This is a genomic window from Streptomyces sp. 351MFTsu5.1 (assembly GCF_000383655.1).
GTDB classification, from domain to species: domain Bacteria; phylum Actinomycetota; class Actinomycetes; order Streptomycetales; family Streptomycetaceae; genus Streptomyces; species Streptomyces griseorubiginosus.
In genome coordinates this window covers 344110-459452 of the sequence record NZ_KB911780.1, presented here as the reverse complement: position 1 = coordinate 459452, position 115343 = coordinate 344110, and the positions used below count along the sequence as shown (strand labels likewise).

The 115343-nt window shown below is 71.5% G+C and carries 97 protein-coding genes and 1 pseudogene (2 of these 98 only partly in view); 46 read left to right on the top strand and 52 right to left on the bottom strand.

Annotated elements, in window-relative coordinates; all coding sequences use genetic code 11:
- Window positions 1–500, top strand: the 3' end of a protein-coding gene (locus tag H295_RS0116490; RefSeq protein WP_020136436.1) for a hypothetical protein. Its footprint begins 742 nt before the window's first position; the window shows 500 of its 1242 coding nt (coding positions 743–1242); its start codon lies beyond the left edge, outside the window; it ends in the stop codon at window positions 498–500.
- A gap of 42 nt (window positions 501–542) precedes the next feature.
- On the opposite strand, the gene H295_RS0116485 is transcribed toward H295_RS0116490, so the two are convergent.
- Window positions 543–1373: an EI24 domain-containing protein gene (locus tag H295_RS0116485; protein WP_020136435.1), complete on the bottom strand. Its 831-nt coding sequence runs from the start codon at window positions 1371–1373 to the stop codon at window positions 543–545.
- Window positions 1374–1633: 260 nt separating this feature from the next.
- Between H295_RS0116485 and H295_RS0116480 the strand changes: the two genes are divergently transcribed.
- The gene (locus H295_RS0116480; RefSeq protein WP_020136434.1) at window positions 1634–2788 is read left to right on the top strand and encodes an EstA family serine hydrolase; all 1155 of its coding nucleotides are present in this window, start codon (window positions 1634–1636) and stop codon (window positions 2786–2788) included.
- Window positions 2789–3076: 288 nt separating this feature from the next.
- Here H295_RS0116480 and H295_RS0116475 read toward each other — a convergent pair whose 3' ends face one another.
- Together H295_RS0116475 and H295_RS0116470 are read right to left on the bottom strand one after the other, a co-directional pair.
- Window positions 3077–3499, bottom strand: a complete 423-nt coding sequence (locus H295_RS0116475) for an organic hydroperoxide resistance protein (protein WP_020136433.1) — start codon at window positions 3497–3499, stop codon at window positions 3077–3079.
- Between the two features lie 96 nt (window positions 3500–3595).
- Window positions 3596–4594 (bottom strand): NADP-dependent oxidoreductase, encoded by a 999-nt coding sequence (locus H295_RS0116470; RefSeq protein ID WP_020136432.1) that lies wholly within the window; start codon window positions 4592–4594, stop codon window positions 3596–3598.
- 104 nt (window positions 4595–4698) lie between these two features.
- Here H295_RS0116470 and H295_RS0116465 point away from each other — a divergent pair, with 104 nt between their 5' ends.
- Entirely contained in the window at window positions 4699–5133 is a 435-nt protein-coding gene (locus H295_RS0116465) for a MarR family winged helix-turn-helix transcriptional regulator (protein ID WP_028809428.1), read from the top strand.
- Between the two features lie 129 nt (window positions 5134–5262).
- Here the strand turns inward: H295_RS0116465 and H295_RS0116460 are convergent, their stop codons facing one another.
- The 8 genes from H295_RS0116460 to H295_RS0116425 form a co-directional block, all read right to left on the bottom strand.
- Window positions 5263–5613, bottom strand: coding sequence for an ArsR/SmtB family transcription factor (locus tag H295_RS0116460; protein WP_020136430.1), 351 nt, complete (start codon window positions 5611–5613; stop codon window positions 5263–5265).
- Between the two features lie 176 nt (window positions 5614–5789).
- The gene (locus H295_RS0116455) at window positions 5790–7520 is read right to left on the bottom strand and encodes a SulP family inorganic anion transporter (protein ID WP_020136429.1); all 1731 of its coding nucleotides are present in this window, start codon (window positions 7518–7520) and stop codon (window positions 5790–5792) included.
- A 155-nt stretch (window positions 7521–7675) separates the two neighbouring features.
- Window positions 7676–8833, bottom strand: coding sequence for an SCO2400 family protein (locus H295_RS0116450; protein ID WP_020136428.1), 1158 nt, complete (start codon window positions 8831–8833; stop codon window positions 7676–7678).
- A gap of 160 nt (window positions 8834–8993) precedes the next feature.
- Window positions 8994–10016, bottom strand: a complete 1023-nt coding sequence (gene yjfF / locus H295_RS0116445) for a galactofuranose ABC transporter, permease protein YjfF (RefSeq protein ID WP_020136427.1) — start codon at window positions 10014–10016, stop codon at window positions 8994–8996.
- Complete coding sequence (locus tag H295_RS0116440) at window positions 10016–11092, bottom strand: ABC transporter permease (protein WP_020136426.1); 1077 nt, start codon at window positions 11090–11092, stop codon at window positions 10016–10018. Before H295_RS0116440 ends, yjfF begins: the two co-directional genes overlap by 1 nt.
- A complete protein-coding gene (locus H295_RS48395; RefSeq protein WP_020136425.1) occupies window positions 11089–12627 on the bottom strand; it encodes a sugar ABC transporter ATP-binding protein in 1539 nt (512 codons plus the stop codon). Before H295_RS48395 ends, H295_RS0116440 begins: the two co-directional genes overlap by 4 nt.
- Before the next feature lie 116 nt (window positions 12628–12743).
- Entirely contained in the window at window positions 12744–13748 is a 1005-nt protein-coding gene (locus H295_RS0116430) for an ABC transporter substrate-binding protein (RefSeq protein WP_020136424.1), read from the bottom strand.
- A 154-nt stretch (window positions 13749–13902) separates the two neighbouring features.
- The gene (locus H295_RS0116425) at window positions 13903–14946 is read right to left on the bottom strand and encodes a LacI family DNA-binding transcriptional regulator (RefSeq protein ID WP_020136423.1); all 1044 of its coding nucleotides are present in this window, start codon (window positions 14944–14946) and stop codon (window positions 13903–13905) included.
- A gap of 431 nt (window positions 14947–15377) precedes the next feature.
- Here H295_RS0116425 and H295_RS0116420 point away from each other — a divergent pair, with 431 nt between their 5' ends.
- The 9 genes and pseudogenes from H295_RS0116420 (at window position 15378) to H295_RS0116380 (ending at window position 26532) form a co-directional block, all read left to right on the top strand.
- On the top strand, window positions 15378–16535 hold the full coding sequence (locus H295_RS0116420) for a mandelate racemase/muconate lactonizing enzyme family protein (RefSeq protein ID WP_028809427.1): 1158 nt from the start codon (window positions 15378–15380) through the stop codon (window positions 16533–16535).
- On the top strand, window positions 16532–17536 hold the full coding sequence (locus H295_RS0116415; protein ID WP_020136421.1) for a zinc-dependent alcohol dehydrogenase: 1005 nt from the start codon (window positions 16532–16534) through the stop codon (window positions 17534–17536). Before H295_RS0116420 ends, H295_RS0116415 begins: the two co-directional genes overlap by 4 nt.
- A 108-nt stretch (window positions 17537–17644) precedes the next feature.
- A complete protein-coding gene (locus H295_RS0116410; RefSeq protein WP_020136420.1) occupies window positions 17645–18616 on the top strand; it encodes a hypothetical protein in 972 nt (323 codons plus the stop codon).
- A 140-nt stretch (window positions 18617–18756) separates the two neighbouring features.
- On the top strand, window positions 18757–19863 hold the full coding sequence (gene chvE / locus H295_RS0116405) for a multiple monosaccharide ABC transporter substrate-binding protein (protein WP_028809426.1): 1107 nt from the start codon (window positions 18757–18759) through the stop codon (window positions 19861–19863).
- Between the two features lie 48 nt (window positions 19864–19911).
- The gene (gene mmsA, locus H295_RS0116400) at window positions 19912–21462 is read left to right on the top strand and encodes a multiple monosaccharide ABC transporter ATP-binding protein (protein ID WP_020136418.1); all 1551 of its coding nucleotides are present in this window, start codon (window positions 19912–19914) and stop codon (window positions 21460–21462) included.
- Window positions 21459–22703: a multiple monosaccharide ABC transporter permease gene (gene mmsB, locus H295_RS0116395; RefSeq protein ID WP_020136417.1), complete on the top strand. Its 1245-nt coding sequence runs from the start codon at window positions 21459–21461 to the stop codon at window positions 22701–22703. Before mmsA ends, mmsB begins: the two co-directional genes overlap by 4 nt.
- 47 nt (window positions 22704–22750) lie before the next feature.
- A pseudogene (locus tag H295_RS0116390) lies at window positions 22751–23803 on the top strand (aldose epimerase family protein); the annotation flags it as partial.
- 175 nt (window positions 23804–23978) lie between these two features.
- Complete coding sequence (locus tag H295_RS0116385) at window positions 23979–25715, top strand: pyridoxal phosphate-dependent aminotransferase (RefSeq protein WP_020136415.1); 1737 nt, start codon at window positions 23979–23981, stop codon at window positions 25713–25715.
- Window positions 25716–25728: 13 nt separating this feature from the next.
- A complete protein-coding gene (locus H295_RS0116380) occupies window positions 25729–26532 on the top strand; it encodes an alpha/beta fold hydrolase (protein WP_020136414.1) in 804 nt (267 codons plus the stop codon).
- A 3-nt stretch (window positions 26533–26535) separates the two neighbouring features.
- Here H295_RS0116380 and H295_RS0116375 read toward each other — a convergent pair whose 3' ends face one another.
- The 6 genes from H295_RS0116375 to H295_RS0116350 form a co-directional block, all read right to left on the bottom strand.
- Window positions 26536–27066 carry an SUKH-4 family immunity protein gene (locus H295_RS0116375; protein WP_020136413.1) on the bottom strand — a complete coding sequence of 177 codons (531 nt, stop codon included), beginning with the start codon at window positions 27064–27066 and terminating at the stop codon, window positions 26536–26538.
- 28 nt (window positions 27067–27094) lie between these two features.
- Window positions 27095–27649, bottom strand: a complete 555-nt coding sequence (locus H295_RS0116370; protein WP_234021618.1) for a hypothetical protein — start codon at window positions 27647–27649, stop codon at window positions 27095–27097.
- Window positions 27642–28451, bottom strand: a complete 810-nt coding sequence (locus H295_RS0116365) for a hypothetical protein (RefSeq protein ID WP_020136411.1) — start codon at window positions 28449–28451, stop codon at window positions 27642–27644. Before H295_RS0116365 ends, H295_RS0116370 begins: the two co-directional genes overlap by 8 nt.
- The gene (locus H295_RS0116360) at window positions 28448–29134 is read right to left on the bottom strand and encodes a hypothetical protein (RefSeq protein WP_020136410.1); all 687 of its coding nucleotides are present in this window, start codon (window positions 29132–29134) and stop codon (window positions 28448–28450) included. The genes H295_RS0116365 and H295_RS0116360 overlap by 4 nt, the downstream gene beginning before the upstream one ends.
- A 150-nt stretch (window positions 29135–29284) precedes the next feature.
- On the bottom strand, window positions 29285–29749 hold the full coding sequence (locus tag H295_RS0116355; protein WP_020136409.1) for a hypothetical protein: 465 nt from the start codon (window positions 29747–29749) through the stop codon (window positions 29285–29287).
- A 62-nt stretch (window positions 29750–29811) separates the two neighbouring features.
- Window positions 29812–30156: a DUF1330 domain-containing protein gene (locus H295_RS0116350; protein WP_020136408.1), complete on the bottom strand. Its 345-nt coding sequence runs from the start codon at window positions 30154–30156 to the stop codon at window positions 29812–29814.
- Window positions 30157–30369: 213 nt separating this feature from the next.
- Here H295_RS0116350 and H295_RS43300 point away from each other — a divergent pair, with 213 nt between their 5' ends.
- Window positions 30370–30855 carry a hypothetical protein gene (locus H295_RS43300; RefSeq protein ID WP_020136407.1) on the top strand — a complete coding sequence of 162 codons (486 nt, stop codon included), beginning with the start codon at window positions 30370–30372 and terminating at the stop codon, window positions 30853–30855.
- On the opposite strand, the gene H295_RS0116340 is transcribed toward H295_RS43300, so the two are convergent.
- A complete protein-coding gene (locus H295_RS0116340) occupies window positions 30837–31313 on the bottom strand; it encodes an ATP-binding protein (RefSeq protein WP_028809424.1) in 477 nt (158 codons plus the stop codon). The two genes, H295_RS43300 and H295_RS0116340, sit on opposite strands and share 19 nt — an antisense overlap.
- Before the next feature lie 170 nt (window positions 31314–31483).
- On the opposite strand from H295_RS0116340, the gene H295_RS0116335 reads away from it, so the two are divergent.
- Together H295_RS0116335 and H295_RS0116330 are read left to right on the top strand one after the other, a co-directional pair.
- Window positions 31484–32269 (top strand): helix-turn-helix domain-containing protein, encoded by a 786-nt coding sequence (locus tag H295_RS0116335; protein ID WP_078616667.1) that lies wholly within the window; start codon window positions 31484–31486, stop codon window positions 32267–32269.
- On the top strand, window positions 32266–32466 hold the full coding sequence (locus tag H295_RS0116330) for a DUF397 domain-containing protein (protein ID WP_020136404.1): 201 nt from the start codon (window positions 32266–32268) through the stop codon (window positions 32464–32466). The genes H295_RS0116335 and H295_RS0116330 overlap by 4 nt, the downstream gene beginning before the upstream one ends.
- Before the next feature lie 27 nt (window positions 32467–32493).
- Here H295_RS0116330 and H295_RS0116325 read toward each other — a convergent pair whose 3' ends face one another.
- The 3 genes from H295_RS0116325 to H295_RS0116315 form a co-directional block, all read right to left on the bottom strand.
- Window positions 32494–32790: a hypothetical protein gene (locus H295_RS0116325; protein ID WP_020136403.1), complete on the bottom strand. Its 297-nt coding sequence runs from the start codon at window positions 32788–32790 to the stop codon at window positions 32494–32496.
- A gap of 121 nt (window positions 32791–32911) precedes the next feature.
- Window positions 32912–33562: a DUF4360 domain-containing protein gene (locus H295_RS0116320; RefSeq protein WP_020136402.1), complete on the bottom strand. Its 651-nt coding sequence runs from the start codon at window positions 33560–33562 to the stop codon at window positions 32912–32914.
- Between the two features lie 202 nt (window positions 33563–33764).
- The gene (locus tag H295_RS0116315) at window positions 33765–34223 is read right to left on the bottom strand and encodes an RrF2 family transcriptional regulator (protein WP_028809423.1); all 459 of its coding nucleotides are present in this window, start codon (window positions 34221–34223) and stop codon (window positions 33765–33767) included.
- Window positions 34224–34343: 120 nt separating this feature from the next.
- Here H295_RS0116315 and H295_RS0116310 point away from each other — a divergent pair, with 120 nt between their 5' ends.
- Together H295_RS0116310 and H295_RS45485 are read left to right on the top strand one after the other, a co-directional pair.
- Window positions 34344–37337, top strand: coding sequence for a beta-galactosidase (locus H295_RS0116310; protein WP_020136400.1), 2994 nt, complete (start codon window positions 34344–34346; stop codon window positions 37335–37337).
- Window positions 37338–37386: 49 nt separating this feature from the next.
- On the top strand, window positions 37387–39147 hold the full coding sequence (locus H295_RS45485) for an endo alpha-1,4 polygalactosaminidase (RefSeq protein WP_078616661.1): 1761 nt from the start codon (window positions 37387–37389) through the stop codon (window positions 39145–39147).
- A gap of 18 nt (window positions 39148–39165) precedes the next feature.
- On the opposite strand, the gene H295_RS0116300 is transcribed toward H295_RS45485, so the two are convergent.
- The gene (locus tag H295_RS0116300; protein WP_020136399.1) at window positions 39166–40680 is read right to left on the bottom strand and encodes an alpha-N-arabinofuranosidase; all 1515 of its coding nucleotides are present in this window, start codon (window positions 40678–40680) and stop codon (window positions 39166–39168) included.
- Window positions 40681–40882: 202 nt separating this feature from the next.
- Here H295_RS0116300 and H295_RS0116295 point away from each other — a divergent pair, with 202 nt between their 5' ends.
- Genes H295_RS0116295 through H295_RS0116285 form a run of 3 tightly spaced genes read left to right on the top strand, consistent with a single transcriptional unit; the run spans window position 40883 to window position 44107 of the window.
- Window positions 40883–41473 carry a hypothetical protein gene (locus H295_RS0116295; protein WP_020136398.1) on the top strand — a complete coding sequence of 197 codons (591 nt, stop codon included), beginning with the start codon at window positions 40883–40885 and terminating at the stop codon, window positions 41471–41473.
- The gene (locus H295_RS0116290) at window positions 41470–42702 is read left to right on the top strand and encodes an MAB_1171c family putative transporter (protein WP_020136397.1); all 1233 of its coding nucleotides are present in this window, start codon (window positions 41470–41472) and stop codon (window positions 42700–42702) included. Before H295_RS0116295 ends, H295_RS0116290 begins: the two co-directional genes overlap by 4 nt.
- Window positions 42695–44107, top strand: a complete 1413-nt coding sequence (locus H295_RS0116285) for an NAD(P)/FAD-dependent oxidoreductase (protein WP_028809422.1) — start codon at window positions 42695–42697, stop codon at window positions 44105–44107. The genes H295_RS0116290 and H295_RS0116285 overlap by 8 nt, the downstream gene beginning before the upstream one ends.
- A 7-nt stretch (window positions 44108–44114) precedes the next feature.
- On the opposite strand, the gene H295_RS0116280 is transcribed toward H295_RS0116285, so the two are convergent.
- The 4 genes from H295_RS0116280 to H295_RS47530 all read right to left on the bottom strand — a co-directional run bounded on the left by H295_RS0116280 (window position 44115) and on the right by H295_RS47530 (window position 47294).
- A complete protein-coding gene (locus H295_RS0116280; RefSeq protein ID WP_020136395.1) occupies window positions 44115–44987 on the bottom strand; it encodes an SMP-30/gluconolactonase/LRE family protein in 873 nt (290 codons plus the stop codon).
- Complete coding sequence (locus tag H295_RS0116275) at window positions 44984–45757, bottom strand: IclR family transcriptional regulator (RefSeq protein ID WP_028809421.1); 774 nt, start codon at window positions 45755–45757, stop codon at window positions 44984–44986. Before H295_RS0116275 ends, H295_RS0116280 begins: the two co-directional genes overlap by 4 nt.
- A 157-nt stretch (window positions 45758–45914) precedes the next feature.
- Window positions 45915–47138, bottom strand: a complete 1224-nt coding sequence (locus tag H295_RS0116270; RefSeq protein WP_020136393.1) for a PucR family transcriptional regulator — start codon at window positions 47136–47138, stop codon at window positions 45915–45917.
- 3 nt (window positions 47139–47141) lie between these two features.
- On the bottom strand, window positions 47142–47294 hold the full coding sequence (locus H295_RS47530) for a hypothetical protein (protein ID WP_020136392.1): 153 nt from the start codon (window positions 47292–47294) through the stop codon (window positions 47142–47144).
- 203 nt (window positions 47295–47497) lie between these two features.
- Here H295_RS47530 and H295_RS0116260 point away from each other — a divergent pair, with 203 nt between their 5' ends.
- The 10 genes from H295_RS0116260 (at window position 47498) to H295_RS0116215 (ending at window position 59357) form a co-directional block, all read left to right on the top strand.
- Window positions 47498–48487 (top strand): DUF3068 domain-containing protein, encoded by a 990-nt coding sequence (locus tag H295_RS0116260; protein WP_020136391.1) that lies wholly within the window; start codon window positions 47498–47500, stop codon window positions 48485–48487.
- Between the two features lie 192 nt (window positions 48488–48679).
- A complete protein-coding gene (locus H295_RS0116255) occupies window positions 48680–49861 on the top strand; it encodes a glycosyltransferase family 4 protein (protein WP_020136390.1) in 1182 nt (393 codons plus the stop codon).
- Between the two features lie 50 nt (window positions 49862–49911).
- On the top strand, window positions 49912–50667 hold the full coding sequence (locus tag H295_RS0116250) for a class I SAM-dependent methyltransferase (RefSeq protein WP_078616666.1): 756 nt from the start codon (window positions 49912–49914) through the stop codon (window positions 50665–50667).
- Window positions 50664–54794, top strand: coding sequence for an alpha-(1->3)-arabinofuranosyltransferase (locus H295_RS0116245; protein ID WP_020136388.1), 4131 nt, complete (start codon window positions 50664–50666; stop codon window positions 54792–54794). The genes H295_RS0116250 and H295_RS0116245 overlap by 4 nt, the downstream gene beginning before the upstream one ends.
- Complete coding sequence (locus tag H295_RS0116240; RefSeq protein WP_020136387.1) at window positions 54791–56065, top strand: condensation protein; 1275 nt, start codon at window positions 54791–54793, stop codon at window positions 56063–56065. The genes H295_RS0116245 and H295_RS0116240 overlap by 4 nt, the downstream gene beginning before the upstream one ends.
- Complete coding sequence (locus tag H295_RS0116235) at window positions 56062–56799, top strand: class I SAM-dependent methyltransferase (protein ID WP_020136386.1); 738 nt, start codon at window positions 56062–56064, stop codon at window positions 56797–56799. The genes H295_RS0116240 and H295_RS0116235 overlap by 4 nt, the downstream gene beginning before the upstream one ends.
- A gap of 24 nt (window positions 56800–56823) precedes the next feature.
- Window positions 56824–57729, top strand: coding sequence for a hypothetical protein (locus H295_RS0116230; protein ID WP_020136385.1), 906 nt, complete (start codon window positions 56824–56826; stop codon window positions 57727–57729).
- Window positions 57726–57965, top strand: coding sequence for a Trm112 family protein (locus H295_RS0116225; RefSeq protein WP_020136384.1), 240 nt, complete (start codon window positions 57726–57728; stop codon window positions 57963–57965). The genes H295_RS0116230 and H295_RS0116225 overlap by 4 nt, the downstream gene beginning before the upstream one ends.
- The gene (locus H295_RS0116220; protein WP_028809418.1) at window positions 57962–58813 is read left to right on the top strand and encodes an FkbM family methyltransferase; all 852 of its coding nucleotides are present in this window, start codon (window positions 57962–57964) and stop codon (window positions 58811–58813) included. Before H295_RS0116225 ends, H295_RS0116220 begins: the two co-directional genes overlap by 4 nt.
- On the top strand, window positions 58770–59357 hold the full coding sequence (locus H295_RS0116215) for a hypothetical protein (RefSeq protein WP_020136382.1): 588 nt from the start codon (window positions 58770–58772) through the stop codon (window positions 59355–59357). Before H295_RS0116220 ends, H295_RS0116215 begins: the two co-directional genes overlap by 44 nt.
- Here H295_RS0116215 and H295_RS0116210 read toward each other — a convergent pair.
- Entirely contained in the window at window positions 59268–59963 is a 696-nt protein-coding gene (locus tag H295_RS0116210; RefSeq protein ID WP_020136381.1) for an O-methyltransferase, read from the bottom strand. The genes H295_RS0116215 and H295_RS0116210 overlap by 90 nt on opposite strands.
- A gap of 20 nt (window positions 59964–59983) precedes the next feature.
- The gene (locus H295_RS0116205; RefSeq protein WP_020136380.1) at window positions 59984–61096 is read right to left on the bottom strand and encodes a MerR family transcriptional regulator; all 1113 of its coding nucleotides are present in this window, start codon (window positions 61094–61096) and stop codon (window positions 59984–59986) included.
- 124 nt (window positions 61097–61220) lie between these two features.
- On the opposite strand from H295_RS0116205, the gene H295_RS0116200 reads away from it, so the two are divergent.
- The 4 genes from H295_RS0116200 (at window position 61221) to H295_RS0116185 (ending at window position 66194) form a co-directional block, all read left to right on the top strand.
- Entirely contained in the window at window positions 61221–62090 is an 870-nt protein-coding gene (locus tag H295_RS0116200; protein WP_020136379.1) for an ATP-grasp domain-containing protein, read from the top strand.
- 95 nt (window positions 62091–62185) lie between these two features.
- A complete protein-coding gene (locus H295_RS0116195) occupies window positions 62186–63631 on the top strand; it encodes an acyl-CoA synthetase (protein WP_020136378.1) in 1446 nt (481 codons plus the stop codon).
- On the top strand, window positions 63624–64949 hold the full coding sequence (locus H295_RS0116190; RefSeq protein WP_020136377.1) for a carboxyl transferase domain-containing protein: 1326 nt from the start codon (window positions 63624–63626) through the stop codon (window positions 64947–64949). The genes H295_RS0116195 and H295_RS0116190 overlap by 8 nt, the downstream gene beginning before the upstream one ends.
- A gap of 207 nt (window positions 64950–65156) precedes the next feature.
- On the top strand, window positions 65157–66194 hold the full coding sequence (locus tag H295_RS0116185) for a rod shape-determining protein (protein WP_020136376.1): 1038 nt from the start codon (window positions 65157–65159) through the stop codon (window positions 66192–66194).
- 159 nt (window positions 66195–66353) lie between these two features.
- Here the strand turns inward: H295_RS0116185 and H295_RS0116180 are convergent, their stop codons facing one another.
- A complete protein-coding gene (locus H295_RS0116180; protein ID WP_020136375.1) occupies window positions 66354–67292 on the bottom strand; it encodes an anti-sigma factor RsbA family regulatory protein in 939 nt (312 codons plus the stop codon).
- Between the two features lie 328 nt (window positions 67293–67620).
- Between H295_RS0116180 and H295_RS0116175 the strand changes: the two genes are divergently transcribed.
- From H295_RS0116175 to H295_RS0116155, 4 genes are all read left to right on the top strand, one after another.
- Window positions 67621–68292, top strand: coding sequence for an ANTAR domain-containing protein (locus tag H295_RS0116175; RefSeq protein ID WP_020136374.1), 672 nt, complete (start codon window positions 67621–67623; stop codon window positions 68290–68292).
- 523 nt (window positions 68293–68815) lie between these two features.
- Window positions 68816–70360, top strand: coding sequence for an APC family permease (locus tag H295_RS0116165; RefSeq protein ID WP_020136372.1), 1545 nt, complete (start codon window positions 68816–68818; stop codon window positions 70358–70360).
- Window positions 70361–70428: 68 nt separating this feature from the next.
- A complete protein-coding gene (locus tag H295_RS0116160) occupies window positions 70429–73305 on the top strand; it encodes a helix-turn-helix transcriptional regulator (RefSeq protein WP_020136371.1) in 2877 nt (958 codons plus the stop codon).
- A gap of 103 nt (window positions 73306–73408) precedes the next feature.
- Window positions 73409–75040 carry a S53 family peptidase gene (locus tag H295_RS0116155; protein WP_020136370.1) on the top strand — a complete coding sequence of 544 codons (1632 nt, stop codon included), beginning with the start codon at window positions 73409–73411 and terminating at the stop codon, window positions 75038–75040.
- Between the two features lie 91 nt (window positions 75041–75131).
- On the opposite strand, the gene H295_RS0116150 is transcribed toward H295_RS0116155, so the two are convergent.
- Window positions 75132–76610, bottom strand: coding sequence for a ricin-type beta-trefoil lectin domain protein (locus H295_RS0116150; RefSeq protein ID WP_020136369.1), 1479 nt, complete (start codon window positions 76608–76610; stop codon window positions 75132–75134).
- 365 nt (window positions 76611–76975) lie between these two features.
- Here H295_RS0116150 and H295_RS0116145 point away from each other — a divergent pair, with 365 nt between their 5' ends.
- Window positions 76976–79114, top strand: coding sequence for a glycoside hydrolase family 36 protein (locus H295_RS0116145; RefSeq protein WP_020136368.1), 2139 nt, complete (start codon window positions 76976–76978; stop codon window positions 79112–79114).
- A 760-nt stretch (window positions 79115–79874) separates the two neighbouring features.
- Window positions 79875–80711, top strand: coding sequence for a class II glutamine amidotransferase (locus H295_RS0116135; RefSeq protein WP_020136367.1), 837 nt, complete (start codon window positions 79875–79877; stop codon window positions 80709–80711).
- A 12-nt stretch (window positions 80712–80723) separates the two neighbouring features.
- On the opposite strand, the gene H295_RS43290 is transcribed toward H295_RS0116135, so the two are convergent.
- From H295_RS43290 to H295_RS0116090, 9 genes are all read right to left on the bottom strand, one after another.
- On the bottom strand, window positions 80724–81074 hold the full coding sequence (locus H295_RS43290; protein ID WP_020136366.1) for an amphi-Trp domain-containing protein: 351 nt from the start codon (window positions 81072–81074) through the stop codon (window positions 80724–80726).
- Between the two features lie 83 nt (window positions 81075–81157).
- On the bottom strand, window positions 81158–82819 hold the full coding sequence (locus H295_RS0116125; protein WP_028809413.1) for a sigma-70 family RNA polymerase sigma factor: 1662 nt from the start codon (window positions 82817–82819) through the stop codon (window positions 81158–81160).
- Window positions 82820–82939: 120 nt separating this feature from the next.
- Entirely contained in the window at window positions 82940–83395 is a 456-nt protein-coding gene (locus H295_RS0116120) for a (2Fe-2S)-binding protein (RefSeq protein ID WP_020136365.1), read from the bottom strand.
- 52 nt (window positions 83396–83447) lie between these two features.
- The gene (locus H295_RS0116115) at window positions 83448–85559 is read right to left on the bottom strand and encodes a xanthine dehydrogenase family protein molybdopterin-binding subunit (RefSeq protein ID WP_020136364.1); all 2112 of its coding nucleotides are present in this window, start codon (window positions 85557–85559) and stop codon (window positions 83448–83450) included.
- A 127-nt stretch (window positions 85560–85686) separates the two neighbouring features.
- On the bottom strand, window positions 85687–86559 hold the full coding sequence (locus tag H295_RS0116110; RefSeq protein ID WP_020136363.1) for an alpha/beta hydrolase: 873 nt from the start codon (window positions 86557–86559) through the stop codon (window positions 85687–85689).
- A gap of 50 nt (window positions 86560–86609) precedes the next feature.
- Window positions 86610–87320, bottom strand: coding sequence for an ABC transporter ATP-binding protein (locus H295_RS0116105; RefSeq protein WP_020136362.1), 711 nt, complete (start codon window positions 87318–87320; stop codon window positions 86610–86612).
- Entirely contained in the window at window positions 87317–88135 is an 819-nt protein-coding gene (locus tag H295_RS0116100) for an ABC transporter ATP-binding protein (RefSeq protein ID WP_020136361.1), read from the bottom strand. Before H295_RS0116100 ends, H295_RS0116105 begins: the two co-directional genes overlap by 4 nt.
- Entirely contained in the window at window positions 88132–90132 is a 2001-nt protein-coding gene (locus tag H295_RS0116095; RefSeq protein WP_020136360.1) for an ABC transporter permease subunit, read from the bottom strand. Before H295_RS0116095 ends, H295_RS0116100 begins: the two co-directional genes overlap by 4 nt.
- A 116-nt stretch (window positions 90133–90248) precedes the next feature.
- A complete protein-coding gene (locus H295_RS0116090) occupies window positions 90249–91562 on the bottom strand; it encodes an ABC transporter substrate-binding protein (protein ID WP_020136359.1) in 1314 nt (437 codons plus the stop codon).
- 277 nt (window positions 91563–91839) lie between these two features.
- Here H295_RS0116090 and H295_RS0116085 point away from each other — a divergent pair, with 277 nt between their 5' ends.
- The gene (locus H295_RS0116085; RefSeq protein ID WP_106960852.1) at window positions 91840–92607 is read left to right on the top strand and encodes a hypothetical protein; all 768 of its coding nucleotides are present in this window, start codon (window positions 91840–91842) and stop codon (window positions 92605–92607) included.
- 18 nt (window positions 92608–92625) lie between these two features.
- Here the strand turns inward: H295_RS0116085 and H295_RS0116080 are convergent, their stop codons facing one another.
- The 4 genes from H295_RS0116080 to H295_RS0116065 form a co-directional block, all read right to left on the bottom strand.
- Complete coding sequence (locus H295_RS0116080; RefSeq protein ID WP_020136357.1) at window positions 92626–95595, bottom strand: aminotransferase; 2970 nt, start codon at window positions 95593–95595, stop codon at window positions 92626–92628.
- Between the two features lie 52 nt (window positions 95596–95647).
- Window positions 95648–96088, bottom strand: coding sequence for an Lrp/AsnC family transcriptional regulator (locus tag H295_RS0116075; protein WP_020136356.1), 441 nt, complete (start codon window positions 96086–96088; stop codon window positions 95648–95650).
- A gap of 171 nt (window positions 96089–96259) precedes the next feature.
- The gene (locus H295_RS48390; protein WP_020136355.1) at window positions 96260–97096 is read right to left on the bottom strand and encodes a dienelactone hydrolase family protein; all 837 of its coding nucleotides are present in this window, start codon (window positions 97094–97096) and stop codon (window positions 96260–96262) included.
- A 49-nt stretch (window positions 97097–97145) separates the two neighbouring features.
- Window positions 97146–97808: a hypothetical protein gene (locus H295_RS0116065; protein ID WP_020136354.1), complete on the bottom strand. Its 663-nt coding sequence runs from the start codon at window positions 97806–97808 to the stop codon at window positions 97146–97148.
- Window positions 97809–98117: 309 nt separating this feature from the next.
- On the opposite strand from H295_RS0116065, the gene H295_RS0116060 reads away from it, so the two are divergent.
- Window positions 98118–98819 (top strand): TetR/AcrR family transcriptional regulator, encoded by a 702-nt coding sequence (locus tag H295_RS0116060; RefSeq protein ID WP_020136353.1) that lies wholly within the window; start codon window positions 98118–98120, stop codon window positions 98817–98819.
- 31 nt (window positions 98820–98850) lie between these two features.
- Here the strand turns inward: H295_RS0116060 and H295_RS43280 are convergent, their stop codons facing one another.
- From H295_RS43280 to H295_RS0116035, 5 genes are all read right to left on the bottom strand, one after another.
- Window positions 98851–100125, bottom strand: a complete 1275-nt coding sequence (locus tag H295_RS43280; RefSeq protein ID WP_043217523.1) for a PucR family transcriptional regulator — start codon at window positions 100123–100125, stop codon at window positions 98851–98853.
- Between the two features lie 128 nt (window positions 100126–100253).
- The gene (locus H295_RS0116050; RefSeq protein ID WP_028809412.1) at window positions 100254–101258 is read right to left on the bottom strand and encodes an alpha/beta hydrolase; all 1005 of its coding nucleotides are present in this window, start codon (window positions 101256–101258) and stop codon (window positions 100254–100256) included.
- Between the two features lie 22 nt (window positions 101259–101280).
- Window positions 101281–101691 carry a hypothetical protein gene (locus H295_RS0116045; protein ID WP_020136350.1) on the bottom strand — a complete coding sequence of 137 codons (411 nt, stop codon included), beginning with the start codon at window positions 101689–101691 and terminating at the stop codon, window positions 101281–101283.
- A complete protein-coding gene (locus H295_RS0116040; RefSeq protein ID WP_020136349.1) occupies window positions 101688–103517 on the bottom strand; it encodes a fatty acyl-AMP ligase in 1830 nt (609 codons plus the stop codon). The genes H295_RS0116045 and H295_RS0116040 overlap by 4 nt, the downstream gene beginning before the upstream one ends.
- Before the next feature lie 270 nt (window positions 103518–103787).
- Complete coding sequence (locus H295_RS0116035; protein ID WP_020136348.1) at window positions 103788–106592, bottom strand: M36 family metallopeptidase; 2805 nt, start codon at window positions 106590–106592, stop codon at window positions 103788–103790.
- A 447-nt stretch (window positions 106593–107039) separates the two neighbouring features.
- Between H295_RS0116035 and H295_RS0116030 the strand changes: the two genes are divergently transcribed.
- The 3 genes from H295_RS0116030 (at window position 107040) to H295_RS0116020 (ending at window position 109728) form a co-directional block, all read left to right on the top strand.
- Window positions 107040–107630, top strand: coding sequence for a TetR/AcrR family transcriptional regulator (locus tag H295_RS0116030; RefSeq protein ID WP_020136347.1), 591 nt, complete (start codon window positions 107040–107042; stop codon window positions 107628–107630).
- An 80-nt stretch (window positions 107631–107710) separates the two neighbouring features.
- The gene (locus H295_RS0116025) at window positions 107711–108763 is read left to right on the top strand and encodes an SDR family oxidoreductase (protein ID WP_020136346.1); all 1053 of its coding nucleotides are present in this window, start codon (window positions 107711–107713) and stop codon (window positions 108761–108763) included.
- Between the two features lie 62 nt (window positions 108764–108825).
- A complete protein-coding gene (locus tag H295_RS0116020; RefSeq protein ID WP_020136345.1) occupies window positions 108826–109728 on the top strand; it encodes an alcohol dehydrogenase catalytic domain-containing protein in 903 nt (300 codons plus the stop codon).
- 198 nt (window positions 109729–109926) lie between these two features.
- Here H295_RS0116020 and H295_RS0116015 read toward each other — a convergent pair whose 3' ends face one another.
- From H295_RS0116015 to H295_RS0116005, 3 genes are all read right to left on the bottom strand, one after another.
- On the bottom strand, window positions 109927–110634 hold the full coding sequence (locus H295_RS0116015) for a PIG-L deacetylase family protein (protein WP_020136344.1): 708 nt from the start codon (window positions 110632–110634) through the stop codon (window positions 109927–109929).
- A gap of 133 nt (window positions 110635–110767) precedes the next feature.
- Window positions 110768–111613 (bottom strand): hypothetical protein, encoded by an 846-nt coding sequence (locus tag H295_RS0116010; protein WP_020136343.1) that lies wholly within the window; start codon window positions 111611–111613, stop codon window positions 110768–110770.
- A 40-nt stretch (window positions 111614–111653) separates the two neighbouring features.
- The gene (locus H295_RS0116005) at window positions 111654–112751 is read right to left on the bottom strand and encodes an MFS transporter (protein WP_234021615.1); all 1098 of its coding nucleotides are present in this window, start codon (window positions 112749–112751) and stop codon (window positions 111654–111656) included.
- A gap of 327 nt (window positions 112752–113078) precedes the next feature.
- On the opposite strand from H295_RS0116005, the gene H295_RS0116000 reads away from it, so the two are divergent.
- Window positions 113079–114152: an AraC family transcriptional regulator gene (locus tag H295_RS0116000; RefSeq protein WP_020136341.1), complete on the top strand. Its 1074-nt coding sequence runs from the start codon at window positions 113079–113081 to the stop codon at window positions 114150–114152.
- Window positions 114153–114178: 26 nt separating this feature from the next.
- Here the strand turns inward: H295_RS0116000 and H295_RS43275 are convergent, their stop codons facing one another.
- On the bottom strand, window positions 114179–115343 hold the 3' portion of the coding sequence (locus tag H295_RS43275) for an aldehyde dehydrogenase family protein (protein WP_020136340.1). The gene runs 248 nt beyond the window's last position; the window shows 1165 of its 1413 coding nt (coding positions 249–1413); its start codon lies off the right edge, out of view; its stop codon occupies window positions 114179–114181.

The window sequence follows — 115343 nt, the reverse complement described above, 5'->3', positions numbered from 1 at the left end:
TCGACGTGGAGCGGACCAACGGGGCCTGGCGGGGCGGGTTCCCGGACAACGACAACATCGGGGTGACGGGGACGGTACCGGTCGGCGATCCGGCCTCGCAGCCGCAGTGGACGACGACCACGCTGCCGTACAAGGCGATCGTGGAGGCGGACACCGGGCGGTTCCCCGTCTACGACAACACGGGCGTGACCGAGATCCCGGCGGGCGGGACCGAGGCGGTCGTCCGTCCCGACGGGCCGAGCGCGGGGTCCACCGCTCGGGCCGGGGGCGGGGGGAACTACCTCTCCAACGAGATCGCCTACCGGGCCACGCTGCTGCGGGACCGGCTGGGGCTGCACGACGTGCTGCCGGGCGGGCATGTGCACACGCCTGTGCTGGAGTTCGGGGCGGGGAACACCGATCCGGCGACGGGTGCGGTGACGGATCCGGGGTTCGTGCAGAACCGGGTGGACATCATCGCGCAGGTCCGGGCGATCGTGGCGGTGGCGGTGGGGGCGTAGGACCTCCCCGGCGGGCCGGAAGAACCACGCGGACCCGCCGGACTAGGAGCCGGGAACCGGCTCCTCCGCGCCCTCCTCGGCCGCCGCGCCCTCAGCGTCCTCCCCGGCCGCCGCGTTCTCGTCCCTCGTCTCCTCACCGAGCAGTTCCCGTGCCATCAGCGTCGCGCCCGCCACCGCTCCCGGCATCAGGAACACCGCGACGAACGGGACCAGGAAGGACAGGCCCAGGGGGGTGCCGAAGCCCCAGACGAGGGCTTTGCGGGAGCGGAGGAGGGCGAGGCGGGCCCGGAGGTCGATGCCGCGGCGCTGGAGGGCCACCGCCGTCAGTTCCTCGGTGAGGAAGAAGCCCGTGACGAAGAAGCCGAGCACGGGGACCACCGTCTGTCCGGCCACGGGGATGAATCCGAGGGCGAAGAGGAGGACGGCCCACAGCCCGGCCCGGATCAGGATGCGCAGGCTGTCCCGCGCGGAGATCCACAGCTCTCGCCAGAGCGGGAGGCCGGACTCGGGTGCGGTGCCGTCCGGGGAGACGTCCCGGTCGACCTTCTCGGAGAGGCTCTCGTAGAAGGGCTGTCCGACGAGGAGGGTGACGGCCGTGAAGGTCAGGACGGCGAGGAGGAGCGCCAGGGCGAACAGGAGCACCGCCAGGAAGCCGCGGAACAGGCCCTGCCACGGGCTCGACCAGTCGTCGGCGAAGGGAGTCGCCCAGGACACCATGTCCTCGCCCCAGGTCGCCAGGGACACCAGGGCGCCCACGTAGAGCACCAGGGTGATCAGGCCCGGGATCAGCCCGAAGCCGTACTGCTTGCCGTGCCGGGCCACCCATCGCTGGCCCTTCAGGAGATAGTGGAAGCCCGCCCCGAGATCACGCATGTCCAGAACCCTATCGGGTGCACGTTCGTGCGCTTGCCCCGTCCGGGCGGCAGAGGGTGCGCCATCCGGGGTATCCGCGCCACGGACTCCCCCGCGCTGCTGTTGAGTCGAAGAGGTACATCTCGCCGTACCGATCTCAGGAAGCTCCGTAGGAGGTACGCGTGCACAACTCGGGCCAGGGGTGTGCGTGGAGCGGTCTTACGCCTCCGGGAACCCGCTGGACGGCGCACGCGAGCAGCGGCTGAAGTTGAGGAGAGCGGATGACGCAGGAGATCCACGGCACCGTCGCGGACGGCTTCGAGGCGGTGCGTGAGGAGTTCGCCGCCTTCGTCGCCGGGGAACGGCCCGACTACGAAGGTCAGTTGTGCGCCCACCTGCACGGCAGGCGGGTCGTCGACCTGTGGGCGGGACCGGACGTCCGGCCCGACTCCCTCTACGGCGTGTTCTCGTCGACCAAGGGCGCCGCGCATCTGGTGGTGGCCCTCCTCGTGCAGGAGGGCACGCTGGAGCTGGACCGCAAAGTCACCTACTACTGGCCGGAGTTCGGGGCCGAGGGCAAGGGCCAGCTGACCCTGCGCGACCTGCTGGCGCACCGGGCGGGAGTGGTGGGCATCGACGGCGGTTTCAGCGCGCAGGAACTGACGGACGACCGGGCGATGGCGGAACGGCTCGCGGACCAGAAGCCGTTCTGGCGCCCCGGCACGGCCTTCGGCTATCACACCTACGTCATCGGCGCGCTCACCGGTGAGATCGTCCGGCGGGCGACGGGCCGTACCCTCCAGGAGGTGTACGAGGAGCGGATCCGGGCGCCTTACGGGCTGGACTTCCACCTGGGGCTGCCGGCGTCCCTGGAGCCGCGGTTCCGTTCCGTGCAGCCCATGCTGCCGACCCCCGAGCAGCAGGCCCTGCTCGACGCGATGCCGACGGGACCGCACACCCTGACCGGGATCGCCTTCAACCTCCAGGCGGCGGACCCGCAGGAGCTGCTGGACCACGCCAACTCCCGTGCCGTGCGCGCGAAGGGGCCGGCGTCGGCGGGCGGAGTAGCGGCGGCGCGGGGGCTGGCCGGGATGTACGCGGCGGCGATCAGCGAGGTCGGCGACCGTCCGCCCCTGCTGAAGCCGGACACCGTCGCGGAGGTGGGTCAGATCCACTCCGTCGGCTACGACCTGGTCGCCCGCGCCCACCGGTCCTTCGGCCTCGGCTTCCAGGCCACGGCCGACATGACCCATCCGTTCCTGGGCGCCGGGGCCTTCGGGCACAGCGGCGCCGGCGGCTCGCAGGCCTTCGCCGATCCCCGCAGCGGCCTGGCCTACGGCTACACCCGCCGCCGGATGGCGTTCCCGGGAGGAGCGGCACCGGAGAACCAGCGACTCGTCAGAGCCGCACACCGGGCGGCCCTGGCGGCCGTATGACAGTCGCGGTGGCAATGGGTGGGGCGACTCGGGCGGCTTCGGCGGCCACGGCGACCCCGGCGGCTCTGGCGACTTCGGCGACACCGGCGGTCTCGGCGGTCTCGGCGGTCTCGGCGGTCTCGGCGGTCTCGGCGGCCCCAACAGCTCCGGTGGCTTCGGCGACACCGGCAGCTCCGGCGACACCGGCGGTCTCGGCGGCTTCGGCGGCTTCGGGGGTGTGACGGAAGCGCGGGCGGCTGCCCCACGTCCAGGGGTGCCGCCCGCGCCTTGTACGACCAACGAGCCTCGTCAGGTGAGGGTCACGGAGATGTTCCCGCGGGTCGCCTTCGAGTACGGGCAGACCTGGTGGGCCTTCTCCAGGAGGGCCCGGGCCGTGGCCGGGTCGGCGTTCGGGAGGGTTGCCGAGATCTCGACGATCAGTCCGAAGCCGTCGGCGTTCCTGCCGATGCCGACCTTCGCGGTGACCGTGGAACCGGAGATGTCGGCCTTCTCCTGACGCGCGACGACACCGAGGGCGCCCTGGAAGCAGGCGCTGTACCCGGCGGCGAACAGCTGCTCGGGGTTGGTGCCGTCGCCGCTGCCGCCCATCTCCTTGGGCGGGTTGACGATGACGTCGAGCCTGCCGTCCGCGGTGGCCACCCGACCGTCGCGGCCGTTCTCGGCGGTGGCGACGGCGGTGTACAGGACGTCGGACTGCTGGATTTCCGGCATGCGGTTGTCTTCCTCCTCGGTCCACCGCGACTCGCGCCCACGATCGACGGCAGAATTCGGAAAGAAGTTACCGCATACCGGAAGTTCAGCACAGGGTCACAGCTTGACGATCATCTTTCCGGTGTTGTCGCCGCGCAGGACCCCGAGGAATGCCTCCAGGTTGTTCTCGATGCCCTCGACGACCGTCTCGCGGTACTTCAGCTGCCCGGAGGCCACCCACGGGCCGACCTCGGAGACGAACTGGGGCTGGAGGTCGTAGTGGTCGCCGACTAGGAAGCCCTCGATACGGCCACGGGTCTGGATCAGCCGGGCGAGGTTGCGCGGGCCGGGGGCCGGCTCGGTGTTGTTGTAGACCGAGATCATCCCGCAGATCGCGATCCGGCCGCCCTGGTTCAGGGAGCCGATGGCGGCCTCGAGGTGGTCGCCGCCGACGTTGTCGAAGTAGACGTCGACGCCGTCCGGGGCCGCCTCGCGCAGCTGGTCGCTGACCTTGCCGTTCTTGTAGTTGAAGGCCGCGTCGAAGCCGTACTCCTCGACGAGCAGTTTGACCTTCTCGTCCGAGCCGGCCGAGCCGATGACCCGGGAGGCGCCCTTGAGCTTGGCGATCTGGCCGACCTGGCTGCCGACGGCACCCGCGGCGCCGGAGACGAAGACCGAGTCGCCCTCCTTGAAGGACGCGGTGCGCAGCAGGCCCGCGTAGGCGGTGAGGCCGGTCATGCCGAGGACACCGAGGTAGGTGGACAGGGGCGCGGCGTCGGCGTCGACCTTGACGGCCTGCTTGGCGTCGAAGGTGGCGTACTCGCGCCAGCCGTTGAAGTGCAGGACGTGGTCGCCGACGGCGACACCCTCGGCGTTCGAGGCGACGACCTCGCCGACCGCGCCACCCTGCATGACCTTGTTCAGCTCGAAGGGGGCCGCGTACGACTTCGCGGCGCTCATGCGGCCGCGCATGTACGGGTCGACGGAGAGGTACTTGTTCCGCACCAGGACCTGTCCCTCGCCGGGCTGCCGGACCTCCGCCTCGACCAGGGCGAAGTCCTCGGGCTTGGGCCAGCCGACGGGACGGCTGAGCAGGTGCCATTCGCGGTTGATCATGACAGAGCCTTTCGGGGTTCACTTCGTTCGATTTACTTCAGTACCTGAAACAACCATGCCTCTGGATATTTCAGGTTGTCAAGTAAAGAGGTACTGTGGTGGGCATGCCCACACCTCACAAGACCCGGCCGGACCCCCTGACCATGGAAGTCGTGGAGCTCATCGGCGATGTGGTGGCCCGCTTCTACTCGGACTACGAGGACGCGGCCGCGGAACACGCCCTCACCGGGGCGCAGGCGCGGCTGTTGAGTCTGCTGTCCCTGGAACCGCTGCCCATGCGCAAACTGGCGCAAAAACTGAAATGTGAGCCGTCCAACGTCACCGGGATCGTGGACCGGCTGGAGACGCGTGGGCTCGTGGAGCGGCGGCCCGATCCCGCGGACCGGCGGGTGAAGGTGGCGGCGGCGACGGAGGAAGGCGTGCGGGTGGCACGGAGCCTTCGGGAAGGGCTGCGGTTCGCGCGGGAGCCGCTTACGGGGCTGTCCCAGGAGGAGCGGGAGTCCCTGCGGGACCTGTTGAGGCGGATGCGGGACGCGTAGGCGGTCTCGCGGGTGCCGGATGCTGGGTGTGCCGTGAACAGATGCGTGGTGGGCGCGGGTTGAGCCGTAACCGGCGCTCTCGGTCTCACGGGCCTTTCCCGGGAGACGGCTGCCACGGGAGGGCCGTGCTCAGGACGGTGGTTTCACCTCGGACTGGGCTGCCTGGAGGTCGGCGAGCAGTTCGGCCTGACCGGCCAGGACCCCGGAGAGGATCGTCCGTGCGACGCGGAGCAGCTCCGCGATGTGCGGGCTGGTCAGCGAGTAGTACACGGTCGAGCCCTCCTTGCGGTTCACGACCAGGTTCGCCCGGCGCAGCACCGCGAGCTGCTGGGAGAGGTGGGCGGGTTCGATACCCACCTCGGGCAGCATCTCGGCGACCGCGTGCTCGCGTTCGCTCAGGAGCTCCAGGACTCGGATGCGTGCGGGGTGACCGAGTGTCTTGAAGAACTCGGCCTTGAGCTGGTAGAGCGGCGCGGTCACGGCACCATCCCCTCCCCCGCGCAGGGCCACACCCGTGCCGGATCCGCCTGCCCGCGCACCACGCCTCGCCTCCACTCACCCACCGACTTCATGCAGCACATCCTCGCCCACGCCGCCGCCCTGGCCGAACCCGCAGTCCGGCCCGTTCTCCCGAAGCAGCCGTACGGGGTGCGTGCTCATCGGGCCGCTTCCGCTTCCGTGCCCGGGCCCGGCGCCCTCGCCGCGGAGGCATCGGGCAGGACACCGGCCATGGCCAGATGGTCGCGGGCGGCGCGGATCGCCTCCGGGGTCGTGTCGTACTCCCGGCCCTCCTGCCTGAGTACTCCGAGCGCGCCGACGGATTCCAGGGCCTGGCGCTGACCCGGACGTATCCCCGAGGCGAGGACGAGGGTGCCGCGCCGGTTCAGTTTCTCCACCGCGTCCTTGAGCACGAGGGCGCCGGTGGCGTCCATGGTCGACACGCGGGACATGCGCAGGATCACCACGCGGACGTCGGCGACCTCGGTCAGTTCCAGCAGGAAGCGGTGGGCGGCGGCGAAGAACAGCGGGCCGTCGATGCGGTACGCCACGATGTGCTCGGCGAGCAGGGCGTGTTCCTCGGCGCTGTGGTCGCCCCGGTCGAGCGGAACCTGGTCGAAGCGGGCCTGCTTGGCCACGGCACGCAGGGCGAGGGCGCCGGCCACGACCAGGCCGATGATCACCGCGTACACGAGGTCGAGGGCCAGAGTCGCGACGGCCGTGAGGGCGAGGATCAGCGCGTCGGAGCGGGTCGCCCCGGCCATCGCCCTGAGGGAGCCGACCTCGATCATGCGCAGAGCCGTGGCCAGCAGGACCCCGGCGAGCGCGGCCAGCGGGATCTTCGAGACCAGAGGGGCCGCCGCGAAGACGATCACGGCGAGGACAGCGGCGTGGGTGAGGGCGGCCAGGCGGGAGCTCGCGCCGGTGCGGACGTTGACTGCGGTGCGGGCGATCGCGCCGGTCGCGGGGACGCCTCCGAAGAGCGGCGCGACGATGTTGGCCACGCCTTGTCCGAACAGCTCCCGGTCGGGGTCGTGCCGCTGCCCGACCGTCATGCCGTCCGCGACCGAGGCGGAGAGCAGGGACTCCAGGGCGGCCAGTGCGGCGACCGCGACCGCCGGAGTGAGCAGCGAGCCCAGGGAGCCGAGGTCGAGGAAGGACAGCGAGGGTGCGGGCAGCCCCGCGGGCAGGTCGCCGATCGGCTTGGCCGCGTCCAGGCCGGCGAGCTGCGCGACGAGCGTCGCGGCGATCACCGCCAGGACGGAGACGGGGACCGTCGGCCGCCACCGGGCGCCCACCAGCATGACGGCGGCGACGGCGACCGCGAGGCCGACGGCGGTCCAGTTCGGGGACGTCGCGAACTCCTCGGCCGCCCGCCAGGTGACCACGAGGACGCGGTCGCCCTCGGGCTTGGGCACGCCGAGCGCGTTCGGGATCTGTTGCAGGCCGATCACGCAGGCGATGCCGAGGGTGAAGCCCTCGACGACCGGGGCGGGCACGTACTGCATGTACTTGCCCGCCCGCAGCGCGGCCAGCGTGACCAGCATGACGCCCGCCATCAGTCCGACCGTCAGCACACCGGTCGTCCCGTAGCGGCCCACGATCGGTACCAGGACGACCGTCATGGCCCCGGTCGGTCCGGACACCTGAAGGTTCGATCCGCCGAACACGGCGGCCAGGGCACCCGCGACCACGGCGGTCGCCAGGCCCGCCTCGGCCCCGAGCCCGGAGGAGACGCCGAAGCCGAGCGCGAGCGGAAGCGCCACGACGGCCACGGTCAGCCCGGCCAGCAGATCACGGCGCGGATCGCGGCGCGTCTCCGCGAGATCGGAGCGGGTGGGAAGCAGCGCGCCGACCCGGGCCCAGGCCCGGCGGAGGGTCGTGGTCATCGCGCGGTGGGCCGGGCTTGCCTGGTGCGGCGGAACGGACACGACAGGACCCCTCGACTACCCCTGCGAACACTGTCAATGCAGCATCTTACCAATTGCTAAATTTGGCAATTGAGGAGCCCGGACCGACGACAGACCGATCCGATCGAAACTGCCTAGGTGCACCACCACAGGAAGCGGTCGCACTGCGTGGGGGTCGGGGTCGGGCTCGGGGCCGTTGTCGTGGGGGCGGCGGTGGGGGCCGAGCCGCCGCTCGTCGCCGTGGGCGTCGCCCGGGGGGTCGAGGCGCCCGGACGCGTGGTGGCCGTCGGCTGGGCGTCGGGGCTCTTGCTCGCGTCCTCGCTCTCGGACGCGGAAGCGGAGGGCGACGCGGAGGCGGACGACGAGGGTGACGCCGAAGCCGCGGCTCCGCCGGAGCCGGTGGCCGTCGACGTCGCTTCGCTCGCGTCCGGGGACGCGCCGCCCTCGGTCGCATCGTCGCCCACCGCCGCCGGCGCCGGAGAGGATCCCGGGGCGTCCATGCCCAGCTCCGCGAGGCTGAGGCCGCCGGCCGCGAGCACGAAGCCGGCGGCTATCAGCAGGGTCCTGCGACGGCGTCGGCGGTGGGCGGCGGCTTTGCGGTCCCGACGGCTGGCTCCACCGGCGGAACCCTCGCCGTCCTCGTCGTTCTCGTCGTCCTCGTCATGGCCGTCCCGCTCTTCGTCGCTCTCGGCGCGAGCCGCGCGGTCAGGACCGTCGGCGCGCTCCGCCTCCTCGGCACCACGGCCCCGGGCGCGCCGCCGCGAGGCCCGGCCGCCGGACGGCTGTGCCGCCTCGGCGGGGGTACCGCTCACGGGGTCGGCTTCGTCGGGGTCGCCTGACGGGACCACTTCGGAACCGAGGTCGCCGCCGGGACCAGCACCAGCACTCGCGGGAGTCGGGGTCTGCCCCCCGTCCGGGGCCTCGTTCGCGTACGCGCCGTTGCCCGCGCCGCCGTGGCCGTAGCCGTCGCCGGCGGTCGGGCCGTACGGGGCCGTCGGGTCGTACGAGGCGGTCGCGCCCGTGTCGTACCCGCCCTGGGCGCCGTAGCCGCTCGCCGCGCCCCCGGCGTACCCCTCAGGGCCCGCGTACCCGACCGTGGGAGAGGCGGCGGTGCCGGTGCCGTACTGCCCTGTGCCGTACATCACGTACGCCGGGGCCGGCGAAGGATCCTGCGGCTGGGCCTGGGCCGGAACACGCGGGGTTCTCGCGCGCAGCTCGTCGATCGAGGTGCCGCACCCCGGGCAGGCGAGGGCGCCGTTGAGGTGCCGTCGGCACGGGTCGCAGTAGTCCATGACGCGGGAAGGTTAAGGTCCCCGGGAGCAGGATTCCCCAGGACTTGTGTGAAGGTTGTGTGCGGACCGACGGGTTCGGCGCGACGGATTGCGGATGATCCGCCCCATCGCGCCGAAACCGCCTCGCGAAGATCGCCGGAGTGCGGGACCTCGCGTCGCCTCAGGTCGCCTTACGGGCCGTCATGGCCCGCTGGACCAGGATGAACGCGCAGAGCAGCACGCCGGTGGCGATCTTCGTCCACCATGAGCTGAGCGTGCCCTCGAACTGGATGATGCTCTTGATCAGGCCCAGCACGAGGACGCCGAAGAGGGTGCCCAGGACATAGCCGGAGCCGCCCGTCAGCAGGGTCCCGCCGATGACGACCGCGGCGATCGCGTCGAGCTCCATGCCCACGGCGTGCAGCGGGTCACCGGACTGGATGTAGAGCATGAAGAGGAGACCGGCGAGCGCGGAGCAGAAGCCGCTCATCGTGTAGACCGCGATCTTCGTACCGCCCAGCGGGAGTCCCATCAGGAGGGCCGACTGCTCGTTGCCGCCGATGGCGTACACCCGGCGCCCGAAGCGCGTGTAGTGCAGGACGTAGAAGGCGACGCCCAGGACCACCAGGGCCACCACGGCACCGATCGACAGGTCCCCCACGCCGAGCGATATCCGTGTCTCGGCCAGGCTGCTGACGGCCGAGTCGCTGATGGCGATCGACTCCTTGCTGATGACCAGGCACAGGCCGCGGAAGAGGAAGAGTCCGGCGAGCGTCACGATGAACGGCTGGATCTCGAAGTTGTGGATCACGTAGCCCATGAGGAAGCCGCCGAACGCTCCGACGCTCAGGGAGATCGGCACGACGAGCAGCAGGGGCAGCCCCACGTCCTGCACCAGCCAGGCGGTGAGCATGGTGGTGAAGCCGATCACGGAACCCACGGACAGGTCGATGCCGCCGGACATGATGACGAAGGTGGCGCCGACGGCGGCGACCAGCAGATAGCTGTTGTCGATGAACAGGTTGAGGAACACCTGCGGTTCGCCGAAGCCGTAGTTCTGGTAGCGGCTGAGGCCCGCGACGTACATCACGAGGAACAGGCCGGCGGTGACCAGGACGGGCAGCCGCCGGTCGCCCAGCAGGCGCGCGGACCGGGACGTGGTCCGGCTCTCCGGTGTCGTGGGGGTTTGGGTGGTCGCACTCATCACGACACCTCCATCTTGGGAGCGGCCTCGGCCACCGCGGCGGGCTCGGCCGGGGCGGCGGATTTCGCGCGGGCGCCGAAGACCTTGGCGCGGAACTTCGGGGACTGCAGCAGGCAGACGACGATGACCACGGCGGCCTTGAAGACCAGGTTGGTCTGGGTCGGCACGCCGATGGTGTAGATCGTGGTGGTCAGGGTCTGGATGACGAGGGCCCCGATCACCGTGCCGCCGATGGAGAAGCGGCCGCCGAGCAGCGAGGTGCCGCCGATGACCACGGCGAGGATCGCGTCGAGCTCGATCCACAGGCCGGCGTTGTTGCCGTCCGCGGCCGAGGTGTTGGAGCTGATCATCAGGCCCGCGATACCGGCGGACACGGCGCAGAACACGTACACCATGATCTTGATACGGCGGGACCTGATGCCGACCAGGCGACTGGCCTCGGCGTTGCCGCCGACCGCCTCGACGAGCAGGCCGAGGGCCGTTCGGCGGGTCAGCACCACGGTGACGGCGACGACGGCCGCCACCACGAAGATGGAGAAGGGCAGGGTCAACCAGTAGCCGCCGCCGATCAGTTGGTACGGATCGCTGTTGACGGTGATGATCTGGCCGTCGGTGATCAGCTGGGCCACGCCCCGGCCGGCCACCATGATGATGAGGGTCGCGATGATGGGCTGGATGCCCATCCGGGCGACCAGGAAGCCGTTCCACAGGCCGCACACCACCGCCGCGATCAGGCCGAGACCCATCGCCAGCAACACGCCGGACAGGGCGTTCTGGTCAGCCTGGTCACTGAGGTACGAGCAGGTCAGGGCCCCGGTGATGGCGACCACGGCGCCGACCGACAGGTCGATGCCGCCGGTGGCGATGACCAGGGTCATGCCGACCGCCACCAGGATGAGGGGCGAACCGAACAGCACGATCGAGACGAGGCTGCCGTAGAGGTGGCCGTTCGTCATGTGGATCGCGAAGAAGTCGGGCGTGAAGGGGACGTTGACGAGCAGCAGGGCGACCAGGACCGCTACCGGCCAGAAGAGGTGATGGCGCGTCAGTGCTCGCCAGCGGGAGGGGGTGGTCACTGGTGTTCTCCGCTCGCGATGGTCTCGAGGATCTTGCTGGTGGTGATCTCGGGCCCGTTGGTGAGCTGCGCCACCAGCTTGCGGTCGCGCAGCACTCCGATGGTGTGGCTGAGCCGGAGCACTTCCTCCAGTTCGGCCGCGATGTACAGCACGGACATGCCGTCCTCGGAGAGGGAGACCACCAGCTTCTGGATCTCCGTCTTGGCGCCGATGTCGATGCCGCGGGTCGGCTCGTCCAGGATCAGCAGTTTCGGCTGGGTGATCAGCCAGCGGGCGAGCAGCACCTTCTGCTGGTTTCCGCCGCTCAACTGCCCCACGCGGGCTTCGGGGTTGGCGGGGCGGATGTCGAGGGCCTTGATGTACTTGGCGACGAGTTCGTCGCGCTGCGAGGCCGGGATGGGCCGGGTCCAGCCGCGGGCCGCCTGGAGCGCGAGGATGATGTTCTCCCGCACGGTGAGATCGGGGACCAGGCCCTCGGTCTTGCGGTTCTCCGAGCAGAACGCGATTCCGGCGCCGATGGCATCGTTCGGGGCGCTCATCGAGACCGCTTCTCCGCCGACGGTCAGCTTGCCGCTGTCCGGCTGGTCGGCGCCGAAGAGCAGCCGGGCCAGTTCGGTTCGGCCGGAGCCCAGCAGGCCGGCGAGCCCGACCACCTCGCCCTTCTTGATCTCCAGGTCAAAGGGGGCGACACCGCCGGTCCTTCCGAGGCCCTCCGCCTTCAGCAGCGGCTCACCGACGTCCGCGTGCAGTTGCTGGTCGTGGAGCTCCTCCAGCTGGTCGAGGGCCTTGCCGATCATCAGCTCGATCAGCCCGACCTGGTCGAGGTCGCGGACCATGTGCTCGCCGACCAGGGCGCCGTTGCGCAGGACGGTCATCCGGTCGCAGACCTCGTAGATCTGGTCCAGGAAGTGCGACACGAACAGGATCGCGACGCCCTCGTCCCTCAACTGCCGCATCAGACGGAACAGTTCGAGGACCTCGTCGCGGTCGAGGCTGGACGTCGGCTCGTCCAGGACCAGCACCTTGGTGCCGGAGCCCTCTCCGTCGCTGTCGCCGGTGCCCACCGACCGTACGATCGCGACCAGTTGCTGCACGGCCAGCGGGTAGGCCGACAGGGGCGCGGTGACGTCGATGTCCAGTCCGAGGCGGTCGACGAGCTTCGCCGCCTCGCTGCGCATGCGCTTCCACTGGATGCGGCCCGCGCGGGTGGGTTCACGTCCGATGAAGATGTTCTCCGCGACCGACAGGTTGGGGCAGAGGTTGACCTCCTGGTAGACCGTGCTGATGCCGGCCTGCTGCGCCTGCAGCGGGCTGCCGATCCGCACGGATTTCCCGTCCAGGGTGATGGTGCCGCCGTCCAGGGTGTACACCCCGGTCAGCACCTTGATCAGAGTGGACTTCCCGGCCCCGTTCTCGCCCATCAGGGCGTGGATCTCGCCGGGGAAGAGCCGGAAGTCGACACCCGACAGAGCCCTTACCCCCGGAAACTCTTTGACTATGCCCGTCATCTCCAGGACGGGCTGCGGCTCTGCCATGGCAGCGCTCCTCGTGGAATCGGCTCAGGCCCACTGGGGGCCGGGCCCGCAGGGAGCCCGCCGGACCGAGCGTGTTCTCGGCCGGCCCCTGGCTCCCCGCCGGTGGGTGCGGTAGGTCAGTACTTACGGGTCGGGAGCGCGGCCTTGGCCTGGTCCTGCATGAAGTCGCCCTCCTTGGTCTTGATCCAGCGCTCGACCGAGCCGCCGTCGTGGACCGTCTTCACGACCTCCATCAGCTGGGGGCCGAGCAGCGGGTTGCACTCGACGATGGCGTTGATCTTGCCCTCGGACATCGCGATGAAGCCGTCCTTCACACCGTCGATCGAGACGATCAGGATGTCCTTGCCGGGCTTCTTGCCGGCCGCCTCGATGGACTGGATGGCGCCGATGGCCATGTCGTCGTTGTGCGCGAAGAGGACGTTGATGTCCGGGTTGGACTGCAGGAAGGCCGCCATGACCTGCTTGCCGCCCGCACGCGTGAAGTCGCCGGTCTGGCTGACGACGATCTTCCAGTCGTCCTTGTGCTCGGCGTCCATGACCTCCTTGAAGCCCTTGGCGCGCTCGATCGCCGGGGCGGCGCCGGTGGTGCCCTCCAGCTGGGCGATCTTCACCGGGCCCTTGACGCCGGCCTTGGCCAGCACCTTCTCCAGGATCTTGCCGGCGCGGCGGCCCTCGTCGGTGAAGTCGGAGCCGACCAGGGTGACGTACAGGGAGTCGTCGGAGGTCTCCACGGAGCGGTCGGTGAGGACCACCGGGATCTTCGCCGCCTTGGCCTCCTTGAGCACCGCGTCCCAGCCGGTGACGACCACCGGGGAGAAGGCGATGACGTCCACCTTCTGCGCGATGTAGCTGCGGATGGCGGAGATCTGGTTCTCCTGCTTCTGCTGGGCGTCGGAGAACTTGAGGTTGTACCCGGCCTCCTTGGCGGCCTCCTTCACCGAGGTGGTGTTGGCGCTGCGCCAGCCGCTCTCGGAGCCGACCTGGGAGAAGCCGAGGGTGATCGCCTTGCTGCCGCCGGACGAGGTGCCGGTGGAGCTCTTGTCCTCCTTGGCGCAGGCCGCCAGGGCGCCGGTGGCCGCCACGCCGATCGCGGCGGTGAGGAAGTTTCTTCTGTTCAGCATGTTTCTTCTCCTTTGACGAGCCGGCCCGGGGTCGGGCCGTTGATCCTCGACGGACCCTGGTGCGAGGGGCGGACGCGCGCTCATGTCCACCCCGTCGATCATCATTCGAAATACCGATCACACTGATGTGCGAATGGGATCGGCTGGTGCCGTGTCAGCCGGGGTCTCCCGGCTGGGGCGAGTGCGGGAACGTACTGGCACGGACGACGAGTTGGGGTTCGATCAGGACCCCCTGGGCGCCTGAGGGAGACCGGCCCTCGATCAGGTCCAGCAGCAGGGAGATGCTCCGCTTGCCGACCACCGCGAAATCCTGTCGGACGGTGGTGAGCGGCGGGGCGAAGAACTCCGATTCCGGGATGTCGTCGAAGCCGACCACCGCGACGTCCTGGGGAGTGCGCACCCCCGCTTCCCGCAGGGCCCGCAACACCCCCAGTGCCATCTGGTCGTTGGCGACGAAGACGGCGGTCAGTCCACGGCCCACCCAGCCGGCCAGTTCCTGGCCCGCCCGGTAGCCCGACAGCGGACTCCAGTCCCCCTGGAGGGGGGCCGGCGGCTCGATGCCCGCCGCTTCGAGGGTGGCCCGCCAGCCGACGGTCCGGTCGACCGCCTCCTGCCAGTCCTCGGGCCCGGCGAGATGCCAGACCGTGGCGTGGCCGGCAGCCAGCAGATGGCTGGTGGCCAGCCGGGCGCCCAGGTGCTGGTCCACGTTGACGCTGGGGATCTGCGCGCCGTACCCGGTACCGACGGCCACCACCGGGAAGGGGTGCCGGAGTTCGGCCAGGGCCTCGGCGGCGGACCGCTGCGGGGCGAGGACGATCACACCTTCCACTCCGCCCTCGCTGAGGTGGTCCAGGGCTTCGGAGAGCGTGTCCACGACCAGCTTGCGCAGATTGACCGTCGAGACGGTGTACCCCTCGGCCCGCGCCGCCTCCTCGAGCGCGAACAGCGTGCTGGCCGGGCCGTAGAGGGTGGTGTTGGACGCGACCACGCCCAGCGTCCGGGTGCGCCGGGTCACCAGGGCACGTGCGGAGGAGTTGCGGCGGTAGCCCATCTCCTCGATCGCCCGCAGGACCTTGGCGCGGGTCTCCTTGCGCACGTTGGGGTGGTCCCCGAGGACGCGGGAGACGGTCTGGTGGGACACCCCCGCCACGCGGGCCACGTCCGCCATGGTGGGCGGCCGAAGCTGCAAGTGGGACACGGTCGCACCTCCCTGGCGATCGTCGGCCGTCAAGGCCTGTGGTGTGGACGGACGTTGGCGCGGCGCCGTCGAGGTCACGTCGAGATTCCGGACATTTCCAAGTGAACTGCTGGTGAAGCCAGTTGGATCACTGCCGACACGACGCTCAGCCCCCCTCGGCCATCGCTCGATGAATGCGGAGGTTATTGTGAGCGCTAACAATTCATGGCGGTCAAGGGGGCTGCGGCCGGAAATCGTCACGGTTGCGTAACGTGACCCTGGCGTGACAGCCGCGGGACGGGCAGGTTTCACGCGGCCGTAGCATCGGTCATGTGGGACGTTCGACCGGCCGGAGCATTGACACTCCCCCTACACCGTCCTTACCGTCGAGCCAGCATTTCGAACATGATCCGAAATATCGAACGGGCAGAGAGTCTTAGGGAGTGACTGACGTGCGTATCACGGGACTCAGTACGCATGTGGTCGGAACGCCATGGCGCAACCTTACGTACGTCCAGGTGCACACGGACGAAGGCGTCACCGGCGTCGGTGAGACCCGGATGCTGGGCCGCACCGACGCGCTGATCGGCTACCTGAGGGAGGCCGAGCGCAATCACATTCTCGGTTCCGACCCGTTCGCTGTCGAGGACCTCGTCAAGAGGATGAAATACGGCGACTTCGGCCGCGCGGGCGAGATCGTGATGTCCGGAATCGCCGTGATCGAGATGGCCTGCTGGGACATCAAGGGCAAAGCCCTCGGCGTGCCGGTCTGGCAGCTGCTGGGCGGCAAGGTCACCGACAAGGTCAAGGCGTACGCCAACGGCTGGTACACGACGGAGCGCACGCCCGAGGCGTACCACAAGGCCGCCCTCGGTGTGATGGAGCGCGGGTACAAGGCGCTCAAGATCGACCCCTTCGGCACCGGCCACTTCGAGCTGGACCACGAGCAGAGCCTGTACGCCGTCTCGCTGATCGAGGCCGTACGGGACGCCATCGGCCCGGACGCCGAGCTGATGCTGGAGATGCACGGCCGCTTCTCGCCCGCCACGGCGGTCCGGCTGGCCAAGGACCTCGCCCCCTTCAAGCCGGCGTGGCTGGAGGAACCCGTTCCGCCGGAGAACCTGAAGGCGCTGGAGAAGGTCGCCGCCAAGGTCGACATCCCGGTGGCCACCGGCGAGCGGATCCACGACCGCATCGAGTTCCGCGAGCTCTTCGAGAGCCAGGCCGTGGACATCATCCAGCCCGACGTCGGCCACCTCGGCGGCATCTGGGAGACCAGGAAGCTGGCCGCCACCGCCGAGACCCACTACATGCTGATCGCCCCGCACAACGTCGGCGGCTCGGTGCTGACCGCCGCCTCCCTCCAAGTCGGCTTCACCACCCCGAACTTCAAGATCCTGGAGCACTTCAACGACTTCGCCGACGCGGAGATCAAGAAGGTCGTCAAGGGCGCCCCGCAGGTCGTGGACGGCTACTTCCACCTCTCCGACGCCCCCGGTCTCGGTGTCGAGCTGGACGTGGACGCGGCCGCCGAGTTCCCGCAGCAGCAGGCGCGTTTCGACCTGTGGGCCGAGGGCTGGGAGCAGCGCAAGCCGAAGGGCACCCAGTGAGCTGTCAGGTCGTCGTCGAGGCGCCCGGCGAGCACCGGCTCGAGGAGCACACGCCCCGTGAGCCCGCGGCCGGTGAGGCGCTGGTGCGCGTCCACGCCGTGGGGATCTGCGGCAGCGACCGCGAGGTGTACCAGGGCAACCGGCCCGAGGGGTACGTCCGTTACCCCCTGATCCCCGGCCATGAGTGGTCCGGGACCGTCGAGGCGGTCGGTGCGGGTGTGCCGTCGACTCTTGTCGGCCGCAAGGTCGTCGGGGAGGGCTTCCGCAACTGCCAGGTGTGCGCGCGCTGTCACGCGGGCGAGACAACGTTGTGCACCGCGGGGTACGAGGAGACCGGGTTCACCCAGCCGGGTGCGATGGCCCCCACCCTCACGCTGCCCGCGCGTCTGCTCCATGTCCTGGCCGACAACGCCGACCTCACCGCCGCGGCGCTCCTGGAGCCGGCCGCCTGTGTCGCGGCCGCCCTGCTCAAGATGAAGCCGGTGCCCGGCGAGCGGGTGGCCGTGGTGGGGGCCGGAACGCTCGGGATGTTCGCCGTTCAGTTCCTGAAGGCGAGCTCGCCCGCCGAACTGCTCATGGTGGGCACCCGGCCGGACCGGGCAGAGCTCTCGAAGACCTTCGGCGCCGACGACTTCCGCACCCGGAACCAGGAACTCCCCGGCGACTTCGACATGGTCGTCGAGACCGCCGGGTCCGCCTCCGCCGCGCGCATGGCGACCTCCCTGCTGCGGCGCGGCGGGCGCCTGGTCCTGACGGGCATCCCGGCGCCGGGCGCGCTGGGTCTCGACCCGACGGACCTGGTCGTACGGCAGCTGGAGGTGCACGCCGTCTTCGGGGCCCCGCCGTCCGCCTGGGCGCACGCGGTGCGGCTCTTCGGCGCCGGCGTGTTCGACCCCCTGCCACTGATCACGCACGAACTGCCGCTGCACGCCTTCCCGGAGGCGATCGAACTGGTCGGAACCGGTGATCCGATGGTCGGAAAGGTGCTGCTCCGCCCCTAGACGTACGTCGGTACGGGGTGACCTGACCACCCCGTACCGACGTACCCCAAGCCCCGCATGATCCGAGCCGCGAACCTTGTCCGAGATATCGAACACGAAGGGCAGCACGTGACGACCGACGCTTCCGCCCCGGAGGCCCGCAGACCCGGTGAGCCGGCGCTCACCGCGCTCGGCCTCGGCGCGCCCGCCCCGGATCCCGCGGACGCCTCGCCGCACTCGTTCCCCGGCGGCGGCCGCTGGCGCACCGAGATCCCCTCGTGCGAGGGCCCGGAGGCACTGGCCGTGGTCCTCAAGGAGGCCTCGCGGCTCGACGTGCCCATCCACCGGATCAGTCAGGGCAGCGGTGTGTGGATGCTGACGGACGCCGAGATCACCGAGATGGTCGAGGGGACGGGCGAACGCGACATCGAGCTCTGCCTGTTCACCGGTCCGCGCGGCACCTGGGACATCGGCGGTTCGGTGCGCAGCGACTCGCGCGGCGGGGGCATGCGGGCGCGCGGTCATGACGCCGTGGCCGGCTGTGTCGAAGACGCCGTCCGGGCAACGGAGTTGGGAGTCAAGTGCCTTCTGGTGGCCGACGAGGGCGTGCTGTGGACGCTGCACCGGGCGCGCACCGCCGGCCTCGTCCCGGCCGACACCACCCTGAAGCTGAGCGCGCTCGTCGGGCCGGTCAATCCGGCCGCGTTCGCGGTCTACGAGAACCTGGGCGCCGACTCCATCAATGTGCCCAGCGATCTGACGCTCGATCACCTCACCGAGATCCGGCGGGTGTCTGCCGCTCCGATGGACATGTACATCGAGGCTCCCGACGACCTCGGCGGTTATGTGCGGATGTACGAGGTCGCCGAACTGATCCGGCGCGGCGCACCGCTGTACCTCAAGTTCGGCCTGTCCAAGGCCCCGGGGATCTACCCGTACGGCCACCATCTGCGCGATCTCGCCCTCAGTACGGCCCGGGAACGGGTCCGCCGGGGGCGGCTCGCCCTGGATCTGCTCGCCCGGCACGGAGCGGACGGCGACATGGCGCCGCTCGGCTCCCGACTGCCGGGCTCCCTCAAGCGGTTTGACACACCCTCATAACGTTTCTTACCAAGTCCCTTCTCAGAACTAGACGTAGCCCCACACAATCCCACACGCCTCTCCCTCGGTCGGAACCCGCACCTCCTGCCGGAACCCCGAATCACCAGACCGAACCCGTCCCGACATCAAGGAAGATGATCATGCGTACTCGTCGTGCCGCACTCACCGCCATAGCCGGCGCCGCCTCTCTCGCCCTGACCCTCTCCGCCTGCGGCCAGAACAGCGAGGGCGGCAGCAAGGAGTCGTCCGGAAGCGCCAAGGGCGGCACCATCGGCATCGCGATGCCGACCAAGTCCTCCGAGCGCTGGATCGCCGACGGCAACAACGTCGTCAAGAACCTCGAGGCCAAGGGCTACAAGACCAAGCTGGTCTACGGCGAGGACGACCCCGACCAGCAGGTCTCACAGATCGAGAACCTGATCACGCAGGGCGTCAAGGGCCTGATCGTCGCGGCCATCGACAACAAGTCGCTCAACAACGTGCTCCAGCAGGCCAAGGACGCCAAGATCCCGGTCATCGCCTACGACCGTCTGATCCTCGGCACGCCGAACGTCGACTACTACGCGTCGTTCGACAACACCAAGGTCGGTGAGCTCCAGGCCAACTACATCGTCGACAAGCTCGGCCTGAAGAGCGGCAAGGGCCCCTTCAACATCGAGCTGTTCGCCGGCTCCAACGACGACAACAACACCAAGTACTTCTTCGGTGGCGCGATGAGCGTGCTCCAGCCGTACATCGACAGCAAGAAGCTCGTGGTCAAGTCCGGCCAGACCAAGCTCACCCAGGTCACCACCCTGCGCTGGGACGGCGCCACCGCCCAGAAGCGCATGGAGGACATCCTCACCTCGACCTACACCAGCGGCAAGGTCGACGCGGTCCTGTCGCCGTACGACGGCATCTCCATCGGCATCCTCGCCGCCCTGAAGTCGGACGGCTACGGCAAGGGCAACAAGCCGATCCCCGTCATCACCGGCCAGGACGCCGAGCTCGCCTCGGTGAAGTCGATCATCGCGGGCCAGCAGACGCAGACCGTGTACAAGGACACCCGCAAGCTCGCCGAGGTCGCCTCGACGATGGTGGACGACGTCCTCAACGGCAAGAAGCCCGAGGTCAACGACACCAAGACCTACGACAACGGCACCAAGGTCGTCCCGGCCTACCTGCTCCAGCCGGTGAGCGTCGACAAGAGCAACTACACCAAGGAACTGGTCGACACGGGCTACTACAAGGCGAGCGAGCTCAACTAGTCGAGCCACCTCCCTGTCGGCCCATCCCCCTGATTGAAAGGCACGACCATGGCGGGACCCGTCCTGGAAATGCGCTCGATCGTCAAGACCTTTCCCGGCGTCAAAGCGCTGTCGGACGTCACTCTGACTGTCCGTCAGGGCGAGGTCCATGCCATCTGCGGTGAGAACGGCGCCGGGAAGTCCACCTTGATGAAGGTGCTCTCCGGCGTCCATCCGCACGGCACGTACGAAGGCGACATCCTCTTCGAGGGAGAGGTCGTCTCGTTCAAGGACATCCGGGCGAGCGAGCAGCACGGCATCGTTATCATCCACCAGGAACTGGCCCTGGTGCCGTTCCTGTCGATCGCGGAGAACATCTTCCTCGGCAACGAACACGCCTCGGGCGGGTTCATCAACTGGAACGAGACCCTGAAGCACGCCACCGAGCTGCTGCGCCGGGTGGGTCTGAGCGACCACCCGGAGACCCGGATCGCCGACATCGGCGTGGGCAAGCAGCAGCTGGTGGAGATCGCCAAGGCGCTCTCGAAGAAGGTGAAGCTGCTCATCCTGGACGAGCCGACCGCGGCTCTGAACGACGAGGACAGCGGCAAACTCCTGGATCTCATCCTGGAGTTGAAGAAGCAGGGCATCACCTCGATCATCATCTCCCACAAGCTCAACGAGATCCGCCGGGTCGCCGACTCGGTGACGATCATCCGCGACGGGAAGTCCATCGAGACCCTGGACGTGAAGGCCCCGGAGACCACCGAGGACCGGATCATCTCGGGCATGGTGGGCCGCGACCTCGACCACCGCTTCCCCGACCGCACGCCGTACGAGGGCGAGGTGGACGCGGCCCCGGCGCTCGAGATCCGCAACTGGACCGTGCACCACCCGATCGACCAGCAGCGCAAGGTGGTCGACGACGTGTCGATCCATGTGCGCCGCGGCGAGATCGTCGGCATCGCGGGCCTGATGGGCGCGGGGCGCACCGAGCTCGCGATGAGCGTGTTCGGGCGCGCCTACGGCCGGCACGCGGGCGGCCAGGTCTTCAAGGACGGCAAGGAGATCCGCACCAAGACCGTCTCCGAGGCGGTCGGGCACGGCATCGCCTATGTCACCGAGGACCGCAAGCACTACGGCCTCAACCTCATCGACGACATCAACCGCAACATCTCGCTGACCGCCCTGCACAAGGTGGCCAAGCGCGGAATCGTCGACGAGCACGAGGAACGCAAGGTCTCCGAGCGGTTCCGCAAGTCCATGAACATCAAGGCGCCGACGGTCTTCGAGACGGTCGGCAGGCTGTCCGGCGGCAACCAGCAGAAGGTCGTCCTCAGCAAGTGGATCTTCGCGGGTCCCGAGGTACTGATCCTGGACGAGCCCACCCGCGGCATCGACGTGGGCGCCAAGTACGAGATCTACACGGTCATCGACCAGCTGGCCGCCGAGGGCAAGGCGGTCGTCTTCATCTCCTCCGAGCTGCCGGAGCTGCTCGGCATGTGCGACCGCATCTACACCATGGCCGCCGGACGGCTCACGGGTGAGGTCCCGCGCGCCGAGGCCACGCAGGAAGTGCTGATGCGCCAGATGACGAAGGACAAAGAGGTAACGCGATGAGCACCGATGTGACGAAGGTTCCGGCCGCGGTGCCGCCCGGCAAGGGCGGGGGGTCGTCCTCCGACGGGGGCCTGCTCCAGCTGATGGTCGGCGGGCTGCGCCGCAACATGCGGCAGTACGGCATGCTGATCGCGCTCGGCCTGATCGTCGCCCTGTTCGCGGTGTGGACCGACGGCGACCTGCTGCTGCCGCGCAACGTCTCCAACCTGGTGCTCCAGAACAGCTACATCCTGATCCTCGCGATCGGCATGATGCTGGTGATCATCGCGGGACACATCGACCTGTCGGTCGGTTCACTGACCGCGTTCGTGGGCGCCTTCGCGGCCGTGCTGACCGTGCAGCACGACGTGCCCTGGCCGCTCGCGCTGGTGCTGACCCTGGTGGTCGGCGCGGTCGCGGGCTCGGTGCAGGGCTATCTGATCGCGTATCTCGGCATACCGTCGTTCATCGTCACCCTGGCAGGCATGCTGCTCTTCCGCGGTCTGACGGAGATCCTGCTGGAGGGCCAGACCCTCGGCCCCTTCCCGGACGGACTCCAGAAGCTCGGCAACGGCTTCCTGCCCGAGGTCGGACCGAACACCAACTACCACAACCTCACCCTGCTGCTCGGCTTCGCGCTGCTGGCCTTCGTGATCTACCAGGAGGTCCGCGACCGCAAGCGCCAGCAGGAGTTCGCGCTGGACGTGCTGCCCAGGAACGCCTTTCTGCTCAAGCTCGTCGCGATCGCCGCGGCGATCCTCGCGGTCACGATGCTGCTCGCCAGCTACCAGGGCGCGCCGATCATCCTGATCGTCCTGGGCGCGCTGGTGGTCGGTTACGGCTATGTCATGCGCAACGCGGTCTTCGGCCGGCACATCTACGCGATCGGCGGCAACCTGCCGGCCGCGAAGCTGTCCGGCGTCAAGGACAAGAAGGTCACCTTCCTCGTCTTCCTGAACATGGGCGTGCTCGCGGCCCTGGCGGGTCTGGTGGTCGCCGCCCGTCTGAACGCGGCCTCCCCGAAGGCGGGCCTGAACTTCGAACTCGAGGCCATCGCCTCGTCGTTCATCGGTGGCGCGTCCATGAGCGGCGGTGTGGGCACCGTCCTCGGCGCGATCATCGGTGGTCTCGTCCTCGGTGTGCTGAACAACGGCATGAACCTCCTGAGCGTCGGCACCGACTGGCAGCAGGTCATCAAGGGCCTCGCCCTGCTGGCCGCCGTCGGCTTCGACGTCTGGAACAAGCGCAAGTCCGGTTCCTGAGTGGGTGAAGGGGCCCCGCCTTACGGCGGGGCCCCTTCCGGAAGGTGAGAACGGTGAAGACGCTCTTCGGCACACTGGCAGACGGCACCGAGGTCTCCAGCTGGTCCCTGGAGAACGGCGGGACCCGGCTGGAGGTCCTCGACCACGGCGGCATCGTCCGGTCCCTGGAGATCCCCGACCGGAACGGGCAGCACGCCAACGTCTGCCTCGGCTTCGCCACGATCGAGGAGTACGTCGCCTCCAGTCCGTACTTCGGCGCGCTGATCGGCCGGTTCGGCAACCGTATCGACAAGGGCTGGTTCACCCTGGACGGAACGGCGTACGAGCTGTCCGTCAACGACGGCGACAACAGCCTCCACGGCGGCCGCGAGGGCTTCGACAGGACCCTCTGGGACGTCGAGGCGTTCACCCGGGGTTCCGATGTCGGTCTGTCGCTCCACCGCACCAGCCCAGATGGGGAGATGGGCTACCCGGGCACCCTGGACGTGACGGTGACCTACACCCTCACCGAGCAGGGCGACTGGCGCATCGACTACGAGGCCACCACCGACAGGGCCACCGTCGTCAACCTCACCAGCCACGTCTACTGGAACCTCGCGGGCGAGGGCAGCGGCACGATCGAGGACCACGAGCTCACGATCGCCGCCTCGCGCTTCACGCCCACCGACCCGGGCCTGATCCCGACCGGTGAACTGGCGCCGGTCGACGGCACCCCCTTCGACTTCCGCGAGAACAAGCCGATCGGCCGGGACCTGCGCACCGGACACCCCCAGTTGCTCGCCGCCAAGGGCTACGACCACAACTGGGTGCTGGACAAGGGGATCACGGCCGAACCCGAGCCCGTCGCGACCTTGCGCGACCCGGCGTCCGGCCGCACCCTGAGGATCGCCACCACCGAGCCCGGGCTCCAGTTCTACTCGGGCAACTTCCTCGACGGCACCCTGGTCGGCCCCGCCGGCCGCACCTACCGTCAGGGCGACGCCCTGTGCCTGGAGACACAGCACTTCCCGGACGCGCCGAACCACCCGTCGTTCCCGTCCACGGTGCTGCGGCCGGGCCAGACGTACCGGACCACGACGATCCACACATTCGGTTCCTGACCTGCCCTGATGAGGTAATCGGGCCCGGGGTTCCCTAACTCACACTTCTTTCACACCCGTTGAACAGCGCCACGCAGGCATCCGTATGTAGGGGCGGCCCGTGCTCCCCCGCGCGGGCCACCCAATGACGACGGGCCCGGACGTCCCCGCCGGACCCGCCCCATACGGAGGTTCCATGGCCGACAACGTCACCTCGTTGTTCCGCAGCACTGCCGCGCACAGCCCGTCGATGGCGGCGCTGACGCGCGAGGGCGGCGACGGGGTAGGGCCGGTGGACTTCTGCATACCCTGCAACCCCTACTTTCCCACTCCGGCGATGATGGACACCATGGCCGCGCGGCTGAAGGAGATCATCACCTACTACCCCAGCAGCGCCGACACGATCACCGCCGAGCTGTGCAACCTGCTCCAACTGCCCCCGCAGGCCGTGGCGATGGGCAACGGCTCGACCGAACTGATCACCTGGATCGACCATCTGCTGGTCCGTGAGTCGCTCGCCGTTCCGGTCCCCACCTTCGGCCGCTGGACCGACCAGCCGATGGAGACCGGCAAGCGGGTCGACATGTTCCCGCTCCAGGAGTCCAGCGGATTCGCCCTGGACCTCGCGCAGTACGCCGATTTCATACGCACCCGGGGGACACGGGTCGCGGTCATCTGCAATCCGAACAACCCCGACGGCGGCTTCCTCCACAAGCACGCGCTCGTGCAGTTCATGGACGCGATGGCCGACCTGGACCTCATCGTCATCGACGAGTCGTTCCTGGAGTTCGCGGACGCCGAGCAGGAGCCGAGTGTCGTCCAGGAGGCGATGGTCCGGCCGAACGTCATCGTGCTGCGCAGCCTCGGCAAGAACTTCGGCCTGCACGGCATCCGCTTCGGCTACATGGTCGCCAACCCCTCCCTCGCGGGCCGGGTCCGCTCGATGCTGCCCAAGTGGAACCTCAACGCCTTCGCCGAGTACGTGGTGTTCATGCTCAAGGAGCACGGCGCCGAGTACGCGCAGAGCCTGCACCAGGTCCGCCGGGACCGTCTCGACATGGCGAGCCAGCTCGCCCAGCTGCCCGGCCTGACCGTCTACCCCTCGCAGGGCAACTTCCTCTTCGTACGCCTGCCGGTCGGCGCCGAGGGGACCGTGGTCCGGGACCGGATGCTCTCCGAGCACCGCATCCTCGTCCGCGAGTGCGGCAACAAGATCGGTTCTTCCAGCCGCTTCCTGCGGCTCGTGGTGCGCCCCCAGGTGGACGTGCGTCGCCTGGTGTCCGGCCTGGAACAGGTGCTCTACGGGACCAGGAGGGGAGCCGCCGTGCCCGAGCTCGCTCAAGGGACCAGCTACAGCTCGGGTACGGCGGCAGTGGACCGGCTGGTCGGGCAGACCAACGGGGCCGGAATGCAGGGTCTGGCGGCGATGGCCGTCGGCGGCGGCTCGGTCGGGGTCGGCATGCCGATGCCGGTCGCACAGCCGGCGCCGGTCGCGGTGGCCGCGGCGCCGTCGATGGGAGCGCCGTCGATGGGGGCATCGTCGATGGGGGCGCAGTCGATGGGGGCGGGGATGCCCGCACCGGCCCCGATGCCGACGCCTGCACCGATGCCGACGCCCGCCCAGATGCCGACGCCCGCGCAGATGCCCGCAGTGGCCCAGATGCCGACTCCGGTTCCTGCCCCTGCCCCGGTCCCCGCTCCCATGCCGATCCCGGCACCCGCCCCGCCCGCTCCGGCACCGATGCCCTTCGGCGCGCCCGGCGGTCCGACGCCGCCCGGGGTACCGGCCCGTGGCGGCCTCACCGCCGCCCAGGTACGGGGCATGACCGCCCCGGCGCCCACCGGCCCGGAGGAACTGTCGACCGCGCCCGCCACCGGCTGGCCCAACGCGCAGAGCTGGCCGAACGCTGCCGGAATGGGGCAGGTCGGCTGACCGGCGTCCGCGGGTGACCGGTGTGCACGTGACGGTGTGGGACGACCGGGGCGGTGGCGGGGCGGACACCCCGGCGCTCTTCGTCCACAACATCTTCACCTGGGGGGACGACCCCGAGTACGGCTTCGCCGGGCAGCGGCCCCTCGCGGCCGACCGGCGACTGCTCCTGATGGACCGCCGGGGGTACGGCGACAGCCCGGACACCGCGCGCGGCGACTTCGAGGTGGACGCCGGGGACGTCGTGGAACTGCTCGGCACCGGCGCGCACCTCGTCGGACACGGCAACGGGGGTGTCGTCGCGCTCCTCGCCGCCGCGCGCCGCCCCGACCTGGTCCGTTCCCTCGCCCTCATCCAGCCCTCGGCCTTCACCGCGGCCGCGGACCGTCCGCTGGTCGCGGCCCTCCTCGACCGGGTGCGAGGACTCGCTCCGGCGGTCGCGGACGACGTCACGCCGGAGCGGTTCCTGCGGGAGTCCACCGAGAGCGTGGGGCTGCCGGTGCCCGAGCCCACTGCGCGCCGGCTGCGTGCCGTCGCCACCTCGATGCGGGAGCGGCCGATCTGGGAGGCCGGGATCCCGCTGGAGGCGATCCGGGGCGCCGGCGTGCCCGTGCTGGTCGTCTGCGGGACCTGGGAGGACGCGCCGGCGGCGTACCGCGAGCACGTGGGGCGGCCCCTCATCGAGGTGGCGGAGTCGCTCACGGAGTCCCTCGGCGCCCGCCTCGTACGGATGCCCGGGTACTACCCGCACACCCAGCGGCCCGCCGACGTGAACGCGGCGCTGCGGGAGTTCTGGGACAGCGTGACCGGGGTGTCCTAGGACTCAGCCGACCTGCTCGAAGACCATCGACCACCAGCTGTCCGGCTGGGCGAAGGCGTACGGGTCGCGGGCCTTGAGGTACTCGACGAGCTTGTCCGTGTACGGGGCGCGGTCCTGGAGCGCAGCCCCCTCCAGGTGCTTGGTGCGCAGGGCGAAGCGGTACAGGAACTCGACGAGGTCGGCGAGGGTGCGGTTGGCGATCTCGGCGCTCGGCTCCTCGTCGAAGGAGAGGAGGACGACGTAACCGCGGTCCAGGTCGAGGCAGTAGCGCATCTCGGGGTCGTCGGTGGGGCCGCCCAGGACGAGGATGTGGGTCTCCTCGCCGCCCGCGGCGACCGGCACCACCGTGAAGGGGTCGGGCCCCTCGTCGGCGGTGTCGAGGGTGAACAGCACGTCGACGAACTTCGGCAGGCCGACCTCGCACAGCACCTCGGCGTCGGCCGCGGACAGCCCGTGCTCCTCGGCGACGGCACGGTCCAGCGTGACCACGCGGTCCGCGCCGAACAGCTCCGTCATCTCGTCATGGGTGGCCATGCGTCCCCTTCTCCCCTTCCGTACCGCGTCAGCCGCTGAGGCCGGCGCGTCGCAGCAGCTTCAGCCAGTCGTCGTACTCCACCAGCTCGTCGTCGACCAGGGCGAGCCGCCGGTACTCGGCCGGATCGGCCAGCCGCTCCAGGAAGAACGCCTCGATCCCGGGCGCCAGCCGCTCCAGGCGCTCCGCGTCCACCCAGTCGGGGCCCGCCTCCGGGGCGCCGAGGACGCCGCCGTCCGCGCGGTCGAGGTAGACCGGGGCCTCCTGGATCATCCCGACACAGTAGAGCTTCTCCGGGGAGAGCGGCAGCGGGGAGTCGACCACGGGCTCGCAGTAGAACTGGTGCTCCTCGGCCTCCTCCAGGCCGAAGAGCTGCACGGACGGACCGCAGCTCACGCCGTCGAGGACCCGGCAGAAGTCCAGGTACGCGCGCGGCACCCCGTCTGCCGCCGCCTCGGCCGCGCCGGCCTCGTCGAGCGTCCCGCCGAGCGTGGACCCGAGCAGGTCCGTGCTCTCCGCCAGCGCCGTCCGCAGGGCGTCCACCGTCTCGGTCAGACGGGACGGTCCCGGGCTCGCGCTAGTCATCTGGCCACCACTTGATGTCGATGTTGATCGGATTGCCGTCCGGAAGATCCTTGATCTGCGGACGTATCTGCTGTGTGCCGATGTCGAAGTTCGTCGTCCGGTCGAGCATCCGCAGGTTACGCCACGCGTCCGGGCCGCCGGTCTGGAGCTCGTTGACGTGGTCGGGCTGCATTTTACGGGCGGCGACCGCGGCCTCTTCGGCGAAGTCGGGGTCGTCCTTGTGGTTCCTGCGGATCAGGGCTTCCAGCGCGCCCTTGTAGTCCGAGGTGATCTTCTTGTCCCGGTAGTCCTCGGTCTTGCCCTTGAACTTGAAGAGCTTGCCCTCCTCGCCGAGCCGCTGAAGGGCCCGCGCCTTGCGCTCGAAGGCCGGCTTGGGCATGCCGGGCTTCCACTCCAGGGTGACGGTGTGCGGGTCCTTGGTGGTGTCGGGCCGGTCCTTGCCGATGCCGCCGCCGTCCCGGACGGCGTCCTGGTCGCGGGAGCGCTTGACGATGCTCTGGAGCATCGTCTCGATGTTCTTGTCGTTGCGCGCGTGGTTGTCGCCCATCGCGCGCACGCCCTTGGACACGTCCTGGAGGTGCTTGTGGAGCTGGTCCTCGGCCTCCTCGATGGCCCTGAGGATCTTCTCCGCGCCGGTCTCGACGGCCGCGGCGAGCGCGCCCTTGCCGCGGGTGCGGTTCAACCCGGCCCGGCTGCGGCGCAGATGGGGGCGGGCGCCGGACTCGTGCTCGTCGGCCTGCGAGGTGATCCGGTCGGCGAGCCGGTCGTGGAGGTCCTTGTCGCTGCGTACGGTGTCGCTCACGCGGCGCCGCCCTTCTGGCTGAAGGTCCCCGTGGTGCCGTCGAGCCCTTCCTGGAAGCCCTCGGTGCCCGCGCGCAGGGTCTTGCCGGGGCTGTAACCGTCCTGGAGGCCCACGGCGTTGGCGCCGAGCTGGAGGACGAGGTCGGTGGCCATGTTGCCGAGCGCGGAGTAGACGGGGCCCATGGCGACGGACATCAGCTCCTCCACCAGCATGTGTTCCGCCTCCTTCAGCAGCCGCCGCACGATGAGCCGGGTGGCCTGGGTGGCGCCGAGCGCGCCGACCTCGGAGAGGCCGAGGGTGAAGGGCGCGGCGGCCTGGGCGGCGATGATCTCGGCGGCGAGGATGCCGAGTTGGACGATGGCGGCCACCTTGGCCCCGGCCACGGCGACGGCGGCCCCGTCGAGGGCCATGGCCCCGAGGTCGGCGGCCTCGCCGAGACGTTCCAGGTGTACGTCGCTGACCTTGCCCCAGTGCTGCTGGAAGGCGGCGGTCGCGATGCCCTCGTTGCCCTCCAGGAACTCGTTGACGACACTCGCCGTGGCGTCCTTGCCCGCCCGCATCTGCGAGGCGAACGACCGCAGGCCGTCGGCCATGTCGCGGTAGTCGTCCTCGTCGACGTTGGGCCACTCGACACCGATGAGATCCAGCACCCAGGCCGCCTCGTCGGGCAGCACGACCCCCATGCGCGTTCCCCCTTTGTCTTGGCAGGACCATTTCAGGTCACGCTGACGACGGCCGAACTGTACTACGAGGGCGCGGATTTGCTGCGGTGACGGGAGGGAACGGGGTTGTCGACGGGGGCGGGAGTGTCAAGTGCGGCTGGGCAGGGGGGGTCAGCGAGGTCCGAAGCGGTTGCCGGGACGGCCGTCGCGGAGGTGGTCGGGGCCGCGCAGACCGTGCGGACCGCCCAACCCACCCGGGGCACCGGGCCGTTCCGTCCGCTCCCCGCCCTGCTGCCGCGCCTCCGGTCCCTCCTCCTCGCGCTCCTGCTCGGCGTCGCGGGCCCGCTGCCACTCCCCGAAGCGGGCGCCGGCTTCCCGGGCCTCGGCGTCGGAGCGCTGTTCCCCGGCCCGGCGGACCTTGTCGGCGCCGGAGAAGAGGGCGGCGGTGTACTCCGGGGCGGTGAAGGCCTGTTCGGCGGAGAGGCTGCCGCGCAGCACGCCGTTCGCCATCTCCCGCAGCTTCGGATCGGGCCCGGTGCTCAGGGTGCGCAGCGCGCGGAGCAGGCTGCGGGCCCGTTCCTCGTCCTTCGCGACACCGAGCAACTCCCCCTGGTCCACCTCACGTCCGTCCGCCACCCGAACCTCCCCCTTCCGCACGCCGGCCGCCCCAGTATCCAACAGCCCCTCGTCCTCTACGACTACGACGAGAGGGCGTCCCGCATGGCCTTCGCGGTGACCGTCGGGTCGTAGCCCTCGGGAACGCCCTCGACGAGGATGATGTCGCCCCGGATGTGGCGCGAACGCAGCGGCGCGATCTCCTGGTACGCGGCGGACTCCCACCAGGCCCGCGCCTCACCGATCCCGGGGAACCCGATCACCACGACATGCCCGGCCCAGGCCCCCTCCCGCACCTCGTGCTGCGTCCCGTGCACGAGAAAGCGTCCACCGTACGGCTCGAAGGTCCCGCTGATGCGCTCGATGTACTCGGCGACCTCGGGGTGCGGGGTGGCTTCGCGGAGATGGGCTATGGCGTAGGCGGTCATGGTGTCCTCCCTCGTGGACCGGCTCGGTACGGGGACGAGCGTGGCACGGGAGTGCGGCGGGGGCGATTACCTTGCACGTAAGGGGGTGCGGGGTGAGCCCCGGAGCTGGGACGGAACCGGCCATCGACGAGCTCGCCGCCTTGATCGCCCTGCCATACTGCCCGTCGCACACCACCCTGGCGCGGATCCCGCCGCACCCCTCTGGAGCCGTAGATGTGGTCCACGATCGTCGCTGTCCTCGGCACCCTCGCCGGTGTCGCCCTGGCGGGGTACGCCCAACGGTCAGGAGACCGGCAGGCCCGGGAGCACGCACACCGCCAGGACGTGACGCACGCCGTCGCGCAACTGCTGGAGGCGATCGTCCGTCACCGTGAGGTGCACTGGCTGTCCGTCGAGTCCCGGCGCACCGGTGCCGCCGAGACAGCGGAGGACCGGACCGCCCTCGCGACCACGCGCAGCGCGGCCACGGTCGCCCGCGACCGGGTCGGACTCCTCGTCGTCTCGGACCCGGCGCTTCTGGGTGCCGCCGAGACCGCGTGGCGGACGGCCGTGCAACTGCCGGACATCGTCCTGGGCCCGGCGACCGACGGCCGGTTCTCGCCCGAGGTGGAGGTGGCCCTGGAGACCGCCCGGGAGCAGTGCCGGGCCGCCCACACCGCGCTCCGGATCGCGGGCTCCGCCTACGTGCACGGCCGTTGAGCCGGACGACGGCCCACGCCGACCAGGCCCAGCCACCCCACCACATCCACCTCCGCCCGCACCGTCTTGCCCGGCGGCGGCTTCCGGTCGAGCACCTCCCACCGGTCGGCGAGCGCCTCCACGAGGACGAGACCTCGACCGCCGTCGCCCAGGGGATCGGACGGCCGTACGGCGGGCAGCGGTTCGGCCCGGGTGTCGGTGACCTCGATCCGCACGCTCCCCGTGACCAGGGAGAGCCGTAGCTCGAAGTCCCGTCCCGGAACCCGGCCGTGGGTCACCGCGTTCGCCGCCAGCTCGGCCACGATCACCGCGACCGCCTCGGCGACCGGGGTGTCGTACGGCAGCCCCCACGCGCGGAGTTGGTCCAGAGCGAGGTGACGGGCGAGGCGCGCGCCTCTCGGGGTCGCGCTGAGTCGCTGGGTGAACGTACGTACGGTCACCGGAAGTCGTGCTGTCATGAGGCCCAATCTGGGGCCTCCGAGGGCGACTTCTCCAGTTCGGCACCGCGTACGCTGCGGCAGCGTACGCGGTCACGGGCTGGACAGTACGCGTGACGGAGCGTGACCATGGGTCCGGGAGGTGACCGACTGTGGTCGATGGTGGCGGTGAGCCGGAGTCCTCGGACAGCATGCGGACGTTCGGAGCGGTCCTGCAAGCCCTGCGGGAGCATCAGGGGTTGAGCCGGGAGGAGTTCGGCGAGCTTGTGCGGTTCTCCAAGCACACGGTGGCGTCCGTGGAGTTGGGGAGAAGAATGCCCGACTCGGTGCTCGTGGAGCGGGCGGAGGAGGTGCTGGGGAACACGGGCGCCTTGCGCAGGGCGTTCCCGAACCTGGCTCGACAACCGGGGCTGGCGGCCTGGTTCCGGCGGTGGGCGGGGCTGGAGCAGCTGGCGATCACCCTGTACACGTACGAATGCCGTCTGATTCCAGGACTGTTGCAGACCGAGACGTACGCGCGGACGTTGTTCACGTACCAGCTCCCGCCTCAGGACGACGAACAGATCGAGGCTCAGTGGCTTGCGAGGGCCGAGCGTCAACGCCTCCTCCGAGAGCGGCCGAACACGGCTTTTGGCTTCATCCTGGAGGAGCATCTGTTCCGACGGCACACAGGCGGAGTCGAGGTCACGCGGGAACTCATCGACCATGTGCTGGGCATGGCCGAGTTGCGGAACATCGAGATCCAGATCATGCCCACGAAGCGGGAGAACCACGCTGGTCTGGACGGTCCCATGCAGTTGCTGGAGACACCGGAGACCCAGTGGTTCGCCTACTGCGAGGGACAGCGAGCCGGTCTGCTCATCTCCGAACCGAAAGAGGTCAGCGTCCTCCAACAGCGATATGCCAGGATGCGTTCACAGGCTCTCACTCTCACGGACTCGGTGAGCCTGTTGCAGCGGATGCGAGGGGACCTATGAGCAGCACCGAACTGACCTGGTTCAAGTCGAGCTACAGCAGCGGCGGCGACGGCGACTGCGTAGAGGTCGCCCTAACCCCTCCCACCATCCACATCCGCGACTCCAAGAACCCCCAAGGCCCCCACCTCACCGCCTCCCGAACCCCCTGGACCGACTTCCTCGCCCACCTCGCGGGCGACCCCGGCGCAGGAGCCTGACGGCGCCCGCGCCGGCTCACCCGGGCGTCAGCTCTCCGGACCGAAGTCCGCCTCCAGTCGTTCCTTCCATCCCGAGTCCGCCAGTCCCGCTCCGACCAGCACGTCCCGCCAGTCCTCCTTGGCCAGCTGGACGGCGTCGAGCAGGCGGTCCACCCGGCCCTGGCCGCACAGCAGGGTCGCCGCGGCGATGCGCTCCTTGTCCTCCTGGTCACCCCGGTCGGTCAGGTGGTTGACCAGCTCGGTGAGGAGATCGCCCACCACCTCGCCCTCCCGGCCGGGAAAGTCCTCCGCGATGCGCCGTTCGACCCGCACGGTAAGCCCCATTTACCCTCCTTGTCGGCATACGCCCCGGCACGGTACCGCGCCCCTCCCGTCCGACGGCGCAACCCGCACGGACGGCCCGCCACCCGTCACCCTCCGGGCCGCGGACCGTCCCCTCAGAGCGTCACTTGCCGGGGCACTCCTTCCACGCCATGTGGTAGACCGTGCTGATGTCGCCGTCCGTCGAGTCCATCGTCATGAAGCTGACCTTGGACGGCGAGGAGGTGCCGGCGTTGACCCGGATCTCCGTGTTGATGTTGAAGTTGCGCTGGACCCCGCAGGGCGCCCAGACCAGCTGGGCCCAGTCGGTGGTGTCGGTCGCCTGCCAGTTGTCGTTGAGGGCGCCCGAGAAGGGGTGGGTCTTGAAGACCGTCTGGGAGGAGCCCTGGAAGTAGTACGAGGCCCTCTGGACGGCGTTCGCCCCGGACTGGAGCGAGGCGAACCCCCGGTAGTCCGCGCTGGCGATGGCGTACGTGAAGCCCGACGGGACGTGGACGATCAGGTTGAGCTGGCAGTTCTTGCGGAACGCGGTGGGGTCGGAGTTGCCGCCGACCTGGGCGAGGTAGTCGCTGTAGGTCACCGTGAACGCGGTGTTGTCCTCGGAGACCGCGACGGCCGCCGTGCCCGCGGGACAGCCGGAGCCGTTCACCGTGGCGATGTTGATGACGATCTTGTCCGGCGGCGGGTCGACGAACCCGCCGGACGGGTTGTGGGCGGGTACCGCCGCGGTCAGGAGGGCGGCGACGGCGCCGCCCAGGAGCAGTCCACTGGCCATGGGGGGTCTCTCCTCTGCGCTGAAGGCGCTGAATGTTGAAGCGTGGAGAACCTGTGTGTTTTCTGTGAAGCACCGCGGCGAGGGAATCGTAGGGAGCACGTCATGGGCATGCCAGAGCGAACTCCAGCCATTCCCGCGATGGCCGAACTCACGTGTAAGTGGCTGGAGTTGAACGCAAACCGAGCAAACCGACTGCTGCGCCCTACGGGTTCTCCCAGGCCGCCGGTTCCGCCGCGAGGCGCTGCACCGGCTCGGGCAGCGCGTCGCCCGCGATGTCGGCGATGGTGACGCCCTCCAGGATCTTGCGCACGTTGGCGCGCAGCGCGATCCACAGCGGGAGCAGCGGCTGGGCTGAGCCGGTGTACTCCAGACCGGTGGGGCGTTCGCCGCGCACCGACACGATCGGGCCGTCCACCGTCCGGATGACATCCGCGACCGTGATGGCCGAGGCGTCCCGCGCCAGCCGGTAGCCGCCGCCCCCGCCCCGCCTGCTGTCGACGATCCCGCCCCGCCTGAGGTCGCCGAGAATCCCCTCCAGGAACTTGTGCGGAATGTCCTGGACAGCGGCGATGGACTCGGCCTTCACCGGCTCCGTGCCCTGCCGCACGGCAAGCTCCAGCACCGCCCGTACCGCGTAGTCCGCCCGCGCAGAGATCCTCATACGACAATTGTGCGTCGTCCGGCCATAGAGAATGGCCACACCACAATGGCCTCACCACTCACAGCCCGGTGAACGGGCCGGGCACGGACACGAGGACAGGCACGACCAGGAGGCGCTCCCTTGGAGCTGAGCAGACGTACATTCAGCGCCCTCGCCGGCACCACGGCGCTCGGCTTCGCGCTGAGCGGCAGTGGTGGGGAGACCACCCGGGCCTACGCCTCCCACAGCGTGCCCACCGGGCCCGCGCCGGGCGCGCCCGCCGCCGACCGGGCCCGGCACACGGTGGGCTTCGACGGGTACTCGCTGCTGGTCGACGGCCGGCGCCTGGTGCTGTGGTCGGGCGAGATGCACCCCTTCCGGCTGCCGAGCCCGTCGCTGTGGCGGGACGTCCTCCAGAAGATGCGCGCGCACGGCTTCAACGCGGTGAGCGTGTACGTGGCCTGGAACTACCACTCCCCCGGCCCCGGCCAGTACGACTTCACCGGTGTCCGCGACCTCGACCTGTTCCTGCGCACCGCCACCGAGACCGGCCTGTACGTGATCCTGCGCCCCGGCCCGTACATCAACGCCGAGGTCGACGGCGGCGGCTTCCCCGGCTGGCTCACGGCGACCGCGGGCCGGGCCCGCACCTCCGACCCGGCCTATCTGTCGTACGTCGACGAGTGGCTGACCGCGGTGAACGCCATCGCCGCCCGGCACCTGTTCACCAAGGGCCGGGGCACCGTCCTGCTCTACCAGATCGAGAACGAGTACGACGCCTTCGTCGACGAGCCGCTCGGCCAGGACTACATGTCCCACCTCTACAAGAAGGTGCGCGCCGACGGGATCGACGTACCGCTGTTCCACAACGACAAGGGCCGCAACGGCTACTGGGCCCCCGGCTCCTTCAACACCGGCGGCGAGGAGCACGGTTGGCTGTACGGCTTCGACGGCTACCCCGATCCCGGTGAAGTGCCGCCGGACTGGGGGCACTTCGGGGAGGGCGGGCTCAAGGGCGGGGCGACGGCCAGTCCGCGCACGCCCGGATTCATCCCGGAGTTCGGCGGGGGCTGGTTCGACTCCTGGGGCGGGGCCACCTTCGACGGCAAGGGGTACGCCGAGGCCCGGTACAGCCGGGACGCGGCCTACGAGCGGCGCTTCCAGCTGACCAACCTGGCCAACGGCATCACCGTGCACAACGTCTACATGACCTTCGGCGGCACCTCGTGGGGCTGGCTGCCCGCGCCGCAGGTCTACACGTCGTACGACTACGGGGCGGCGATCGACGAGGCCCGCAGGCAGACGCCGAAGCTCGCCCCGGCGCACCAGCTCGGCCATCTGCTGCGGACCGTGCCGGACTTCGCCAAGCTGGACCGGGCGGACCCGGTGCGGGCCGCCGACGAGCGGCTGAAGGTGTACCACCTGACCAACCCGGACACCGGCTCCCATGTGTACGTGGTGCGCAACGACACCGACGCGCCGATCACCACGACCATCCCGGACGCCGGGATCGACGTCGCGTTCACCGTCGCCGCCCATGACGCCCGGCTGCTCACCGCCAACCTTCAACTGGGCGGCCGTACGCTCAGGTTCGCCACCGCGCAGCCGATGATGTGCCTCAAGGTCGGGCGGCTGGACGTGGCGGTGTTCACGGCCCCGCACGGCGAGATGGCGCAGGTGCTCCTGGAGTGCCCGGAGGAGCCGCTGGTCACCCGGGGCGACGCGGAACCCGCGTGGAACTACGACCTCGGGGTCCTCAGGATCACCACGCCGATCGGCGTCGGGGGCCTCGCCCGGGTGCGGATCGAGGGCGGCGGCACCGGCGGCGACACCCCGCTGCTGCTGATCTTCGCCGACGACCCCGGCGCGCTGCGGCTGTTCCCGCTGGACACCCCGACCGGCACGGTCCTGGTGTACGGCCCCTCGCTGCTGCGCGAGGCCCGCCTGGACGGCGTGAGCGCCCATCTGACCGGTGACACCGTCGAGGGCACGGGCCTGGAGGTGTGGGGGCCGCGCGGCCTCGGGCAGATCACCTGGAACGGTCGCCCGCTGCGCACCTCGATCACCCCCATGGGCAGTCTGCGGGCCGAGATGCCGGCCGTCCCGGGGCGGCTGCCCATCCCCGCCGTCGGCGAGGTGCGGCTGCCTACGCTGGGCGGCTGGCGGCGCCGTACCGAGAACTTCGAGGTGCTCCCGGACTACGACGACTCCGGCTGGACACCGGCCGACCGCACCGGCTCGTACAGCATCACCCCGGTCCCCAAGGGCCGGCCGGTGCTGTTCGCCGACGACTACGGCTTCCACTACGGGGACGTCTGGTACCGGGCGCGGCTGACGGACGCGGCGGACCTGGAGTCGGTGTCGCTGACCTACAGCACCGGCACACAGGGGCTGCTGATGGCATGGCTGGACGGGCAGCCGCTGGGCACGCACCGGATGCCGGTGCCGGACAAGTCCACTGTAAGAAAGGGTAGTTGGACGGCTACGGCCACCTTCGACACGCCACCCCCCACCGGGAGGTCGCCCCGCGTGCTGTCGGTCCTGGTCCGGCGCATGGCGCACGACATGGACGGCAGGTCGGCCGACTCCCACAAGGTGGCCCGGGGGTTGACGGACTTCTCCTTCAAGGGCGGGTCCCCGAAGGCGAGTTGGCGTATCCAGGGCGAGACCGCACCGGACCCGGTGCGCGGCCCGCTGAACAACGGCGGGCTGTACGGGGAGCGCAAGGGCTGGCATCTGCCGGGCTTCGCCGAGGAGCACTGGGAGCCCGCCGAACTGCCGCGCGCCGACCGGCGCCAGGGGGTCACCTGGTACCGCACGACGTTCCGGCTCGCCGTGGACGCGGACATCGACGCCTCCGTCGGCCTCGTCCTGGACGACGACCCGAAGCGCGCCTACCGCGTCCAGATCTTCCTCAACGGCTGGAACATGGGCCAGTACATCAACGACGTGGGCCCGCAGCACACCTTCGTGCTGCCCAACGGCATCCTGCGCACCCGGGGCACCAACACCCTTGCCCTGGCGGTTCTTTCGGACGGGACGACGGAGTCCGGGCCCGGGGACGTACGGCTGAGACTGCTGGGGACGTCTGCCGGGGGTGTACCGGTCGCCCCGGTGCCGTCCCCCGGCCGCTAGCCTGCTGTCCTTGAAAGTTCGAGCACCCGTCCCTGGAAGGTGACCCGCGATGCCGCTGAGTCCCGGCGATCCGGCGTCCATCGGCGGCTACACGCTGGTCGACCGGCTCGGCAGCGGCGGCATGGGGGTCGTCTACCTGGGCCGTTCGGAATCCGGGCGGCGGGTCGCGGTCAAGCTCGTGCACCCCGCGTTCGCGCTGGACGAGGAGTTCCGCACTCGCTTCCGCCAGGAGGTCGCGGCGGCCCGCCGGGTCAGCGGGGCGTTCACGGCCCCGGTGGTGGACGCGGACCCGGACGCCCCGCAGCCGTGGATGGCGACCCTGTACGTCCCGGGCCGCACCCTCGCGGACATCGTGGCCCAGGACGGCCCGCTGCGCGGCAGCGCGCTGCGGGTGCTCGCGCTGGGCCTCGTCGAGGCGCTGCGGGACATCCACCGGGTCGGCATGGTCCACCGGGACCTGAAGCCGAGCAATGTCCTGATGGCCGAGGACGGGCCCCGGGTCATCGACTTCGGCATCTCGTACGCCGTCGACAACGAGGCACTCACCATGACCGGGCGGCTGATCGGCACCCCGCCCCTCATGTCCCCGGAGCAGTTCGCCGCGCCCCGCGAGGTCACCGGCGCCTCGGACGTCTTCTCGCTGGGGTCCCTGCTGGTCTACGCGGCGACCGGCAGCCGCCCCTTCGACGGCAGCAGCCCCTACTTGACGGGCTATCAGGTGATGTACGAGCCGCCCGCCCTGGACGGGGTCGCGGAGCCGCTGCGGAGCATCGCCGAACGCTGCCTGGACAAGGACCCGGGAGCCCGGCCGGAACTCGATGAACTGCACGAGCTGCTCAGGGAGTTGCCGGACACGGAGGCAGACCCGTCGAGCCCGGCCGTACCGGCGCCGCCCGTACCCGGACCGGTGTCGCCCGACCCCACGAAGGCCGGCCGCCCGGTCTCGCGACGCGGCCCCCGCCGCCGCGTCCTCGTCGGTGCCGTCGCCGCCCTGGCCCTGACCGGGCTGAGCATCGCGGCCGTACGGGCCGGGTCGGCCGGCGGGAGCGCGTCCCCGTCCGCGAGCGGGCCGGTGTCCGCCGCACCCGGGTCCACAACGGCCGTGACGCTGCCGCCCCGGCACGTGCCCTGGGACTACCAGATCGGCGGCGCGTACCCTCCGGCGGCGGACGTGCGCGTGGTGAGCCGCAGCTACGAGGACGCCCCCGCCCAGGGCCTCTACAACATCTGCAACATCAACGCCTACCAGGCGGAGTCCGGAGCGGAACGGGACTGGGACGCCGACCTGCTGCTGCGTGACCCCCACGGGAAGGTCGTCCACGACAAGGACTGGGACGAGGCGGTCCTGGACATCCGTACGGCCGACAAGCGCGAGCGCATCGCCGCCAGGCTGAACGGCTGGATCGACTCCTGCGCGGACCGGGGCTACCGGGCCGTGGAGCCCGACAACTACGACTCCTTCACCCGCTTCCCGTCGTATCTGAAGGCCGGCCAGGCCGAGGCCCTGATGAAGCTGCTGACGCGGCACGCCCACGCCAAGGGCCTGGCCGTGGCACAGAAGAACACCACGGAACTCCTCGCCGACCGCGCGTCGGTGGGCCTGGACTTCGCCATGGCGGAGGAGTGCGCGGAGTACGACGAGTGCGGCGCGTTCGCCGACGCCTTCGACGGCAACGTCCTGGTGGTCGAGTACACCGGGAAGGGCATGGCCACGGCCTGCGCGCACTGGAGCGGCACCCTCAGCGTGGTGCGCCGGGACGCGGACGTGGTGCCCGAGGGCGCCGCCGGCTTCCTGCGGAAGACCTGCTGACGCCCCCGGGGACCCCGGTCAGCCGAGCCGGATCAGGTTCCAGGACAGCGGCTCCAGTACGGCGGTGAGGGTGCCGTCCGTCAGCGCGGTGCCCTCGGCCGGGTGCGGGGCGACCCGCTCGGGCTCGGCGAGGGTGTTGCGGGCGTCCGGGTCGGCGTCGGCGAGGACGCTGTGCTCGACGACCTGCGTCAGGTCGAGGCCGTTCAGGGCGACTTCGAGGGGTAGGGCGTCGGTCCGGCTGCGGTTGACGGCGAAGACGGTGACCGAGCCGTCCTCCGCGCGCACCGCCGTGGCGTGCAGGAGGTCCGCCTCGCCGTACTTCTTCGTGTCGTAGGTCGGTGAGTCGACCCGGACGTCGAGGACCTCGCCGCGGCCGTACTTCGAGGCCTGGGCGAACGGGAAGAACGTCGTCTGGCGCCAGGCCGGGCCGCCCGGCTCGGTCATGATCGGGGCGATCACGTTGACCAGCTGGGCGAGACAGGCGACGGTGACGCGGTCGGCGTGGCGCAGCAGGGCGATGAGGAGGGAGCCGAAGACGACGGCGTCCAGGACGCTGTAGTTGTCCTCCAGGAGGCGCGGGGCCTCCGCCCAGTCCCGGGTGCTGGAGTTCTCGATCTCGTGCCACTTCGACATGTACCAGACGTTCCACTCGTCGAAGGAGAGGTTGATCTTCTTCTTCGACTTGAGGCGCGCGCCGATGTGGTCGGCGGTGGCGACCACGTTCTCGATGAAGGACTCCATGTCGACGGCGGAGGCCAGGAAGGAGTCGAGGTCTCCGTCCTCGGGCTGGTAGTAGGCGTGCAGGGAGATGTAGTCGACGAGGTCGTAGGTCTCGGTGAGGACCGTCGCCTCCCACTCGGCGAACGTGGGCATGCCCTGGCTGGAGGAGCCGCAGGCGACGAGTTCGACGTCCGGGTCGATCTGGCGCATCGCGCGGGCCGTCTCGGCGGCGACCCGGCCGTACTCCGTCGCCGTCTTGTGGCCGGTCTGCCAGGGCCCGTCCATCTCGTTGCCCAGGCACCAGAGTCTGATGCCGAAGGGGTCCTTGTCGCCGTGCGCGGCACGCAGGTCGGACAGGGCGGTGCCGGCCGGGTGGTTGGCGTACTCCTGGAGTTCGAGGGCCTCGGCGACACCGCGGGTGCCGAGGTTGAGGGCCATCATCGGCTCGGCCTGGGGGCCGACCTTCTTCAGGAAGGCGATGAACTCGGAGAGGCCGAAGCGGTTGGTCTCGGTGGAGCGCCAGGCCAGGTCGAGGCGGCGGGGGCGGTCCTCGACGGGGCCGACCGAGTCCTCCCACTTGTAGCCGGAGACGAAGTTGCCGCCGGGGTAGCGCAGGGCGGTGACCCCGAGTTCGCGGACGAGGTCCAGGACGTCGGTGCGGATGCCGTCCTCGTCCGCGGCGGGGTGGCCGGGTTCGAAGATGCCGGTGTAGACGCAGCGGCCGAGGTGTTCCACGAAGGAGCCGAAGACACGGGGGTCGACCTCACCGATCCGGAAAGCGGGGTCGAGGGTGAAGCGGGCGGTGGAGCTCATGTGCGCCTTTCGGGGTGCGGGATACCTGGTTCGTCGGCGGGTGACATTTCGAACGCTGTCCGCCACCCCGGACGGACCGTAGGCAGGAAGCGTTTTCCAGTCAATGGGGTGTCCAGCAAAATGAGATCGCGTGACGTGACACCACGGGCGCGCGTACTCTCGAACAGCCCGTCCTACGGCGGCGGAAGGCTCAGGGGGTGGGATGGACATCGCGGGCGCGCGCAGAAGTGCGGCCCGGATCGCCTCGGCGCTACGACGTACCCGGGCGACCCCGGCCATGCGCGATCTGGTCTCCCACCTCACCGCCGCGGTCCGGGCCAGGCCCCGTCCCCCGGCCGACGTGCCCGAGCTGTGCCGTGCCCTGTGCCAGGCGATGAGCGGGCGGCGCGGCGGACGCCCCGTCGACCTGCGCTTCGAGCGCTTCCCCGACGAGATCGCCGTCACCGGGCTCTGGGTGGAGTTCCAGGACTTCGACCTCGTCATCGTCGAGGAACGCGCCGAGGCGATGCAGCAACTGGTCATCCTGGGCCACGAGCTGTGGCACCTGCACGCGGGCCACGCCCATCACCACGCGGCCGCGGCCGACGCCCTCGCGAACCGGCCCGGCTGGGACTCCGTAGCGCTGACGGTGGCCGCCCGCAACGGCTCCCGGGTCGCGGACGAGGCCGAGGCCGACGACTTCGGACACCGGCTGGCGGCGGCGTTCCGGCCGCTCGTCGCGGGCCGCGGCAGCGGTGCCCGGCCCGACACGGTCCAGAGAACCCTCGGCTACCGCGGAGGCGGAGCACGGTGACACACCCCCAGCCGGCCGCGTGGGCGGTCGGGTCCCTCACCGGACTGAGCATCCCCTACTGGCTGCCGGGCCTGGTCCTCGGAGCGGCCCTGGCGATCAAGCTGCCCAGCATCGTCAAGCTGTGGCGGGACCCGCTGCTGCGGGCCGTGGGCGGTCTGCTGCTGTTCGCCTGCGCGGTGTTCCTGTTCGCGGCCCCGAGCACCATCGCCTGGACGAACCGGGTCACCGGCGTCCCGAACATCGCCGCACCCTGGGTGTACACGCTGCTCACCGCGCTGTGCGCGTCCTGGCTGCTGCTGGTCGTGCACTGGCGCGACGGCCGCAGCGAGCACCATGCCCGGATCCGGCGGGCGACCCGCTGGGTGATCTGGGTGTACGCGGCCGTGGTCGTGGCGATGTGGGTGCTGTTCGCCCTCGCCGACGTCCCCGTGGAGCGGATCCGGGACCTCGACACCTACTACGCCGACACCCCGTTCATGCGCGAGCTGATCCTGCTCTACCTGCTCGCGCACACCGTGGCCAGCCTGATCACGTCCGGGCTGGTGTGGAACTGGATCCGCACCACCGGCCTCGACGCCTGGCTGCGCTGGGGGCTGCGGTTCCTCGGGGTCGGCTTCGCGACGAACCTGCTCTTCAGCGCGGCCAAGCTCACCGCCGTCGTGGCCCGCTGGACCGGGCACGACCTGGACTGGCTGAACACCAACATCGCCCCGGCCGCCGCCTGTGTCGCCGCCACCCTGGTCGCGATCGGCTTCATCATCCCGCACGCCGGCCAGTACCTCCACGAGCGCTGGCTGGTCCGCCGTCGCCACCGCGACCTCAGGGACCTGGCCCGGCTGATGCGGACCGTCGCGGGCAGGCGCGAGCCGCTCGCCCTGCGCGCCACCGCCGAGATGCGGCTGATCCGCCGCGAGACCTTCATCCGCGACGCGCTGCTCCAACTGTCCCGGTTCATCGACGAGGACCTGCGCGTGCGCGCCTACGACGCCGCGCTCGCCCTCGGTGCCGAACGGGGCCGTGCCCAGGCCCTCGCCGCCGCCGTGACGATCCTGGACGCCGTCGAGGCGGGGCAGCAGGCGCCGGACACCGAGGGCGACGGCGACCCCGACACCACCTACCTGCTCCAGGAGATCGCGGCCGTGTCCGAGGCCCTGCGCAGCCCCGACGAGATCAAGGCGGTACGCGCCCGCGCGACCGTCCCGGCAGAGAGCATGTCCACGCATGACTGAAAGCCCCTCCCCCGCGAGAGTCGCCGTCGTCCTCGGGGGATCGCACACCGGCATGCTCGCGGCGGCCGCGCTGACCGGCCTCGCCGACCGGGTGGTCGTGGTGGAGCGCGACGAACTGCCCGACGGGCCTGCCCCTCGCAAGGGGCTGCCGCAGGCCCGGCACGCCCACATGCTGTGGTCCGGCGGGGTACGGGCGATGGAGGAGCTGCTGCCGGGCATCACCGCCGCGCTTCTGGACGCCGGGGCCCGCCGGGCGCCGGTCACCACCGACATGGTCGTCTACTCGGCCCACGGCTGGTTCCGGCGCTGGCCCGAGTCCCACCACGTGATCCTGGCCGGCCGGGACCTGCTGGACGCCACGGTCCGGGCGCGGGTCCTTACGGACGAACGGGTCGAGGTGCTCGGCGGCGCGGAGGTCCTGGGGCTGGTGGGCGGCGCGGAGGCCGTCACCGGGGTCCGGGTGCGGGAGGCCGACGGCCGGGAACGGACCATCGAGGCGGGAACGGTCGTGGACGCGACCGGGCGGGCCTCCGGAACGCCCCGTTGGCTCGCGGACCTCGGGCTGCCGGCACCGGAGCGCCGCGAGGTCGACTCGGGCCTGGCGTACGCGAGCCGCCTCTACCTCGCCCCCGAGCAGGCCCGCGACGGCTTCCCCGTCGTCAGTGTCCAGCCCGACACCCGCGAGCCGGGACCGGGCCGGTCGGGCTTCCTGCTGCCGATCGAGGACGGCCGCTGGATCGTCACTCTCAACGGCACCCGCGGCGGCGAACCCACCGCCGCCGACGCCTCGGGCGAGGACTTCGTACGCTTCGCCCGCGAGGAGCTCAGACATCCGCTGATCGGCGACCTGCTCGCCCGCGCCGAGCCGCTGTCCGAGGTCGCCTTCACCCGTACGACCGTCAACCGGCGGTACTTCTACGAACGGGCGGCGGCCTGGCCGGAGAACTTCACGGTGCTGGGCGACGCGTTGGCCGCCTACAACCCGGTCTACGGACACGGTCTGGCCGTCGGCGCCCAGAGCGCGCTGATCCTGCGGGACCTCACGCGGCGGCACGGGTTCGGGGCGGCCGGGCTGTCCCGTCGGGTGCAGAAGGCGGTGGCCCGGCCGGTGGGGGCCGCGTGGGACCTGGCCACCGGACAGGACGTGTTCTATCCCGGGGCGACGGAGGCAGGCCCGACGGCCCGGGACCGGCTCGTGGCCGCGTACGTCTCGCGTCTCATGCGCACGGCCACCGGCAACGGCCGGATCGCCCGCCGGGTCACCGACGTGACGTCGCTGGAGCGGCGGGCCGAGGTGCTGCTGACGCCGGCCGTGCTGCTGGCGGCGATACGGGGGCCGTTGAAACCGGCGTTGACCGAACCGCCGCTGACCGCGGAGGAGTTGAAGAAGGCGGGTCTGCAGTAGCGCTGGGTCAGCCCGCGAACGGCGGTTGGGGCAGGCCCTTGCCGGCGCCCGGCACCACCAGCAGTGAACCCGCCACCGGGTGCGGCGCGTTCAGGCCCACCCGGGCCGTGGTGACGTACAGGTCGGTGAGGTCCGGGCCGCCGAACGCGCACGCGGTGACACGCGGGGCCGGCAGGGTGATCACCCGGTCCAGCTCGCCCTGCGGGGTGTAGCGGCGCACCGCCGCCCCGTCCCACAGGGCGACCCACACACAGCCGTCGGCGTCGACGGTGAGGCCGTCGGGGAAACCGGCGCCGTCCTCGATCGCGACGAGGGTACGGCGACCGGTGATCCGCCCGTCCTCGTGATCGAAGACGTCGACCCGCCTTGTCGGCGAGTCCACGTAGTACATGAGCCGTCCGTCCGGGCTCCACCCGGTGCCGTTGCTGACGGCCACGTCGTCGAGGACGGTGGTGTGGGTGCCGTCGGCGGTGATCCGGGACAGGGTGCCGCCGCCCGGCGTCTCGTCGTAGCGCATGGTGCCGGCCCAGAGGGAGCCGTCGGGGGCGACGGCGGCGTCGTTGGCGCGGCGGCCGGGGACGGGCTCGCGGTGCAGCCAGCGGAAGGCGCCGTCCGGGTCGAGCACGGCCACCCCGTCGCGGAGGTTGAGGACCAGGCCGCCGTTCGCGCGGGGCTTGGCGGCGCCGATGTGCTGGTCGAGGACGCGGACGGTGCGCCGGCCCGTGGCGGGTTCGTAGGTGTGCAGCCGGGCGCCGAGGATGTCGATCCACAGCAGGCGGTTCCCGGCGGTGTCCCAGGTGGGCCCCTCGCCGAGGGTGGCCTCGGCCCGGACGGCGACGTCGTACGTGCTGGAGCGGGTCGTGCCGCTGGAGCCGGTCATGCCGTGCCCCGGTGGCCGAGGCGCTCGGAGAGTTCGCCGGCGCCCTTGAGGGCGAGCTGTTCGAGCTCGGCGCGCCGGTCCTCGCTCCAGCGGATCATCGGCACGGAGATGGAGAGCGCGGCGACGACCTGCCCGGAACGGTCGCGGACCGGGGCGGCCACGCAGGAGACGTCCGGGTTGGACTCCCGGTTCTCGATGGCCACGCCGCGCCGCCGGATGTCGTCCAGGGCCTCGCGCAGGGCACCGGGGTCGGTGATGCTGTTCGGTGTCATGGCGACGAGCGGCACGCCCTCCTGGATCCGGGAGGCGAGCTGCTGCTCGGGGAGGGAGGCGAGGAGCATCTTGCCGACGGAGGTGCAGTGGGCCGGCAGCCGGCGCCCCGCCGCGGAGACCATCCGCACCGCGTGCGTCGAGTCGACCTTGGCGATGTAGATGACGTCGGTGCCCTCCAGGATCGCCACGTGCACGGTCTCGTCACAGGTCTCGGCGACGGCCCGGGCGACCTGCTGCCCCTCGGCGGCGAGGTCGAGCTGCTCGGCGTAGCGGCTGCCGAGCTGGTACGGCCGGACCCCGAGCCGGTAGCGTCCGGGCTGACCGGGGACCTGGACGATGTACGACCGGGCGGCGAGAGTGGTCACCAGCTCGTGGACGGTGGTGCGGGGCAGCTGGAGCTTGCGCACTATGTCGGGGGCGGAGAGCGTGCCGTCCCCGTCGAGGAAGAGCTCGAGAATGTCGAGAGCCCGGGTCACGGCAGGTACGAGGCGTCCCACAACCTGCCCCCCTTCTGTTGTCGTCTAAGGCGTCTGCGTTCGAAATTTCAACAGACGATCGGCATGACGAACACAGGCTAGCGACAGGCCGTTTCCCCAGGCAATGGGCAAGCGCCGCGTTGGCCCACTCCGTGCACGAAACGTCACCCTGCGTGTCTCACGCCAGCTCCCCCCGCAGCCGCCTGGTCCGGAGGACCAGTTCCAGTTCGAAGCGGCGGTCCGGGTCGTCTATCTCGTCGCCCCACAGTTCCCGGATCTGGCGCAGGCGGTAGCGGACGGTCTGGGGGTGGACGCCCAGGCGGGCGGCGACCTCGGGGGCGCCGCCGCGGGTCTCCAGCCAGGCGAGCAGGGTCTCCGCGAGGCGGCGGGCGTGGGTGGGGCCGCAGTGCTGGAGGGGGGAGAGACAGCGCAGGGCCAGGTCGTCCATCAGTTCCTCCGGCTGGAGGAGGACCAGGGCCTCGGTGTGCTCGGTGCAGTACAGGACTTCGCCCCCGGGCAGCAGGTCCCGTTCCATCAGGCGTACGGCCGCCTCGGCCCAGCGCAGCGACTTCACCGCGTCCGCCAGCGGGACCGGGGGGCCGATCGCGCCCGACCAGCCGGTCAGGGCCCGGTGCAGGAGTTCGGGGCGGCCGGCCGCGTCCGGTTCCGGAACGACCATGCGGGGCTGCTCGTAGTCCATGTCCAGCAGGACGCCCTGGGTCACCGCGGGCGGCACCGCCTCCCGGGCCGGGCGGAGCAGGACGCCGACCGCGACCTTCCGCGGGAGCGGCCAGCCGATGCGGGCCGCGCGCTCGGTGAGGGCCTCGGCCGGGTCGCCGTGGTGCCGGTCGGCCAGCAGCAGTTCCATCAGGCGGCGCTGGAGGCGCAGACGCTCACCGGCCTGCCGGGCCGCCGCCTCCGCGTAGCCGCGCACCGACTGGTCGACCAGGCCGTCCAGGTACTCGTAGCCCGCGTCGACCAGCTCGTACATCGCGGGCGGCGGGATCTCCACGCGCTGGCCGATGTCGGCGAAACGGCGCCAGGCCAGGCGTACGCCCATGCGGTAGATCGCCTGGAGGGAGTCGAGACTCCGGCCGTTCAGGCCCTCGCCCCTGCCGAACTCCTGGAAGACCCCGGGCGGGACCGTCGGACGGCCCTCCGCGGTCTCCAGGTGCTGGACGAAGACCTCGATCGCGCGGCGGATGCCGACCAGGGCCATCGGCTCCCCTGACTCGTCCAGGACGACCGGCAGATGCGGGTACTCGCGGCGGATCTCGCTCAGGATCTCCTCCGCGAGCGCCGGCGCCTCGGACAGGACGACGGCGGCGAACCGACGGACCTTGGGACGCGGGACGTCATGCCAGGCCGAGCGGGTGTGGACGGCTGCCGGGCGGGCGGCCACCGGTCAACTCCCCTGGTCCGGCTGCTCGTAGGTGATCAAGGGGGTGTTGGGCTGCTCGGGCGTCGCCTCCAGCAGCGCCACGATGCCGAGCGCGGCACCGAGGGCGAGCAGAGCGGCGGCCACGACGGTCAGTGCGGCGGCGAGCAGTCTGGACATCGCAGGGGCAGCCTCTCTCGAGCGGCTCGATCCGGCGTACATCCCCACCCGGAACCCGGCCCGGCACCCACCTGCCTGTGGACCCAGTGTCGACAGGACCCTGATACCCCGTCAAGACGTTGACACTCCGTCAATGAACGCCTACGGTCTCCGGCCCATAGAGCGGCCCGAACTCCGTCATCTCACGCCCCTGGAGTGTCCGGATGCGCCGTACAGCCTCCCCCATCTCCCTGATCCTGCTGGGACTCGGCACGTTTCTGCTGGTGCTGGCGCCTCTGCTCGCGTGGTACGTGGAACCGCGGGCCGCCGTGAACCCGGTCGACATCGACCAGACCGCCGTCTACCGCGGGACGGGCAGCGTCTTCGACACCGAACAGGTCAAGACCGTCCCCGACCAGCGGATCACCGTCACCCAGCGGGTGCGCGGCGACGTCGAGGACAGCGAGCGCAGCGGCCGGGCCGCGGTGTGGGACGTGACCACCACCGTCGACACCGACAAGTCGCTGCCGGCCGCGGACCCCCACGACGCCCTGGAGTTCGTCCCGCACCGCTGGGTCATGGACCGGAAGACCACCAAGCCCGTGCACTGCTGCGGCGAGAAGCCGTACATCGAGGGCGAGGCCTACCTGAAGTTCCCCTTCGACGTGCAGCGACGCTCCTACCAGTGGTGGGACAACTCCCTCGGTTCCACGGTGACTCTGCACTACCGGGGTACGAAGAAGGTTCAGGGGTACACGGGTTACCGGTTCACCGGCACCGTGGCCCCGGCGAAGGTCGGGACCCGCCTGGTGCCGGGCACGATCGTGGACGAGCCCGACCGGCCGCAGGTGCTGGCCGAGGAGTGGTACTCCAACCACGGCATCGAGCTGGTCGTGGACCAGCGCACCGGCCGGGTCGTCTACGCCCAGGTGGGCCCCAGGCGCACCCTGCGGGCACCCGGTGCGAAGAAGGACGCCGTGGTCCTGCTGGACAGCCGTGAGATCGCGTTCACGACCGCGACCCAGAAGGAAGCGGTACGGCTGGCCGAGCGGGACAGCGGACAACTGCGCGCGGTGGGCACGACGTTGCCGATCGGGGCTGCCGTGGCCGGATTCGTACTCGCGGTCGTGGGGGGCGTTTTGGTGGTACGGGGACGCAGGCGCCCCGAGTCCACCGATATGAGCGGTACGCCCGAGCCCGTCCTCACGATGTGACTGGACGTCAGCTCTAATAAGCCCGGAAATTGTCACGTACGTGAGTAGCCACGGCGTTCCGGTGGGCGAAAACTGTGCCACCCCACCCGAGCACAACCCACCCACAGCCACCTCCCAGGAAGCGCACAGTCCCCCCACAAGCAGGCGGAAAACACCGCTGAGTTCCGCACCCTGAGACGAGTTGGAGCACCCATGCCCCAGCACGTGCCCCATCCGCTGCGGTCGCCTTCACAGGCGTCGCAACGGCAACCCTCATCGCACCACCCGCAGCACTCCCCGGCGCTCCCCCCACCTCCGCGCCGCATCGTCTTCCTCGCCCACCGCGACCTCGACAACCCGTCCGCCGGCGGCTCCGAGCTGCTCGTCGACCGGCTCGCCGACGGACTGACCCGACTCGGCCACCAGGTGACCCTGCTGTGCGGCGGGCCCGCCTCGTACCGGGACTACCGGGTCGTGTCGGCGGGCAGCGAGTTCGGGCACTACCTGCGCGCCCGTGCGGCCTTCACCCGCCAGGTCGGCGAGACCGACCTGCTGGTCGAGGTCTGCAACGGCATGCCGTACCTCGCGCCGCTCTGGCACCGCGGCCCCACCCTCTGCCTGGTCAACCACGTGCACACCGACCTGTGGAAGATGCGGTTCGGCGGCCCGCTGGCGCCCGCCGCACGGCTCGGCCGAAGACTCGAACACTGGGCGCTGGCCGGTGCGGCGGCCCGCGGGCGGAGTCTGCTGGTGGCCGTGTCCCCGTCGACCGCGCACGCGCTGCGGGCGATCGGTGTCGAGCGGGACCGGATCCGGGTCGTGCACAACGGGGTCGAGGAGCCGGAGCCGCTGGTGCGGCGCTCACCGGAACCGCTGTTCGTGGCCGTCGGCCGGCTGGTCGAGTACAAGCGGATCGATCTGCTGCTGCGGCTGTGGGAGCGGGTGCGGCCGGTGACCGGTGGCCGGCTGGTGATCGTGGGCGACGGCCCCGAGCGGGCCCGTCTGGAGCAACTCGCCGGTCCTGGCGTGGAGTTCACCGGGCATGTGTCCGAGGCGGAGAAGCACCGGCTGCTCTGCGAGGCGTGGCTGCTGCTGCATCCGTCCGCGGTGGAGGGGTGGGGGCTGGTGGTGACCGAGGCCGCGAGCCGGGAGACGCCGACCGTCGCCTTCGACGTGCCCGGGCTGCGGGATTCCGTCGTGGACGGGGAGACGGGGGTTCTCGCGCGCGGGGAGTCCTCGTTCGCCGCCTCATGGTGCACGTTGGCTCTTTCCTCACGTCGCCGGGAGCTGATGGGCAAGGCGGCTCGTGATCGGGCCTCGCGGTTCCGTTGGGATCGGACTGTCAGACAGTTCCGTGCGGTTGCTTCGGAGGCGGTGAGGGGCTGGGGGCCGTGAAACGGGTGCGGCGCCGTCGTGGCTGGTCGCGCCTGCGCGGCGGTAGCCGCATATCCAATGCAGCCCCGCGCCCCCAAAATCTCAGGGACCCCTCGTTTCGACGTTCTCTGAATCTCCTTCGCGCCTTCCGGCACGAGCAGGATGATCCCGATGCCTGCTATTCGCTGCTCGCCCGTGACGCCGTCGACCAGGTCGAGGCCTACGACGGGCCCGTCGCCGGGCGTACCGTCGTGGACGTCGGTGGTGGGAGCGGGTACTTCACCGAGGAGTTCCGCAGGCGGGGAGCCCGGGCGTTTCTCTTCGAACCCGACCCCACCGAACTCGGTGAGAAGCCGCCCGACTCCACCGTGATCGCCGACGGCTACCTGCTCCCCCTCCAGGACGCCTCCGCCGACGTGACCTTCTCCTCCAACGTCCTTGAGCACGTGGCCGATCCGCAGACCTTTCTCAGTGAGCTCGTCCGGGTCACCCGGCCCGGCGGGCTGATCTACGTGTCGTTCACCAACTGGCTGTCCCCGTGGGGCGGTCACGAGTGGGCGCCCTGGCACTACCTGGGAGCCGAGCGGGCCCGGGCCCGCTATCGGCGCCGTACCGGGAAGGCCGCCAAGCACACCCTCGGCGAGAACCTGTTCGCCGTGCACATCGGCCCGACCCTGCGGCAGGTGCGCGCCCGGGACGACGTCACGGTCGTCTCGGCGCGCTCCCGCTACTGGCCCTTCCTCGCGGAGACCGTCGTCCGGGCTCCCGGCATCCGCGAGGTCGCCACCTGGAACCTCCTCCTCATCCTCCGGCGGTGTCCACGATGACGACGTCCACGGTCCAGGCCCCTCCTCCGGCAGCCGCCGCCGGCACGGCGATCATGTCGGGGCCGCCGGAGGGCCCCCGGTCGCGCCGCTGGCTGCTCGGGTTCTGGGCCGTGGTCCTCGTGCTGTTCCTGGCGGTGCACCCGGGCCGGCAGACCTTCGACACCAAGCTCGGCGTCACCACGGACCCCGGCCGGTTCCTCGCCGATCTCGGGCAGTTGTGGCACGACCAGGGGTCCTTCGGCGGGATCCAGGACCAGTACGTCGGCTATCTGTGGCCGATGCTGCCGTTCCACTGGCTGGGCCACGCCCTCCATTTGCCGGTGTGGCTGGTGGAACGGCTGTGGCTGTCGGTGGTCGTGTCGGTGGCCTTCTGGGGCGCGCTCCGGCTGGCCGAGCGGCTGCGTGTCGGCAACGGGGCCGGACGGCTGCTGGCCGCCGTCGCGTACGCGCTGTGGCCGACCTTCACGATCGTCGTCGGCTCGACCTCGGCCGCCGCACTGCCCGGCGCCTTCCTGCCCTGGGTGCTGCTGCCGCTGACGAACGAGCGCTACAGCGCCCGCGTCGCCGCCCTGCGCTCGGCGCTGGTCATCCCGTTCATGGGCGGGGTGAACGCGGCCTCCACCCTCGCCTGTCTGCTGCCCGTCGGCCTGTACCTGCTGTCCCGGCCGCCCGGGCCTCGGCAGCGCAAGCTGCTCTCCTGGTGGGTGCCGGGCGTGGTCCTGGCGACCGCCTGGTGGGTGATCCCGCTGCTGCTGCTCGGCTTCTACGGCGAGAACTTCCTGCCGTACGTCGAGAACGCGCGGACCACCACCGAGACGATGTCGGCGACGGAGGCGCTGCGCGGTGCAGGGAACTGGGTGGCCTATCTGCACCTGGGGGAGGCGTGGCTGCCGGCCGGCTGGACCGTGGCTTCCTCGGTGGTCGTGATCCTCTGCTCGGCGTTCGCGGCCGGGCTCGGCCTCGCGGGCCTGGCGCGACGGGACATGCCGGAGCGGCGCTGGCTGGTGCTGACCGCGCTCACCGCGGTGCTGGTGCTGCTCGCGGGGTACGGCGGCGCGTTCGGCGCCCCCTTCCACGGGCTGGTGCAGGACTGGCTGAACGGCTGGCTCGCCCCCTTCCGCAACATCTACAAGTTCCAGCCGGGCCTCGCCCTCGCGCTGGTGCTGGGCCTCGCCCATCTGGTGGGGGTGGCCACCGAGCCCCGCGGGGCGAGAGAGGTCAGGGGGCGCCGGTACGCCCCGCTCGTGGCAGCCGTCCTGGTCCTGCCCGGGCTGATGTGGCCGTATCTCAACGGCTCGATCCTCAACCCGGGTTCCTTCCAGGAACTGCCGAAGTACTGGCACACCACGGCCGACTGGCTCGAGAAGTACTCCCCCGACTCGCGCGCCCTCGTCGTCCCGGCGACCGCGCACGGCATCTACACCTGGGGCTCCCCCATCGACCAGCCGCTCGACGTCCTCGCCGGGTCCCGCTGGGCGCAACGGGACTACGTCCCCTTCGGCACCCCCGGCAACCGGCGGGCCATGGACGCGGTCGAACAGGCATTGATGACCGGCGGCGACATACCGGGCCTGGCGGACTACCTGAGCCGGGCCGGGGTCTACTACGTCGTCGTCCGCAACGACCTCGACCCGGACCAGATCGGCGCCGTGTCGTCCTCGGTGGTCAAGCGGGCCCTCGAACAGTCCGGCTACGAGCGGGTGACGGGCCTCGGGCCGCTCATGACGGGCGGGAAGATCGCGAACGACACCCCGCTCCAGATCGAGGGGCTGTACCCGAGGCAGCGGGCCGTGGAGATCTACCGGCCGGCGAGCGAGAGCGTGCCCCGGCCGGGCCAGGCCCGGTTGCTGCCGGTCGCCGACACCGCCCAGGTGTCCGGCGGCCCCGAGTCCCTGCTGCCGCTGGCCACCGAACTCCGCGGCCGGGCAACGGTGTTGACCGGCGACAACCATCCCGGGCTCGGCACCCCGGCGCTCCAGATCGTCGGTGACGGGCTGCGGCGGGCCGACACCCGGTTCGGGCTCGTCAACGCGAACACGTCGTACACGTACACCGGCGACGAGCGGAACGCCTCCGGGGCCGCGCAGGACGCCGGGGAGAAACCGCACCAGATCCTGCCGACGACGGGCCTCGGCCACCAGACGGTCGCCGAACTGCGCGGCGCCCGTGCGGTGACGGCGTCCTCGTACGGCAACTGGCTCTTCCACCTGCCGCAGTTCGATCCGGTCAACGCCTTCGACGGCAACCCCGACACCGCGTGGGCGGAGGGCGTGGCGGGCTCGCCGGACGGGCAGTGGCTGCGCATCGACTTCTCCGACCCGGCGTACGACATGCCCTCGTCGTTCAAGGTCACGCCGTTGCCGCAGGAGAGCGTGCGGTCCGCGGCGACCGAGGTGCGGGTGGCGACGGAGAACGGGTCACGGACCAGTTTCCTGCGCGCGGACGGCTCCCCGCAGAGCATCGAGGCGCCGCCCGGGACCACGGGGTGGATGAAGCTGACGATCACCGACTCGGTGGCGCGGCGGACCGGGCTGGCCGGGGCCGGATTCTCGGAGATCGACCTGCCGGACGTGCAGGTGACCCGGCTGCTGCGGCTGCCGACCGACGCCGACTCCTCCGACGCGTCCGCCGAGACCGTCTCCCTGCACCGGGTGCCCGACCCGGCCGGGATCTCCCCGACCGGCACCGAGGCGGGCCTGCACCGCCGCTTCACCACCGAGGCCCGGGGGACGTACGCGGTGAAGGCGAGCGCGGTGCCGGTGACCGGGGAGGCTCTCGACAAACTGCTGTACGAGGTCGCCCCCGACCAGCGCGAGCGCATCACGGCGACCGCCGACTCCACGGCCACGCTCGGCACGGGACTGTCCGCCCGCAACCTCACCGACGGTGATCTCACGACGGCCTGGATCGCGGGCGACCGCCCCACGATCCACCTCAGCTGGAACGGCAAACAGCCCATCTCCGAGATCGTGCTGGCGCCCGCGGGCGGCCTCTCCACCCGGCCCACCGAGGTCGACATCAGCTCACCCGACGGCGCGACGGTCGCCGGGGTCGACGAGAACGGCGCGGTGCGCTTCCCGGCGATCACCACCGACCGCCTCGACATCACGATCACCAAAACGGCCCCGCTGACCCTGCACAACCCGGTCGCCGACGAGGACCTCCAGCTCCCGGTGGGCCTGACGGAGGCGTACCTGCCGGCCCTCGACCAGTACCGCACCCCGCAGCCCAAGGCCTCCCGGACGTTCTCGCTGCCGTGCGGGAAGGGCCCGGTGGTGGCGGTCGACGGCACGCTGTACCAGACGGGCGTGTCGGGCCGGATCCGCGACCTGACCGACCGGCGCCCGCTCACGGTGACGCTCTGTCAGAGCAGCCGCTCGAACGCGGAGTTGACCCTCGACTCCGGTGAACACGTCGTCGAGGCGGGCGACGCCGGACCACTCGCCCTCACCGACCTCACCCTGACCCGCGGCACGGTCGCCGAACCCACCGCTCTCACCCGCGAGTTGCGCATCCAGGACTGGCTCGGCGACAGGCGCGAGGTCACCGTCGGCTCGGGAGCGTCCTCCTACCTGACGACGTACGAGAACTACAACGACGGCTGGAAGGCCACCCTGAACGGCAGGACCCTGTCGTCGGTGCGCCTGGACGGCTGGCAGCAGGGCTGGCGGATCCCCGCGGGCGCGGGCGGCACGGTGAAGCTGTCGTACACACCCGCGACGACGTACGACGGCGCGCTGATCGGCAGCGGGGTCGCCCTGGCGGTCCTGGTGGGTCTGGTCCTGTGGCGCAGGCGCTCCCCGAACCCCGACGAACCGCAGCGGGTGCCTGCGGCGCCCGGGCTGTGGCTCGGGGCGGTGGCGCTGACGCTGGTCGGCGTGGTGGTCGCGGGCTGGTTCGCCCTGCTGGTCCCGGCCCTGGCCGTTCTCGCCTCCCGGCGCCATGCCTGGCTGGTGCCGATCGCCTTCGCCTCCCTGGCGGGGGCCGGGATCGCCGCCGCGGCGGGAGCGGGAGAACCGGTGGGCGCGTCGCAGGGCGCCTTCGGGCACACGGCTCAACTGCTGGCGCTCATCGGCCTGTTCGCGGCCCTGGTGAGTGTGCGAGAGGAAGGGGACGACCCGGCATGACCACCCCCGCACGGATCCCGTTCCCGGTGGTGGACGAGGTCTCCCGGCACTGCCTCCAGGACGAGGAACCGGAGACGGTCCACATCGAGGTGCATCTGCCGGGCCGACTGGACCCGGCACGCATGAGAAAGGCGTTCACGGAGGCCCTGCACCGCCATCCCCGCATCCTGATGCGGGAGGTGGCGGGGGGTTGGTACCGCCGCCGCTACGAGTGGGAGCTGACGGCGGAACCGGATGTGGAGGTGGTGAGCTTCCCGACTCCGGACGGGAACGCGTTGCGGGACGCGAGGACCAGGGCCCTGGCAGAGGCACCTCCCCTCTCGCTGTCCCCACCGATACGGCTGGAGGTGGTTCAGGGAGGGGGACTTGCCGCGACCGTCCTCTTCCTCACCATCAACCACACAGCCCTGGACGGCCCCGCCTGCCTCCGTATCCTCGCCACAGCGGCGGAGATCTACGGCGGCAGGGACAACGCCCCGGCCCCCGCCCCCACCCGCGCCGCCCGGGAACAACCCGCAGCCCCCGAGAACACCCCCTCCAACTGGGCCCGCCCGGCCCGCGTGGCGCAAGGCACCCCGGAACACTCCCCCGGCAACGGTCTCCTCGTCACCGAACTCCCCCTCCCCCACCGCCCCAAGGACTCCCCCTGGACGGTCAACGACCAGCTCATGGTCACCACGGCCCTGACGATCGCCCACTGGAACAGGGAACACGGCGAGTCCCCCCGCCCCCTCCGTATCACCATGCCCGTGGACGACCGCCCCAGGGACATGACGATGCCGATGGGAAACGGCACCCGCCTGGTCGAAGTCCCCTTCTCGCCCACGGAGTTGACCCGCGAACCGGAGGACATGCCGGACCTCCTGCGCCGCACCGCCCGGCGGACCCGCGCCCTCAAGTCGCTCACCCGCCCCCAACTCGGCCACGGCGCAGGCCTGCTCACCGCCCCGGTCACCCCGGTGGCCTGGCGCGCGGCCCTCACCAGAGGTCTGCGCAGGGCAGCCGCGCCCTGGACCTCCACCACCCTGCTCAGCAACATCGGCCGCATCCCGTACCCCCTGGACTTCGGCGAGGAGGCCGGTCGGGCGCACGCCGTGTGGTTCTCGGCGCCCGCCAGGATGCCCCGCGGCCTCACGGTCACGACCGCCTCCACGGCAGGCCGGCTGCATCTCGCCCTGCGCTGGTCGCGGACGCTGCTCGGCCACGGCGACGGCGACCGTCTGCGGGACCTGTTCGAGCACTACCTGCACACCACGGAGGGGACCTCGTGAACACCACCGCGCCCCCGCGCCGCGGCGGCCTCAGGGACTTCTACGAGGACCCCGCGGTGCCGGTCGCCTCCGGCACGCCCCGCTCCCTGCGCCAGGCCCGCATGCTGGCCAGGGCCCTCGACAGCGCCGGCCGGACCGGGCGCACGGTCCTCGACATCGGCTGCGGCGACGGCACCGCGGCCGCCACCGCCGCACCCCTGCTCGCCGGTCACACGATCGTCGGCGTCGACTGGTCCCAGGACGCCCTCAAGCGGGCCCGCGCGAGGCTGCCGTACGCCGTCCGGGGCGAACTGACCGGTCCCGGGCTGCCGTTCGCGACCGGTTCGGTCGACGCCGTGCTGTTCAGCGAGGTGGTCGAGCATCTCGTCGACCCGGATGCCGCGCTGGACGAGATCCGCCGCATCCTGCGCCCCGGAGGTCATCTCATGCTGTCCACACCGAACCTGGCCGCCTGGTACAACCGCGGGCTGCTCCTCGCCGGGGTCCAGCCGGTGTTCTCGGAGGTGAGCCTGCGGGCGATCCACGGGCGGCCGGGCCGGGAGGTCGTGGGACATCTGCGGCTGTACACGGCGCGTGCGCTGCGGGAGTTCGTCGCGGCGGCCGGCTTCGAGGTCGTACGGCTGGAAGGGGCCCCCTTCCACGGAGTGCCGCGCCCGCTGCGCGCGTTGGACCGGCTGGCGTGTGCCAGACCGTCGCTCGCGTCGATCCTGCTGCTGCACGCCCGGAAGACCTAGGGGGCGGCGCCCGTGTGGTGGGGAGTGGCGGCGGCCCTGTTGGCGAACACCCTGTACAGCGTCGGATTCGTGCTGGAGAAGCGGGCGCTGACCGCCCTGCCGGAGGTGTCGATCCGCCGGCCCGCCAAGCTGCTCGGGCTGGTGCTGCGCAGCCCGCTGTGGATCGGCGGGTCGCTGTCGCTGGCGGCCGGGTTCGGGGCGCAGCTCGCGGTGTACCGGACCCTGCCCATCGCGGCCGCACAGGGCATCTTCGTCTCCGGTCTGGTGCTGCTGGTGCTGCTGTCCGCGCGACTGCTGGGCGAGGAGACGACCGGCCGGGAGCGGTACGCGCTGGGCGCCATCCTGCTCGCGCTGCTGATGGTCGTGCTGTCCCTGAAGGAGGGCTCGGACCGGGTCAGCCGGGACGCCCCCTACCAGCTGATCCTGCTGGTGTGCGTGCCGTCGCTGGCGGCGGGCGTGTGGCTGTACGGGTCCGCCGAGCGGCGCACCCGGCACCGGCACCGCATGCCGACGACCGGTGTCGAGTACGGCGTGGCCGTGGGCCTGCTGTACGGGGTCAGCTCGCTGGCCATCAAGGGCGTGTCGAGCTGCCTGACCGCAACCGGCCTGGGCAGCGCGGTGGTTGACCTCCTGCGCTCCCCGTATCCGTATCTCCTGTTGTTCACCGGGGCGTTCGGCCTGGTGATGTCGCAGGCGGCGCTCCAGCGCTGCCGGGCCTCGCTGATCGTGCCCGTGTGCACGACGGTGACCTGCCTGTACACGGCGGTGCTCGGCACGCTGTCGTTCGGCGAGTCCCTGCCCCACGACCCGCTGCGGCTCGCGCTGCGTCTCGCGGGCACGGTGCTCGCCGTCGCCGTCCTGCTGGCCATGCCCAAGCACGATCCGGCTCCTCAACCCCCTATCGGCGCCAAGGAGTTGACTCCCCCATGAAACCCGACGACCCGCTGCTCCAGATCCTGGCCTGTCCGCTCGACAAGGGCCCCCTGCATCTCGTACCGCCGGACGAGGCCCTCTACAACCCGCGGCTGCGGCGCCGCTACCCGATCGTCGACGGCATCCCCCAGCTGCTGCCGGCCTCCGGGGAGCAGGTCTCCGACGACGAGCACGAGGACCTGTTGCGCCGCTGTACCGGGGGTTCCCCCCAGACCCCCGGGATGATTCCATGACCCGATCTGCGCGCACCTGGGCGGCGAGAGTGGCCCCGCTGCTGCCCACCCCGCTCGTCGCGGCGGCCGCCCGGGCCGTGTACCCGCGCTTCGAGCCGGAGCTCGCCCGGCTGGCCGAGCTGTGCCCGGCGGGCTGCGGGACGGCCGTGGACGTGGGCGGCTGGTACGGGCCGTGGACGCGGCGGCTGGCCGGGCGGGCGCGACGGGTGGTGACCGTCGAGCCGGTGCCGCATCTGGCCCGGCTGCTGACCTCTGCGGCCCCGGCGAACGTGCAGGTCGTGCAGGCCGCGGCCGCGGACCGGCCGGGCACCGCCCGGCTGTGGCTGCCGCCCGGCGACGAGGGCGACCGCGGGGTGTCCTCGCTGGTCCGGCGGGACATCCACGGCCGGGCACTGGAGGTGCGCTGCGTCACCCTGGACGAACTGGCCCTGACGGACGTCGGGTTCATCAAGATCGACGTGGACGGCAGCGAGCTGGCGGTGCTGCGCGGGGCGACCGGCATCCTCGCGCGCGACCGGCCCGCGCTCTTCGTGGAGCTGGAGTCCCGGATCCAGCCGATCGCCCCGGTGGTGACCTACCTCTCGCTGCTCGGCTACGACGGCTGGGTGCTGCCCCGCGCCACCTGGGTCCCGCTGTCCGGCTTCCCCCTGGAGGCGCACCAGGAGCGGGCCTCGTACGTCGTCTCGCAGGGTCTGCTGCGCCGGGTGCTGCCCTTCGTGCCCCGCCCGCGGTACATCAACTCGGTGCTGTTCCTGCCGGACGGCCGCAGGCCCGGTGTCAGTGCCGTCGGGGACGATGGGGACCATGCCCTCCGGAAAGCCCCCGACCGGCCCGTTCACCGTCCATGACTTCCAGCTGGTCCTGCTGCGCCGCATGGCCGACCACAATCCCGGCCCGGTGGAGGACGCCCGGCGTGCCCTGGGTGTCTCGATCGCGGAGATGCGGGAGGCCAACCGGCGCTGGCAGGCGATGGTCCGCTCGCCGCGCGCCCGCGCCGCCGCCTCCCGGTACCGCTCGGTCCTCGGCACCCCGGAGACCGAGCTCACCCGCACGGTGGGTGACCTGGAGTGCGAGGCGTGGCTGTGGCCGGTGCCGCTCTGGCCCGACCTGCGCTTCGAGGTCCTGCTCGCACCGACCGGCGCGGTGTGGAACGAGTGGCTGATCCGGGCGCCCGGCGCGACCGGCCCCGCCCTGCGCACCCTCGCCGACCTCACCCCCTGGTCCTGCACGGTCGACGAGGCGGCCCGCGCCTTCGCCCCGGCCCGTCCGCTGGAGGGCACGGCACCGACCCGCTGGGGGCTGTCATTCACCGCCCCGGACGAGGAGGGGGTCCGGCGGGAGGTGGTCGCCGAGTTCACCTGGGGCCTGCTCCAGAGATGGGCGCCGCGCTGACCCGCGCCGCCGCAGCGTCCCCACCAGTGTGGCCAGGTCCGCCGCGAGAGGTATCTCGATCGTGTCCAGGGCGGGGTGCTCCAGCCAGTGCAGCCGGGGCCGGTCCAGGGACTCCCCGTGCCGGGGCGGCCAGCCCGTCGCCGGGGTGAAGTCGTCGACGACGATCCGGCCGCCGGGGACGAGGAACCGCGCCGGATCGGCCGGGGTGTCGTCAGGGGCCTTCCCGGTGCCGCCGCCGTCGAGGACCAGCAGGTCGTAGGGGCCGTCGGCCTCGACGCGGGTCCAGTCGCCGCACAGGACCCGCACCTCGGGGCGGTCGGCGAAGACCTGCGCGGCGACCCGCGCCCGCTCCGGGTCGCGCTCGACGCTGACCAGCCGTACGCCGTCCCGCGCCCCCGAGGCCAGCCACGCGAGGCCGACCCCGGAGCCGGTGCCCGTCTCCCCGATCGCCCCGCGCGCGCCGCCCGCCAGGGCGTGCAGCAGACGGCCCTGTTCGGGTCGGCAGGAGTACGGGAAGCCGTGTGCGCGGGCCGCGGCGAGGGCTCGCTCGACGAGCGGCGGGAGCCCGGTCTCCCGGTCGTGGGCGTCTGTTCCGGAGAGCGACATGGCCGAGATGCTGCCAGTCGTCAGACCGCCGTCGCCACCGGATCCGCCACCGGATCAGCCACTGACACCGCCACTGATTCCGCCACCGGATCCGCCACGAGGTCCGCCACCACACAGCTGACGTTGTCCGGGCCGCCCGCCGCGTTCGCCGCGTCGACCAGGGCGTGCACGGCCGCCTCGGGGTCGGCGGCGGAGGTGAGCAGCTCGCGGACGGTGGCGTCGGGGACGACGGCGGAGAGCCCGTCGGAGCACAGGAGGTAGCGGTCGCCGGGTGCCGCGTCCCGCAGCCTGAGGTCGGGTGCCGCGGTGGTGAGGGCCTTGAGGAGCAGGGCGCGCTGCGGGTGGGTGACGGCCTCCTCGGCGGTCAGCCGGCCCTCGTCGACCAGCGACTGGACCACCGTGTGGTCGTGGGTGATGCGGAAGAGCGCGCCGCCCCGCAGGAGGTAGGCGCGGGAGTCCCCGATGTGCACCAGGGCGAGACGGGAGCCCGTCCACAGCAGGGCGGTCAGGGTGGTGCCGGTCGCGTCGGTGCCGGCGCCGGCGTCCCGTGCCGCCTCGGTCGCCCCGTGCACGGCGTCCTCCAGGACGTTGAGGACGTCACCGGCCGGAAGCTCGGCGCTGTCCAGGAACCGCAGGGCCGCCACGGCCGCGCTGCCGGCGAGCGCGCCGGCCGGCCCGTAGCCGTCGGCGACCGCGAGGAGGCGGGCGCCCGCGTAGGCCGTGTCCTGGTTGGCGGCGCGGACCCGGCCGCGGTCCGAGTGGGCGCAATAACGCAGTTCGAGCATGGTGGTGTCCTTCCTCGGTGGAGCGGTCAGCTCGTCGACGAGGAACACGGCGAGATCCCGCCGCACGGCCGTCTGCGCCTCCACCTCGGCCCAGTACGCCCGGACCTCCCCGGCGGCCGCGGCGGGCGGCAGGGCGCACACCGTGCGGATCCGGGCCAGCGGCATGCCGAGGCGGCGCAGCCACGCCACCAGACGGGCCTGTTCCAGCTGGTCCGGGGCGTAGTAGCGGTAGCCGGTGTGCGGGTCGACGCGGGCCGGACGCAGCAGCTCCAGCTCGTCGTAGAGCCGCAGCGCCTTCGGCGACAGGCGGCACGCCCGCGCGAAAGCACCGATCGTCAGCCACTCCATACGGTCTCCTCCGTTCCTCGATCCCGATGGTGGGGGTTCACCGTGGGGGAGGGTAAAGGGGTTGCCGGGGTTTCCCCCGCCGCGGTTAGCCTGCCGGACGAGCCCCCGTGGAAAGGAACCCCCCATGCCCCGAGTCGCCCTGGTCACCTACGACCCCCGGCCGGAGCCCAGCAAGGACACCGATCTACCCCTGCTGGTGGAGGCGCTGCGCGCGGCCGGGGCCGAGGCGGAGGCCGTGTGCTGGGACGCCGACGTCGACTGGTCCGGCTACGACCTGGCCGTGATCCGCTCCACCTGGGACTACAGCTGGCGGGCGGCCGAGTTCACGGCGTGGGCGGAGCGGTGCGGCAAGGCGACCCGGCTCGCCAACCCGCCGCAGGTCGTGCGCTGGAACACCGACAAGCGCTACCTCGGCGAGCTGGACCGGGCGGGCGTGCCGGTGGTGCCGACCGGCTATCTCGCGCCCGGGGACCCGCTCGCCCTGCCGACCGACCACGAGTACGTCGTCAAGCCCACGTCCGGGGCGGGTGCGCGGTACGCCGCCCGGTACACGCCCGAGCGGCACGAGGACGCCGTACGGCACCTGGAGCGCATGCACGCCGAGGGGCTCACGGCGATGGTCCAGCCGTACATGCGGGGCATCGACGCGGGCGGTGAGCGGGCGCTCCAGTTCTTCGGGGGCCGGCTCCTGCACGCCAGCCGCAAACGGGCCGTCCTGAGCCCCGGCACCGCCTTCGACGCGGACAAGGTCGCCCACCCGGGCCTGGAGCCCTGGACTCCGACCCCGGCCGAGGTCGCCGTCGCCGAGCGGGCGCTGGCCGCCGTACCGGAGGCGCCGGAACTGCTGTACGCGCGCGTGGACCTCGTCGACGGGGAGGACGGGCAGCCGCGGGTGATGGAACTGGAGCTGGTCGAGCCGAACCTCTTCCTGTTCCTGCATCCGGGTTCGCTGCCGCGGGTGGTGGAGGCGGTGCTGGCGGCCGCGCGACGGTGAGCGGCCGGGGCCGGTGAGGTCGGGGCCTTGATCGGGTAGGACCGACAAGGCGAGGACAGCCATGGACTGTGACGGCAGCTTAGGAGTCTTGACGCATGAGCTCTCTCTTCCCGGCCCTCAGGGGTGCGACGGCGGACCGTCCCGCCCTGCGGTTCGGTGACCGCGCCCTGACGTACGCCGAACTCGCCGCCGCGACGGGCACGCTGGCCGGGCGCATCGCGGGCCACGACCGGGTGGCCGTCTGGGCGACCCCGGAGCTGGAGACCGCGGTGGCCGTGGTGGCGGTGCTGGAGGCCGGTGTCGCCGCGGTGCCGCTCAACCCGAAGTCCGGGGAGAAGGAGCTGGGGCACATCCTCGACGACAGCGCGCCGGGCGTGCTGCTCGCCGCGCCGGGTGCGGAACTGCCCTCCGCGGTGCGGCACTTGGAGCGCATCGAGGTCGAGGTGCACGGCACCGGCGGCGCGGCCCCGGAGAGCCGCGCCCTGGACGGCGACCCCGCCCTGGTCGTCTACACCTCCGGCACCACGGGTCCGCCGAAGGGTGCCGTCATCCCCCGCCGGGCCGTCGCCGCCACTCTGGACGCCCTCGCCGACGCCTGGCAGTGGACGGCGGACGACGTCCTCGTGCACGCCCTGCCGCTCTTCCACGTCCACGGCCTGGTCATCGGCATCCTGGGGCCGCTGCGCCGCGGCGGCTCGGTCCGTCACCTCGGCCGGTTCGGCACCGACGGGGTGGCCCGCGAGCTGAACGCCGGTGCGACCATGCTCTTCGGCGTCCCGACGATGTACCACCGCATCGCCGAAACCCTGGAGCGGGACCCGGAGTTGGTGAAGGCACTGACGGGTGCCCGGCTGCTGGTGTCCGGTTCGGCGGCGCTCCCGGTGCACGACCACGAGCGCATCGCGGCCGCGACCGGCCGCCGGGTCGTCGAGCGCTACGGCATGACCGAGACCCTCATGAACACGAGCGTGCGCGCGGACGGCGACCCGCGCCCCGGGACCGTGGGCCCACCGCTGCCGGGCGTGGAGCTGCGGCTGGTGGAGGAGGACGGGACCCCGATCCCGTCGTACGACGGCGAGACGGTCGGCGAGATCCAGGTGCGCGGCCCGAACCTGTTCACCGAGTACCTGAACCGGCCGGACGCGACGGCCGCCGCGTTCACGGCGGACGGCTGGTTCCGGACGGGGGACATGGCCGTGCGGGACGCGGACGGGTATGTCCGGATCGTCGGCCGGAAGGCCACCGACCTGATCAAGAGCGGGGGGTACAAGATCGGGGCGGGCGAGATCGAGAACGCGCTCCTCGAACACCCGGGGGTGCGTGAGGCGGCCGTGACCGGGGAGCCGGACCCCGACCTGGGTGAGCGGATCGTGGCGTGGATCGTCCCGGCGGACCCGGAATCACCCCCGGCGCTCGCGGAGTTGGCGGATCACGTGGCCCGGCGTCTCGCCCCGCACAAGCGACCCCGGGTCCTCCACCACCTCACCGCACTGCCCCGCAACGACATGGGGAAGATCATGAAGCGGGCCCTGCGTGTCTGAGCGCCGGTCCGCCCGCGAGGTCATCGCCCTCGTCGCCGACGACTTCACCGAGATCCCCTCCCCCGCACGGCAGTCCGAGCCCGACGGCCCGCTCGCCTGGCAGGGCTACGACGCCTCGCTCGCCCGTGCCGCCGAGCGCACCGGCGAGACGGAGTCGGTGGTCTGCGGCACCGCGCACGTCGGGGGCGTCCGGGCGGTCCTGATCGCCTTCGAGTTCGGCTTCCTCGGCGGCTCCCTGGGCGAACGCACCGGCGACCGGCTGGAGGGGGCGTACACGTACGCCCGGGAACACCGGCTGCCCGTCGTCCCGTTGGTGGCCACCGGCGGCAGCCGGATGCAGGAGGGCATGCTCGCCCTGACGCAGCTCCAGCGGGTGGCACGGCAGTCGGCGCTCACCAGGGAGGGCGGGCTCCCCCAGATCGCGGTGCTGCGCGACCCCACCACGGGCGGCGGCTGGGCCACCCTCGGCGCGGGCGCGGACGTGGTCCTCGCCCTCCCCGGCGCCCAGGTCGGCTTCGCGGGCTCCCGGGTCCGGCCGCCGGACGCGGACCCCTCGGCGTACACGGCGGAGGCGCAGGTGGCGGCGGGTGCGGCGGACGCGGTGGTGGCGGAGGAGGAGCTGCGGGACACGCTGGGGCGGTGGCTGCGGCTGCTGACGTCCGCGTCGAGCGCACCCGCGCCGGTGCCCGCCCCGCTCGGCACTGCCGAACTCCCCGCCACCGGCTGGGACGCGGTGCGGCGCGCCCGGTCGCCCGAGCGGCCTCGCGCGCGGGCCTATCTGGACGCCTACTTCACCCACCGGGTGGCCGTCTCCGGCGACCGGTGCGGCGGCACCGACCCCGGGATGCTCTGCGGCTTCGGGGAGCGGGACGGCCGTACGGTGGCGTACGCGGCGCAGACCGGCACGGCCACCCGCCCGGCCGGCTACCGCACCGCCTCCCGGCTGATCCGCCTCGCGGACCGGCTCGGCATCCCGGTGCTCACGCTGGTGGACACCCCGGGCGCGGCCAACGACGCCGAGGCCGAGGGGCAGGGCGCGGGCGCGGCGATCGCCGACCTGTTCGTCACGGTGGCCGCGGCCCGGACCCCGGTCACCACCCTCCTGATCGGCGAGGGCGGCTCCGGCGGGGCGCTCGCCCTCGCGGCACCCGGGAACACGTACGCCACCCCGGACAGCTACTTCTCGGTCATCGCCCCGGAGTCGGCGGCGGCGATCCTCAAGCGCCCGCCGCGGGAGGCCGAGGCGACGGCGGACCAGCTCCGCATCCGTCCGCAGGACCTGGTGGACCTGGGGGTGGTCCGGGAGTCCGGTACGTGACGGACCCTCACGGAAGCCTGCGCCCCCGATGACCCCGCGTCAGAATATTTACGGGAAGCTTATATCGGGCATAAAGGACAAAACCCCCCATTCAGCGGCACCCCGCCCGGCCCCCCAGGAAAGGCGCCGCCTCCCCCGCCCCCGCACGATGCCACTAGGCCCGCCACCCGGCGCCGCCCACGGTCTGTGCTCTCGGGAGGACCTGCCATGACCGCCAGTCTGGAGCAGCTGCGCCGCTGCCACTTCGCCGTCGACCTGGGCGCGGCGAGGACCCGGGTGTACGTGAAGGGGGCCGGGCTCGTCGTCGACCAGCCGTCGGCCGCCGCCGTGAACACCAAGACCGGCGCGCTGATCGCGGTCGGGGAGTTCGCCGAGAAGATGACCGGCCGCACCCCCGACTACATCCGGGTCGTCCGGCCCGTCTCCGGGGGCACGGTCGTCGACATCGAGATGGCCCAGCGCATGCTGCGCCACCTGCTCGGCGACAAGGTCCGCCGGGCGCTGCGCCGCAAGCCGATCCTGCGGGCCGCCGCCTGCACCCCGCACGACGCCGACCCGCTGGCCCAGCGCGCCGCCATCGAGACCCTCGTCGGACTGGGCGCGCGCCGCGTCGAGCTCGTCGACACCCTGATCGCCGCCGCCGTCGGCTGCGGACTGCCGGTCGAGCGGGCCGAGGCCACCATGATCATGGTGTGCGGGGCCGCCGCCACCCAGGTCGCCGTGCTCTCCCTCGGGTCGATCGTGACCGCCGAGCGCATTCCGGTCGGCGGCGAGGCCGTGGACCACGCGATCGTCCAGCACCTGCGCCACGAGCACGAACTGATGCTGCCCAGCCAGTCCGTACGGCCGCTCCAGCTGGCCCTGTCCGGAAACGGCCTCACCTCGCAGGGCCCGGCGTCCACCGAGATCCACGGGCGGGACGTCGCCACCGGCCTCGCCCGTTCCGTGCAGGTCGACACCGCCGCCGTCCGGGACGCCATCGAGACCCCGCTGACCGCCGTCCTGGACGGCATCGGCCGGGTGCTGCGCAACTGCCCGCCGGATCTGGTGGCCGACCTCGCCGACCGCGGGATCATGATGGTCGGCGGCTCCGCGCTGCTCCCCGGCCTCGACCAGATGCTGCGACACGCCACGGGGATGCCGGTGCACATCGCCGAGCGGCCCGACGTCTGCGCCGTACAGGGACTGGGGTACATGCTGGAGGGCCGCATCGAGCCCCTGTCCCTCGACCCGCTGGCGGACTGAGAGCCGGCGGGGACGCCGTGCGGGCTCAGCGGCCGGATCCGCCGGCCGGCCTCGACTTTGGACCCTCGCGTCAGCTCTGGATCCGTCAGCCGGCGTCCGCTCTGGACCCTCCGGCCGGCGTCGGGTCTGAATCCGTCAGCCGGCGTCGGGGTGCCCGGGTCAGAGGGCGAACCAGCAGCGGACCGTGGTGCCGGCCGGGTCCGTGTGGACGCGGACGAGGTCGGCGACGAGGTTGACGATGAGCAGGCCGCGGCCGCCCCGCTGGTCCCGGGAGGCCGGGCGGCGGCCCGCCAGCAGGTCGGTGAGGCGCCCCCGGTCGTGGACCTCGCACACCACGCACCCGTCCTCGGCCCACACCCGCAGCACACCCGAACCGCCGCCGTGCACCACGCTGTTGGTGGTCAGCTCGGCGACGGCCAGCGCCAGGTCGTCGAGCCGGGGCGACACGAGGCCGAACCGCGCGGCCGCGTCGGTGGCCAGGTGCCGCACCTCGCCGAGCACGTCGGAGACGAAGGTGTGCGCGGGAACCTCGGGCGCGGGGGGCAGGGGTTCGTTGTAGCGGGCGTGGACCGCCTCGTAGTCGTACGGCGGGCTCTCCCGCTCCCGCCCGGAGCCCGCGTCGACGATCACGGGGTGGGTGCCGTAGGCGTCGGCGACGACCTGGGGGTCGAGGCGCTGGATGTCGTACGGGCACAGGATGGTGACGGTCCGCCCCTGGAACGCGGCGTTGATCAACGCCTCGTGCTGCACACAGGCGGGGTACTCGGTGGCGCTGCGGCCCGCCCAGATCGGCTCGCCGACGATCCGCACCCGGGTGCCGGGCGGCTGGGCGTCGGCGAAGGCGCTCAGCACCCCGGGGATGATCCGGCCGGGGTTGCGCCCGGCCTCCCGCATGTCGAGGAACCGCACACCCTCACCGGTGCCGATCTCCCGCTTCAGCAGCCGCAGGTTCCCGGTCGGCACGGCCACCGCCACCGGCTCCCCGGCGGCGAGGCCCTTCCGGACGAACGGCACCACGCTGGCCAGGTACTCCTGCTGGTCACGGTAGAAGAGCGCGGGATGCACGAACGGTCCCGCCGGCTCGGTCACGGCGGTCATCGCGGCGTCACCACGGCCCCGTGCACCCGAAGGCCGCGCCGTGACGTCTCGTACCCGATGTGCACACCCACTCCCCACTGCCGGCCGGACGTTCTCTCCTCCGATACGTCTCCCCTCCCGGGAATTCTCTCAGCACTGTCCGGACGAGACCGCGTTTACCCCCGGCGGGCGCCGCTCATTCCCCGGCGGGCCAGGGGTGTAGGCCACCGGCCTGAGGGCAGGCGCACTCCAGTAACGCCGATCCAGCACGGCCACACCCAGGGCCGGGGCGGCCGGCGGTGATCGGTGACTCAACGTCGTGACGACTGTGGGGAGCAGCGAGGCGGACATGAGCTCAGCGACACACACCACGCTCGCGGGGCAGCTGAACGCGCTGACCGTCGAGGGCCGGGTGGACGGCGACACGGCCGTGCTCGCCCCTCGCGGCAATCTGGTCCACGGCTGCGCGGACGCCCTGTCCAGGGCCCTCGCCCGGCTGCCGGAGGGCATCGACCGGGTCGAGTTGGACATGCGGGGCGTCACCTTCATGGACACGGCGGGACTCCAGCTGCTGGAAGTGCTCGACACCTACGGCCGCCGTCGCCGCGTGCCGGTGTCGGCGACGGGCTGGAACGAGCAGCCGCAGCGCGTCCTGAAGATGGCGGGCCTGGACTCCGAGGACCCGCTGAACGGGCCCGGGACGCGCCGGGAGCCGGTGCCCTCGGTGGTGGTCCTGGAGCGCACGCAGCAGCTGGATCTGTTGCGCACGGAGGTGGAGCAGCTGCGCCGGGCGATCGTGACCCGCCCGCTCATCGACCAGGCGCGCGGGGTTCTGATGGCCACCCACGCCTGCTCGTCCGACCAGGCGTGGCACATCCTGCGGGAGGCCTCGCAGCTCTCCAACACCAAGCTGCGCAAGGTCGCAGCGGTGGTCACGGCCGGGGCCGCGGGCGAGGAGCCGGACGCATCGCCCGCGGTACGGCGGGCGCTGCGGACGGCGATCGACAGATACCTGAACTGACCCGCACCTGAACCGACTTCGTCGTCGGCCGGAGGGGTCGTCAGGGGCCGTCAGTACGGCAGGAGCCGCCCCGACGGGGTCCGGCGGTCGATCTCGGGCTGCCGGGTGTCACGGGTGGACGAGGGCCGACGGGTGACGCGAACACGGATCTGGCGGTTCATGGCGCCCTCCTCGGGCTGCATTGCTGTTCCCCGACACGGACCAGCCTCGCCGTCGAGACCCGTCCGCACATCGTGCCCACGGAGGCACCTGCACTGCCGCCCCGGGACGACCGCCCGCCCTCTCGCTACTCCCGGGGGAGGACAACTACCCCCGAGAGACCCCGATCAAGCCTGGTCCGGTCCGCACCGCGGGGACACGTGGAGACACGGACCCGCGCAGGGGGCGCACGCCGGAGCCTTATCCCGGTCCATTTTCGGCAATACCTGGTCAAGACTTCCCAATGGACGCTTGTGAGCTTGTGCGACGGCCTCGATCATTGGCCGAATCCCGCCTGTCCCCGCTCATTCCGCAGGAGCCCCTGGTGACCGCTGGCCCCCTGACCAAAGAGCCGGCCGGCCCGCCGGCGGCAGCCCAGTCGGAGCGGCAGAAGCTGCGCAAGCACTTCGGCCGGTTCGACATCCTGTTCTTCCTGCTGTGCACGATCGTCGGCGTCGACACCATCGGCACGGTGGCCTCCTCGGGCGCGGAGGCGTTCACCTGGCTCATCGTGCTGGCCCTGGTGTTCTTCGTCCCCTCGGCGCTGCTCACCGCCGAACTCGGCGCCGCCTTCCCCGACGAGGGCGGCCCCTACATATGGACCAGCCGCGCCTTCGGCCGCCTGGCCGGCGCGGTCAACAACTTCCTGTACTGGATCACCAATCCGGTGTGGCTGGGCGGCACCCTCTCCGTCTCGGCCGTCACGGCGTACACGACCTTCTTCCACGACGGCAAGGACCTGAGCACCCCCGCCTTCTACATCTTCACCCTGGTGTTCATCTGGGTGGGCGTGCTCGCCGCGATCCTCTCCTTCGACGTCGGCAAGTGGATCCCCACCGTCGGCGCCTGGAGCCGCTTCCTCCTGCTCGGCCTGTTCACCGTCACCGTCGTGGTCTACGGCGTCCGGCACGGCCTGCACGGATTCGGGCTCGGCGACTTCTCCCCCACGTACGCGGGCTTCGTCGGCCTGGTGCCGGTCCTGATGTTCAACTTCGTCGGCTTCGAACTGCCCAGCACCGCGGGCGACGAGATGACCGACGCGCAGAAGGACGTGCCGTACGCCGTCTTCCGCAGCGCCGCCCTCTCCGTACTGCTCTACGCCCTGCCGATCCTCGGCATCCTTCTCGTCCTGCCCGTCAAGGCCATCTCCGGACTCGGCGGTTTCATCGACGCGATCCGGCAGGTCTTCACGGTCTACGGCGGCCATGTCGCCGGCGACGGCACCGCGTCCCTGAGCGGGGCGGGCAGCGCGCTCGGGGACCTCGCCGCGATCCTGTTCATCCTCACGGTGCTGTCCTCGGGCGTGACCTGGGTGATGGGCTCCGACCGCGCGCTCGCCGTCTCCGGGTACGACGGCGCGGCCCCGCGCTTCCTCGGCGTCATCTCCAGCCGCTTCGGCACCCCGGTCCGGGTCAACGTGCTCAGCGGCCTGGTCTCGACCGCCGTCCTGGTGCTGGCCCACGAACTGACCAACGGCAGCGCGGCGAAGCTCTTCGGCGCGGTCCTGGGCCTGGCCGTCTCCACGACACTGGTCAGCTACCTGGGCATCTTCCCGGCGCTCGCGGTGCTGCGCCGCAGGGCCCCCGGTGTCCCGCGTCCCTACCGGGCCCCGGCTCCGCTGCTGATCAGCATCGTGCTCACGGCGCTCGTCCTGTACGCCTGTGTGCAACTGGTCGCGCCGGGCGCCCCGTTCAACTGGTTCAGCTCCTCCTACGCCCCGGACGGCTGGAGTCACGCCGAGCGCGGGAAGTACCTGCTGACCGAGCTCGTACCGCTCGTCGGGTTCATGCTCCTCGGCGTGCTGTTCTGGGCACTGGGGCGGCCGACGCGCAGGGCGGAGGCGGCGGCGCGGGAGACACCGGTGGGGTGACGGACGTCATTGACAACCGTGATCCACCAGGGTTGTCATGAGCACATGCTCCGACCTGCCGGTGTCCCATGGGTTCACCACCCCCGCTGACCGGGCGCCGAGAGCTTCTCGACCTCGCCCGCACCGCGCCGGGAGTGCTCCTCCACGGCCCCGAGGGGATCGGCAGATCCACGCTCCTGGCCGCGCTCACGGCCGACGCGCCCGGCACGGTCCTGCGCTGCGCACCCGCCGAGGAGGACGCCGCACTCCCCCACGCCGGGCTCGTGGACCTGTTCGCGCCGGTGCCGGAGCACTGCCTCGCGTCCCTGGCGCCCGAGCCCCGCGCGGCACTCGAGGCGGCCCTACTGCGGGGCCCGGCACCGGCGGACGACCGTGACCGGCTCGCGCTCCGCGTCGCCGTGCTCGACACCCTGCGCGCACTGGCCTCGACCGGCCCTGTCCTGCTGGTCGTCGACGACGTGCAGTGGCTCGACGAGCCGACCGCCGGCCTGCTCGCCTTCGCGGTACGCCGCCTGGACGGCCTCGACATCCGTGTCCTGGCCGCCGAGCGCGTGCCCGAGGGCGAGCAGCCGACGCGCCTGCGCTGCTGCCCGCCGGACACCCTCGAACTCGCCGTCCCCCCGCTGACGGACGAGGAGGTGGCCCACCTCGTCCACGCCGGCACCGGAGCCGGCCCGCACCCGGCGGCCCTGCGGAGGATCCAGGAACTCGCCGCCGGAAACCCCTGGTACGCACAGGAGTTGGGCCGGGCGGCACACAGGGCGTCCGGGAGCTCACCGGCTCCCGGTGCCGGACCCCACGCCTTCGACGTGCCCTCGGGACTCCGTGCCCGTCTCCTGCACAGGTTCCGTGAACTCCCCGCCCCCGCCCGGCTCACGGTCCTCCTCGCGAGTGCCGTCGCCCGTCCCTCTCTCACGGTGCTGCGGGCTGCCGGGCTGTCCGATCCGGCCGCCGACCTCGCGGCGGCCGAACGGCTCGGTGTCGCGGCCGTCGACGCCGAGGGGGCCGTACGCTTCCGGCATCCGCTGCTCCGGGCCGCCGTGTACGCCGACGCTCCGGGCAGCGACCGCAGACGGGCGCACGCCCTGCTGGCCGACGCGGTGAGCGAACCGGTGGAGCGGGCCCGGCACCTGGCCCACGCCCGCCCCTACGAGGACGAGGGCACGGCCCGCACCCTGATGTCGGCGGCGGACACCGCCCGTCGCGAGGGCGCGCCCGACACCGGTTTCGAACTGGCCGCGCTCGCCGTCCTGCGTACCCCGGGCGACCGTCCCGCGGAGCGCGCCGACCGGTTGCTGGCCGCGGCCGAGTACGCCTGTGACGCCGGGCGGATCGAGGAGGCGGGCGAGGCCGCCGGTGCCGTTCTCACCGAGTCGGACTCCGCGCACCGCCGGGTGCGGGCCCGGCTGATCCTGCTGCGCAACGCCGGTCAAGCCCTGGAGGGCGCGGGCGACTTGATCGAGGAGGGCCTTCAGGACGCGCTGGGCGACCGGGAGTCGGAGGCGCGGCTGCACCACTGGGCCGCCGTACGGGGCCTGTTGTGCGGGGAGCTGGAGGAGGCCGACCGGCATGCGCGGCAGGCGGCCGAGGCAGGCGACACCGAGACCCGGGTCGCGGCACTCGCCACGCTCGCCCGGGTGCGCTCGCTGGCCGGTGAGCCGCTCGCCGCCGACGCCGCGCTGGAGGCCGCCCTCGCGCTGAGCGGCGGCACCGAGGGCGGTCCGGAGAGCTGGCGGCTGATCCGGATGCGGGCGATCCTCGCCCTGGACTCCGACCGGGTCCCCGAGGCGCACGAGCAGCTCACCCGACTCCTCGCCGCCGTCGGCGAGTTGGCCGGCGTCGAGGACGTCATGGCGACCCTGGTGGCGCTGACGCGGGTGCAGGTGCGCGCCGGGCACTGCCGGGAGGCTCTGCGCACCGCGGACCGCTGTGCGCGGCCGCTCGCCGAGGCGGGCGTCCCGGCGGCGCCGGCGCTGTACGCGGCGGCGCTCGCGGCGACTGCGGGCGGCACCGCCGAGGAGGCCCGGCACCTCGCCGGACAGGCGGTGCGCGCTTCCGAGGCCGACGGCGACCGGCTGTTCCTGCTGCGCGCGCTGGCGGTACTGGGACAGGCCGAGCTGCTCGGCGGCGACCCGCGGGGAGCCGCGGCCGCCGTGGAGGCACTCCAACGGGTGCGGGAGCTGGGCACGGCGATGTCCGCCGCCGACCCGCCCCTGCTGCACTGGTACGCCGACCTGGCCGAGGCGCTGGTCGTGCTCGGCGAGACCGACGAGGCCGGGGCGGTCGTACGGGAGGCGCGTGCCCGGGTGTCCGCTGCCACGCCCGGCAGTGTGCTGGCCGCCCTGGAGCGGGCGGAAGGGCTGCGGGAGGCGGGGCTCGGCCGGGCCAGGGAGGGCGCGGCGCGGCTGCGGGCCGCGGTCGAGCGGCTGCGCCGGCTGCCGCTCCCGGTCGAGCTGGTGCGCACCCTGATCGCGCTCGGTGCGGTCGAACGCCGCTCGCGACGCCGGAGTTCGGCGCGCGGGGTCCTCGGTGAAGCCCTGGAGACCGCCACCCGGATCAGTGCCGCCCCGCTCGCGCGCCGGGCCCGGGAGGAGCTGGCCCGCGTGGACGCCGGTGAGAGGGCCGGCGAGACGGGCGGGCCCGAACTCACGCCCACCGAGGCGCGGATCGCCGCGCTGGTCGGCGGCGGGGCCACCAACAGGGAAGTCGCCGCGGAGCTGTTCATCAGCGTCAAGACAGTCGAGGGGGCGCTGTCCCGGGTCTACCGGAAGATCGGCGTACGCTCCCGCACCGCACTCGCGCACGTGATGGCCGTGACGGTCCTCGCGACCGGGGCGGCGGTGAACGTGGGCGACGATGACCAAGTGCGGCCGCCCGTACAGGCGGTGACGGCCAGTCAGCCGGGCCGGGTCCGGTTCTCGCGCACTCCCGACACCCGCCGTTAACACGTGACGCAAGGGTTCCCCCGCTTACGGGGAGGGGTCCGCTGTTCCTACGGTGAAGCCGTTCCCCCTCAGGGACGCAACCCCCCACTCTCCGGAGGACACAGTGAAGTCACGCCTGAAGCTGGTCGGCCTGGTCGCCGTGCCGGCCCTGCTCTCCGCGGCCGTCCCCGCCGCCTACGCCGCGAACGCGGCACAGCCGCACACCACCCGCGCGGCCGTCGCCGGAGACGTCGTCAAGGGCCTGGGCACGCAGGCGAAGCGCACGGGTTCGGTCGCGGCCGCCAAGCGGATACCCGTGGCGATCAGCCTGTCCCCCAGAGGCGGCTCGGCCCTCGACACCTTCGTGGCGAAGGTCAGCGACCCGCACTCGGCCTCCTACGGCCACTATCTGACGAAGGCGCAGTTCGCGGCCCGCTTCGGCCGCACCGACGCCGAGGTCAAGCAGCTCACGCGGTACCTGCACGCGCAGGGCCTGACCGTCGGCAAGGTCCACGCGGGCAACCTGCTGGTCGACGCCAGCGGCACCGCCGCCCAGCTGGAGAAGGCCTTCGGCACCGAGCTGTCCACGTTCAAGGACGCCAGGACCGGCCGTTCCTTCTACGCCAACGACAGCGCGCCCACCCTCCCCACCGCCATCGCCTCCCTGGTCAGCGACGTGGCCGGCCTCAACAACCACGCCCAGCTGCACCACCAGGCCGTTCCCCGCACGGTCTCCCCGCACAACGGGCCGGGCGGCGGCTACACCCCGACCCAGCTCAAGGGCGGCTACAACGTCTCCGGGACGTACACCGGCAGCGGCCAGAAGATCGCGCTGATCGAGTTCGACGGCTTCCAGCAGTCCAACATCACCAAGTACGACACCAACTACAGCCTGGGCTCGCCCACTCCGACCGTGTCCACGGTGGACGGCGGTTCCGGCGCGCTCGGTGACGGCCAGGTCGAGGTCGAGCTGGACATCGAGGTCCTGCACGCGATCGCCCCCAAGGCGAACGTCACCGTCTTCGAGGGCCCCAACTCCGATGCCGGTGAGGTCGACACCTACCAGGCGATCGTCGACAGCGGCATCCCGACCACCTCGATCAGCTGGGGCGCCGCCGAGTCCGCCCGCACCACCTCCAACATCAACGCGGTCGACGCGGTCTTCAAGGCGGGCGCCGCCGAGGGTCTCGGCTTCTACGCGGCCTCCGGCGACGACGGCTCCGACGACGCGGGCGACGGCGGCACCTCCGTCGACTACCCGGCGAGCGACCCGTACGTCACGGGCGTCGGCGGCACCAAGCTGACCGTCACCTCGGCCAACGCCTTCAGCAAGGAGGTGGCCTGGTCCGGCGGCGGTGGCGGCAAGTCCAGCGTCTTCAAGATCCCGAGCTGGCAGACCGCCGTGCAGAAGAGCGCGGGCGGCGGCTTCCGCCAGGTTCCGGACGTCTCCGCGCACGCCAACCCCAGCCCCGGCGTCTCGATCTACTCGCAGGGCAGCTGGTCCTCGGTGGGCGGCACCAGCGCGGCGGCCCCGGAGTGGGCGGCCTTCGCGGCCCTCTACAACCAGCAGGCCGCAGCGGCCGGCAAGGCCAACCTCGGCTTCGCCAACCCGGCCCTCTACTCCGCGTCGGGCACCGGCTTCCACGACATCACCAGCGGCAGCAACGGCGCCTACTCGGCCGCCACGGGCTGGGACTTCACCACCGGCTGGGGCTCGTACAACGCGGCGACGCTGGCGACGAAGCTCCTGGGCTGACACCGGGCGGGCCGCAACCCCTGAACACACCCCAGCGCGGGCCGGGAGGACCCGGCCCGCGCTGGGGCGTTGAGGGCGGTGGGTTCGGGTGTCAGCTCCTGGTCCACTGCTGGTTGCTGCCGCCGTTGCAGTACCAGACGTCGACCGAGGTGCCGTTGCCGGTGCCCGCTCCGGCCGCGTCCAGGCAGAGCGCCGGGTTGGCGACGCTGGTCACCGAGAGGTCCGCGTTGACGTTCCACTGCTGGGCCGCCGCGCCGGTGCAGTCGGAGATGACCACGGGGTCGCCGGCCGAGGCTCCGGTGCCGCCCAGCGTCATGCACTTGTTGCCGTAGACGGTGAGTTGCTTGTTCGCGTCCCAGTTCCAGGTCTGGTTGCCGCCGCCGTTGCAGTCCCACAGGTCGAGCTGGGTGTCGTTCGTGGTGCTGAAGCCGGGCACGTCGACGCAGCGGTCGGAGCCGACTCCGCGCAGGACCTCACCGGGCGGCGCGGGCGGCAGGTCGTTCACCGGCGGGGTCTTGCCGAAGCCGTAGCCCCAGCGCAGCAGCGCGACTCCGGTGGCGCTGTTGTCCACGAGGTTGCCGTCGGCGTCCAGCGACTCGATCGAGTAGGCGTCCCCGAACCGCAGCCCCGGCCAGTACACCAGGCCCATGCCCTTGCTGCGGGCGGTGTTGGCCACGGCCGCCAGGTAGGAGGTGTACACGTTGCCGTTCCAGGCGCCGTAGTTGAGGCCGATGGTCATCGGGGAGCCGGCCTCGTCGATGACGGTCCGGCCGGCGTACGAGCCGATCCGGGCCTCGAGGTCGGCGGTCCAGTCCGCCTGTGTGGTGTGGCTGGCCCAGTAGCCGTAGAAGTGCAGCGACAGCAGGGTCCCCTTCAGGGCGCGGGCCGCGCCGACTCCGGTGACGTTGTCGTTGTAGCCGGTACCGCTGATCACGACACGGCCGCGCGGGACGTCCTTGTGCCGGGCCAGCCAGCCGCTGGTGACGGACACCCACTGGTCCAGGGTGTAGCCGTGCGGCTCGTTCATGGGCTCGAAGTAGACCCGCGGGTTGTGCTTGTACGTCCGCACCACGGTGTCCCACATGGTGTTCCAGGTGGCCGGGTCGTCGACCAGGCCGTCCTTGCTGGTGTCGGCCTCCCAGTAGCTGACGATGACCTTGTCGCCCTGGGCCGTGGCCGCGTCGATCGTCGCCCGGTAGGACTTCCACCAAGTGGTGCCCACGCTCGCCGGGTTGACCGGCAGGCGCAGTGTGTTGGCGCCCAGGTTCTTCCTGAAGCCGCGCACCATCTTCTGCGTGGTGCGGTACACGGTGCCGTAGCTGTCGGTCACCTTCAGGCCGCTGGGCACCACGGCGTCACTGGCGTAGTTGTCCCGCGGGTCCGCCCAGTTGACTCCGCGGAAGTCACTGGTGGCGCCCTTCGGAGCGGGCTTGACCGAGGCGGGCTGGGCGGCCGGGGCGGCGGTGGCCGACTGGGTGAGGGCGGGGGCGGTCAGCAACATGAGTGTCGCGCCGAAGCCGGCCATGAGCACACTGGCCAGTCTTCTCGACCTCGTCCGGGTCTCGGTCATGTCGTCTCCAGTGACGGGAAATGCCTGTGCGGGGTGCGGGTTCGCCACCTGAACCGAGCCATGGGCGAGCCGGAGAGTCCGTGAACGAACGCCCCAGATCCGCATAAACCGGCCATGGTTACGTAACCATCGCCCGGACACTCGCATGACGGCACCTTCGGGGGCAAGACCCTTGACGGTCATGAATCAGCTTGTGTGACCGGTCACTCACCTGTCAGGGTTGTGAGCGGTCACATGGAGGCGGCGCGCGACCGTGAGCACCGAGCCCCACGAAGCCGAACCGTCCCGGAAGGAGGACCACGTTGGCCGCTGCCGTTGCCGAGCGATCCCGTATCTGGTCGTGCCCGGAACTCGGACTGCATGCCGTGGTGGACACCACCGGCTCGGTGCGACTGGGCGGACCCGACCAGGACACGGCCTGTCTCGTCCCTCTGGTGGAGATCACGGCGACCGGACACGGACGCCTGTGGTCGGGCGAGCGTTTCATCGAGACGGCCGTCGGCGAGCGGCTGGTCTACCGCGACCACGAGACGGCCGCGTCGGCGGGCGGCGGGCGGCGTACGACGATCCGGCTGACGGATCCGGTGACCGGGCTGATGGCCGAGGTTCTGCTGGAGACGGGGGCGGGGACGGGGACGCGAAGTCGCTCCACCCACCCGCAGAATCGCTCCACCCGCCCGCAGAGCCGCCGCACCCCCGCCGGTTTCCTCCGGGCCCGGGTGCGGCTGGTCAACGAGGGCAGTGCGCCGGTCCGGCTGGAGAGCGTGAGCACGCTGACCCTCGGAGGGGTCGCCGAGGGCGCCCTGGACGGCCTCACCCTGCACTGGGCGGACAACGACTGGCTCGCCGAATGCCGTTGGCGTCAGGCGCCCTTCCGCGACCAGGTCGTCCCGTTGAGCAGGTCCGCGCACGGTCACGAGGGCCGCGGCTGCTTCGAGCGGCACTCGCAGGGCAGCTGGTCCACCGGCCGCCACCTGCCCGTCGCCGCCCTGACCGACCGGGACGGCCGCGCCTGGCTGTGGCAGATCGAGTCCAGCGCCGGCTGGCGCTTCGAGACCGGTGAGCGCGAAGGCGCCGCGTACGTCGCCCTGTTCGGCCCCGACGACGCCCACCACCAGTGGCAGCACACCCTCGCCCCCGGCCAGGAGTTCACCACCGTGCCGGCCGTTCTCGTCCGGGCGGAGACCGGTGGCCTGGACGCCGCCTTCGGGGTCCTGACGGACTACCGCCGGAGCATCCGCCGCGACCACCCCGACCTGCACGCGCTGCCGGTGATCTACAACGACTACATGAACACCCTCATGGGCGACCCCACCACCGAGCGGCTGCTGCCCCTGATCGAGTCCGCGGCCGCCGCCGGCGCGGAGGTGTTCGTCATCGACGCGGGCTGGTACGACGACGACGCGCAGGGCTGGTGGGACGCGGTGGGAGCGTGGGAGCCCGCTCGGAACCGTTTCCCGGGCGGTCTGCCGAAGCTCCTCGACACGATCAGGAGCCATGGGATGACCCCGGGGCTCTGGCTCGAGCCGGAGGTCGTCGGTGTCCGCAGCCCGCTGGCCCGCACCCTGCCAGACGAGGCGTTCTTCCGGCGCGGGGGGCTGCGTGTCACCGAGCACGGGCGGCACCACCTCGACCTGCGCCACCCGGCCGCGCGTGCCCACCTGGACGAGGTGGTGGACCGGCTGGTCGGCGACTGGGGCGTCGGCTACCTCAAACTCGACTACAACATCAACATCGGCCCCGGCACCCAGAACGGCCCCGAGAGCCCGGGGGCGGGCCTGCTCGGACACCACCGCGCGCATCTCGACTGGCTGGCCTCGGTCCTGGACCGGCACCCCGGTCTGGTCCTGGAGAACTGCGGGTCCGGCGGACTGCGCATGGACTACGCGCAGTTGACCCTGGCCCAGGTGCAGTCCACCAGCGACCAGCAGGACTTGCTGCGCTACCCGCCGATCGCGGCGGCCGCACCGACCGCCGTGACACCGGAACAGGCGGCGGTCTGGGCCTACCCGCAGCCGCACTTCAGCCCCGACGAGGTCGCCTTCACCCTCACCGGCGCACTGCTCGGCCGTATCCACCTCTCCGGCTTCCTCCACCTCATGAGCGCCGGACAGTTCGCCCTCGTCCGCTCGGCGATCTCCGTCTACCGGGACATCCGGCGGGAGATCCAGGACGCCCACCCCTTCTGGCCCCTCGGTCTGCCGGGCTGGGAGGACCCCTGGATCACCCAGGGCCTGCGCACCGAGGACGGCACGCTGCTCACCGTGTGGCGCCGGGAGCCGCCCGCGGGCACGGCCGCTCCCGGCGTCCTCACCATTCCCCTCCCCCACCTGCGGGGCAGCCGGCCGACGCCGGTCGTCCTCTACCCGGCCGGCTCCGACTGCACCACGCAATGGGACAGGGACCGCGGACTCCTCACGGTCCGTCTGCCCCGCCCCGACACGGCCGTCCTCCTCCGACTCGCGACCGGTACAGCACGGTTCCAGACGGTCACGTGGGCGTAGACCAGCGGGGCCACGGCGTCCGTCTCGTCCACGGTGAGCAGAGCGGTTCCGACCGTGTCGCCCTGTTCGGGGAGATCCGCGGAGAGGCCGGCGAGATGATCTCCGGGGCCGATCCTCCAGGGCAGTCCGACGGAGTCGAGGTCGTCCTGGTCCAGGTCTGCGGCCCCAACTGCCAGATCCCCGCTGCCGTCGCCCAGAGACCTCACGAACTCCTCGAGTCCTGCGGGTGTTGTGCGAAAGCGCAGGTAGAGATCCTGCCCGCTGTCCGCACTGCCGTCCCCCGGGACCACCAGGTAGGACGCGCCCCTGACACCGGCCGGCACCCTGAGTCCGTAGGTCCTCTGAAGCACGGCACCGGGGACTCCGCGTTCCTCCCCTGCGACACCGGGGGACGCGAGCCCCCTGGGTGCGGTCGACACCGTCAACCAGCCCACCCCACCGACGGCGACCGACAGCAGCACACCACACCCCACGAGCAGCATCGGAACGGTGGGCCTCCGCGGGGTGTGCCCCTGTCGCGCGGTGTACGGCAACACGGCTGTCTCCTGGTCCTGTCGCGCCCCGGACTCGTCGTCCCGGGCTGCTGATCTCCGTTGTACGACGGCTGCACGGCCGCCCGCTGGACATCGCCGGCAACGGCCGCCGGCCGAGGAAGGGGACGTTCCGCGTGGCGCCGCGCCGGGGGGAAGGCGAAAATGGGACCCGGACCAGAACCAGGACCTCCGGCCGCGGAAGCGGGCAGGAACACAGGTGATCGTTCATGTGCCGATGGCTCGCTTACTCGGGAACCCCCCTGCTCCTCGACACCATCCTCTACAGACCGGCCCACTCGCTCATCGACCAGAGCCTCCACTCCAAACTGGGGGTCGAGACGACGAACGGCGACGGCTTCGGCGTCGGCTGGTACGCGCAGGAGAGCATCGGCACCCCGGCCCTGTTCACCGACGTGGGCCCCGCGTGGAACAACCGCAACCTGCGGGAGCTCGCGGATCATGTCCGCTCCCCGCTGTTCTTCGCGCACATCAGGGCGACGACCGGCACGGCGGTGCAGCAGACGAACTGCCACCCGTTCCGGCACGGCCGCTGGATGTGGATGCACAACGGCGCCATCGCCGACTTCCACCTCCTGCGCCGCGACCTGACCCTGCTGGTCTCCCCCGAGCTGTACGCGGACATCGAGGGCACGACGGACTCGGAGGTGATGTTCTACCTGGCGCTCACCTTCGGCCTCGACAAGAACCCGCCGGAGGCCGTGGCCCGGATGGTGGGCGCGGTGGAGCGCGTCGGCCGCGCGCACGGTGTGGAGTTCCCGCTCCAGATGACGATCGGCGTGACCGACGGCGCACGCGTCTGGGCGTTCCGCTACTCGAGCCAGGGCGCGTCGCGGTCGCTGTTCTACAGCACCCGCGTGGACACCCTGCGCAGGCTGCACCCGGACGCCGCGTTCCTGGACGGGGTCTCCGACGACACCCGTCTCGTGGTGTCCGAACCCCTGGGCGACCTGCCCGGCGCCTGGAACGAGGTACCGGAGAGCACGTACGGCGTCATCCAGGACGGCATGGACGAACTGCACCCGTTCGTCCCGGAACCGGTGTGACGCGCACGCTCCTCATCGACCGCTCTTGCCCCGGCCGGTGCCGGTGCCGCTCCGACCGGGCTTCGCGGGTGCGCTCCTCCTCCGGGTGGCCTTGTCCGGGTCCGCGGCCGGCTGCGGCGACGGCGTCCGAGCGGGTGCCGTGGACCACTTGAGCTCGATCTCCAGCTCGACCTCGCCGTCACCGACCTCGATCTCCAGCTCGGTGCGCAGGTCGTCGGGGATCCGCAGGCTCAGCGTGGTTCCGGAGCCGAGCTCCACCTCGGCCTGACCGCCGTCCCTCAGCGCGGCCGCGAGCGCGGCCAGGCGGTCAGCCGCCTCGATACGGGACAGCGAGCTCTTCTGCTCGAACTTGAGATCCTTCACGAGCGCCTCCCATGAGGGACAAAAACGACATAGCGCCAATTCTGCTGCACCGGGCGGGATCGGACATCCTCACGGTCCCGCTGTCAGGACCAGGGCGCCGCGACGACGAAGGAGCGGCTGGCCCGGTACGCGGCCGTGTCCTGGGCGGGGTCGAGCCACAGCTGGAGGTTGTCGCGGTGGCGCAGGTAGCGGCCGGGGTAGTTGTACGACTCCAGGGAGACCGATCCGGGCGTGGACCCGGCACGGGGGCAGAACGTGGCGTCCTTCCGGAAGAGGGCGGAGGCGTCGTAGGTGTCCAGCCGGACGCGGAAGGCGTAGTGGCGCAGATACCTGCCCGTGGCGTCCTTGAGCGAGTAGCAGCGGGGGTCGGCCAGACCGGGCACGAAAGTGAAGGTCGCCGCCTGCCGGGCGGCCTCGGAGCTGGTGGCGCCGACCGGCCCCAGGACGCCCAGCCGGTCGGACTGGCTCGCGTAGTCCCCGGGCCGGTCGACCGACCGCAGGACATGCCGCCCCGCGAAGCGCGGCTCGGCGGCCGTCTTGGGGGCCGCGTCCGGCGCGGGCGCGGACGTCGGGGGCGGTGTCGGGGCCGGTGTCCGTGAGGCGGGTGTGCGCGGGGACGGCTGCACGGACGTGGTGCCGGGCGACAGCGCGGCCTCGGCGGCGTGCCGCGGGCCCGGTTCGTTCGATCCGGTGGTGGCGTACCAGGCCACCGAGGCTGCCACGACCGTGACGGCGGTCGCGGCAGCCGCCGTCACGGGCTTGGCGGCGAGCCTGCCGGTGATCCGCGCCGTACGGCTCGCACGGGCGGCCGTACGGATGCCGGCGCCGGCGCCCGCGCCATGGCCAGCCCCGGTGCCCGCGCCGGTGCCCGCGCCGGTGCCCGCGCCGTGGCCAGCCCCGGTGCCTGCGCCGGCCGATCCCGCCCCGGCCGAGCCCGCACCCAGCGTCCGGGCCAGTACCAGGCCGGCCAGACCGATGGGCACGGGGACCAGCGCGAGGCCTGCCAGCAGCCCCTCCGCCGGTATCAGGCCGGACGCGTTGCGCAGACACGCGGGACAGTCCCGGACGTGGCGCGCCAGCCGCTTGCGCCACAGCGCGGAGGGCCGCCCGTCCCAGGAAGCGAGCACGGAGGCCAGGTCCGGGCAGCGCGGCGAGGCCGTCACGGCCCGTACGACGGTGCGCGCCGTCTCCAGTCGTTCCTTGACCCGTTGGACCCGGACCGCGGCGTGGCTCGGTGTGAGGCCGCAGGCCGCCGCGAGTTCGCCGCGGGTCAGTTCACCGGCGCTCTCCATCCACCACAGCGCGAGCACCTCGCGCTCCTCGTCCTCCAGCCAGCGGGTCGCCTCGACCGCCTCGCGTCGCTGGCCCGAGAGGGCGAGCCGAAGAATCGCCAGGTCGGCGAAGTCGGGCTGGGCCTCCCCCGCGCCGGCCTCCTCCAGGGGTTCCGAGGTGAGCCAGGTGCGCCCGGTGCGCCACCGGTCACGGATCTGCCGCACGGTGATGGCCACGAGCCAGGACCGGAACCGGTCCGGCCGCTCGAGTCCGGGCAGCCCGTCCAGGACCCGCACCATCGTCTCCTGGACCACGTCGTCGACGTCGCCGTGCCCTTGCAGCGCCCGTCCGACGATGTTGTAGACCAACGGCAGACAGTCCCGTACGAGCTGTTCCGCGGCCTGCCGGTCTCCGTCCCGGGCCGCCACGACGACGGCGACGTCCGGCTGTTCCCGAGTGTCCTGCGACCGCACTCCGCCCACCCGTCCCCTCGCCCTGCCGACATGTCGAGCCGACAGTGTGCCAGGAGGTCGCCGTCCCCACCGAGTCAGGTTCGCCCGCCTCCTGGCGCGCCACGAACGCCGGGCCGGCCGTCAGCCCTGCGCCGCGGCCTTCTTGATCGCTTCGCGGATCCGGGAGTAGGTGCCGCAGCGGCAGACGTTCTCGATGCCGTCGATGTCGGCGTCCGTCGGGTGCGACGTCTTCTTCAGCAGGGCCACCGCGGCCATGATCTGGCCGGGCTGGCAGAAGCCGCACTGCGCGACATCACTGTCGAGCCACGCCTGCTGCACCGGGTGCAGCCTGTCGCCGTCGGCCAGGCCTTCGATCGTGGTGACCTGCCGGTCCGCGCAGTCCGCGACCCGCACGACACAGGGCTGGATCTCCTCGCCGTCGAGGTGACTCGTACAGGCACGGCAGACACCGACTCCACAGCCGTACTTGGGTCCCGTGACGTTCAGCAGATCCCTCAGGACCCACAGCAGAGGCATGTCGGACGGGGCTTCGACGGTGACCGGCTTCCCGTTGAGGAGGAAGGAGTACGACGGCATCAGCACCCTTTTCAGAGGTCGGGTTCTCGGGGGTCGGGTTCTCGGAGGTCGGTCAGAAGTCGAGCGGGAAGCGGCGGGGCCTGGAACCGGTCGCCCGGGCATAGGCGTTGGCGACGGCGCCGGCCGCGGCCGGGACACCGAGTTCGCCCGCCCCGCCCGGTTCCCGCCGGGAGGGCATGATGTGCGCCTCGAAACGCAGCGGGGCGTGCCGCTGGCGGGCGTAGCGGAAGTCGGCGTAGCTGCTCTCGCGGACGGCGCCCCGGTCGATGTGCAGACCGGCCGTCAGGACGGTGGAGATGCCGTCGACCGCGGTGCCCATGAGCTGGGCCTCGAGCCCGCTCGGGTTGACGGCCGTACCGACGTCGGCGGCCATCACCACCCTGGTCACCCGTGGGTTCTGCGGGTCGCCGGCGTCGATCTCGACCAGACAGGCCACGCAGGAGCCGTACTCCTCGTGGACGGCGACACCCTGTGCCCGGCCCGCCGGCAGGGTCCGGCCCCAGTCACCGGCGTCCGCGACCTTGTCGAGCACGGCTTTGACGGCCTTGTTCCTGAGGGTGGTGCGCCGGAACGCGACCGGGTCCTTCCCCAGGCTCCTGGCGATCTCGTCGACGACGATCTCCTCCGCGGTCCGCATCGTCCCCGAGTCCACCGACCGCCAGGCGCCGAGGGGGATCGCCAGTTCGACCGATCCCGAGTCCCCGGACACCCGGCCGAAGTTGTACAGGCCGTCGTCGCTGGGCAACGGACCGGCCGCGGTGGCGAAGGCAGGTGCCACCACGTTGCCGGCGGCCCCCTGAACGGAAAGGAGGCCCGTCCCCTCGTACGACTCGCTCACGGAGGCCGTCACGTGGCTGAACGCCACCACCCTGCCCCGTGCGAGGCTGGCCCGGATCCGGTGGTGGCTGGCCGGGCGCATCCTGCCGTGCCGGATGTCGTCGGCGCGGCTCCACATCAGCTTGACCGGCCGGCGTGCCGCCTTCGAGACGAGGGCCGCCTCGATCGCGGCGTCGTGGTTCAGCCGGCGGCCGAAGGAGCCGCCGCCCCGGATGACGTGGACCTTCACCTTCGAGGCGGGCAACCCGACCGCCGAGGCGATGCTGTCGCGCGCGTCCATCGGCGTCTGCGAGGAGAACCAGATCTCGGCGCGGTCCGCGCGCACGTCGGCGACCGCCGTCAGCACCTCCATGGGGGCGTGGCTGACGAACGCGAACTCGAACTCGCCCTCCGTCTGCGTCGATCCGCGCGGCGGGGTGCCGAGCCGCGGGACGGCGGCCCGCAGTCGGGAGCGGATCTCGGCATCGGAGAGCGACGCGAGCGGACCCGGTGCCCAGGTGATCCGCAGGGCGTCCCGCGCCTGGAAGGCGTGGTGGAAGGAGTCCGCCACGACGGCGACCCCACCGGCGGCCTTGACGACGGCGTGGACGCCGGGCATCGCGCGTGCTGCCCGGGAGTCGACCGAGACGAGCTTCCCGCCGAGCGTCGGCGGTCGGGCCACCACGGTCGGCTTCGCTCCGGCCACCGCCAGGTCCCCGGCGTACCGGGCCTTGCCGGTGACGATGTCACCGGCGTCGATCCGAGTCGTCGGTCGCCCGATCACACGGTGCCGGGACGCGGGCTTGGGTCGGCTCGACACGGTCGGCCGGGTGATCAGGGCGGCGCTCGCGGTCAGGGAACCGAAGGTGGCCGACCGCCCGTCCGGGGCGAACACCCGCGTGTTCCGGGTGTACAGGAACCGTGCGGGAAGACGCCAGCGCCTGGCTGCCGCGGTCACCAGCTTGGCGCGGGCCAGGGCGGCCAGCTCCCGGGCCGGGCCGTACAGCGAACTCACCGAGCTCGAACCGCCGGTGAACTGGTTGCCCCGGGAACGGGCGCCGGCGAGCGGGATCTCGACGTCGGCGATCCGGGCGTCCAGTTCCTCGGCGATCATCATGGCGACGGCGGTGGTGACGCCCTGGCCGACCTCGACGCGCGGCAGTCGTACGACGACCTTGTTGGCCTCGGTGACTTCGAGGACCAGCATCTCCTCGTCGGCACCGGTCACCAGGACGTCGGAGGACCGGCGCGGCGCGGCAGCGGTGGGCTCGGCGCCTTCCGCCGGCGCCGCGTCACAGCCGAGCGGCGCGGCGACGGTCAGCGTGGACGCGGCGAGCGAGTAGACCACGAACTTCCTGCGAGACCACTGGCGGGCCAATGAACGCTCCTCTCCGAGTATCCCGGCCGTTCGACTGGTAGGAGGGAGCAGCACTCCTCGGGGTTGCCCGCGGGAAGGGATCCGCCCGGATGCCTGTCTACGGCAGCACCCGCTCGCTCTCCCGGCTCGCGAGGACCCGCTCCAGCCAGGCGAGCAGGTCGCCCTCGACTTCGGCGCGGTTGGTCTCGTTGAACAACTCGTGCCGCGCTTCGGGGTAGACGCGGTAGGTGAGGTCGGTGAGCCCGGCCTGCCGGTAGCGGTCGACGAGCAGGTCACTCAGCTTGAGCCCGGCGTTGAGCGGGTCCCGGTCACCGACCAGGACGAGGACGGGAAGGTGTGCCGGGATGCCCCGGGGCCGCGCGAGGGCTGACGAGGCTTCGGCGACCTGCTGCATCCCCTCGGCGTCGAGGCTGGAGCCGCAGAGCGGGTCCGCGAGATAGGCGTCGACGGCTTCCGGGTCACGGCTGAGCCAGTCGAACGGCGTCCGGGCGGGCTCGAAGCCCCTGTTGAGGGCGACGAGCGGGTCTCCGGTGTCGGCCGCCTGGTGGGCGATCATCACGTCGACGGCGGTGGTGCCCGCCAGGGCCAGGGCGTCGATCAGGTGGGAGTGGTGCAGTACGTACTGCTGCGCCGCGAAGGAGCCGAGGCTGTGGCCGAGCAGCACCAGGGGGAGGCCGGGGTGCCGCTCCCGGACGGTCTCGGAGAGTGTCACCAGGTCGCCGACGAGTCCGTTCCAGCCGCCCTCGCCGAGATGGCCGGGTGCGGCATGTCTGCTGAGCCCGTGTCCCCGGTGGTCGTTGGCGTACACGGCGAGGCCCCGGGCCGTCAGCGCCCGGGCGAGCGCGGTGTACCGGCCGGCGTGTTCGCCCATGCCGTGCGCGATCTGCACCACACCGCGCGGCGGGTCGGCGGGCCGCCACTCGTGCACGTGGATGCGTACGCCGTCCTTGCCGCTGTCGAAAGTGAACATGGTTCTCCTGGGAGGGGGTGAGGGGGAAAGACGTGCCGCGGGGCGGCGGGTCAGGAACGTTCGCCCAGGTATCCGGCCACGATCCGGGACCGGTCCGCTCTCAGTTCCCGGGCCGTGGCCTGCACGGTGAGTTCGCCGTGGGAGAGGACGCAGCCCCGGTCGGCGACTTCCAGGGCGAGGCCGACGTGTTGCTCGACGAGCAGCACCCCGCAGCCGGAGTCGTCGGCGAAGCGCCGGACGACGGGCAGCAGTTCCTCGACGATGACCGGGGCGAGGCCGAGACTGAGTTCGTCGAGCAGCAGCAGCCGGGGACGTCGGGCCAGGGCCCGTCCCAGAGCGAGCATCTGCTGTTCTCCGCCGGACAGGAGCCCGGCCTTGCGGTCCCGCAGGCGGGTCAGGACCGGGAAGTAGGCGTACGCCGCCGCTTCGTCGAGCTGTTCTCCACGGTGTCTCAGGCGCAGGTGTTCCGCCACGGTCAGTGAGGAGAAGATGCCCCTGCCTTCCGGGACGTGTGCGATGCCCCGTCGTGCGCGGGCCGCCGCCGGTACCTGGTCGAGAGGTGCTCCGGTGTAGGCGATGGTGCCGGCCGAGGGACGCAACAGCCCGGAGACGGCCTTCAACGTGGTCGTCTTTCCGGCGCCGTTGGCGCCCAGCAGGGCGACGACCTCGCCCGCGCCGACAGTGAGGTCGAGGTCGCGGACGACGGGGGCTCCGTCGTAGCCGGCGGTGAGTCCGGCCACGTCGAGGACGGGTGTGCTCATGATGTCTCCGGTGCGGTGCTCGGTACCACGGGCCGAACGGCGGTGCCGTCGGGTACGGGTGCGTCGGCGGGTTGGACGGCGGACGCGCCGAGGTAGGCGGTGATGACGGCGGGGTCGTCGCGGACCTCGCTCGGGGGTCCCGCCGCGATCACCTTGCCGAACTCCAGGACGACCAGGTGGTCGCAGATGCCCATCACCAGGCCCATGTCGTGGTCGATGAGGAGCAGTGCCGTACCGGCGTCGGCGACGGCGCGCAGACGGCGGCCGAGTTCGGCGCTCTCCGTGGTGTCCAGGCCGGCGGCGGGCTCGTCGAGGCAGATGATGCGGGGGCTTGCGGCCAGCGCGCGGGCCACCCCGACGAGTTTGCGCTGCCCCTGGGAGAGTTCGGCCGGGGAGGCGTCGGCGAGATCCCGCAGGCCCACGGTGGTGAGGGCGTCGGCGACGGCGGCGGGCGGGGGTGTGCGGCGGCCGAAGGTCTCGCCGAACACCCTGATCCAGCTGGGGTGTTCCGCCGTCACGCGCAGGTTCTCCGCCACCGTGAGGTCCTCGAAGAGCTCGCTGCTCTGGAAGGTGCGGGCGAGACCTCGGCGGGCCCGGGCGTGCGGGGGCATGCCGGTCAGGTCCTCGCCGTCCAGTTCCACCCGGCCCCGGGAGCTCACCAGGCCGCTGACCGCGTCCACGAAAGTGGTCTTGCCGGCGCCGTTCGGGCCGATCAGTCCCACGAGTTGGCCCTCGGCGACATCCAGGGTGACATCGCTGAGCGCGTGGACGCCGCCGTAACTGACGCCCAGCGAACGGACCTTGAACATGCTCATCGTGCGACCTCCTCGGGGGTGGGCGCCGTCCTGGCCCCGGCGGTGTCCGGCGTGACGGTCCTGGCGACGACGGCCCGGGCGGCTCTTCTGGCTTTTCTGCGGCGGTGGTTGGCGCCCGCGATGCCGTCCGGGTTCGCGATCAGCGTCACGATCAGGGAGACACCGGCGAAGAGCAGCGCCCACGTCCCCTTGATGCCGAAGCACTTGTCCAGGGCGTGCGGAATGAGCGCCTCGGTGGACATCAGGCCGGCGATGACGGCTCCGGAGACCATCGTGATCCCGCCGATGTAGGCGAAGCCGATGAGGCCGAGGGCGGCCAGCGCGGTGAACCGGACCGCGCTGACGGAGCCGAAGTTGTAGCCGTACAGGGTCCCGGCGGCGCTGGCGATGAAGGAGCTGATGGCGAACGCCGCGATCTTCACCCCCCGTACGTCGACGCCCGCCGCCGCGGCCGCGCGCTCGTTGGAGCGGACGGCGAGCATGCGCCGCCCCAGCCCGGTGCGTCTGAGGTTGGGCACGTAGAGGCCGAGGGCAACGGCGACGGACAGGACGAGGAAGCCGAAGAGGGGGCTGGGTTCGTTGCCGTCCAGGCCGCGGAAGCCCGCGCTCGGACCGAGGTTCACCCCGAACAGGCGGGGCGGGGGCACGGTCACTCCGGCGGTGCCGCCGAAGGAGGTGTTGGTGAACAGGGCCTGTTCCATCGCGAGCGCGGCGGCCAGCGTGACGACGGCCAGGCTCACCCCGCGGACCCGCAGGGCGGAGACGCCGGCCGCCACACCGAGCAGGGTGGCCAGCAGGGTCGCGCCGAGGGCGTTGAAGGGGAAGGGGATGTGCAGTCCGCTCGCCAGGTGGGACAGCGCGAAACCGGCGGTCCCGGAGAGCGCGAGCTGCATCACGGAGATCTGTCCAACATAGCCGGTGATGACGACGTAGGAGAGGACGATGATCGCGCCGATCAGCGAGTTGGTCAGCGCCTGGCGGAAGTCGAACGGCAGCACGACCAGGGCGAGGGCGGCGGCGGTCGTGGCGAGGACGGCCGGTCGCAGCAGCCGGTCCGGCAGCGGTACGGCGGGCAGCCGCTGCTCGACGAGTTCACCGCGGCGCGGCAGGCCGGCCCCCTTCACGTAGAGCGCGACGATCATCAGGAGGAAGATCAGCAGCTGCTGGAGTCCCGGCATGGCGTTGCCGTTGTCGGTCGGGAACCAGCTCTGGGTGGACAGGTAGTAGACGACGGACTGAAGGACGCCGATGAGGATGCCGGCGGAGCAGGCGATCCACAGGGAGGTGAAGCCGGCGAAGAGAGCCGCCGCCAGTGCCGGGACCACCTGCAACGGGAGGGTGATGGAGTCGACCTGGACGATGGGTGCGGCCAGGACCCCGAGCAGCCCGGCGATCAGCGCGGACAGCAGGGTGTTGGCGAGGGAGACGCTGTTGGGCGACAGACCGGCCAGCAGGGCCGCCTGTTCGTTCTCCGAGGCGGCGCGGGTGGCGAGCCCGAACCGGGTCCATCGGTAGAGGGCCCCGAGGGCGAGCGCGACGGCGACCACGAGTCCCGTGAGGAGGAAACGGTCCACGGGCGTGGTGGCCCCCAGGACGCTGACGGTGCCGGAGGGCAGGATGCTGGGGGCCTGCTGGGGCTGTGTTCCGAACACCAGCACCACGGTGGCCTGGAGGGTGAGCAGGATGCCGAGCGACGCCGCGAGCTTGGCCAGGGGCGAGACCGCGCGCAGCGGCTTGAACACCGCCGCTTCCGTCAGCACACCGACCGCGAGCGCCGCCACCAGCGCCCCGGCGAGGGCTGCGGCGGTCGGCACCGAGAAGCCGAAGAATCCGGTGGCCAGGGCCCAGAAGACATAGCCGGCGACCATCGCGACGGCGCCGGTCGACAGGTTGATGATGCCGGAACCCCGGTAGGTCGCCACGACACCGAGCGCGATGCCGGCGATCAGTGCCCCCTGGCCCAGGCCGAGCAAGGCGAAGAGCAGGATCTGTTCCATTGCTTACTCCTGGAGCGCCGTGTTCCCGAGGCCGTGACGGAGGCACCGGTCCCGGGAACACGGCTTGGGAAGGTCTGCCGCGGGCCGGGCGACCCGGGCGGACGGGGAGAGGACGGTCACCGGGGCGGGCGGAGCCAGTCGGTCAGCGGCTGGAAGGCGCCCTTGCCCTTGTACTGGTAGAAGCGCGCCTGGTCGTTGCAGACGGCGGGGGCGTCCGGGTACTTGCCGCACTTGACCTCGGCGGCGCCCATGACGACCGGCCCGGTGAACTTCCTCAGTTGTGCGGAGACCGTCGCCGGGCTGATCCTGTCGGCTCGCACGGCGTCGAGCACCTTGGCGTACGTCAGGATCGTGCTCCAGGCCACCGGCGCGAAGACCTGGGACGCCGTGGCCCTGTCCAGGCCCACCTGGCCGGACGCCGTCAGGAACGCCTGGGAGTCGGCGGCCGAGGAGTCGGTCGGCAGGGTCTGGGCGACGCCGTACGTCCAGGTGGGCAGATCACCGCCCAGGCCCTTGGCGACGTCCGGTGACATGCACAGGGGTGTGGACACCACGGGCTTGTCGATGCCGAGCTGCTTGAGGGCCTTGGCGACGCCGACGCAGCCGGAGCCGGTGGTGATGGGCACGACGACATCGGCGGAGTTGGCGCCGGCCGCGGTGACCGGGCCGATGAGGTCCGTGGCCTGCGCGTCGAAGCCGACCGACTTGACGGTGAGACCGGCGGCCTCGAGTCCCTTCACCGCGGCGCTCGATGCGATCTTGTCGCCGGGGGTGTTCGTGTGGATGACGGCCGCCGTCTTCGCCTTGAGGACGTCACGTGCGTACGTGCCCCAGGTGCCGAAGATGTGCGGCAGGTCGCCGAAGGTGCTGTAGGTGTTCTTGGCCGTGGGCAGGGTGGGTCCGGTCGCGACGCCGACCAGCACCGGTTTCCTGCCCGCCACCACGGAGTTGAAGGAGGCGTCGCCCAGGTACAGGTTGCCGAGGGCGATGGCGGAGACGGCCTTGTCGCCGAGCAGTTGCTGGCCGCACTTCTGCCCCTCCTCCTCGGCGGAGACCACCGTGCAGACGTTCAGTGCCAGCGGGTGGCCGCCGATGCCGCCCAGCTTCTCGTTGACGTACCGGACGGCCGCCTTGGCGCCGAGGGTGGCCTCGGGGCTGCCACCGGGGCCGCCCTCGACGTTCACCCAGCCGAGAGTGACCGGGGAGAGGCCGGAGTCGGCCTTGCCCTCCTTGCCTCCTGTGTAGCTCAGGTAGTCGGTCACCCGGGCGGCCGAGGGGCGGGAGTCGGCGGGGACCGACGACCCGGCCGCGGCGGCGCCGGTCGAGGCCGAGCCGGGGCTCTGCGAGCCTCCGCAGGCGGTGAGGCCCAGAACGGGCGCCATGAGGGAGGCGATGAGGCCCAGTCTTCGGACACGCGGATGGGTGGGCATACGAGACCTCCTGGGACGGAGCGAAGGGGAAGGCATGCCGAGGGCATGCGCGACGGGGGAGCTCGAACGGTCGGCCGGGGATCGAAGCGCACGGGGTGACCGGCGCGGAGGGCGGCTCGGAGGCACGGAAGGGCCTGGTCAAGCGGCCATCCGCGGTTTCGTAACTTTCTTACGAACCGGGAATCTAGGTGTAGGCTTACCCCCTGTCAACGCCTTGGTTCACTTTGATTTAACGATCAAACAGCTCGATTTAACGATCAGGCAGGGAGGGGGAGGTGTGACGACGCAGGCCGGAAGGCGCAGACTGCCTCGGCGCTCGCTGGAGGAGACCCGGGCCCTCATGCTGGAGGCGGCGACCAAACTCGTCTGCGCCGGAACCGCCGACACCAGCGAGGCCGCGGTCTCCGCGGCACTGGCCCATGTGCGGGTCAAGCAGGTGACGGAGGAGGCCACGCGCATCATCCGGGACCGGCTGGGCGACACGGCGGCACCGGCGGTCACCACCGGATCGATCTACCAGATCTGGCCGGCGCAGGCCGACTTCCAGGCCGAGCTGCTGTTCCACCTCACCTCCCGGCAGGCGGAACTGGTACCGGATCTGCCCGACAGCATCCGGCGCTTCCAGGAAGCCGTCGAGCAGGGCATCACCTGGCAGGAAGCCCTCAACGACGTCCTGACCGACAACCACCGCAACCACCGGGTGGACCCGATCTACCGGGTGATGCTCGGTTTCTACGCCAGCGCCGCGAACCCCCGTGTGCGGGAGGCCCTCGGACACTACGGCGCATCGTTCACGAAGGTGGCCTGCGAGGCGTACCAGGCCCTGCTCGACACATACGGGCTGCGCATGCGGGCGCCCTACCAGGTCGACCAACTCGCCACCAGCATCGCGTCCTTGCTGGACGGCTTCCACATGCGGTGGATCGCCGGCTACGTGGACATGACGGACCCGCACGGCGACGCGAACTGGACCCTTGCCACCAGGACGTGCGTCATGCTGTTCGACCAGTTCACCGAACCGGCACCGGCGGACGGCACGTCCTGACGAACCCGCTGTGCGGTGTCAGCGGGCGTGGCCGAGCTGGGTGAGGGCCAGGTCGAGCATGTCGGCGAAGAAGTCGGCCGCGGTGGTGTCGAGGCACAACGGGGGCTTGATCTTGAGGATGTTGAGGTGGTCCCCGGTCGGCTGGACGATCACGCCGAGGTCGAGCATGCGGTCGCAGAGTTCGGCGGTCTCCTCCGTGGCGGGTTCCAGATCGGCGCGGTCCCGGACGAGTTCGAGACCGAGGTAGAGGCCCGAGCCGTGCACGGCGCCGATGATGTCGTAGCGGTCGGCCAGTGCCTCCAGCCGGCTCTTCAGATGGCCGCCGACACGCCTCGCGTTGCCCTGGAGGTCCTCGTCGCGCAGGGTGTCCAGGACGGTGAGGCCCACGACGCTGGAGACGGGGCTGCCGCCGGTGGAGGAGAAGAAGTAGCCCTGGTCGCGGTACCGGTCCGCGACCGCCTTGGACGTGATGACGGCACCGAGAGGGTGTCCGTTGCCCATGGCCTTGGCGACACAGACGATGTCGGGCACGACCTGCTGCTGCTCGAAACCCCAGAACCAGTGTCCCAGGCGACCGTATCCGACCTGGACCTCGTCGGCGACGGCCAGGCCGCCGTGCCGCCGTACCGCCGCGTACACCTGGGCGAGATAGCCGTCGGGCAGGGCGACTCCTCCGGCGTTGCCGTAGAAGGTCTCCCCGATGAACGCTCCCGCAGGGCGGCCGGCGGCGGCCAGTTCGTCGATCACCGCGACGGCCTCGGGTGCGTAGCGCACGGCGTCCGGCCCGCGCCGGCGGCCGCGGTAGGAGTTGGGCGAGTCCACGGTGTGCACCCAACTCGGGCGGGTGGCCAGGGCGTTCGGGTTGTCCTGGAGCGAGGTGGAGACCGCGTCGGAGGCGTACGTCCAGCCGTGGTAGGCCTCGCGCAGCGCGACGACGTCGTGCAGGCCGGAGGCCCCGATGGCCAGGCGAAGGCCCAGATCCACCGCTTCCGAACCGGAGTTGACGAGGAACACCGTGTCCAGCGGGCCGGGCAGGAGGGCGGCGAGGCGCTCGGTGAACTCCACCACGGAGGCGTAGTGGAAGCGCGAGTTGGTGTTGAGCCGCCGCAACTGCCGGGAGACCGCCTGCTCGACACGGGGGTGGGCGTGGCCCAACGGCGTGACGTTGTTGACGATGTCGAGGTACGACCGGCCGTCGGTGGACAGCAGATGGTGGCGCCAACCCCGTTCGATACGCGGAGGGTCGGCGTAGTAGTGCCCCTGCACGGTGGCGAACGCGGCGGCGCGCCGGTCGAGCAGGTCCCCCTCGCGCGTACGGCCGGACTCGGCCGGGAGGCCGAGCAGCGGGGCGGGGTCGGCGGTGAGCGCGAGCCAGCCGGCGGCGTACTCGGGACGCACCAGGCGCGGGGCGGCGGGCCCGTCGGCGTCGCGCAGCGCGACGTGGACCGCGGCGCCGGAGGAGAGGCGGGTGATGTCCTCGCCCGCCCGCACCGTCGCACCGGTGGTGACCACGGGCCGGACCGTGCGGGGGAAGGACAGCGACAACACCTGTGCGCCGTAGGCGAGTTCCACGTGGCCTGGCGCCGCGGCGAGGACCTTCCCGGCGGCGGGTGCCTGCACCACGACGTCCCGGCCGAGCCAGAGGTCGGTTCCGGTGGGCACGGTGGCGGTGGACACCGCCGACAGCACGGGGGTCCGGGTGAGTCGTGCCCGGGCGTACCGGGTGGCGACGGCGGCCGCTCCGTCCGCGAGCGCGGAGGCCACCAGCCGGGCCTCGGTGCCGGCGTCCGTCCAGGCGCCGTGGTCCATGGAATCGGCGTCGGTGGACAGGTCGAGGAGGGTGATGTCGTCGGCGGCGAGGTCCCGCAGGAGCGGACGCACCGGCGTATCGGCGCGCGCGGTCCGGGCAGCCACGGCGGCCGTGCCGGTCGCGTCCCGGACGAGGCGGACCATCACCGGCAGGGGCAGCGAGGTGGCCTGTTCGAAGATGCGCCATTCATGGTCGAGCGCGGCGCTGGCGTAGACGTTGTCCCCGTCGACGGCGGCCTGGTGCCGCCCGCTGGCCACCAGGACGGCGGCGCGCAGCACCACGAGCGGCCACACCGCCTCGGCTTCCTCGGGAGAGAGCGGGCGAACGGCGTGGAAGGCCCGGACGGCAGGCAGCACGTGGTGAGGCTCGACACCGTCGTGGTGGAGCATCGAGGACAGTGACACGGCGAGTTCGCCGACCGCCCAGCTCGTGGTCACGTCACCGAAGTCGATGACCCCGTCCGGCATCGGCGGACGGCTGCCGGGAGAGCGGACCAGGTTGTCGTCGGTGAGGTCCAGGTGCACGGCCTGCGAGGGCAGCGCGTCGGCGAGCTCGTGGACATGCGCCCAGGCCTCGGCGGTCGCGGCCTGGACGGCGGTGCGCCGGTCGGCTTCGCCGATGTGCCCGGCGAGCTTGGCGACGACGCGATCGGCGTGCCGCGGGTCCCACTGGAGCACACGGTCGAGGCCCGGGTGCCGGAAGTCGCGCAGGGCGGTGCTGACCTTGCCGACGAGTGTGCCCATGCCCGCCACGGTGCCGGGTGACAGGTGCCGTGGTCCCGAGAGCGTGCCGCCGGGCAGGTGGCGCAGCAGGCGCGCGACGGCCGGACCGTTCCCGGTGTCCACCGTCGTGCGCCGCGGGGAGCCGTCGGGGCGGCGCAGGACCGTGGCGATGCGCAGTTCCGGGCGGGCCGAGGCGATCAGGTCGGCTGCCGCGTCCTGGGCTTCGATCTCCACTGCGCCGAAGGCGGGGTTGGCGATCTTCAGAACGGCCGCGGGCGTCCCGTCCTCGGTGAGCAGCAGGAAGTTGGCGTCCTGCTGGCTGCCCAGCGACTGCGCGCGAGCCGTGATGCCGAGGTGTTCGGCAGCGATGCGCTCGGCCTCGGCCTGCGCCACGCGGGGTACGGGAAGGGCGTCCTCGGTGAAGAAGTCGATCGTGCGGTGCTCGTCGGGCAGCATGCGGGGTTCCTCGGGCTGGGCTGGGCGGACAGGGATCGCACTCTCGGCTGCCTCAGTCGACGTGCCACAGGAAGCGGTGGGTGTGGATCGCGAAGTAGGGGAAGGTCTCCACGGACGCGACACCCTCGACGGGCCGCACGACGTCGTTGACGAAGTCCAGGAGATCCTGAGGCTGCGGGCACACGACCTCCGCGAACAGGTCGAAGCCGCCGGCCGTCAGGACCGTGTACACCACTTCGTCGTGCCGGGACAGTTCGTCGGCGACCGCCCGGGGATCGCCGTCGATGCGCAGGCCCAGGAGTGCCATCGTCTGCCGGCCCATGGTCATCGGGTCGGTCACTCCGACGACCTGGACCGCCTTGGCGTCGATCAACCGCTGCAGCCGCAGCCGCGCGGCCGAGGGCGACAACCCCACCTTCGGCCCCAGATCGGCGTACGGGATCCGCCCGTCGACCTGCAGCTCCCGCAGGATCGCCCGGTCGATGTCGTCCATGCAGCACCTCCCGCTCCTGCACGAACGGCAGGAGTCACGCGTGTTTCCAGCACAATGACCGATTCACGCGCTCGATTCAAGTGTCGAGACGACAGAATCGAGCGAAGCGCGAAACAGCAGGCGCGGACCGTCCCACCAGGACGGTCCGCGCCTGCCGCGCTCTTGACGGGGTCAGAGAGGGCAAGTGCCCTCGAAGGCGACGGTGCTGGGGTCGTTCGGGATCGGGCAGAGGAACTGGTCGTAGCGGGTGTCGTCGTCCACGAAGCGTTTGAGCCAGGCGATGCTGTACTTCGCGATCGTGGTGTGGGGGCTGGCGAAGGTGAAGTGATCGGCGCCCTTGAGCTCGACGAACGCCTTGTCGCGGGCGCTGGTCAGCGCGTCGTAGGCGGGCCGGGTGAAGGTGGAGACGGGGGCGACGGTGTCGCCGTCGGCCCCGAAGATCATGGTGGGCACGACGATCTGGTCGCCGACGTTGGTGATGTCCCAGGGCGCCAGAGGGATCGCCGCCTTGAGCCCCGGGTTGGCCGCCGCGCTCTGCAGGGTGCCGCCGCCGCCCATGGACCACCCCATCAGGGCCAGCCTGTTGGGGTCGATCCTGCTCTTGACCGGGCTCTTCGTGGTCAGGTAGTTGAGCGCGGCGAGTTGCTGTCTGCTGCGGTCGGACGGGAAGTCCCACAACGCGTTGCTGTCCAGGGTCATCACCACGAAGCCCTGAGAGGCCAGCCGCGGCCCGTACCAGGCGATCTGGGCCTGCACGGCGACGAAGCCCGGCATGACGACGACGGCGCCGAAGGTGCCCTGGCTCGTGTCGGTCGGGTAGTAGATGGTGCCGTCGTTGAAACCGGGGCCGCTTCCGGCCGGCACGGTGACGGAGGAGACGGCGAACGGACCGGTGACGGCGGTGACGCTCGCCTCGGTGGGGGCCGGGCCACGCTCGAAGGGGTTGCCGGAGGCCGCGTGGACAGGGGTGGCGAGCACGATCGAGATCACGACCGCAAGGAACGCCATGAGCGCTCGGGGGCGGAGCAGTTTCACGGGAGTCCTCTCGGACGTGCTGTCAGTTGGTGAAGACGGCCGGGGCACCGGCGACACTGCTGTCGACCACGGGGGCGTAACTGGCCGTGAAGTAGCCGTTGCCCGCGCACAGCAGCGAGCCGGAGATCTTCTTGAAGACCTGGTTGGTGAAGGTCAGGCTGTTGTCACCGTTGGAGCTCGTCGCGGAGAGGCCGGGTGCCTGGTAGACGCAGGTGGCGGAGCCCAGCAGGGTGGAGAGCACCACCGTGGTCTGGATGCTGCCACCGGAGGCCGGGGCCACCGTGACCGTGCCGTCGGAGGTGGCGGAGGTGGTGTAGGGCAGGGCGTTGACGGTGATGCTGCGCACCCCGGTGACGCCGAAGATGTTGCTGGTGCAGCCGCTGAAGGTCTGGGAGGTCGCGGACTCGGTGGCGGTGCCCGGGGCGGCGGGGTTCGACGTCACCGTGGCGGAGAGCGTCGAGCCGGTGCAGGAGATGCGGGAGGTGCCGTCGCCTGCGGTGGCGAGGGTGGCTGTGGTGCCGCTCGCCAGCGAGGAGGTGAGTACGTCGCCGACGGAGACCGCGTTTCCGGCGGCGCTGCCGTAGGTGAGCACGGCACTGTCCGCCGAGGCGGCGGCGGCCGGGAGCAGGACGAGGGCCGTCAGGGCGGCCGTGGTGGCGAGAGCGGGGACTGCGAACCTGGGCATGCGGGGGTCCTCTGCTGTGAGTGCAGGTGGCGAAGGCGGGTTCGCCGGCCCCGACTCGGGGTGAACGCGGTGACCCGGGCAAGGCGGTTCCCGGACTGCGGGAACGACTGGTCCGATGTGCGTCCCTGGCCCGGGGCCAGGGGGAAGTGCGGCACTTGCTGGCCGTCTTGCGCGTACGTGACACTGTCGGCTCCAGCGGCTCTACGGCCGCGGGTCCGCGCAAGTTGAAAACCTCTCAGAGTTGTAAACCTGACGGGTTTTCAAGTCAATAGAGACTGCACATGAGTTCGCGACGGAAGAGGACGAGCCATGGCCGCAGGGACGTCGACGCGTCAGCCGGTGCTGCCCGGGACCCGTGCCGGGCGCGACCCCGAGCGCTCACTGCGGCGTGGCCCACGCCGCACCTCACCCGAGGCGGTCACCGCGAACCAGCGCGACAGACTGCTCGACGGCTTCGTGCGCACCGTCGCCGAGGTCGGTTACGCCGGTACGCGCATCAGCGACATCTGCCGGGCCGCGGGCGTGACCCGACCGGTCTTCTACGAGATCTTCGACGGCAAGGAGGACGCCTTCCTCGCCGCTCACCGGTACGGCACCTCCTTGGTCTTCGACGCCATGGAGCAGGCCCACGCAGGGGCCTCCGACTGGCCGGGCCGGGTGCGGGCCGGGCTCGGCGCGCTGCTCGGCATCCTGGCCGAGGCTCCCGCGTTCGCGACGATGGCCATCGTGGAGATCGACGCGGTCGGGCCCGCGGGGCGAGACGCGCGCGAGGCTCTGCTGGCCCGGTTCCGGGACTTCTTCACGGACCTGCCCGATGTCGAACTCCCCTTCCCTGTCGATGAGTTGATCGACACGGTGGTCGGCGGGGTGTACTCCGCGATCTACCGGCGGATCGCCGCCGGCCGGACCGCCGACCTGCCGCACCTGCTTCCGGGTCTGACGTTTTCCGTTCTGGCTCCCTTCCTCGGCCCGGAAGTCGCCGCGGCCGGCGGACAGCCGCCGAGGCGGTGAGCTCCTCTTCGCAGGAGGACGCGGGTGACGCTCAGGTACCGGTCGAGCGCAGGAGGGGCGCCGACGGCCGGACATGTTCCGGTGCCGGCCGGGAGTGCCCCGGGTCAGGGTCCGACCGGCCCCGTTCGCGGGACGGGCCGAAGGCCAGGTTCGCCCTCAGGGCCATCTCCAACTCGAAACGGGCCTCCGCGTCCCGCAGCGCCTCGCCGAACACCTTCTCCAGCTGCCTCATCCGGTACCGCACCGTCTGCGGGTGGACATGCAGCCGCAGGGCGGTCACTCCCACGCTGCTCTCGCTCTGCAACCACGCCAGCAGCGTCTCCGCCAGCCGGTCACGTTGCGGTGCGGGGACCCCGGCCAGCGGTGCCAGAGCCCGGACCGACAGTGCCCGGAGCAGCGGCTCGTCCGCGTAGAGAACCAGCGTCGAGAGGTGGTCGGCGCACCGGAGCACGCCGTCACCGGGCAGGACTCCACGGCGCATCAGCGCCAGCGCCCGTGCCGCCAAGCGCAGTGAGTCGGCGATCTGGGACAGCGGGACGGTCGGCCCGACCGCGGTGGGCCGACCGCGCAGCACGGGTGCGAGGGCGTGGCCCCGTGGCACGCCAGGCCGGTCCGGGTCCGGGATGACCAGGCGTGCAGGGCATGCGCTCAGGTCGGCCAGCACTCCCGCGGGCAGCAGCCGTTCGCCGTCCTCCTGCTCCGGTGCGTCCACAGCCATGACCGCGACCCGCCTCGGCACGGCCCAGCGCGCGGTGCGGGCCAGTTCCTCGACCGCTTCGGGGGAGGCCGGCGGATCGGCGAACAGCAGGTCCGTCAGGCGTTTGCGGCGGCGCTGCAACTCGCCGGTGCTGTGCAGCAGGGCCTCGCCGTGGCCCTCGGTGGCCGCCTGCATGATCTCGTGCATGTGGGTGAAGCCCGCCTCCGCCAGCGCGGCCACCTCGCCGGAGTCCAGCCCGAGTTCGTCGGCGGCCCTCGCCAGGCGCCGCCAGGCGGCCCTCCCGCCGAGCCGGAGCGCGGCCTGCAGCACTTCCAGGCCACGCCCTTCACCGGCCTCGCCCCGCCCGATCTCCTGGTACGTGCGAGCGACACGCTCCTGGTCCAGGTCGATGTCGGCGATGCGGTCCACGAAAAGCGTCAGGGCCCGTCTGACTCCGGCTCTGATGGTGCGCACATACGCGTCGTCGGCGGGCCGCGCGTATTCGGGTACCTGAAGCAGTACCTCGTGCTCGATCTCCTCGATGATCTCGTCGAGATGCGGACGCAGAAAGTCCGCCAATCGCTGGGGGACGACGGCGAAAGGATTCATCCTGGCTGCTCCTACCGCTCGGTCAAGGCGGCACAACCGAAGACGATATCCCCCGCGGGACTCCGCCGAACTGTTCCTCAACTGACAAGAGCCACAAGGAAGTTGTCCGTTGATGACAAAAACACGGGTCAGGCGGGCACCCCCAGCGCCGCCGCGAGCACCGGCCAGGAGGTCACGAACTCCCGCTTCCAGTCGCTCCATTGGTGGCCGCCGCCCCGATAGAGATGCTGGGTGACCGGGACACCCAGGCGGCCGAGCTCGGCGACGAAGCTCTGGGTGGAGGGCGCGACGAGGCTCTCCAGGGCTCCGGGCAGCACGGCGTCGACACCGCCGCTGATGAGCAGCGCGATCGCGACGATGAACGCGACAGGGGTGCTGAGGCTGCCGCTTCCCACGGACACGTAGAGCGCGGTGCCCCGCAGGGCGTTGGCTCGGGCCATGGGGTTGTAGTCCTGCCACGTGGCCGAGTCACTGGTCGGATCGCCCCACAGCGACAGAGGGTTGAGGTTCTCCCGTGCCACGATCGCCTCGATGATCGTCGGCATCCTCGTCGCCGTGGTGTCGGGAATGCCGCTGTACGACGCGGCGGCCACGAACATTCCCGGATGGCGGGCGGCATGCGCCATGGCCCCGTACCCTCCCGTCGACACACCGGCGACGGCCCGGACGCCGGAGGCCCGGTAGCCGGCACTCAGCACCGCCGGAACCTCCTGGAGCTGGAAGGTCTCGTAGTCGAGGCCGGTCCGCCACCGCGTGGGGATGGCGGTGGGGCCTCCGTCCGGCATGGCGACGATCAGGTCCCGGTTCGCCGTGAACGCCTCGATGTCGGTCTCCCTGGTCCACGAGGTGTAGTCGTCGTGCGCGCCGTGCAGGAGGTAGAGCACCGGCCAGGTCCGGCCGGGCCGGTCGGCGTAGGAGGTCGGCAGGATGATCCGCACGGGCGCGGTGCGGCCCAGCGCGGCGGAGGGAACGCCGAGGTCGTAGGTGCGGGGGCCCAGTCGGCTGACGGTGACGTCGGCGGCCGAAGCCACCCGGGCCCCGGCCAGCACCCCGGCGACTCCTAGTGCGGCGGCCTTGGCGACGGTACGGCGGGACGGGCCGCGGCGATGAGCGGACGGGCGGCGGTCGGACATGGCTGGCGGCTCCTTGCGGGGGTCAAGAGGAGACGAGGACGGATGCTGCGGCACCGACCGGTTCCTGGCCGAGGGCGCGGTTCCAGTGAGCGGCGACGGTCTGTGCATGCGGCGGGTCGAGCGGCGACAGGTGGTGCCCCGCGATGCGCACGACGTGCAGGTCCGGGCACCGGAGGGTCACCCGGCCGTCGATGCCGCGCTCGGCCGCGTGCACCGGAGCGAGCTTCTCCACGGCCGCAGCGAACGCCGGTTCGCAGGCGAGCAGTCGGGCCCCTGTGCTCCGGGGACGGCGACCGCGTCGTGCGAGGGCGGCACCGGGCTCCGCCGACGGCCGGTCCCCGGTGACGTCCTCCTCGGGCAGCCCCGCCCGGTGAGCGGTCCGTTCGACGGCCGACCGGCGCAGATCGCTCGGTCCGTACGCGCTCGCGCTCATGACGTGCCCCGTCCGGGATGCTCGTAGGCACCGTCGAGATAGCGGGCGCGGGTCAGGGTGCGGGAAATCTTGCCGCTGGACGTGCGCGGCACGCTGCCGGGCGGGACGAGCAGCACCTCTGCCAGCCGCAGGCCGTGCCGGGCGGAGACGGCCGCGCGCACGGCGGCAGCGACCTCCTGGGGATCGCGGGCCGGGGCAGGCAGGCCACGGACGTGTTCGGCGACGATCACCGCGGACTCCGCGGCGATCCCGGCACGGGCCTTGGCGTCGACGGCGGGATCCCGGCCGGCGGGGAGTTGTCCGGCCGGGACGGCGAAGGCCGCGAGACGGTCGGGGCGTATCGCCCGGTGGGCCGCTTGCGCGGTGCCCTCGACGTCCTGCGGATAGTGGTTGCGCCCGTCCACGATGATCAGGTCCTTGAGACGGCCGGTGACCAGGAGCTGTCCGTCGAGCACCGTGCCGAGATCACCTGTCCGCAGCCAGTGGCCGGGTTCGTGCGCCAAGCGGGCCTGGAAGGTCTCACGGGTCCGCGGGCCGCGATCCCGGTAGCCGCGCCCGATGTTGGGTCCCTGGACCCAGATCTCGCCCACCTCCCCCGGCTGCAGGACGGCGGTGGTGACGGGGTCGACGACACGAATCGTCTGCCCGACGGGTTCGCCGCAGGAGGCGAGCAGGACCGCGGCCGGATCACCCGGGGGGACGGGTACGGCTCTGCCGGCCGCCAGGGCGTCGCGGTCCAGGGAGTACCGGCGCAACGGCTGTCCGGGCCGGTGGGCACTGACGAAGACGGTGGCCTCGGCCAGCCCGTAGGACGGACAGTGCACCTGTGCCGACAGCCCTTGGCCGGCGAAGGCCGCGTGGAAGCGGTCGGCGGTTTCGGGCCGCACGGGTTCGCTGCCGTTGACGAGCACGGCGACCCGGTCCAGACGGAGGCCGGCCTTGTCCTCGTCGGAGACGACGGTCGCGCAGTAGTCGTAGGCGAAGTTCGGTGCGGCGCTGAGAGCGTGCGGGAACTCGGACAGCAGGCGCAGCCAGCGTGCGGGCCGCCGCAGAAAGGCCAGCGGGTCCATGACGACGGACCGCAGTCCGCGCACGACGGGGGCGGCGACGCTGAGCACCAGCCCCATGTCGTGATAGAGCGGCAGCCAGCCGACCATGGTGGGTGGCTGCTCGTCGGCGCCGTACGCGGTGAGCGCCTGGCGGGCGTTGGCGACGACGTTCGCGTGCGAGATCTCCACGGCGGTCGGGTTTCGGGTGGAGCCGGAGCTGTACTGCAGGTAGGCGGTGGCCTGCCCGTCCGGACCGGGGACCCGTGGGCCGTCCGCCCGGTCGTCGGGGACGAGGTCGGTGACGATCAGCTTGGGTCGCAGACCGTGTGCGGCGAGGAAGGCGCTCACGGTGTCGGCACCGGCGCTGGTGGTGAGCACCGCGGCGGGCCGGGAGTCGGCGAGGATCCCGGCCAGGCGGTCGGCGTGCCCCGGCAGGTCGGGGGTGAACAGGGGGACGGCGACAGCCCCGGAGGTGAGCGCGGCCAGAAAGCCGACGACGTATTCGAGGCCTTGGCCGCAGAGCAGGGCGACGCGTTCGCCGGGAGCCACGGTCTCCGTCAGCAGGGGGGCGACCGCGCGCGTGCGTACGTCGGCGCGGTGCCAGGTGAGCGTGCGGTGCCTGGCCCGGAGGCCGGGCACCGGGTACGCGGCGAAGGTGAACGCGGGACGGCCAGGGGTGTGGCGGGCCCAGTGGGCAAGGTGGGCGGAGAGGCTGCTCGGGTCGTCCGGCGCTGTGCCCGGTGCGTCGGAGCTGTGCGGCACGGCGTGCGCGGGCATGGGACTGCTCCTCACGTCACTGGTCGTCTCGCGGACCCGGGACCGGTCTTTGCGATCGCGGTCCCGGCCACCTCCTTCGGCGGTTGTGAGCATGGCAGTCACGCAAGCGGCGGTCCTCTTTTCCGCACCTGATGTGAGGTTGGTGAGCGATCCGCGGCGCGCGTTCATCGACGGACTACAAGCCCGGGTTCGGGGTGTCGGGCAGTGCATGGGGGGTGGGGTCGGCGTGTTGCGCCGCCGCAGCAGCCCTTGCAGCTCTTGCAGCCCTTGTCATACGGCTCCGCCGTAGACCGCCAGTTCGGAGCTGCTGATCAAGTAGCAGCCGAGGTCCAGCGAGCCGGGGGGACAGGGCCCGGCGTCCTGGTCCTGCGTGGTGAGCATCGTGTACCGGATGTACCCGACACCGTCGCCCGTGCCCTCGGCCGGCACCACCTGCGTGGGCGTCGTCGTGCCCGGAGGGAAGGCGCCCGTCGCGGCAGTGGTCCACGTCGTGCCGTCCGGGGAGGTCTCCACCTGGTAGTGGCCGATCCCGACGCCGGGAATCGGGAAGCAGCTCGGCGTCGGGTCGATCACCAGTTGTGCGATGTCGACCTTCGCCGCCAGCTTCAGCACGACGGTCCGCCCTTCGGGAGCGACCGTCGTGACCCAGCCCGAGTCCCGTGACTGGTCGATCAGCTTGTTCGGGCCGCAGCGCGGGCTGAAGTCGGGTCCGGTGAAGCCGACCACCGAGCCGCCGCCGGCCGCCGCCGCCCAGTTCCGGTGCACCGTCCAGTCCTGGCGCAGCGTGTGCGACGGTATGGACAGCGTGGTCTGCTCGGGGTCGTATCCGCCTCCGCGGGCCATCACCTTCGCGTACGTGCCGGGCAGGATCCCGGAGATCGTGTAGGTGCCGTTCGCTGCCGTGGTGGCGACCAGGCCGCCCGCGAAGCCGGAGGCGTGACCGCCGAAGGCGATCGTGACGCCACCGGTCGGCGCGCCGGTGTTCCGGTCCGTGACCGTGCCGGTGAGCGTGCCACGCGGCGTGTTCGCCGCCGGCGGCATCGAGAAGTCCTCGACCGGCTCGGTGTCGTCGCTGTCGGTCGCCGCGGCGAAGTAGCCCATGCCTCGGTGGGCGAAGACCCGCCAGATCGTCTTCTGCAGCTTCCCGCCGTTGACCACGAGGTCGGCCTGGAGGATCGAGTTGCGTTCGTCCAGGAAGGACGGGTTGGCCGGGGACAGTTCCATGGCCCGGGTGATCAGCGACTCGGCCTGCGTGCTGCCGACGGCCCTGCGCAGGTCCCACAGGGTCTGTGCCCAGATCTCGCCGTCGTCGTGCGGCTCGGGGTAGCCGCTGATGCGGCCGTAGTCGCCGTAGGTGAAGCCGCCGGAGCCGACCGCCGGGCTGCCGGGGCAGACCTCGGCCGGTGCACCGACGGTGCAGTCGAGCGGCTCCGTGCGGATCGTGCCGCCGCTGGTCACGTACTTGCCGACGCGCACGTCACCGATGGCCGCCGTGTCCTTCTCCAGGCCCTTGTCGACCAGGAAGTCCTCGGCGTACCAGTCGCTCCACCCCTCGCCCATGGCGCCGGCCTGCGCGCCGTCCAGCGTGGAGTGGCCGCCCGTGTCGACCACGAGCCGGTTCGACAGGCCGTGCGTGTACTCGTGGTAGACCACGTCCGACTCGTCGCCGGAGTTGGCCGCGGGGACCACCGAGGACGGCTTGAAGAGGTACATCTGCATGCGCGGCGGGGTGCCGTCCGGAGGCGTGCTCATGTTCGCGTTGTTGACGTGATTGCCGTCGGGCAGGCCGCCGGCCGTGTCCGCGCCGTCGTCCGACTCGCCCCGCACGGCGTCCCCGTCGGCCGCCTCGAAGTTGCCGGCGGCACGGGTGAAGCCGATCGGCCGGGCCAGCAGGTGGTCGTGGAAGGTGCCCAGGAAGGTGAACATCTGCACGGCGTTCTGCGCCCGGTTGACTCGCCACGAGTGGGCGGTCTGCGGGTCCCACGAGCATTTCAGGGCTGCCGAACAGGTTCCGCCGACGGTGTCGGTGAAGTCGGTGAACGGGTAGTCGAAGCTGCCCTTCGCGGCCGGGGACACCTCCTCCTCCGGGTCGGCGACACCGTTGTCGTCGACGTCGGAGTAGACGTGCGCGTTGGAGCCGTCCAGACGCGGCGAGCCGTCCGGCAGCCAGGCGCCCAGATCTGCGCGCCGCTGCGTGCCGCCGACGGCCGCGCCCGGGTAGTTGGCGAACGCCCGGCCGGTGTCGGCCTCCACGATGTTGTGCCGGTAGAGGACCCGCCCGTCGGCCGCGTCGATGACGTGCACGAAACCGTCGTCGAGCAGGAGCGTCTGCCAGGCGAGCCGCGGCCCGTCCGCGGTCTGGAACCACACCTGCTGGACGCTGCCGCCGTCGCTGAACCCGGTTGTCTTCTGCGGCCCGAACGCGGCCTTGGTGACCCTCGCCGAGGTGCCGCCGACGTCCTTGACGGCGATGGCGCGCGCGGCGACGGCGGTGAGTTTCGCGCTGCCCACGGCTTCCGGAAGGTGTTTGACGGGTGCGCCGTCCACCTGGATCAGTCGGCCGTCCTTGGCCACGTGGGCCTTGAGGCCGTTGCCGAAGACGGGGACGCCACCGACGGCCTGCACGAAGCTGAGGTGGTGGGTGCCCTCGATGTCTACGTAGTCCCGACGCAGCGTGAGACCGGCGACGGCCTTCGCGTCCAGGCCGAAGACGTCGGTGTGCGCACGGACGTAGCCCAGCGCGATGTCGGCCAGCTTCTGCCTGCCGGCGGCGGTCAGGAACCCGTCGGTCCTGGCGACCCGGCGCGGGGTGCCGGTGGCGTTGTCGATGTCGACGATGCCCTGTACGCCGAGCCGGTCACGCAGCTTCTGGACGACGACCGGCGGCGGCCCGGAGTTCGGGGACCGGCCGAAGGCAGCGGGCAGGCCGCCTCCGCTGCCCAGAGCGTCGCGACTGTCGTAGTCGGCGTGTGGTAACTGCTGCCGGCGGCCGGTGGCGTCGGCGGGGTTCGGTGCGGCTTGCGCGGTGACCGACAACAGGCTGCCCAGCAACGCGATGCCGGTGGCAGCGGCCACCCTCGCCCGCCGTCTCGCCGACGGTCCTGATACCTGGCTCAACTGTGCCCCTCTCCGTCGGGCTCGGTTCAGCCCAGAGCTGGAGAGGAAGCCTCTGTCGACCGCGCCCACTTGTGTGGCCCCGTTGAGCGCTTATGGTCGCGGCGACCGAAGGCTTTAAATAGTCATGTACATGCAAATCACGCCCACCCGGTACCCGGTTTCGTACAACCACTCAATTACCTGCGCGCCCGGGCGAGTTGACACGGCGACACGCCGCCGAGGCCCTCCGGGGCCAGGAGCACTGCGGAGGCGACTCCCCGGCTGACGACGAGGCGCCGCACCGACGCCCCTTCGCGGCAGGCTTGATAAACGCTTATCGAAAACGTACTGTCGAAAACACGTTTTCGATCCCTGCTGTCCGGACGGACGGCCATGGACCGGCAACTTGGACGACGGGAATCACTGATGAGCAAGCAGGCACCGGCATCCAACCGGCGCAAGCGGCTGACGGAGGAGCGCGAGCGGGAGATCCTCGACGTCACCTTCGACCTGGTCGCGGAGGTCGGCTACGAGCAGGCGACCGTGGACGAGGTGGCCAGACGGACGAGAGCGAGCACGGCCACGCTGTACCGGCAATGGGAGAACAAGCCCAGGCTCGTGATCACGGCGATGATGGCGCGCAAGTATCCGCCCCTGCCGCACATCGACGCCGGCAGCCTCCGCGACGACCTGGTGGCGCTGGCCCGCATGATGCCCGAGCCGCACCCCCAGGGTGCCCCGACCCTGGGAATCTGGCAGGCGGTCGTGTCCGACCCCACCCTCGCCCAGGCCCTGAGGGATGTCCTGTTCGCCCCCTACCTCGACGCGCTGCGCACGATCCTGGCGCGGCACGTCGAGCGCGGCACGATCCGTCCCGACAATCCGGCCCTGGCGCACTCCGAGATGTTCCTGATGGGCAGCGTCTTCGTGGAGAAGCTCTTCACCGGCACCGAGGCGGACGCCGACCAGCTCATCGCGGTCATGGACGCCCTGCTGCTGCCCGCGCTGACCAGCTAGCCGCAGATGACCCGTTCCTCATCCGGCCGGTGTCCCCTCGACCGGCCGCCAGGAGGACGAGACGACGAAGGAACTTGGCCATGAGCAGCACTTCGACCGATACCGTCCTGGTCACCGGAGGCTCCGGATTCCTGGGCGGCCGTGTGATCGCCCAGGCGCTCGGCAAGGGCTACCAGGTCCGCACCACGGTGCGGACCCTCAGCCGCGAGGCGCAGGTTCGCAGGGACGTGGAGTCCATGGGCGTGCACGCGGGCGACCGGCTCACTTTCGTGGAGGCGGACCTCACCGCGGAGGAAGGGTGGGCCCAGGCGGTGGCCGACTGCCGCTACGTCCTGCACGTCGCCTCCCCCTTCCCTGGCGGCGAGCCCGACCACGAGGACGACCTGATCGTCCCGGCCCGGGAAGGCACGCTGCGCGTACTGCGTGCCGCCCGCGACGCAGGCGTCGAACGCGTGGTGGCCACCTCCTCGTTCGCCGCCGTCGGCTACGGCAGGCCCGCCACCGACCGGCCCTTCACGGAGAACGACTGGACCGACCCCGACAGCGACCTCCCTGCCTACATCAAATCCAAGGCGCTGGCCGAACGGGCCGCCTGGGACTTCGTCGAGCGCGAGGGCAACGGCCTCCAGCTCACCACCATCGCCCCGGTCGGCATCTTCGGCCCCGTCGTCGGCAGCGACCACTCCTCCTCGATCAGCATGATCACCGGCCTGTTCAGCGGCGCCCTGCCGGGCACACCGCGCCTGTACTTCGCCGTCATCGATGTCCGGGACGCCGCCGACCTGCACCTCAAGGCCATGACAGACCCCAGGGCAGCCGGCGAACGCTTCATCGCCGCCGCCGGCGACGCCGTCTCCCTGCACCAGATCGCACTCGCCCTCCGCGACCGCCTCGGCGACGCGGCCAGTGCCGTCCCGGCCACCGAGCTTCCGGACGAGACGGTGCGCAGGGCCGCCGAGGCCAACCCGGCACTGCAGGGTGTGCTGTCCAACCTCGGCAAAGTCCGCCACGTCAGCAACGAAAAAGCCCGTACCGTCCTCGGCTGGAACCCCCGCAGCAGCGACGAAGCCGTCGTGGCCACCGCCGAAAGCCTCCTGGAGCTCGGCCTTCTGCCCGCCGGGCACCCCGTGTAGGTGCCAGCGCGCGTTCTTTCAACGGCGTTACACGCAAATATGGACTTCCCGACGGAGGAAACATGCCAAAAGCGATCACGCTGACCGACTTCGGCGGTCCTGACGTCCTGCGATGGACTGATGTCCCGCTTCCCCAGCCGGGCGAGGGGCAGATCAGGGTGAAGGTGAAAGCCGCAGGCGTCGGCCCGACCGACCTCGCCCTGCGGTCGGGCCGGCTCAAGGCCTTTTCGCTACGGCAGAACGCCGTACTCGGTTTCGAGGTGGCCGGCACTGTCGACGCTCTCGGGCCCGGAGTGAACGGGGCGCAGATCGGCGAAGAAGTATCGGCACTGCTTTTCGACCTTGGTGGATACGCCGAATATGCGGTTGCCTCGATGTGGGTCGCAAAGCCGCCTTCCGTCCCGTGGGCGGCCGCAGCCTCTCTGCCTGCCTCGGCGGAGGCGGCGGCGGGGGTTCTGCGACAGCTGGCGGTGAAGACGGGCGACACCCTGCTGGTGCTCGGTGGTGGCGGGGCTGTCGGCTTGATCGCGACCCAGTTGGCTGTCGCTCAGGGCATCGAAGTGGTGAGTGCCGTGGGCGAGCGGGACGACGCACTGGTCACGTCCCTGGGTGCCACGCCCGTGCGCTACGGCGCGGATCTGGTGGACGCAGTCAGGGGTGTCGGGGCTGTCGGCTTCGCGTTCGACGCCACCGGCAAGGGAGTGCTGGCGGACGCGATCGCGCTGACCGGAGCCGCCGACCGGGTGATCACCTTGTCCGACCCCGCTGCGGCGGACTTCGGTGTCGCACTGTCACACCCCAGTCCCGAGCGGGCTCCTCACGCGCTGAAGGACACCATGTCCATGTTGGCGCAGGGGCGGCTCAGGCTGCGGGAGTACAGGACCATGCGCATGCAGGACGCCGACGAGGCACACCGTCTGCTCGAAGGCGGTCAGGTGCACGAGCGGGTCGTACTGACCCTCTGATCGCGATTCCAGACCAGCGATCCGGGGCTTCTCAGTACGGCCGTTTCTCCCTCACGCCGCCGACCACGTCGGCAACGGCACGATCCAGGCGAGCCCGGTCCGTCCAGGAAAAGTTGACGGGCCCAGCGTCAGGACAGCGCCGGCGGTCCTGTCCTTTCGCGGCCGAAGAGAGAGGGCCGTACCCGCCACGACGGATGCTCAGGTCGGCGGGAACAGGGTGAGCAGCGGGCTCTCGAAGGCTTCGAAGGCGGCGCCCTGTGCGGCGTAGGCGGGGTGCAGGCGCCAGGCGGCGTCCGCGGCGCGGTGGCGGGTGTAGTCCTCGCGCAGGTACCAGCGTCCGAGCTGGGACGTGTGCCGGGCCAGGGCCTTGATCTTGTCCTCGAGGAAGTCGGTGATGTCGACCAGGACAGTGGGCGAGAAGCCGCTGTACGGCGCGTGGGGTTCGCCGTAGAGCACGGTGTGGCAGGTGGGGACACGGGCGGCGGCGTTGGTGGCGGCCGCACCCAGGGCGAGATGGTCCTGGTGGTCGTTGGCGGCGTGTGGGCTGTGTGTGATCAGCGTGGTGCATTCCCGGGCGATGAGGTCGCTTTCGACCAGGGAGATCAGCTCGCGGTCGGGGTGCAGGGCCCCGTCGGGCAGGCCGAGGCAGGTCACCTCCACGCCCGCGCCGTCCCACGCGGCCTGTGCCTCGTTGATCCGTTCCCTCTCGGTGAGGCGGGCACCACGCGCCGCGTCGATGAGGGAGACACCGTTGACCCCGTGGGTCAGGCAGAGCACGGTCACCGTGGCACCGAGTTCGCGGTAGCGCCGCAGGGTGCCGTAGGCGAGGAGCTCGGCGTCGTCAGGATGGGCCACCACGGCGACCACACGCTCCGCCCGCCTGGACTCCGCGATCGTCATCCCCATCGCCCGCCTCGGTCCCCGTCCACAGAACAGAGACCATTGCCAACTCTTTACTCTCTGGTCATCGTAACAACGCCCCTACTGCCTGGCCTGCTGAGCGCGTGCCCCTGACAGCGGCCGGCCGGCGGGCGCCGCCTCAGTCGCCGCCCGCCGGCCGATGAGCAGGCACGGGACGCAGCCCGTGCAGGGGAGCTCGGACCGGGTGGAAGGCGCGGCGGCCGTCCGGCTTCGCCAGTTCGGCCGCGATCGTCGCCACCTCGATGTTCCTGTCCCCCAGGGCGTTGAAGTACGGGTCGTCGGCCGGACTGTGCCAGGCGCGCCGGAACCCGGTGTCGGCCACCGGGTAGCCCAGGAGCTGGGCGAACAGCGGGTAGCGGAGCTCGTCGTTGCCGAGGGCGGGCGGGTCGGCGGCCGCGTAGTCGTCGAGGAACGCCCTCGGGAAACAGGGGCCATCGCCCAGGCAGCCGTGCGGGACCGGATCGTGGCCGTCATCGCAGCCGTAGCCGTAGCGGGTCCGGGCGAAGGCCAGGAGTTCGCCCCACTCCCGGGCCTCATGCTGCCCGGCGGTCCAGCGCCAGTCGTCGCCGATCACACTCAGGGGCGTCGGAGCGGTCAGGCCGACGGCGCCGGCCGGCACCCCGGCGTAGGCCCGTTCCAAAGGCTCCGTGAGCAGCAGGTCCCACTCGATGAAATGGAGGACGTCGAAGGGCAGGCGGTGGCCTGTCTCGCGGTACCAGTCCAGCAGCACCAGGTCACCGTTCTTCCAGTTCCAGGGACCGCTGTGACGCGAGACGTACAGGGCGTCCAGCCCCAGCACCCGCCGGCCGGCCAGCCGGAAGGCCGCGCCGCGCGCACCACCGGGACCGCCGAAGAGACCGTGCACGGGCACGCCGGGATTGAGCCGCCGGATCAGTTCGACACGGGCCCGGCAGACCAGAGGGTCGCGGTGAAACCGGAAGACCACGAGCCGCTTGATCGGCATGGAGCAATCCTACTGATACCGCCACGGAGGGTGTCATAGCTCACCCTGCTGGGGCCGCCTGAGCGAGGCTCTCCGTGCGGGCCGAGCCGGAAGGCTGGGTGAAATGGCGGGCGGCGGCCGGCAGGAGGACCACGAGGGCGGCCGGTGCGGCGAAGGCGAGACGGAAGTGGCCGGTGGAGCCGAGGAGTCCACTGACGGCACCACCGGTGAGGACACCGACGTAGTTGAAGAGGTTCAGACGTGCCAGGACCGCCTCCGATGCCGCGGGACGCAGCCGTGCGGCGGAGGCCAGGCACAGCGGAGCCAGCACGGACGCCCCCAGGCCCGCCGCCCCGGCCGCGAGAACGGCGAACGGCCAGCTCGGCGCGGCGGCCAGGCCTGCCAGGGCACCTGCGGTGAGCAATGCCGCGGTGCGCACGACGGCGACCGCCCCGCGCCGCCGTACGAGCCGATCGACGCCCGCACGGCCGATGACCGTACCGGCCTGGTAGGCCGCGTAGGCCAGCGGCGCCACCGTCAGGGTCGCGGCGAGGGTCTGCCGAAGGTAGACCGCCGACCACGCCGAGACGGTGGATTCGACCACGTAGACGACCAGGAGAACGCATCCGAACGGAATGAGCCGGACCCACACGCGGCGCCCGAGCGGCGCCTGCGGGACGGCGTCCGAGGGCCCTTGGGTGGTTGGGAGGGCGTAGGTCCGCAGACAGACGGCGAGCAGCAGGACGACGCCTGCCTGCAGGGTCAGGCCGGCGGCCACGGACCATCCCAGCCGGGCCACCCCTGCGGTGAGCAGCGCCGCGGCCACGCCGCCCACGCTCCATGCCGTGTAGAACGAGCCGAAGATGCTGCGCCCGTAGGCGCGTTCGATCTCGGCGGCCCGGGTGTTGACGCTGACATCGAGGGCTCCGACAGCGAGCCCGAAGAGGAGGTAGGCGCAGGTGACGGCGAGCTGACCAGGGGCCCAGCCGATCAGCATCAGCGCGGCGACGGCCGTCAGCATGGCGCCGCGCATGGTGGCGACGGGACCGGCGCGGCGAATCGCGGCCAGGCCCAGGAAGCTGCCGACCCCTGCCGTCAGGGCCACCGCGACCAACAGGGCGGTCGTCAGGAGCGGAGCCAGTTGCAGGTGTTCCGTCACGGCGGGGACGGTCGTGTACACGGCGGCGACACAGGCGCCCTGCGCGGCGAACACGACAGTCGCGGCCCGTCGGGCGCCGACCTTGGAGACTGGGCGCCCGAACGGCGTCTCGCATGATGCATCAAGGGACATGTGCCTTCGCGCCTTCGATCCTGTGTATGTGGAGAGGGTCGGCGGGTCAAATGCGATGGGGATTCCGGAAACCGTAGCCAGGTGTGGAAGGGCGAGCGCAGGACGCCAGGGGCCGTACAGGGGACTCGGGAGGCCAGGTCCGCGACCGGTCCTGCCCGGCTGCCTACAGTGGTGGCCGAGGAGAAGGTGAGTGCGATGTCCCTTGCCCCCGACCCGGCGAGCCCGCCGGGGACCAGCCGCAGCACATCGGCGACGATCCAACCGAACATCCTGCGCCATCTCGTCGCCGTCGCCGACGCGCGCGGCATCGACCTGCGGCCCCTGCTCAAGCAGGTCGGGCTGGACGAGACCGTCATGCGCTCCGCCGCGCTGAGGGTGTCCTACCGGCAGGGCAGCGCGGTGATCCGTCGCGCGCTGGAGCTCACCCAGGACGAGCACCTGGGGCTGAAGGTCGGCGCGGCACAGCATCTGACCGCGTGGGGCCTGCTCGGCTTCGCCCTGATGGCCGACGACACCCTGCGGCACGCCATCGGGACAGGGGTGAAGTACCAGAACCTGTCCGGGGCGATGGTGGTGTGGTCTGCCGGTACGAGCAAGGAGGACGACGCCTTCGTGCTGCGCGCCGACCTCCCCGATCCGGCCATCGACCCTGCTGTCGCCGTCTTCCTGATCGAGGAGGGGCTCGCCTCCGTGGTCACGCTGTCCCGGCTGTCCGTCGGCCCGGCCTTCGCGCCGAGGGTGGTGGAGTTCGCCTTCCCTCCGCCGGAGCGGAGCGACCTGCACGGTGCCCTGTTCGGCTGCCCGGTCCGTTTCGGCGCCCCGGCCAACCGCATGGTCATCGACCCCGCGTGGGCCAGGGCCCCGATGCCCGGCCGGGATCCGGTGGCCTACGCGTCGACCCTGGAGATGCTCGACGCCCAGATGGCCGCGCGCCGCGGCCTCCAGGACCTGCTGGAGGTTCTGGAGGTCTCCGTCGCCCAGAGCCTCCCGGTGATCCCCTCGTTCGCCGAGCAGGCACGACGGCACGCGACGAGCGAACGGACGCTGCGTCGCCGGCTGGCCGACTGCGGCACGACGTACGAGGCAGTTGTCGAGGGAGTGCGCCGGGAACGCGTCGAACAGCTGCTGCTGCGCCCCGAACTGACCTTGCGTGACATCGCCCGCCGGGCCGGGTTCTCCGACGAACGCGCACTGCGCCGCGCGGTGCACCGCTGGCACGGCACCTCGCCGGTCCATCTGCGCGAGCGGATGCGTTCGGATCGCCTCTGAGGCCTGACCGGACGAGAGGCCCCGGGTCAGCGGGTGCGGATCCAGACCGTCTTCTCCCGGGTCCACTGGTCGAAGGCGTCGGTGGACTTCTCCGCACCGCCGAATCCGGACTGCTTCCAGCCGCCGAAGGGCGTGGTGATGTCGCCCTCGCTGTAGGCGTTCACGGAGATCACACCGGCCTCGATGCCGCGTGCCAGCCGAAGCGCGCTGTCGAGGTCCCGGGTCCAGACGGACGCGGCGAGCCCGTACTCGGTGGCGTTGGCCATGCGTACCGCCTCGTCCTCCGAGGCGAAGGTCTGAACGGTGACGACGGGGCCGAACAGTTCCCTTACAAGGACGTCGCTGCCGTCGGGAGCGCCGGTGATCACGGTGGGCGGATAGTAGGCGCCGCGCGGAGGCAGCCCGTGGGGCAGTCCCCCGGTGTGGATCCGGGCCCCACCCGCCCTGGCCGCGTCCACGGCTCCCGCGACCCGGTCGAAGGCGGCACGGTTGATCAGCGGACCCAGCTGCGTGCGCGGGTCGGCCGGATCACCGATGACGAGTTCTCCCGCCGCGGCCGTGAACCGCTCCAGGACCTCCTGTGCGATGTCGCGGTGGACCAGCACACGCGAGCCGGCCGTGCAGTTCTGCCCCGTCGTCAGGAACGCGGCCTCGATCATGTTGTCGATCAGCTCGTCCCCGTAGTCGAGCGCATCGGCCATCAGCACCTGGGGGCTCTTGCCGCCCATCTCCAGTGAGACCCGCTTGAAGTTGCTCTCGGCGGCGTCCTTGAGGATGCGGCGGCCGGTCGCGGTGGACCCGGTGAAGGAGAGCGCCCCCACAAGAGGATCACGGGCGAGGGCCGCCCCGGCCTCGCGGCCGTACCCGGGCAGGACGGTGAGCACCCCGTCCGGCAGTCCCGCCTCGGCGGCGAGCGTGGCCAGGTGCAGGGCCGAACGCGGGGTCGCCTCGGCCGGCTTGACCAGCAGACAGTTGCCCGCGGCCAGGGCGGGCCCGACCTTCCACGCGGTCATGGCCAGCGGGTAGTTCCACGGCAGGATCGCCGCGACCACCCCGACCGGCTCGCGGATCATGAGACCCAGCCCGTCCGGGCCGCTCGGCGCGACACGGCCGAAGACCTTGTCGGCCGCCTCGGCGAACCAGCGGACCGACTCGATCGCGCCCGGAACGTCGCCCGTACGGCACTCCGTG

Coding starts and splice junctions, on each gene's coding strand:
- H295_RS0116010 (WP_020136343.1), bottom strand. CDS start 111,613: ATGCCGATCAAGCGGCTCGTGGTCTTCCGGTTTCACCGCGACCCTCTG.
- mmsA (WP_020136418.1), top strand. CDS start 19,912: ATGGCGGGACCCGTCCTGGAAATGCGCTCGATCGTCAAGACCTTTCCC.
- H295_RS0116000 (WP_020136341.1), top strand. CDS start 113,079: ATGTCCCTTGCCCCCGACCCGGCGAGCCCGCCGGGGACCAGCCGCAGC.
- H295_RS0116025 (WP_020136346.1), top strand. CDS start 107,711: ATGAGCAGCACTTCGACCGATACCGTCCTGGTCACCGGAGGCTCCGGA.
- H295_RS0116225 (WP_020136384.1), top strand. CDS start 57,726: ATGAAACCCGACGACCCGCTGCTCCAGATCCTGGCCTGTCCGCTCGAC.
- H295_RS0116260 (WP_020136391.1), top strand. CDS start 47,498: ATGCGCCGTACAGCCTCCCCCATCTCCCTGATCCTGCTGGGACTCGGC.
- H295_RS0116040 (WP_020136349.1), bottom strand. CDS start 103,517: ATGCCCGCGCACGCCGTGCCGCACAGCTCCGACGCACCGGGCACAGCG.
- H295_RS0116375 (WP_020136413.1), bottom strand. CDS start 27,066: ATGGCCACCCATGACGAGATGACGGAGCTGTTCGGCGCGGACCGCGTG.
- chvE (WP_028809426.1), top strand. CDS start 18,757: ATGCGTACTCGTCGTGCCGCACTCACCGCCATAGCCGGCGCCGCCTCT.
- H295_RS0116015 (WP_020136344.1), bottom strand. CDS start 110,634: ATGGGGATGACGATCGCGGAGTCCAGGCGGGCGGAGCGTGTGGTCGCC.
- H295_RS48390 (WP_020136355.1), bottom strand. CDS start 97,096: ATGGCGTTCCTTGCGGTCGTGATCTCGATCGTGCTCGCCACCCCTGTC.
- H295_RS0116320 (WP_020136402.1), bottom strand. CDS start 33,562: ATGGCCAGTGGACTGCTCCTGGGCGGCGCCGTCGCCGCCCTCCTGACC.
- H295_RS0116020 (WP_020136345.1), top strand. CDS start 108,826: ATGCCAAAAGCGATCACGCTGACCGACTTCGGCGGTCCTGACGTCCTG.
- H295_RS0116240 (WP_020136387.1), top strand. CDS start 54,791: ATGACCACCCCCGCACGGATCCCGTTCCCGGTGGTGGACGAGGTCTCC.
- H295_RS0116220 (WP_028809418.1), top strand. CDS start 57,962: ATGACCCGATCTGCGCGCACCTGGGCGGCGAGAGTGGCCCCGCTGCTG.
- H295_RS0116100 (WP_020136361.1), bottom strand. CDS start 88,135: ATGAGCATGTTCAAGGTCCGTTCGCTGGGCGTCAGTTACGGCGGCGTC.
- H295_RS0116135 (WP_020136367.1), top strand. CDS start 79,875: ATGTGCCGATGGCTCGCTTACTCGGGAACCCCCCTGCTCCTCGACACC.
- mmsB (WP_020136417.1), top strand. CDS start 21,459: ATGAGCACCGATGTGACGAAGGTTCCGGCCGCGGTGCCGCCCGGCAAG.
- H295_RS0116470 (WP_020136432.1), bottom strand. CDS start 4,594: ATGATCAACCGCGAATGGCACCTGCTCAGCCGTCCCGTCGGCTGGCCC.
- H295_RS0116385 (WP_020136415.1), top strand. CDS start 23,979: ATGGCCGACAACGTCACCTCGTTGTTCCGCAGCACTGCCGCGCACAGC.
- H295_RS0116120 (WP_020136365.1), bottom strand. CDS start 83,395: ATGCCGTCGTACTCCTTCCTCCTCAACGGGAAGCCGGTCACCGTCGAA.
- H295_RS0116090 (WP_020136359.1), bottom strand. CDS start 91,562: ATGCCCACCCATCCGCGTGTCCGAAGACTGGGCCTCATCGCCTCCCTC.
- H295_RS0116475 (WP_020136433.1), bottom strand. CDS start 3,499: ATGCCGGAAATCCAGCAGTCCGACGTCCTGTACACCGCCGTCGCCACC.
- H295_RS0116450 (WP_020136428.1), bottom strand. CDS start 8,833: ATGGACTACTGCGACCCGTGCCGACGGCACCTCAACGGCGCCCTCGCC.
- H295_RS0116430 (WP_020136424.1), bottom strand. CDS start 13,748: ATGCTGAACAGAAGAAACTTCCTCACCGCCGCGATCGGCGTGGCGGCC.
- H295_RS0116185 (WP_020136376.1), top strand. CDS start 65,157: ATGACCGCCAGTCTGGAGCAGCTGCGCCGCTGCCACTTCGCCGTCGAC.
- H295_RS45485 (WP_078616661.1), top strand. CDS start 37,387: ATGCCGCTGAGTCCCGGCGATCCGGCGTCCATCGGCGGCTACACGCTG.
- H295_RS0116255 (WP_020136390.1), top strand. CDS start 48,680: ATGCCCCAGCACGTGCCCCATCCGCTGCGGTCGCCTTCACAGGCGTCG.
- H295_RS0116245 (WP_020136388.1), top strand. CDS start 50,664: ATGACGACGTCCACGGTCCAGGCCCCTCCTCCGGCAGCCGCCGCCGGC.
- H295_RS0116480 (WP_020136434.1), top strand. CDS start 1,634: ATGACGCAGGAGATCCACGGCACCGTCGCGGACGGCTTCGAGGCGGTG.
- H295_RS43300 (WP_020136407.1), top strand. CDS start 30,370: ATGTGGTCCACGATCGTCGCTGTCCTCGGCACCCTCGCCGGTGTCGCC.
- H295_RS43280 (WP_043217523.1), bottom strand. CDS start 100,125: ATGAATCCTTTCGCCGTCGTCCCCCAGCGATTGGCGGACTTTCTGCGT.
- H295_RS0116160 (WP_020136371.1), top strand. CDS start 70,429: ATGGGTTCACCACCCCCGCTGACCGGGCGCCGAGAGCTTCTCGACCTC.
- H295_RS0116075 (WP_020136356.1), bottom strand. CDS start 96,088: ATGGACGACATCGACCGGGCGATCCTGCGGGAGCTGCAGGTCGACGGG.
- H295_RS0116215 (WP_020136382.1), top strand. CDS start 58,770: ATGCCCTCCGGAAAGCCCCCGACCGGCCCGTTCACCGTCCATGACTTC.
- H295_RS0116210 (WP_020136381.1), bottom strand. CDS start 59,963: ATGTCGCTCTCCGGAACAGACGCCCACGACCGGGAGACCGGGCTCCCG.
- H295_RS0116205 (WP_020136380.1), bottom strand. CDS start 61,096: ATGGAGTGGCTGACGATCGGTGCTTTCGCGCGGGCGTGCCGCCTGTCG.
- H295_RS0116105 (WP_020136362.1), bottom strand. CDS start 87,320: ATGAGCACACCCGTCCTCGACGTGGCCGGACTCACCGCCGGCTACGAC.
- H295_RS0116095 (WP_020136360.1), bottom strand. CDS start 90,132: ATGGAACAGATCCTGCTCTTCGCCTTGCTCGGCCTGGGCCAGGGGGCA.
- H295_RS0116370 (WP_234021618.1), bottom strand. CDS start 27,649: ATGACTAGCGCGAGCCCGGGACCGTCCCGTCTGACCGAGACGGTGGAC.
- H295_RS0116350 (WP_020136408.1), bottom strand. CDS start 30,156: ATGACCGCCTACGCCATAGCCCATCTCCGCGAAGCCACCCCGCACCCC.
- H295_RS0116340 (WP_028809424.1), bottom strand. CDS start 31,313: ATGACAGCACGACTTCCGGTGACCGTACGTACGTTCACCCAGCGACTC.
- H295_RS0116065 (WP_020136354.1), bottom strand. CDS start 97,808: ATGCCCAGGTTCGCAGTCCCCGCTCTCGCCACCACGGCCGCCCTGACG.
- H295_RS0116110 (WP_020136363.1), bottom strand. CDS start 86,559: ATGTTCACTTTCGACAGCGGCAAGGACGGCGTACGCATCCACGTGCAC.
- H295_RS0116335 (WP_078616667.1), top strand. CDS start 31,484: ATGCGGACGTTCGGAGCGGTCCTGCAAGCCCTGCGGGAGCATCAGGGG.
- H295_RS0116360 (WP_020136410.1), bottom strand. CDS start 29,134: ATGGGGGTCGTGCTGCCCGACGAGGCGGCCTGGGTGCTGGATCTCATC.
- H295_RS0116175 (WP_020136374.1), top strand. CDS start 67,621: ATGAGCTCAGCGACACACACCACGCTCGCGGGGCAGCTGAACGCGCTG.
- H295_RS0116485 (WP_020136435.1), bottom strand. CDS start 1,373: ATGCGTGATCTCGGGGCGGGCTTCCACTATCTCCTGAAGGGCCAGCGA.
- H295_RS0116300 (WP_020136399.1), bottom strand. CDS start 40,680: ATGAGCTCCACCGCCCGCTTCACCCTCGACCCCGCTTTCCGGATCGGT.
- H295_RS48395 (WP_020136425.1), bottom strand. CDS start 12,627: ATGGCAGAGCCGCAGCCCGTCCTGGAGATGACGGGCATAGTCAAAGAG.
- H295_RS0116050 (WP_028809412.1), bottom strand. CDS start 101,258: ATGTCCGACCGCCGCCCGTCCGCTCATCGCCGCGGCCCGTCCCGCCGT.
- H295_RS0116455 (WP_020136429.1), bottom strand. CDS start 7,520: ATGACCACGACCCTCCGCCGGGCCTGGGCCCGGGTCGGCGCGCTGCTT.
- H295_RS0116325 (WP_020136403.1), bottom strand. CDS start 32,790: ATGGGGCTTACCGTGCGGGTCGAACGGCGCATCGCGGAGGACTTTCCC.
- H295_RS0116080 (WP_020136357.1), bottom strand. CDS start 95,595: ATGCTGCCCGACGAGCACCGCACGATCGACTTCTTCACCGAGGACGCC.
- H295_RS0116030 (WP_020136347.1), top strand. CDS start 107,040: ATGAGCAAGCAGGCACCGGCATCCAACCGGCGCAAGCGGCTGACGGAG.
- H295_RS47530 (WP_020136392.1), bottom strand. CDS start 47,294: ATGTCCAGACTGCTCGCCGCCGCACTGACCGTCGTGGCCGCCGCTCTG.
- H295_RS0116200 (WP_020136379.1), top strand. CDS start 61,221: ATGCCCCGAGTCGCCCTGGTCACCTACGACCCCCGGCCGGAGCCCAGC.
- H295_RS0116285 (WP_028809422.1), top strand. CDS start 42,695: ATGACTGAAAGCCCCTCCCCCGCGAGAGTCGCCGTCGTCCTCGGGGGA.
- H295_RS0116465 (WP_028809428.1), top strand. CDS start 4,699: ATGCCCACACCTCACAAGACCCGGCCGGACCCCCTGACCATGGAAGTC.
- H295_RS0116060 (WP_020136353.1), top strand. CDS start 98,118: ATGGCCGCAGGGACGTCGACGCGTCAGCCGGTGCTGCCCGGGACCCGT.
- H295_RS0116150 (WP_020136369.1), bottom strand. CDS start 76,610: ATGACCGAGACCCGGACGAGGTCGAGAAGACTGGCCAGTGTGCTCATG.
- H295_RS0116295 (WP_020136398.1), top strand. CDS start 40,883: ATGGACATCGCGGGCGCGCGCAGAAGTGCGGCCCGGATCGCCTCGGCG.
- H295_RS0116180 (WP_020136375.1), bottom strand. CDS start 67,292: ATGACCGCCGTGACCGAGCCGGCGGGACCGTTCGTGCATCCCGCGCTC.
- H295_RS0116045 (WP_020136350.1), bottom strand. CDS start 101,691: ATGAGCGCGAGCGCGTACGGACCGAGCGATCTGCGCCGGTCGGCCGTC.
- H295_RS0116280 (WP_020136395.1), bottom strand. CDS start 44,987: ATGACCGGCTCCAGCGGCACGACCCGCTCCAGCACGTACGACGTCGCC.
- H295_RS0116315 (WP_028809423.1), bottom strand. CDS start 34,223: ATGAGGATCTCTGCGCGGGCGGACTACGCGGTACGGGCGGTGCTGGAG.
- yjfF (WP_020136427.1), bottom strand. CDS start 10,016: ATGAGTGCGACCACCCAAACCCCCACGACACCGGAGAGCCGGACCACG.
- H295_RS0116330 (WP_020136404.1), top strand. CDS start 32,266: ATGAGCAGCACCGAACTGACCTGGTTCAAGTCGAGCTACAGCAGCGGC.
- H295_RS0116195 (WP_020136378.1), top strand. CDS start 62,186: ATGAGCTCTCTCTTCCCGGCCCTCAGGGGTGCGACGGCGGACCGTCCC.